This is a genomic window from Lysobacter alkalisoli (genome assembly GCF_006547045.1).
GTDB classification, from domain to species: Bacteria; Pseudomonadota; Gammaproteobacteria; order Xanthomonadales; family Xanthomonadaceae; genus Marilutibacter; species Marilutibacter alkalisoli.
Genome location: NZ_CP041242.1, coordinates 2741275 through 2856617, shown reverse-complemented (window position 1 = coordinate 2856617; position 115343 = coordinate 2741275). Strand labels below are relative to the sequence as shown.

Here is a 115343-nt window from a genome sequence, read left to right as displayed (position 1 = left end):
GACCGCAGGCACTGGCACTGCCGGCCGGGGTCAGCCTGGTTGAATTGCAGGTGGACGGTCAGTCGATCCGACCCTTGCAGCGTGACGGCGACAACCTCGTGCTGGGCCGTGGCGAATCCGCCGCACCGGAGGCCGATGCGCTTGACATCCGCGTCTACCGCAAGCTCGGTGACGGCCTGCCCGCGGAGCTGGAAACACGGATACTCCTGACCGGAGCCGGGCAGGCGCGCGAAGAATTGATCGGGCCGGTGCTGCCAGCCGGCTTCGCGCCGCTGACGCTGGACGGCGACTGGCCGGCGCGACTGGAATCCGATGGCCGCCTGCGCGTGCAGGTCCAGCCGGAGCAGGCCGAACTGGTGCTGCGCGCCCGCATGCTCGAACCGCTGCAGCAAGTGCAACTAGCCGCCCAGACCGAGGCCGGCAAACCGTGGCCGGCACAGGAAATATGGAGCTACGAGGCCGCCCCGGCACTGCGCTCCACCAGCGCCGGCGGTCCGGTGCAGGTCGATCCGGACAATGCCGGCGTCCCGGAGGATTGGCACGCACTGCCGGCCTTCGCGCTGGAGCCGTCGCAGACGATCACCATCGAGGAGCGTGCGCGCGGCGTGGCTGCCGACGAGGGCAACCGCCTGAGTCTGCAACGTGAAGCCTGGCTGGATTTTGCTGGTGGCGGTTGGACCTTGCGCGATCGCATGGAAGGCGAGATGCGCCGCGACTGGCGGCTGGAAGCCGCTGCGCCCTACATACTGGAGCGTGCGCAGTCGCTGGTCGAGAACGCCCCGTTGCTGGTGACCCGCCTGGACGAGGAGGGTGCCGCCGGGGTCGAATGGCGGACACCGCGAGTAGGCCTCGATGCCGGCCTGCGCCTGCAATCGGGCGGCGGAAAGTGGCCGATCGCGGGCTGGCGGCAGAGTTTCGACACGGTCACCACCACCGTGCACCTGCCCTACGGCTATCGCCTGTTCGCCGCACCAGGCGCCGACCGCGCCGATGGCAGCTGGATGTCGCGCTGGACCCTGCTGGACGTGTTCATCGCGGCGGTGATCGCGTTGTTGTCGTGGCGGCTGTTCGGCTGGACCGGTGCGGGGCTCGCGGCGGTGTACCTGCTGCTTGCCTATCACGAGCGCGGTGCGCCGATCCTGAGTCTTGGTGTGGTATTGGCGCTCGCTCTGATCGTGCAGGCGCTGCCTGCCGGTCGCCTGCGCAGGATCGGCGAATGGGCGCGGCGCGCGGCGCTGGTGCTGCTCGTACTGATCGCGCTGCCGTTCGTGGCGACGCAGTTGCGCATGGCCCTGCACCCGCAACTGGAAGGGGCGGCGCTGATGCCGGCGCTGCATGTCGGGATGAGCAAGAAGATGGCGATGGAAGCGGCCGATGCTGCGGCTACAGCTGCCGAGGAGGCGTACGCGTACAGGGAGTTGGCGCCACCGCCCGAGGTTCCGGCAGTGGTATTCGATGACCCTTCGCCGGTCGATATGCCCGCACTTCCTCCACCTCCGCCTACCCCGGTCAGTGTCGGGCAGGGAGTCGAGCTCGACAGCATCATGGTCACCGGCAGCCGCATCAAGCGCGCCGACGTGCTCGATCGCTATACCCAGGGTACGGTGGTCCAGACCGGCCGCGGCCTGCCGAGCTGGCAGGGCGGGCACAGCTACCGGCTGCGCTGGAGCGGCCCGATCACCCAGGACCAGAGTGTGCGCCTGCTGATCTCGCCACCGTGGCTGACCCGACTGCTGCGCGTGCTCGCGGTCGCGCTGCTGGCCCTGCTGGCCTTGCGTGTGCTCGGTGTCCGCTTGCGCTGGCCGCCCCTGCGTCCGGTGGCGGCCGCGCTTGCCGCATTCGCGCTGGCCGGACCAATGATGGTCTCGCCTGCCCACGCACAGGCGTCGATGCCCTCGCCGGAATTGCTCGAGGAACTGAAGAACCGCCTGACCCGCCTGCCGGACTGCGCGCCGGATTGCGCCACGATCGCCGCCGCACAGGTGCGCGCCGACGGCGACGACGTGCGCATTGCGCTGGATGTGCACGCCGCCGCCCGCGTGTTCGTTCCGCTGCCTGTCGACGATGTCGACCTGTCGCCGCTGCGCCTGCGCGTAGACGGCGCCGATGCCGGAGGCGTACTGCAGGCGCAGGGGCGCCGCTGGATCGTGCTGGATCGCGGCGTGCATCGCGTCGAGATCGAGACCCGCGCCATGGCCGACAAGGCCGTGCTCGCGTTTCCGCTGCCGCCGGCACGGATCGCGTTCGACGGTGCCGGCTGGCAGGCCAGCGGCATCACCGACAACCGCCTGCCTGCCGGCAGCCTGACCTTGGCTCGCAGCCGCGAGACCGGTTCCGCCCCGGATGGCGCCGCCACGCGCCTGGGCGCACAGGAGTTCCCGCCGTACGTACGCCTGACCCGGCACCTCGACCTGGGGCTGGACTGGCATCTGCGCTCGGTGGCGGAGCGGCTCGCACCTGAAGAGGGCGGCTTCACCGTGAAGCTGCCTCTGGTCGCGGGCGAGAAGGTCGGCACCGCGGGCCTGGAAGTGCGCGCGGGCCATGTCGAACTGCCGATTCCCGATGGCGACGACACCGCCGAGTGGCGGGGCAGCCTCGACAAGACCGACACCCTGACCCTGACCGCGCCTGCATTGAACGATCACGCCGAAGTATGGGAAATCAGCGCCAGCCCGCTGTGGCACCTCGGCTTCGAAGGCGTGCCCGAAAGCGCCCCGCTGCCCGAAGACGACGCCAACGACTGGCACGTGTTCCGCTTCTACCCGCTGCCGGGCGAGACGCTGAAGATCACCGTGTCCCGTCCCGCCGCCGCCTCCGGTGCCACCCGCGCCATCGACGCGGTGCGACTGCAGAGCCAGATCGGCCAGCGTGCCGGCGAACACACGCTGGGTCTGACCGTGCGCGCCAGCCAGGGCGGCGACCACACCCTCGTCCTGCCGGCCGGCGCGGAAGTGCTGTCGGTCCGGCGCGGCAGCGAAGTCCTCAATCTGCGTCCGCAGGACGGCCGCCTGAGCCTGCCCCTGCTGCCGGGCGTGCAACGGTTCGAGATCCGCTTCCGCGACAGCGAGGGTGTGGCCATGCGCAACACCACGCCGTCGATCGACCTGGGCTTGCCGGCCGCGAACATCGACCTCCGGCTGGACCTGCCACGGGATCGCTGGGTATTGCTGACCCGAGGACCGCGGCTGGGGCCGGCGGTGCTGTACTGGGGCGAGCTGCTGGTGCTCGTGCTGGTGGCCTTCGCCCTGAGCCGCCTGCGCTGGGCGCCATTGAAGCTGCACGAATGGCTGCTGCTCGGGATCGGTTTCTCCACCTTCTCGTGGCTGGCGCTGTTCGTGGTCGTGGCCTGGCTGTTCGCCGTGGCCTGGCGCGACCGCAATGCCGTGCCACCCGTCGATACGGACGCCGGCAACATCGGCTCCAATGGCATGCGCTTCAACCGCCTGGGCTTCAACCTGGCGCAGATCGGCCTGGTCGTGCTGACCCTCGCCGCCGCGTTCGCCCTGGTGGCGGCGATTCCCTACGGCCTGCTCGGCAGTCCGGACATGCACATCCGCGGCAACGGCTCGACTGCACACGCCCTGAGCTGGTTCGCGGACCAGAGTACCGACATCCTGCCGCGTGGCTCTGCCATCACGATGCCGATGTGGCTGTACCGCACCGCGATGCTGGCCTGGGCGTTGTGGCTGGCGGTCGCCGTGCTGCGCTGGGCCGGCTGGGGCTTCCGCGCTTGGGTCAAGGGCGGCTATTGGCGCTCACGCCCGAAGAGCATCAGCACCCCGCCGCCGCTTCCGGATGAAAAGAACTGAGGGGTGACTCGCAGATTCGTAGGATGGGATGAGCCGAAGGCGAATCCCATCATCGATGCGGAACCCGTCATTGATGGGTTCCGCCTGCGGCTCTACCCATCCTACGGGCTACGGCAGCTAAGAAGCCCTCCCCCCTCAGGGGGAGGGTTGGGTGGGGGTGGGGTCCCTTACTGCAACAGCGACCGCAGCATCCACGCATACTTCTCGTGGGTCTGCAGGCGCTGGGTCATCAGGTCGACGGACGGGTCATCGCCTGCGCTGTCGGCGGTCTTGAGCGTCTTGCGCGCGGTGCGGCAGACCGCCTCGTTGCCGACCACGAGCTGGCGCACCATCTCGCGCCAGTCGGCAGCGTCGGCCAGGCCAGGCTCCTCCGGGATCGAGGACAGGCGGGTGAACTCCGCGTAGGAACCCGGGGCATTGAAGCCCAGTGCGCGGATCCGCTCGGCGATCTCGTCCAGCGCCGTCCATTGCTCGGTGTACTGGGTCTCGAACATCACGTGCAGGCTGTTGAACATCGGCCCGGTGATGTTCCAGTGGAAGTTGTGGGTCTTCAGATACAGCGTGTAGGCGTCGGCCAGGAAGTGCGACAGCCCGTCGGCGGTCTTCCTGCGGTCGGCGCCGGAAATGCCGATGTCGATGGCCGGCGCGTCGGAACCGGATGCCGGCGATGCGACCGGTTTCGGGGCCTTCTTTGCGGCCTTGGATGGCTTGGGGGACTTGGACTTGGCCATGCGGTTTCTCCTTGGGGATGCGTTGCGGCGACAATGTCGCCTGATTCGCAAAACGTCATACGGCTCAAAAGAACAGATGGAGTCTATCCGTCCGAATGCAAATTCCACGTCACGGCCATCCCGTCGAAAAGACAGGGAGGGCAATGCGTTGCAGCAGGCCCGGCGGGCGATCGACGGTGCCCTGAGCCGCGACCGTGGCCGTCTGCATGGCCTGTGGTCGCGCTGGAAAGGGCGGCCGGCCGACGAGAAAGCCCGCGCCGACTTCACCAAGGCATTGACGGAATCGGTCGCCCGCCGCGAAGCGCGCGCCGCGTCCCTGCCGCAGGCGCCGGCGGACGAGTCGCTGCCGATCGGACGCGAAGCCGACCGCATCGTCGAACTGATCCGCAAGCACCAGGTCATCGTGGTGGCTGGCGAGACCGGCTCGGGCAAGACCACCCAGTTGCCGAAGCTGTGCCTGGCCGCCGGCCGCGGTGCGGCGGGCCTGATCGGTTGCACCCAGCCGCGGCGGATTGCCGCGCGTGCGGTGGCGCGTCGGGTCGCCGAGGAACTGCACGTGCCGCTGGGTGGCGCGGTCGGCTACCAGGTCCGGTTTGAAGGCAAAGTGTCCACCGAGAACGTCGGCGAGCAGACCGCGATCAAGTTCATGACCGACGGCATCCTGCTGGCCGAGATCCAGTCCGATCGCTGGCTGTCGCGCTACGACACCCTGCTGATCGACGAGGCCCATGAGCGCAGCCTCAACATCGACTTCCTGCTCGGCTACCTGAAGCAGCTGCTGAAGAAGCGCCGCGACCTCAAGGTCATCGTGACCTCGGCGACCATCGACACCGCCCGTTTCGCCGCGCATTTCGATGATGCGCCGGTGATCGAGGTCGAAGGGCGGACGCATCCGGTCGAGGTGCGCTACCTGGAGGAGGAGGGCACGGGGTCGAGAACGGGGCAGAGTCATCATCCCGAGCGAGAAACGACTCTGACCCCATTTTGGCCGCCTGCGACGAGATCACCCGCGAGGACCCACGCGGAGACGTCCTGGTGTTCCTGCCCGGCGAGCGCGAGATCCGCGATGTCCATCAGGCATTGGAGCGACGCAAATATCGCGATACCGAGGTGCTGCCGCTGTACGCGCGGCTGTCGGCGCGCGATCAGGACCGGGTGTTCAACCCCGGCGTCCGGCGCCGGATCGTGCTGGCGACCAACGTCGCCGAGACCTCGCTGACGGTGCCGCGGATCCGCTACGTGATCGATCCGGGGCTGGCGCGGGTCAAGCGCTACAGTCCGCGCGGCAAGCTCGACCGCCTGCACATCGAGCCGGTCAGCCAGGCCAGCGCCAACCAGCGCAAGGGCCGTTGTGGGCGAATCGCCGAGGGCGTGTGCTATCGGCTCTATTCCGAGGCCGATTTCGAATCGCGGCCCGAGTTCACCGACCCCGAGATCCGTCGTACCGCACTGGCCGGGGTGATCCTGCGGATGTTGGCGCTCGGGCTGGGCGACATCGAGAGTTTCCCGTTCCTGGAGGCGCCGGATTCGCGCGCGATTGCCGATGGCTGGCAGCAGCTGTCGGAGCTGGGCGCGGTCGACGACAAACGTGGCCTGACCGCGACCGGCAAGCTGATGGCGCGACTGCCGGTCGACGTGAAGCTGGCGCGGATGCTGGTCGCTGCCAACAGCCATGGTTGCCTGCGCGAGATGCTTGCGATCGCATCCTTCCTCGGCATCCAGGATCCGCGCGAGCGCCCTGCCGACCAGCGTGGCGCCGCCGATGCCGCGCATGCGGAGTTCGCCGATCCGAAGTCCGAGTTCGTCGGCATCCTCAAGCTCTGGGAGGCCTATCAGGTCGCGCACGAAGAGCTGACCCAGTCGCGGCTGCGCAAGTGGTGCGAGAAACATTTTCTCGGCTTCCTGCGCATGCGCGAATGGCGCGAGTTGCATAGGCAGTTGAAGTTGATGGTGGAAGACATCGGCTGGCAGACCGCGGTCCGGGCAAGCGAAGCGCACCCGGGGGCAGGTCGGGAGGGCTCCCGGGTGCGGCCTTTGGCCTTGCCCGGGCTACTGGATGCCGCCGCCTACACGACCCTCCACCGCGCCATCCTCGCCGGCCTGCCGACCCAGGTCGCGCACCGCGGGGACAAGGGCCTGTACGAAGGTCCGCGCGGGCGCCGCTACCAGCTGTTCCCCGGCTCGCCGTTGTCGAAGAAGCCACCGCCGTGGGTGCTGTCGGCGACCCTGCTCGACACCGAGCGGGTATGGGCGCTGACCAACGCCGCGATCGAACCGGAGTGGGTGATCGCCGAACTGCCGCACCTTCTCGCACGCCGCCAGCACGACCCGCGCTGGGCGCGTTCGCAGGGGCGGGTGGTCGGCAGCGAGCAGATCAGCCTGTTCGGCCTGGTGCTGGCGCCGAAGAAGCCGATCCACTACGGCGCGCTGTTCCCGGAGGAAAGCCGCGCGATCTTCGCCCGCGATGCCCTGGTCACCGGCGAGATCAACACCCGCAGCGCGTTCCTCTCCCGCAACCTCGCCACGCTGGCGAAGGCGCACGAGGAAGAGGCCAAGCAGCGTCGCACCGGCCTGGTCGTCGACGAGGACTGGATGGCCCGCTGGTACCTCGACCGGCTGCCGCCGGAGGTCCACAACGCGCAGGCGCTGGATGCCTGGTACCGCAAGCTGCCGGCGGCGGACAAGGCGAAGCTGGAATGGTCGCTGGATGACCTGATGGTCGTCGACGAGAGCGATGCCACGCTCTTTCCGCCATACATCGCGCTCGGCGATGCGCGGCTGGCGGTGAAGTACCGCTTCGAACCGGGGGCGCCGGATGATGGCATGACTGTCGTGGTGCCGTTGCACCTGCTCAACGCGCTCGACCCGGTGCGGCTGTCGTGGCTGGCGCCGGGCTTCGTCGAGGACAAGGCCGCGGCACTGATCAAGAGCCTGCCGAAAGCGCAGCGCCGCAACTTCGTGCCGGCGCCGGATTTCGCGCATGCATTCCGCGAGGCGCATCCGGCACATCCGGACCAGGAAGCCACCGACACCTTCGCCGGCACCCTGGCCCGCTTCCTGAAGAAGCTGACCGGTGCCGAGGTCGCGGCGGTCGATTTCGACGAGACTGCGCTGGAGCCGCACCTGCGCATCAATCTGCGCCTGCTCGATCGCGACGGAAAGACCGCGCGGGTCGGGCATGTCCTTGCAGAATCCCGCGACCTCGATGAGCTGAAGCGCAGGTTCGGCGAGCGTGCCGCGAACGCCTTCGCCGCCCGTGCCGCCGACGGCCTGGCGCAACAAGGTCTGACGGCGTTTCCCGAACAGGCGATTCCGATCTCGGTCCCCGGTGCGGGTGGCGTGCCGGCCTGGCCGGCGCTGCACGACGACGGCGACAGTGCTTCGCTGCGTGTGCACGCCGAGCGCGAGGTGGCCGAGGTCGCGCATCCGCGCGGTGTCCGTCGCCTGCTCGCGCTGGCCCTTGCCGATCGCATGAAACAGGCGCGCAAGCAGTTGCCGGTGTCGCCGAAGACCGGACTGCTGTACGCGGCGATCGAAGCGGCTGCGCCGCGACGCGACGGATTGAAGGACGGCGACCGTCTTCGCAACGATCTGGTCGACGGCGCGTTCGAAGCGCTTGCGACCGACGCGCTCGGCGACATCCGCGATGCCGATGCCTTCGCCGTCAGGGTCGAGTCGGTCGGCAAGGCGCTGTTCGCGGAGGCGGTCGAGCGGCTCAGGCAGGCCGAGGCCATCCTCACCGCGGTGGCGGAGGTGCGGGCGAAGCTGGAATCGCCGCTGATGGGCTGGGCCAGCGGCAACCTCGACGACATGCGCGCGCATCTGGCCGCGCTGACGCCGCCGGGATTCCTGCGCGACGTGCCGGCCGAAACCCTGCGTGAATACCCGCGCTACCTGAAGGCACTGTCGTTGCGCGGAGAACGCGCGCTGCGCGATCCGTCGCGCGACCAGTCGCGGATGCTGGAACTCAAGCCTTTCGTCGATGCGCTCGATGCCGCGCGCAACGAAGGGCGGGGCAACACCCCCGGGTGGCGGGACTTCGCCCGCGACCTGGAGGAGCTGCGGGTATCGTTGTTCGCGCAGGAACTCGGCACCCGTGGCGGCGTGTCGCCGAAGAAGCTCGCGCAACGAGTGGCGCAGCTGGGCTGAGAAGGAACAGGAGGGCACCGAGGCGCCCTCCTGCAGGCTGGACTCACTTCACCCGTCTGACCTTGGCCCGCTTGTTGTAGCCCTCGATCGACATGTACCAGACATTGCCGACCAGACTCGGCCTGATCGTCACGTTCGGATTCGGATTGCGGACGCCGGCAAGCGTGACGTCGTCGACCTGTTCCCAGACCTGGCCATTGTCGAGCGTGTAGACGCGGCCCTTGCCGAAGCCCCGGAACGAGCCGGCCATGACGCCGGTGATCGGCTCGTTGGAACCGAAGGTGAGGAAGCCGCGGTTTTTCTCCACCACCTCCTTGCGGCCTTCCTCCCGGGCCTGCTCGGTCACCTGTTCGGTGACCTGCGCGGTGACCTCGGCAGCCACGGTTTCGACCTTGCGGTCGAGCCAGCGGTTGAGATTGGCGAGCTCTTCCGGACTCAGCTTGTCGAGACCGGCGGCCCTGAACTCTCCGGCGCTCATTTCCTGTTCGATCGGCGGCGCGGACTGCTGGGCGAATGCCGCCGGGGCCAGTGCCAGCGCGGCCACGATGGCGAGAGGAAGAAGCAGGCGTGGCTTGGGAAGCATGGGAGTCCTCCAGGATCGGTGGGTCGACGAACCGCTGCCGACGGTCCTGCTAGTGTAGTCGTGTCCCTTTCCTGCTTGCAGTCGAACCGTTGTCCAGGATGACTTCGCCGCCCGCCCCCGATCCGATCACGTTGCTGGACGAGCCCGCCGCCGCGGCCATCGCCGAAGCCGACCGCGCCATCCTGCGGCAGGTGCTGTCCGGGCCGGCGAGCGTCGCCGGGGCCCGCGACCCGGTACCGGTGGTGGCCGACATGTTCGGCTCGCTGGCCCGCCTCGGTGCCGACGGCGACACCGTGATGGCGGCGCTGCTGCGTCAGTACCCGGCCCTGCGGGAACACTTGGGCAAGGACTTCGAGCAGGCGCATCCGGCAGCATTCGGCCTTCTGGAGGGGCAGCAGGCGGCTGCGCAGGTGCGGCTGCTGCATGCCGAGCAGACCACCCGCTCTGGCAGCGAGGGCCTGCGCCGGCTGCTGCTGGCGATCGTTCGCGATCTGCGCGTGGTGTCGATCCTGCTGGCGAGGCAGCTGGCGCGGATGCGCCACGCGGTGTCGCTGGACGAGGCCGAGCGCCGCCAGCTCGCCCGGCTCACCCGCGACATCCATGCGCCGCTGGCCAACCGGCTCGGCATCTGGCAGCTCAAGTGGGAGCTGGAGGACCTGGCCTTCCGCTACCTCGAGCCCGACACCTACAAGCGGATCGCGTGCCTGCTCGACGAGAAGCGCGGCGACCGCGAGCGCTACATCGAGGCGGTCAAGCGGACCCTTCGCGAGGCGATGGCCGCGCAGGGCATCCGTGCCGAGATCGCCGGCCGGCCCAAGCACATCTACAGCATCTGGAAGAAGATGCAGCGCAAGGACGTGCCGATCGGCGAGCTGTACGACCTGCGCGCCGTGCGGGTGATGGTCGACGACGTCGCTGCCTGCTATGCCGCGCTGGGCATCGTGCATGCGCAGTGGGCGCCTATCCCGAGCGAGTTCGACGACTACATCGCCCGGCCCAAGCGCAACGACTACCGCTCGCTGCACACCGCGGTGATCGGCCCGGAGGGCAAGACCCTGGAGGTGCAGATCCGCACCGACGAGATGCACCGCCAGGCCGAGCTTGGCGTGGCCGCGCACTGGAAGTACAAGGAATCCGGCAGCCAGGCCGCCGACGCCGCCTTCGACCGCAAGATTGCGTGGATGCGGCAGCTGCTGGAGAACCGCGAAGACGAGGCGCAGCTCGCCGGCGATCTCGATACCGAACTGGTCGAGGATCGCGTCTACGTGCTGACGCCGAAGGGCGAGGTGATCGACCTGCCGGCCGGAGCGACCCCGCTCGACTTCGCCTACCACGTGCATACCGAGGTCGGTCATCGCTGCCGCGGCGCCAAGGTCGATGGCCGCATCGTGCCGCTGAACCACAAGCTGCACAGCGGAGACAGGATCGAGATCATGACCGCCAAGACCGGCGAGCCGCGTCGCGACTGGCTGCTCGAGGCCAATGGTTTCCTCGCCAGCAGTCGTTCGCGGCAGAAGGTGCGAACCTGGTTCCACAAGCTCGACCGCGTCCGCAACGAGGCTGCCGGCAAGGAGATGCTCGACAGGGAGCTGCGCAAGCTCGGCCTGCTCGGTGCCGACCTGACACCGGCCCGCGAACGCTTCAGCGTCGCCCACGACAGCGATCTCCACATCCTGGTCGCGCTGGGCGATCTCGGCCCGCATCAGATCGGCCGCGTGCTGCTTGAGCACGAACGGGCCGGGGAACCCGCCCCGCCCGCGGTGCCGTCTGTACCGGAACAGGCACCGAAGCGCCCGCGCGAACGTACCAGCGAGTTCACAGTCGAGGGGGTCGGCAACGTGCTGACCCAGCTGGCGCGCTGTTGCCAGCCGCTGCCGGGCGAGCCGATCGTCGGCTACCTGACGAAGGGGCGGGGTGTCAGCGTGCATCGTCCCGACTGCGCCACCTTCGCCCGTCTGTCCGCGCAGCATCCGCAACGGGTGTTGCCGGTGGAATGGGGCCGGGCCGGCAGCAGCCACGAGGTCGATACCGAACTGCGTGCGATCGATCGCAAATGGCTGCTCAAGGACATCACCAACCTGGTCGCCCAGGACAACGTGCACGTCACCAGCATGCGCACCGACTTCGAGCGCGACGGCGCCCATGTACGCGTACGCCTGCGCCTGCGCGTCGCCGACTTCGGCCGGCTTTCGACCGTGCTCGGCAAGCTCGCGGCACTGCCGGGCGTCGAATACGCACGACGGGCCTGAACGGCTTCATGAAGCACTGTGTCGATGGCCGGCCGGCGCACTATGCTGGTATCGCCATGGAGAGGAATCGCGTCGACCCGCCCGAACAGCGCCCGGACTCCGGGATGCCGCGTCGCCCGCTTGTCTCGCGCGTCCGCACAGTGCGCCCGCACTGGCCACGGACGGGCTGGGGTTGGTGGGGCATGCTGGCCGGGCTGGGACTCGTGCTGATTGCCCTGCACCTGGTTCGACAACCCCTGGCGGACCGGCTTTGGCCGGAAACCCGGGCCCAGCAGCTGCGTGCCGATGCCGAGCGCGCCCTGGCCGAGGGTCGTCTGACTGCCGACGACGGTAGCGGCGCGCGCGAACTCTACGAGGCCGCGCTCGCGCTCGAACCCGACCGCCTCGAAGCCCACGCGGGCCTGGCCCGGGTCGGCCAGGCGGCACTGGAACAGGCGCGTGAGGCGATGGAAGACGGCCGCTATCACGAAGCCCACCAGCTGCTCGGCCTGGCCCGCCAGCTGAGCGTGCCGCGGGCCGAATCCGATGCGCTGGCGACGGAACTGCGCGAGCGCGAGGCTTCGCGGGCCGGCCTCGACCAGATGCTGGTGTCGGCGGCGTCGGCTTTGAAGGCCGGCCATCTGACCGGAGACAAAACCGCAGCGCTGCCGCTCTACCAGCGCGTACTGGCCTTGCAGCCGAGCCGCACCGAAGCGCTGGAGGGACGCGAAGACGCGATCAGCGCTCTGTTGCAACAGGCCTGGCAGGCGATCCGGGACGACGAACTGGCCCGCGCCGGCCGGATCATCCACGCGGCGCGCGGGTACGACAGCGGTCATGCCGAACTGCCCGATGCGATGGCGGAACTGGCGCGTCTGGTCGAGCGCCACCATGCGCGTGCCCGTACCGCCCTGCAGCGTGGCCAGCTGACGCGCGCGCGCACATTGTGGCGGGAGGTGCTGGCGGTCAACGCCGAGGACGCGGACGCGCGGCGTGGGTTGCGGGAGGTGGCGCGCGCGCAGGCCGGACAGGCCGTGCGAGAGGCGCAGGACTTCCGCTTCGAGGCGGCCGAGGCGACATTGGCCGAAGCCCGCGATACCGTCGCCGATGCGCCCGACGCCAGGTCGGCGATCGCCGAAGCGGAACGTCGCATCGCGCAGGCGCGCGAATCGCGGCAGCGGCTGCTGGCAACGGAGGCCGGGTCGATGCCGGCGGCCGAACTCGAGCGGCGGCTGACACGTCTGCTGCGCGATGCCCGTGCCGCCGAGGCGCGTGGCCACCTGCTCACTCCACCTGGCGAGAGCGCCTTCGATCGCATCGCAGCGGCGCGTGCGCTGGCCCCGGGCGATGCCCGCGTGGCCGAAGCCACTGCGCGCCTGCTGCCTGCCTCTCGTGAGTGCTATCGCGAGGCCCTGCGCGACAACCGTCTGGTCGCGGCCGGCCGCTGCCTGCAGGCCAGTGTGGAACTGGGGGGCGATCCCGATGCCCTGCGCGAATCGCGGCAGCGGTTGGCCCGGCGCTGGATCGAGGTCGGCGACGAGCGTCTCGGTGCCGGTGAGCTGGTGGCGGCACGGACGGCGCTGGAGTCGGCGCGCGCGCTCGACCCTTCAGCCGTCGGGTTGGATGACTTCGCCCGGCGGGTGGCGGCGGCCACGGGCGCCGACTGAAAGGGCGTCCCGGACAAGCTTTCTGGGCAGGCCTTCTGGGCAGGCTTCCCGAGCGGGCTTCCGTCCGCCCGCGTCGCGGGACACTACGGCTGGCGGTCGTCGTATCCGAGCAGCACGCGGCGCACCACGTCACGGCCGGCATCGAGCGAGAAATGGCGTTCGACGTTCGCACGTGCATGGGTGGCCAGTGTCTGCCAGAGCCGCCCGTCGCGATACGCCCGCACCACCGCGTCGGCGAAGGCTTCGGGGGTGTCGGCGACCAGTACGTCGATCCCGTCGCGCAGATGCATGCCCTCCACCGCGCACGAGGTCGCGATCACCGGCTGGCCGTGGGCCATGCTCTGGTTGACCTTGCCCTTGACTCCGGCACCGTAGCGCAGCGGTGCGACCGCCAGCCGCGTACCATCGAGGAACGGCGACAGGTCGGGCACATGGCCGTGGATCTCGACGCCGTCGTGGCCGTGCAGGGCACGGATCTCGTCAGGCACGTCGCCACCGATGCAGTGGAAGCGCATGTCGGGCAGGGCGGTGCGCATGCGCGGCCAGACCTCGCCCACGAACCAGCGCACCGCATCGACATTGGGCGGGTGGCGGAAACCGCCGACGAACATCAGGTCGCGCCGCGCCTCGAACCCCGGACCCGCCGCCGGCACCCGGTGCAGGTTGGAGAGGATCTCGACCCGGGCATCCGGTGCATCGATGGCCAGCAGCTCGCGTTCCACGCTGCTGACCACCAGGGTCGCATCGCTGTGTGCGATCACGTCCAGTTCAAGCGCGCGGGTGCGCTCGGCCGCCCTGAGCAGGGCCGTGTCGCCGGCGACCTCGGCGCCGCGCCGCTCGCGCAGGTAGTGCAGGTCGACGGTATCGAACACCACCCGGGCTTGGGGGGCGTGCAGGCGCAGCAGCGGCAGCATCTCGCGCATCACGTAATGGCGGCACACCATGACCGTATCCAGGCGCGGTCCGTGCTCGCGCAGCCAGGCCGGCCAGCCGCGCGCGTGCGGCCCGTGCCAGACTTCCACGCCCATCTGCTGGAGGGTCTGGGTCGGCGCACCGATGTGCTGCCGGTCGGCGGCCATGAACACCACGTGCGCGCCTTCCTCGCGCAACAGCCGCATCAGGTTGACCAGCCGCAGCGAACCGGAGTCGCGGTCGGGTTGCGGGGTGAGGGCATCGATGATGAGGACGGTCTGCCGGCCCTTCGGCAGGGCTGCGTCGTCCGGTCCGGTACCGAGCGGATACTGGCCCGCCAGCGCATCCCGCCACTTGTCGGCGAAGATGTTCTGGTTGCGAACCTGGTAGGCCTTGGGTCCCTGGTTGAGGTCGGTGCCGGAGGTCGCCCCCTCGTCATGCACCACGCGGGCGGCAGGTTGATAGAGGGTTTTCAGCCCCAGTTTCCGGATGGCGAAGGCGAGGTCCGTGTCCTCGTAGTAGGCCGGCGCATAGCGCGTATCGAAACCGCCCAGTTGCGAGAACACTTCACAGGGCAGTGCGATCGCAGCGCCCGAGAGGTAGTCGGCTTCGCGTACGAAGGCAAAACGAGGGTCCAGCGGTGACTCGAAGCGGCCATGGTTCCAGCCACTGCCGTCGGCAAAGACGATCCCGCCGGCCTCCTGCAGCCGGCCATCGGGATACAACAGTTGCGCGCCGGCCAGCCCGGTGCCGGGATGCTCGTCGAAGGTGCGCAGCAGCGCGTCCAGCCAGCCCGGCTGCGGCACCGTGTCGTTGTTGAGGAACACCAGGTATTCACCGCGCGCCAGCGCCGCACCGTCGTTGCAGGCGGCGATGAAGCCGCCGTTCTCCGCCCGGCGGTGGTAATGCAGGCCCTCTAGCTGGCGCAACGAAGCCCCGGTTTCGTCACTGGAGCCGTCATCGACCACGATGATCTCGATCCCGGCGGCAGGCGGGTGCGCGGCGATCGCGCGCAGGCAGGCGAGGGTGAAGGCGAACTGGTTGTAGACCGGAATCACGATGCTGGCCCGTGGATCGGTCGAAGCCGGTACCGCGAATGGTGCGAATGGCTCTGCCGCCGGCAGGTACAACGCCGGTCGCTGGTGTGCCGGCACCCGGTGGAACTGCTTCAGCACCCGCTGCCAGGAGGCGCGCCAGCCGCGCGTGCGCAGGCTGGTCAGACCGCGCCAGGCCAGCCCGGTGGCCCGGTCGAACAGGAACCGCAGATCGGCCAGGGTCATCGGCGCCCGTCCCCGGTTCCTTGATGGCCATGAAGCTGAGTGGGCCACGGAAAGGTCGCGGACAGGCTCTCACGCATTGCTGAAGGAACTCCCATCAATCGTTCAGGAACCGCGTTGGCGCAGTTTCGGCCTGCGCTAGACTCGGGCGGTTCGAGGGCGCAGCCCCGCCATTGTCCCACGCCGTGGCCAGAAAGCAGCACACGCACCAGCACAAGCTCCGGTACGACGAAGACGACACCGACGATGACGCGCGTCCGCAATGGCGCCGCCGGCTGGTCACCTGGGCGCTGGCCGTTGCCGCGCTGGGCCTGGGCTTCCTGATCCCGTACACGCTGTACCTGAACCATGAGGTCGGCGAGCGCTTCGGACAGCTGCAGTGGCAGATCCCGACCCGGGTCCATGCCCGCCCGCTGGTGCTGTCGCCGGGCCTGGCGATGGACGCGGCGACGCTCAAGACCGAACTCGATGCCGCCGCCTATCACGAAGGCGACGGCCTGACGCCCGGCACGTATCTCCGCGACGGCAGCCGCTGGCGCATTTCCAGTCGCGGTTTCAACGATGTCGACGGCATGGTGGCGCCGCGGCGGCTGGAGCTGACCCTCTCGGCCGGTCGCGTGTCCAGTCTGCGCGACGTCGCTGCCGACGGCACGCCCGGTGAGGCGGCCCGGCGCGCCCGGCTCGACCCGGCCCGCATCGCCACCCTCTACGGCCAGAAGCAGGAGGAGCGGCGGCTGGTCCGGGTCCGCGACGTGCCCGAGTTGCTGGTGACCGGCCTGCAGGCGGTCGAGGACCGCGATTTCGCCCACCACCACGGCATCGACGTCAGCGGCATGCTGCGCGCGACCTGGGTCAACCTGCGCTCCGGCAGCGCCCGCCAGGGCGGCAGCACCCTGACCCAGCAGCTCGCCCGTAGCGGCCTGCTCGGCATCGGCCGCGAGCAGACCTTCACCCGCAAGGGCAAGGAGATCCTGTACGCGCTGCTGATCGAGGCCCGCTACGACAAGGGCACCATCCTCGAGGCCTATCTCAACCAGGTCTACCTGGGCCAGCGCGGCGCCCAGGCCGTGCATGGCGTGGCCGCCGGTGCCGAGTTCTGGTTCGGCCGCGATCTCGACAGCCTGCGCACCGAGCAGATCGCGTTGCTGATCGGCATCGTCAAGGGACCATCGGCCTACGACCCGCGGCGCCACCCGCAGGCGGCGCTGCAACGGCGCAACTTCGTGCTTGGCGAGATGCATGGCAGCGGGCTGATAGACGAAGCCGAATACAAGCGCGCGCTCGAAGCCCCGCTTGGCATCAGCGACAGTCCCGGCAGGTTGTCGGCCAACCGTTTCCCGGCCTATGTCGACCTGATCCGTCGCCAGCTCGCGCGCGACTACCCGGCCGGTGCCCTGTCCGGCGCAGGGCTTAGCGTGATGAGCGGGATGTCGCCCTCGGCCCAGGCCCGGGCCGAGGCTGCCGTCACCGCCACCCTCAAGTCGCTCGACAGCGACAAGCGGCCGCCGCTGGAAGCCGGTCTGGTGGTCACCGATGTCCACAACGGCGAGGTCGTGGCCCTGGTCGGCAGCCGCCAGTTCACCGCGCACGGTTTCAATCGTGCGATCGAGGCCCAGCGTCCGGTCGGATCCCTGCTCAAGCCGTTCGTGAACCTGCTCGCGCTGGCCCAGCCAACACGCTGGTCGCTGGCCAGCTGGGTCGACGATTCGCCGGTTACCGTCACCCTCGGCCGTGGCCGGACCTGGAAGCCGGGCAATTCCGACGGCCGCAGTCACGGCATGGTGCGGCTGGTCGATGCATTGGCGCGTTCCTACAACCAGGCCACCGTCCGCATCGGCATGGAGGTCGCGCCCGAACGTCTCGCCGGCCTGCTCAAGACCCTGGCCGGGATCGAGGCCGAACCGAACCCGGCGCTGATCCTCGGTTCGCTCGACCAGAGCCCGTACGCGATGGCGCAGCTGTACCAGTTCCTCGCTTCCGGCGGCGAGATCCAGCCACTGCGGGCGGTACGTGGCGTGCTCGATGCCGAAGGCCGCGCCCTGAACCGCTACGACAATGAGCCGGCACCGGCCCAGCCCGGCGACGCGGTCGCTGCCCGGCTGATCACCATCGCCCTGCAACAGGCGGTCACCAATGGCACCGCCCGGCAACTGGTCGCTGATGGCCTTGGCCACCTCGCGCCCGCCGGCAAGACCGGCACCAGCAACGACGGCCGCGACAGCTGGTTCGCCGGCTGGACCGGCGACCATCTTGCGGTGGTCTGGGTCGGCAATGACCAGAACCAGGCCACTGGCCTGTACGGCGCCACCGGCGCGATGAAAGTGTGGTCGAACATTTTCAGCAACCTGCCCAGCGCAACACTGAGCGTCGGCAACGAAGGTCTGGACTGGCAGTGGGTGGTCGGCAGCAACAGCACCGATGCCGGCTGCCCCGAAGCCCGCCGTTTCCCCTTCGTCGCCGGCCATGCGCCGGCCCACGCCCCGTGCCGGCTGCCCGAGCCGGAGCCCGAACCGGACCGTGAGCGTCGTAGCTGGCGCGACTGGTTTGGCTTCGGCCGCGACCGCGATTCGAGTCCGGCGCAGCCGTCATCCCCCTCCCCCTCCGAGACGCCATCGCAATGAATCCGATGTTCCGTCGCCCCCGGGTTGCCTCCGGGCACCCGCACGGCAGAATTCTCCCGGCCCCGGGGCTCCGGGCCGGCCTGATTGCCACCATCGTTCTGGCCGGCTGCACGACCGCGCCGACGCCGTCCCTGCCACCGGATTTCGACCCGGTCGCAGCGGTGGCCACGATCCGCGCCGCCGGCACCGCCAGCGGCGATGAACTCGACGTGCAGCCGTTGATCGATCCGCAGGTCGCCGACCTGCGCGAGGAGGCCGCCGCACTCGAAGCGAGTCACCTGTACCTCGCCGCTGCCGAGCGCATCGACGAGGCGCTCGGGATCGTTCCCGATGACCCCAGTGTGTTGCAGCAGCGGGCCGAGCTGGCTCTGTTGCTGGGCGAGCCCGACATGGCTGAACTGCTTGCATTGCGTGTCCGCAGCATCGGCACCGCGGTCGGGCCGCTGTGCCGCAGGGCATGGGAGACGATGATCCAGGCCCGCAAGGCCGGCTCCCGACCGCCGGCCGCCGAGTCGGGCCTGCCGCGGGTGTCGGTGGAAGAGGCTGCCCGACGTCGCGACGCCTGCACGGTGGCGCCGCCGCCGCGGTATTGAGACGGCAGCGGATGCATTGATGACAGGACAGGATTCCCGGCTCGCCCGAGCCGCGCGCGAAGCACTGGACGATGGCGGGCGACTGGCCAGCCAGCTCGAGACGTTCGCCCCACGGCCGGCACAGCAGGATCTGTCGGCCGCGATCGCCGTCGCCTTCGAGAACCGCGGCACCCTGATCGCCGAGGCCGGCACCGGCACTGGCAAGACCTTTGCCTACCTGGTGCCGGCGCTGTTGTCGGGACTCAAGACCATCGTTTCCACCGGTACCCGCGCGCTGCAGGACCAGCTCTACCACCGCGATCTACCGCGGGTGCGCGATGCGCTCGGTGTCGGTCTGAAGGCCGCGCTGCTCAAGGGGCGTGCCAATTACCTGTGCCACTACCGGCTCAACCAGGCCAGGGGCGAGCCGCGTTTCCACAGCCGCGAGATGGCCGCGCAGTTCCAGCGCATCGTCGCCTGGGGCGGGCGGACGAAGATGGGCGACCTGGCCGAGGTCGAAGGCCTGGGCGAGGATTCTCCGCTCATTCCCATCGTCACCTCGACCGTCGACAACTGCCTCGGCAGCGAATGCCCGTTCTTCTCCGACTGTTTCGTCGTACAGGCGCGACAGCGGGCGCAGTCGGCCGACATCGTCGTCGTCAACCACCACCTGCTGCTGGCCGACCTTGCACTCAAGCAGGAGGGCTTCGGCGAGATCCTGCCCGGCGCGCAGGCCTTCGTCGTCGATGAGGCGCACCAGCTGCCGGAGCTGGCCTCGCAGTTCTTCGGCGAGGCAGTGAGCGCGCGGCCGCTGGTCGAGCTGGCCCGCGACGCGATTGCCGAATGCAAGGAGGTACCCGGCGCATTGGCCAGCGTGCAGGAGCCGGCCCGCGTGCTGGAACAGGCGACACGCGCATTGCGCGCAGCGATGGACGATCTGCCGGTGCGCGGCACCCGGTCGCGCGCGGCCGAACTGGATGCCGCCGAGGCCGCGCTGGAAGCGCTGGCCCGGGCGCTGAAGGACATGGCCGCGGTACTGGAACCCCTGCGCTCGACCTCGCCGGGCTTCGAGGCCTGCATGTTCCGGGTCGGCGACTATGCGGCCAAGCTGCGGCGATGGCGCGACATCGAAGGCGCGGCAGGTGAAGAGAACGGCGATGAAGATATGCCGCCACCGCCCGATCCCGACGAACGCATGCCGGTGAGTCTTCCGGACGATGCCGACAGCGTGCGCTGGTACGAACTCACCGCGCGCGGCTTCCGCCTCAGCCGCACCCCGCTCGATGTCGCCGGTCCGTTGGCCGAGCACCGTGAGCGTTCGAAGGCGGCCTGGGTGTTCACCTCGGCCACGCTGGCGGTCGGCGGCCAGTTCGGCCATTACGCCGGCAAGCTGGGCCTGGCCGAGCCGGACACGCTGCTCGCGCCCAGTCCGTTCGACTGGCAGACGCAGGCTCTGTGCTACCTGCCGAAGCGGATGCCGGAACCGTCCTCCCGCGACTACGGCCAGGCCCTGGTCGAGGCGGTACGCCCGGTGCTGGAGGCCTCCGGCGGCCGCGCCTTCCTGCTGTTTGCCTCGCACCGCGCGCTGCGTGAAGTCGCCGCCCTGTTGCGCGAAAGCGATTGCCCATGGCCATTGTTCGTGCAGGGTGAAGCGCCGCGCGGGCTGCTGCTGGAGCGTTTCCGCGCCTCCGGCAACGGTGTGCTGCTGGGTGCGGCCAGTTTCCGCGAGGGCGTGGACGTCGCCGGCAACGCATTGAGCGTGGTCGTCATCGACAAACTGCCATTCGCCGCGCCCGATGACCCGGTGTTCGAGGCGCGGCTGGAGGCGATCCGTCGCGGCGGCGGCAATCCATTCCGCGACGAACAGCTGCCACAGGCGGTGATCGCGCTCAAGCAGGGCGCCGGCCGCCTGATCCGCAGCGAAACTGATCGTGGCGTGCTGGTGCTGTGCGACCCGCGCCTGCTAGGCCGCAGCTACGGCAAGGTATTCATGGACTCGCTGCCGCCACTGCCGCGCAGCCGGGACGTGGCCGATGTGCAGGCGTTTTTTGCCGGAGACCGGGAGCAGGCGGGTATCCTTCCCGAATAGCCGGTCTCCACGCCCCTGAATGAAAATCCTCGCCCTCGAAACCGCCACCGAAGCCTGCTCCGTCGCCCTCTGGCTGGACGGCGAGGTTGTCGAGCGCTTCCAGATCGCCCCGCGCCGGCATGCCGAGCTGGCCCTGCCGTGGGCCGGTGAATTGCTGGCCGAAGCCGGCATCGCGCGCAGCCAGCTCGACGCGATCGCGGTCGGCCGCGGTCCCGGCGCGTTTACTGGCGTGCGCCTGGCGATTGCATTGGCGCAGGGCATGGCGCTGGCGCTCGACCGTCCGCTGTTGCCGGTGTCGACCTTGGCCGCCTTGTCGATGCGCGCTTGCGCACCTTGTCCCCCTCTCCCGCTAGCGGGAGAGGGCAGGGGTGAGGGCAGACACGACGGCCAACGCATCCTGGCGGCGATCGACGCGCGCATGGGCGAGATCTACGTCGCCGCGTTCGAGCGTCGCGATGGCGAGCCCGTCCTTCTCGACGGCGAACGCGTGCTGCCGCCGGCCGATGTCGTCTTGCCGGGCGGCGAGGGCTGGCACGGCGTCGGCACCGGTTTCGATGCACTCGACGGCGCACTTCAGCGGCACCTGGGCGGTCGACTGGCATCGGTTGCCGCGCAGGAACTGCCGCACGCCGCCGACGTCGCCCGGCTCGGCGCGGCCGCGTTCGCCCGCGGCGAGGCGGTGGCCCCGGAACAGGCCGAACCCGCCTACCTGCGCAACAACGTCGCCCTGACCATCGCCGAGCAGCAGGCCCTGCGTCAATCACGTTCGTAGGAGCGTCCTTGGGCGCGATCCTCAGCCCCCTGAGTCAGCGCGAATGGGGGTGTGGAGGTGCATTGATGGGGCCCAAGGTTTGCGCTGCAGACTTTGGGTTCTTCGCCCAATCAAGGGGAAAGCGCCGGGTCTGTTGGGTGATCGGGGCGCCGGGGGCGAAGGCCCTTGGGTACGAATGTCCCCCGGCGCCGGCCAGGGCCGGCGCCTCCGCCTTGATTTCGCACCCAAGGGCCTTCGCCCCCGGCGTTCCGACATGACCGGTGGTTCCAGAAGCGCACTCCCAGGGAGGGTCTGCTTCGGGTTCCAGCGTGGCCGCGCGATCCCGACGTGGCCTGCCGGCCTTGACGGCGAAATCAAGGAGGAGGCCGCCGCCACGGGCGGCGGCCGGGGGACATTCGCCGTCAAGGCCGGCAGGTCGCGTCGGGACAGCCAGGTAGCGGTGAGAGCCGGTGATCAAACGCAAAACGCAAGCGGCAGAAGGCGAACTCCCCCTCACTTGCCGGAAGAACCAAACTTCGGGGATGCCCGGGCCCAGCCCGGGTATCGCCCTATTCGTCGATGAGCTGCCCGCCCGGCAGGAAGTTCCAGGTCCGGGTCACGTGCAGGACGTCGGGATTCTCCTCCGTCCTGGGCAGCGGCGGGTAAGGCTCGGCAAGACGGGCGATGCGCAGCGCCGAGGAATCCAGCAGCGGAATACCGCTGCTGCGGACGATGTCGGAGCGCTCGATCGAGCCATCGCGGCGGATCGCCACGCTGATCACCACCTGGCCGCCGAGCCGGCGCCGCCGCGCCTCGTCGGGATAGTTGAGGTTGCCGATCCGCTCGACCCGGTCCACCCACTCGCGCAAATAGGTCGCCCAGGCGTATTCCTGGGTGCTGGCGGAGACGAACTTGCGGCTCGGGCGCCTGGCGTAGCGTTCCGAGCGCAGGTGGATCTCGGCCGCCAGCCGCGCCATCTGCATGTCGCGCTCGATCTTCTCGTCACCGGGCGGTAGCGGCAGCTCGTCCGGTTCAGGGGTGTCGCGGGCGGTTTCGATCCGGTCGTCGCCGCGGGTGCTGCTGATCACCCGCGCGACCGGCGCCGGTTGCGCTTCGGGCGATTGCGCGCGCAGAGGTTGTGGCGCCAGTCCCGGTGTCTCGTGCGGTGCCGGCCCGCTCTGGCTTTCGCGCGGACGGGTGCTCTTGTCGTGTTCGCCGCCCCCTGGTTGCTGGCCTGGGCGAGGAAGTCAGCCTGCGCCTGGGTCAGCGGGCTGCGGGTCTGGGTCAGGATCACGTCCAGTGTCGGCACCACCGGCGCAGCCCGCTCCAGGGCGAAGCCGACCCCGAGCAGCAGCACACCGTGCACCAGCAATGACAGCACCAGGGTGGCGCTGAGGCGGCCGTCTTCGTTGGCGGGCTGGGCGAGGGTGGACATGACGGGGCAAAAAGGAACTGGGGAGCAGGAAAGGGGAATGGTAAGGCTGCGTCGAGTCTGCTGCTTCCGTCCTTTTGGACGGCTGGGCCTAAGCTGGCCACCGGGAGCGGCAGTCCCGCCGTTCCCTATGCCTCATTCCCCATTCCCGCCTTTGCTTCAATGGCATCGAACAGTATCCCCGCGATGTTGGTGCCATATGCGGCATCGATCTCGCGGATGCAGGTCGGGCTGGTCACGTTGACTTCGGTCAGCCAGTCGCCGATCACGTCCAGACCGACGAACAGCATCCCGCGGCGCTTCATTTCCGGGCCGACCCGGGCGGCGATCCAGCGATCGCGCTCGCTCAGCGGGCGGGCCTCGCCGCGGCCGCCGGTGGCCAGGTTGCCGCGGAATTCGTCGCCCTGCGGGATCCGAGCCAGGCAGTAGTCGACCGGTTCGCCGTCGACCAGCAGGATGCGCTTGTCGCCATCGGCGATCTCCGGCAGGTAGCGCTGCGCCATCGCCAGCCGTCGGCCGCCTTCGGTCAGCGTTTCCAGGATCACGTTGGTGTTGGCCTCGCCGTGGCGGGCACGGAAGATCGAGCGCCCGCCCATGCCGTCGAGCGGCTTGAGCACGGCTTCGCCATGCTCGGCGACGAAGGCCTTGAGCGTGGCGTTGTCGCGGCTGACCACGGTCGGGGGGCAGCACTCGGGGAACAGCAGCGCAGCCAGTTTCTCGTTGTAGTCCCGCAGGCCCTGTGGGTCGTTGACGACCGTCGCGCCGGCCAGCTGGGCGATGCCGAGGATCTGGGTGTCGTGGATGTACTCGGAGTCGACCGGCGGATCCTTGCGCATCAAAACGACCTGGCCACGGCCCAGTTCGATTTGTGACGGTTGTTCCAGTTTGAACCAGTCGGCCGGGTCGTCCTGCACCGTCAACGCCGCAATGCGGGCCATCGCCCTTCCGCCGGACATCGACAGACCGCCCGGCATCACGTAGTGGAGGCGGTGGCCGCGGCGCTGGGCTTCCAGCAGCATGGCGAAGGTGGAGTCCTTGGCGGTCTTGATGGTCCCGATCGGGTCCATCACGACGACGATGTCGAGAGGCATGGAGGCGTGGCGCAGCGGAAGTGAGGCGATGGTAGCAGGCCGGGATCGCGGCCCGGCAGGTGCTCCGGGAACTGCGACAATGCCCCCGGAACCGGTCACGGGTTTGCCTGTTCAACTGTGACGCACCTGTTTTTGTGCTTGACACGGGCAGTCAGGGTTGGAATATAGGCGGGTATCGCGAGGCGCTGCCATGTCCTGATAACTATGGCGCCCGCATTTGGGGAATTTCCCGGGGAAGCAGGTAATGTTTGACGAGGGCCGTACAGGCAATCTCGATGGCTTGCGGGTCATGGTGATCGATGACTCCCGCACCATCAGGCGAACCGCAGAGACGTTGCTGAAACGCGAGGGATGCGCGGTTGTAACCGCCGTGGATGGATTCGAGGCACTGGCGAAGATCGCCGACCAGCAGCCGCACATCATCTTCGTGGACATCATGATGCCGCGGCTGGACGGCTACCAGACCTGCGCGCTGATCAAGAACAACCAGATGTTCAAGGGTACGCCGGTGATCATGCTGTCCTCCAAGGACGGCCTGTTCGACAAGGCGCGTGGCCGCATCGTCGGTTCCGAGCAGTACCTGACCAAACCATTCACGCGCGAGGAGCTCCTCGGCGCGATCCGCACCCACGTACACACCGAAGCACACAACGCCTGACCGGGGGGTAGGGCTACCATGGCACGTATTCTGCTGATCGAGGACTCGCCGACCGACACGGCGGTCCTGACCCAGTTGCTCGAACGCAATGGACACCAGGTGCTGGCGTCCGGGAATGCGGAGGACGGCATCGATGTTTGCCGCCGCGAGCGGCCCGACCTGGTGTTGATGGACGTGGTCCTGCCCGGCGGCATGAACGGCTTCCAGGCCACCCGCGCGCTGTCGCGCGACGCTGACACCAAGCACATCCCGGTGTTGATCGTCAGCACCAAGGGCATGGACACCGACAAGGCCTGGGGCCTGCGCCAAGGCGCCCGCGACTACATCGTCAAGCCGCCCCGCGAGGACGAGCTGGTCGCGCGCATCAACGACCTGCTGGGCGATTGAGGCGGGCGTGGCCACACAGATGACTCCATTCGAGGTGCTGGCCGATTACGAGCGTCGCAGCCTCGCGCATGTGGTCGGTCTGCCCGAGCAGATCGATGCGCCGGGCATGTGGCGTGGGGTCGGTTACCGGATCGGCAACCGGCGCCTGGCTTCGGGTTTCGATGAGGTCCTCGAGATCCTGACCTTGCCCGCGGTCACTCCGGTGCCAGGTGCGCAGCCTTGGCTGCTGGGCCTGGCCAACGTGCGCGGCAACCTGCTGCCGGTGGTCGACCTCAAGCAGTTCCTCGAAGGCGAGCGCACCGTGCTGCACGAGGGCCAGCGGATCCTGCTGGTGCGTCAGTCGGGCGGCAACGTCGCGGTGCTGATCGACGAACTGTACGGCCAGCGCAGCTTCGTCGAGGAGCACATGGTCGAAGCGGGCGGGCAAGTCGACGCTGGACAGGCCGGGAACGACGCCCTGGTCGCGGGCCGCTACCAGCATTTCATCGACCGTACCTATCAGCCAGGCGGCACCACCTGGGGCATCTTCAGCCTGGACAAGCTGACCCGCACTCCCGAATTCAGACAGACCGCGGCGGACTTGCCGCGGGCCGATCAACGCGCTGGACACCATGCCGAACCAGGCAATCGCAACGCACTTGAGGTCGTATCATGAGCAGTGACATGAATAACGCAATGGGCAAGGGCCGCCAGTACGGCGTCAACACCTGGCTCGCGGTCCTGGGCATCGCCTTGCTGGTGTTCGGCCTCAATACCGGCTACTCGATCTACAAGGCCTCCCGTCTTGGCGGCGCCAGCACCTCGGCCTCGGACCTGCGCGTGCTCTCGCAGCAGCTGGCGGTGCAGGGGCGCGAGGCGGTCGGCGGCGACGAACGCGCCTTCGCCGCGTTCCGCAACACACGGTCCGCGATCGAGAGCAACCTGTCGCAGCTCACTTCCAACTTCGGCGACACCGCCGGCGTGGCCGGTCCGATCAACGCCGTGGCCTCGACCTGGACTCCACTGGGGCAGAGCGCCAACCAGCTGATCGCCAATGAGGCCGCGGTGACCGGCTTTGCAGGCAACGCCAGCAACTTCAACGCCAAGGTCCCGCAGCTGCAGGCCAACCTCGACGAGCTGGTCCGGGCGATGTCCTCCAGCGGCTCGCCGGCTTCGCAGGTCTATTACGCACTGCGCCAGGTCGTGCTGTCGGGCACCATCGCCCGACGCATCACGGAGATCCAGGCCGGCGGCAGCGGCGCGACCATGGCCGGCGACGCACTGGCCCGCGACGTGCTGGTGTTCGACAACGTCCTGGCCGGCCTGCGAAACGGAGCCGACAACCCGACCATCACCGCGCTGACCAATTCTGGCGCGGTCGCAGCGCTGACCCAGGTCGAGGAACTGTGGAGCGGGATGAAGGAGGACGTGGACGCGATCCTGGCCGCTTCGCCGGATCTGTTCCAGGCCCAGGCTTCGGCCACCGCGATCACCGAGGGTGCCGACAAGCTGCTGGGCGACAGTGAAGGCCTGTTCAACGCGCTTACCGCATTCGGCTCGCTCAAGGACACCAGCCTGCTCGGCAACATCTGGATCAGCATCGTGTCCGGCGCGATCGCGCTGCTCGCCATCGTCCTGCTGGTGGTTTCGCTGAATACCGCGCAGAAACAACGTTACCTGACCACCAAAGAGCTCAACGACCGCAACCAGGAGGCGATCATGCGCCTGCTGGACGAAATGGGCTCGCTGGCGGAAGGCGACCTGACCGTCAAGGCGACCGTGACCGAAGACATGACCGGCGCGATCGCGGACTCGATCAACTTCGCCGTCGAGCAGCTGCGCAGCCTGGTGCAGACGATTACCGATACCTCGGTGCAGGTGGCGTCCAGCGCCCAGGAAACCCAGGCCACCGCCATGCACCTGGCCGAGGCCGCCGAGCATCAGGCGCAGGAGATCAACTCCGCCTCCAGCCGCATCAGCGAGATCGCCGAAAGCATCAACCAGGTTTCGCGCAACTCCGCTGAGTCCGCCGACGTGGCGCAGCGCTCGGTGCAGATCGCGACCAAGGGCGCGGGCGTGGTACGCCAGACGATCGCAGGCATGGACAACATCCGCGACCAGATCCAGGAGACCTCAAAGAGGATCAAGCGACTGGGCGAGAGTTCACAGGAGATCGGCTCGATCATCGAGCTCATCAACGACATCTCGGAACAGACCAACATCCTGGCGTTGAACGCGGCCATCCAGGCGGCGTCGGCTGGTGAAGCAGGCCGCGGCTTCGCGGTCGTGGCCGACGAAGTGCAGCGACTCGCCGAACGCGCCTCCAACGCGACCAAGCGAATCGAGACCCTGGTCCAGACAATTCAGTCCGATACCAACGAAGCTGTGAGCTCGATGGAGCAGACGACATCCGAAGTGGTCGCCGGTGCGCGCCTGGCCGAGGATGCCGGTACCGCACTGGGCGAGATCGAAAAGGTGTCGTCCGACCTGTCGGGCCTGATCCAGGGCATCTCCAGTGCAGCACAACAGCAGACGAGCGCGGCATCGAACATCACCGTGACCATGAACACGATCCAGTCGATCACCGCACAGACTTCGCAGGGCGCCAGCCAGACCGCACAGTCGATCGGCAACCTGGCCCAGCTCGCCGCCGATCTGCGCCGCTCGGTCGCCGACTTCAAACTCCCGGCCTGACGCAGGACCTGTCAGCACGATGATCGAGCCGAGCATGTCCGCGACGCATACGCCGCACTCCTGCCGTGAGAACGGGGGATGGCATGACCGTGATGAGCGATGCGATCGACACCACCACGCTTGGCTGGATCAAGCCCGAGCTGGACCAGACCCTGCGCCAGGCGCGCGAGGAGATCGAGGCGTTTGCCGAGAACCGGACCGACACCGCGCGCATGCGCGTGTGCGCGAGCCACCTGCACCAGGTGCACGGCACCCTGCGCATGGTCGAGCTGTACGCCCCGGCAATGGTCGCGGAGGAGATGGAACGGCTGTCGCTGGCACTGCTGCACGGTGAGATCGACAATTGCGACGACGCCTGCGCGGTGCTGATGCGCGGCGCGGTGCAACTGCCGGACTACCTGGAGCGTCTGCAGGGAGGTCATCGCGACATTCCGATCGTGCTGTTGCCGCTGCTCAACGAGCTGCGCGCGACCCGCGGCGAGGTCGGCCTGAACGAGAGCGTGCTGTTCGCGCCCAACCTCGACCGCCCGCTGCCCGACAGCCTGCCATTGCCGCCCGAAGCACCGGCGAAGGGCGACACCGCACCCACCTCGCACCTGGCCGCGTTGCGACAGGCCCTGGCCGATTGGCCCGAGCTCGGAGGACCAGCCGATCCGGCCGGCCTGGCGGCGGCAATCGACGGCCTGCTTGCCGATGTCGCGATCGAACCGCTGCGGCGGATGCTGTGGGTGGCGCAGTCGGTCGCCAGCGCGATCCGCGACAAGGCGTTGCCGCCGACCCGTGCACTGCGCCAGGCGTTCAGCGGGGTCGAGCGCGAGGCCCGGCAGATGCTGGAAGGCGACGACTTCAGCGGCCCGCGCAGCACCCCCGCGGCCGAGCCGACCCGCCAGCTGCTTTATCACGTGGCCCACAGCGATGCCGGCCACCCGGGGCTGGATGGCCTGCGCCGGACCTTCGACCTCGACGCGCAGATGCCGAGCCAGTCGGAGATCGACCATGCTCGCGGCAGTCTCAGCGGACGCAATCGCGAACTGCTCGACACCGTCTCGGCGGCGATCAAGGAAGACCTGTTGAGGGTCAAGGACGCGCTGGACCTGTTCCTGCGCACCCAGCAGAGCGATGTCGGCGAGCTTGCGCCGCAGGTCGACGTGCTGGCCAGTGTCGCCGACACCCTCGGCATGATGGGCCTAGGCATGGCGCGCAACGTCGTGGTCCAGCACCGCGACACCCTGCAGCAGGTCGTCAGAGGGCAACGCCCGGCCGACGAGAACGTGCTGCTCGATGTCGCCGGCGCCCTGCTGTACGTCGATGCGACCCTCGACGACCAGGTCACGCGACTCGGCCACTTCGACGAGAAGACCGAGGAAAGCCTGCTTGCCAACGAGTCGCGCCGCGTGCTCGAGGTGGTGGTACGCGAGGCGATCGCCAACTTCAGCGATGCCCGGCAGTCGTTTGTCGCCTTCGTCGAGACCAACTGGAGCCATGACGAGCTGGCCGACGTGCCGCGTCTGCTCGCCGAGGTCAGCGGCGCGCTGCGCATGCTCGACCTGCCGCTGCCGGCCGAGTACCTGGTCGGCCTGAGGCGCTACACCGAGGTCGAACTGCTGGAGAAACGCCGCGTGCCCGGCGGGCCACAGCTCGACACCATGGCCGACACCCTGGCCAGCCTGGAGTACTACCTCGAAGCGGTGCGCGACCAGCGCGCCAACCGCGACCGTATCCTCGATATCGCCCGCCAGAGCCTGGAGGCGCTGGGTTACTGGCCGGTCCCGGACGTCGCTGCGCATGTCGTTGCGGCCGATGTGCCCGGTGCGATCAACATCGACGACGCCACCCGCGAAGCGGTCTCGCAGGCGCTGGCCGGCGCGATGTCGCCGGAGATCCCGGTCTCGCCCGGCGCCACCGCTGGATTCGCGACGGCGAAACCGGTGTCTCCCGCGCCGCCCGCGGGTTCGATCGCCGGCGAGCAGGGCGGCTTCGAGCAGAACGAGGACATCGACGACGACATCCGCGAGGTGTTTCTCGAGGAACTCAGCGAAGAGATGGCCCATCTCGGTGCGCTGCTGCCGGTCTGGCACGAAGAGCCCGACAACGCCGAGCGGATGCGTCCGATCAGGCGCGTGTTCCACACCCTCAAGGGCAGTGGCAGGCTGGTCGGCGCGCGCGCGCTGGGCGAGTTCAGCTGGAAGATCGAGAACATGCTCAACCGTGTGCTGGAAGGCACGCGGCCGGCCAGCCCGGCAGTGATCGCGCTGGTCGGGCAGGCCTTCGAGGTGCTGCCGCAGTTCCATGCCGCACTCGAAGGCAAGGCACCGGTCAGTGCCGATCTGGCGGCGATGCAGGGCATCGCCGACCGCGTCGCCGGCGGCGAGGATGTCTTCTACGCTCCGGCCGAAGTCGCTGTCGAAAAAGCCAGCCCGGCAGCGGACATTCCGGTTGTGGCCGAAGCGCCCGCCGCTGAAGCGCCCGCCACTGAAGCACCTGTTGAAACGCTGCCGCCGGTCGAAAGCGCAGCGGTCGAGAGCGGGCCGCCGGAGGTGCAGGCGGGCGTACCGGCCTCGGTCGATGCGGTGCTGCTGGAGATCCTCGATGCCGAGGTGACCGGTCATCTAGCGACCATCGAGTCCTGGATCGGCGAAGCCCAGGTCGCCCAGCGATCTGCCAACGATGCCCTTCAGCGTGCGATCCACACCCTCAACGGTGCCTTCGCGATGACCGAGGTGCCGGTGATCACCGACATCACCGCGCCGGCCGAGGGATACATCAAGCGTCTGTTGGCGGCCGGTACTCCGGTCGGACCGGAAGGCGTGGCCGTGCTCGCACTGGTCGCCGACGCCATCCGTCGCACCCTGGAAGCACTGAAGACGCCGTCGCCACGGATACCGATGTTCGAGGGGTTGGCCGAACGCGTGGCTGCTTTGCGCGATGCATTGCCTGGCGTGCAGGCACCGGCGCTCATGGATGACCGTTCCGGCACCCGGGTTGCGGCCGGCGGGGCCGGAGCCCCGGCTGGCATCGATGCCAGCACCTCTGCTGATTTCTCGGCGATCGACCTCAGCCGGTTTGCCGACCAGGCTGACGAAGCCGTTCCCGGCCATCTCGCACGCCCGACAGATGCCATCGAAGCCGAGTTGGCCGAAGCCGCGCGGATTGAAGCCGAGCGGCTGGAAACCGAACGCCGCGCGGCCGAACGCCTGGAGTCGGAGCGCCTCGAAGCAGAACGTATCGAGACGGAACAGCGCTTGCGCGTCGCGCGCGAGGAGACCGAACGCCGTCTGCAGGCAGAGCGTCTCGTATCCGAACGTGCCGAAGCAGAGCGTCTCGAGGCCGAACGTCTCGAAGCCGAACGTCTCGAAGCAGAGCGTCTCGAGGCCGAACGTCTCGAGGCCGAACGTTTCGAAGCAGAGCGTCTCGAGGCCGAACGTCTCGAAGCCGAACGTCTCGAAGCAGAGCGTCTCGAAGCCGAACGTCTCGAAGCCGAACGTCTCGAAGCCGAACGTCTCGAAGCAGAGCGTCTCGAGGCCGAGCGTCTCGAGGCCGAACGTGCCGAAGCCGAGCGTCTCGAGGCCGAACGTCTTGAAGCCGAGCGTCTCGAAGCCGAACGTGCCGAAGCCGAGCGTCTCGAGGCCGAACGTCTTGAAGCAGAGCGTCTCGAAGCCGAACGGGAGGCAACTGCCGCGATCGAGCCAGCTGCTGCCCATATGCTGTTGGCTGCGCTTGCGATCGAGCCCGATCCGGACGAAGCGTTCGACACCAGCGAACTCGATGTCGAACTGGTCGATATCTTCGTCGAGGAGGCGGGCGACCTGCTCGATCATTCCGATGGCCTGCTCGCGCGTCTGCGCGGAATGCCGAACGATCGTGACGTCCTGATCGGCCTGCAGCGCGACCTGCACACCCTGAAGGGCGGTGCGCGCATGGCCGGCATCATGGCCGTGGGAGAACTCGGCCACGTCATGGAGTCGTTGCTGGAGTCGGTGGTCGAGGGACGTTGCGTGCTTGGCCGCGGAGGCGTGCCGTTGCTGGAGCAGGGCTTCGACCGCCTGCATGCGATGGTCACCCGGGTCGGCGAACGTAACGCGATTGCGTTGCCGAAGGCGTTGATCGCCGAGTTCGAGGCGCGCTCCCGTGGGGAAACCACTCTGGAAGCGATTGCGGACAGCACTGCTGTCGCGCCCGCTACCACAGCGGTCGATGACGACGCTCCCGAAGACGTCGTCATCGAAGACATTGCCGTCGAAGACGCAGCCATCGAATCTCCGTCGGACGAGGCAACGCCGGTTGAGGCTGCGGTCGACGTTCCCACGTCGCCGATTCCGGCTGTTCCGGAGACGCCCGATGTTCCGGAAATGCCCGCCATCGCCGATACGACGGCCTTGGATACGGCTGCAATCGATGTGCCCGCAGTCGAGCCGATCGCCGCCACCGTGCCGGGCCATGCATTGCCGTCGCTGTCGCCCCCGATCAGCGATGCGCCGGTGCCGGGCGACGACGACGAGATCAGTGCGCGCGCGCCGCAGGAGCAGGTGCGCATCCGCGCCGACCTGCTCGACCGTCTGGTCAACTATGCAGGCGAGGTCGCCATCTATCGCGCGCGGCTGGAGCAGCAGCTGGGTGCCTTCCGCGCTGCCATCGCGGAAATGGAGCAGACCAACATCCGCATGCGCGACCAGCTGCGTCGCCTGGAGATCGAGACCGAGGCGCAGATCATCGCCCGCTATCAGCGCGAGCAGGACGATGCCAATCCGGCGTTCGATCCGCTGGAACTGGACCGCTTCTCGACCCTGCAGCAGTTGTCGCGCGCGTTGTCGGAATCCGCCACCGACCAGAACAGCCTGCAGCAGACCCTCGATGATCTGACCCGTCAGTACGAAACCCTGCTGTTGCAGCAGTCGCGGGTCAGTTCGGAGCTGCAGGAAGGTCTCATGCGCACGCGCATGGTGCCGATCGACGGCCTGCTGCCTCGCCTGCGCCGCGTCGTCCGCCAGGCGTCCGGCGAGCTCGGCAAGCACGTCCAGCTCAAGCTGGAAGGCTCGCAGGGCGAACTGGATCGCAATGTGCTCGAACGCATGACCGCGCCGCTGGAACACATGCTGCGCAACGCGGTCGCGCACGGCCTGGAAACGCCGGCCGAGCGCAAGAAAGCCGGCAAGCCGGAAGAAGGCAGTATCCGCATCGCGGTCCGCCGCGAAGGCTCGGAAGTGGTGCTGGAAGTGGCCGACGACGGCCGCGGCCTGGATCGCGAAGCGATCCGCAGCCGCGGCATCGAGCGCGGCTTGGTCGCCGACAACGCGATCCTGGCCGACAGCGAACTCGACATGTTGATCCTGCAGCCGGGCTTCTCGACCGCCAACGAGGTCAGTCGCCTGGCCGGCCGTGGCGTCGGCATGGACGTGGTCGCCAGCGAGGTCCATCAGCTCGGCGGCACCCTCGACATCCATTCGGTGCCGGGCAAGGGCGTCGTCTTCACCTTGCGCCTGCCGCAGACCCTGGCGGTCACCCAGGCAGTGTTCGTCAAGATCGGCGAGACCGCTTTCGCGGTGCCGATCGCCTCGGTGCAGGGCGTGGGCCGCGTCTCCCGCGACGTGCTCGATGGCGATGCGCCCAGTTACGAGTATGGCGGTGAGGACTACGCCGTGCACGACCTCGGCCAGCTGATCGGGCACGCCCCGGCCAAGGCCGAAGGCCACCTGCAGATGCCGGTGCTGCTGATCCGCTCCGGCGACCTGCGCGCCGCGGTCTGTGTCGACCAGGTGGTCGGCAACCGCGAGATCGTGGTGAAGACGGTCGGCCCACAGGTCGCCTCGGTGCCCGGCATCTTCGGCGCCACCATCATGGGTGACGGCAGCGTGGTGGTGATCCTCGACGTCGCGCCGTTGGTCCGCCGCCGTCACGCACTGCCGCAGGAAGCCGTGATCGAGCCGGTACCGGTGGCCGAGACCCGGCGGGTGCCGCTGGTCATGGTGGTCGACGACTCGATCACCATGCGCAAGGTCAGCGGTCGCGTACTCGAGCGTCAGGGCTTCGAGGTCTCGACCGCGAAGGACGGCATCGACGCGCTCGAGCGCATGGTCGAAACCGTGCCGGACCTGATGCTGCTCGACATCGAGATGCCGCGCATGGACGGCTACGAGTTGGCGACACAGATGAAGGCCGACTCGCGCTTGCGTGATGTGAAGATCATCATGATCACCTCGCGAACCGGCGAGAAGCACCGCCAGCGCGCGATGGAGATCGGCGTCGACCGCTACCTCGGCAAGCCCTATCAGGAGCCCGAGCTGTTGCGAAACGTGTACGAACTGCTGGGAATCGAGCAGCAGCATGACTGACTACCGAAACGAACCAGCGCCTCGCGTAGCCTTGCTCGTGCGCCCGGGTATCGCCGGCGAGCGCTTGCGCGAGCTGCTGGCCGAAGCCGGCATCGAGAGCGTCCTGCACGGCGACCCCAACGAACTGCCCGCCGAAGCCCTGAGCGAGGCCCGTCCGGAGATCGTGCTGGTCGCGCTCGATCCGGACATGGAGAACGCACTGGAGCGTTTCGAGTCCGTGCTCGGCAATCCCGGTGTCAATGTGATCTACGAAGAGGCCGAACTGGCCGCCGCACGCGAGGGCTGGGAGGCCGCACGCTGGAAGCGTCACCTGCTGGCCAAGCTGCAGGGTCATGACCGCGTATTGCCACCGCGGCCGGACAACGCGGCCGAGGAGCCGGCCGGGCTCCGCGTGCATTCGGCTCCGGAGATCAGCGACGAGGCCTTGGCCGCGTTCGACCCGAATGCCGGGGAGGATGATGTAGCGATCGACACCCAGGTGCCGGCGCATGAGCCATCGGCCCGATTCGAATCCGAGGCACCTGCTGCCGATGTCATGGAGCTCGCCGAAGGTGGCATCAGCCTCGATTTCGATGTGGATATCGGGATCGACGCAGAAGCATCGCCTGATAACGGTAGCGATGGCGACGGCATAACCCTCGAACTCGAAGACGAGGATGCGGGCGGCCAGACGCTCATGGAGACCATCGAGTCGGATGAGGCCGGCGAGGGCTCAGGTGGTTTCGAGATCAACTTCGATCCGGTTGCCGCCGAGACGGTCGATGTCGATGTCGCCAGCGAACTCGAGTTCGGCGACGATGCGGCCGGCGACTTTGAAATCATCTTCGATGGCACGGCCACGACAGCAGATGCAACGCCGTCCCCCGGGCTGGACGAGCACCTCGACAGCCTGTCTTCCATCGCGCAGGACAAGGACCACGGTGCGGCCGAGCCGCCACCACTGCCCGTCGCCGAAGTGCCTGCGGAAGAGGGCGCTGGGCCGTCGACGCCTGCTACGGACACGGGCTTTGGCGAGTTGACCCTGGATGACGGCAGCGGCGCGTACTGGACCGCCGGAAGCCAGTCCGGTGATGCAGGTTTCGGCCACGATCTTTCCGACCTCGACGCACGCATCGCCTCCTTGGAACTGGTCGACGACGCCCCGGTCGAGCACATCCCCGGTGCTGTGCTGGTGATGGCGGGCATCGGTGGTCCGGATGCGGTGCGCCAACTGCTCGGCGCTCTGCCCAATGATTTCCCGCGCCCGGTGCTGGTGCAGCAACGCCTCGACGGCGGCCGCTACGACCGGCTGGTCGCGCAGATGCAGCGTGCCACCACGCTGCCGGTGCAACTGGCTGAGCCCGGGCGGATGGTCATGGCCGGCTTCGTCTATGTGGTGCCGGCCGGGGTCGGCATCGAAGCTGGCGCCAACGGCATGAATTTCAGCGCCGACGGCGACATCCTGGCCGGGCTGCCATCCGCGGACAGCGGCGTGTTGATGCTCAGTGGCAGCGATCCTGACAGTATCGACATCGTGCTCAAGCACCGCGTCGACGGTGCGCTGGTGGTCGGCCAATCGCCGGAAGGTTGCTACGACCCTGCCGCGCCCGGACAGCTGGCGGCACGTGGCGGCGAACTCGCGCCTCCGGTCGAACTAGCGCAACGCCTGGCCGAGCGCTGGCCGGCCTGAGGAATACGACGATGCATGCGTCCACCCGCCAAGAAACCGCGGCCCCAGTCAACGATATCCGTGGCGTGCTGATCCAGGTTGCCGACGCGCGCCTGCTGTTGCCGAATGCGACAATCGCCGAGGTGTTGACCTATGCGCCGCCCGAATCCTATGACGCCGACGTTCCGGACTGGCTGCTCGGGCGGATCCGTTGGCACGGCTGGCGGGTGCCCCTGGTGGCGTTCTCCCGGCTGGCCGGAATCGCCGGGGAGCAGCCCGGGCTCGGCAGCAAGGTGGTAGTGCTGAAGGCTCTGGGCGGCGACTCCCATGCACCGTACTTCGCGATCGTGGCACAGGGCTTCCCGCGCCTGGTGACGGTGAGCCGGGCCGGACTTGGCGTTGCAGGCGAGCAGGACGACCTGCCCGAAGGCGTGCTGGCCCGGGTGCTGCACAACGACGATCCCGCCCTGCTGCCGGACCTCGCTTTCATCGAAGCGCGGATCGCCGAAGTGGCGGCGGCGCAGGCCGCCTGAGCCTCGCACTGTTGCCGTCGCCGGTTTGACCCCGGTTTCCGGACAGGCTGTCGGCGTGTCGAGGCTGGCTTCGGTCGATGCGCTGCGCGGACTGACCGTGGCGGCAATGCTGCTGGTCAACAACCCGGGCGATTGGGCCGTGTTTACGCGCCGCTGCTGCATGCCGACTGGCATGGTTTCACAGCGACCGACCTGATCTTCCCGCTGTTCCTGTTCATCGTCGGGGTGTCGATCAGTCTCGCCCTCGGTCGCCAGCTGGAAAAGGGCGTCGTCCCCGCCACCCTGGTGCGGCCGGTGCTGGGCCGTGCCGCGCGCATCATCGGTCTCGGCCTGCTGCTGCACCTGTGCGCATGGTTGGCGTTCGACCTCGACTACTACCGGGTGATGGGCGTACTGCAGCGGATCGGCCTGTGCTATCTCGCCGCCGCGCTGATCATGCTGTGGCTGCCGCCGCGCATGCAGTGGGGGTCGATCGTGGTGCTGCTGGTGGGCTACTGGGCGCTGCTGGCGGTCGGCGGTTCACTGGAGCCGAACGCGAATATCGTCAGCCGCGTCGATACCGCCGTGTTGGGCCCGCACGCCTACCAGTATGACGCCGCAAGCGGGCAGGGCCACGATCCCGAGGGCCTGGTCAGCACGCTCGGTGCGCTGGCGACCACGCTGCTCGGTCTGCGCGCGGGCGACTGGTTGCGCCGTGGGCGGCTGCGCACGCTGTGGTTGGCAGCGGCGGTGTTGCTGGCTCTTGGAGCGGCCTGGTCGATGTGGCTGCCATTGAACAAGAACCTGTGGACGCCGTCCTACGTATTGTGGAGTGGTGGTTTGGCCTGCAGTCTGCTCGCGCTCTGTCACCGGCTCATCGACATCCATGGCTGGCCGCCGCTGGGCCGTACCTTCGGAGTCAATGCGATTGCCGCCTACGCAGGTTCGGCTTTCATGCTGTATGCACTGGCCGCGGCCGGCTGGCTGGAACCGCTGTATCGGCACGGCTTCGCCGACTGGATGACGCCGCGTTCCGGGCCATACCTGCCGTCACTGGCGTATGCGCTCGCATTCGTCGCGGTGTGGTGGGGTGTGGTGCACTGGCTGGATGCGCGGCGGATCCATTTCAAGGTCTGAAAGAGGCCGCGTGTGCTGTCCTGGACGATGCTGATGCTGGCGTCGTTGCTGTCGGGGCTGGTGGTGTACGTGCCCTACGTCAAGCGCATCGCCTTCGGCGTGCTACGGCGCGGACGCGGTACGCGTCTGTTGCATCTCGATCTGCCCCTGTTCATCACCGCCAATGGCACCTGGCTGTGGACAAGAACATCGACAGGAATGCCGGAACCAGCGGAGCATCGGCATGAAGGGGCGCAACGCACTGAAGATGGTGACCGTGCTCGCGGTGATCAGCGCGATCGGCATCATCGGCATGCTGCTGGTCGATGGGATGGCTGAAACTTTCCTGCTGCCGCTGGGCATCTGCCTGTGGCGCTGGCGGGTCGAGTCGGGCAAGGCTGTCCAGGTCAAAGCGCGATAAGCACGCTGCCCCACCGCCTGTCATCCAGCGCCCTCACTGGGCAATAATCGGGGCCATATTCGACTTGCCACCACAGGAGCAGGGAATGAGTCGGGAAGACATTGTCGCCATCGCCACGCGCTTGTTCGCCATCTTTCTGGTGGTGGTGCAGATCCGTTACCTCGCTTCGGTCGCGATAGCCCCGGAATCAGTCAGGGATATGCTCCTGCTGGCGGCGGCCGTATCCGTGCCGTTCCTGCTGGTTGCGGCCTTGTTGTGGTTCTTCCCGCTGACCGTGGCGCGGAAGCTGTTGCCGGTCATGAAGGAGCCGCGGCCGCTGGTCGATCCCGGATCCCGCACCGCGCTTGAGCTGGCATTGACCGCAATCGGCTTCTGGGTGCTGGCGATGGCGATCGTCGATATGACCTATTGGATCACTTACCTGTTCCACACCAGCCGGCAGCCGTATCCCATCGAATTCGGGTCCGAAAACTGGGCGAATGCGGCGGCGACCGTCGTCGAATTGCTGCTTGGTGGCTGGCTGGTGTTCGGCAGCCGGGGACTGGCGGCGTTCGTGACCCGCCTGAGGTATGCGGGCGACGGGAAGGGTTGAGCTGCGCAGCGGAGGACGGTCGGGTCTTCGTTACTGAGCTGGCGATCAGTTGCGAAGCGGTTCGAGCAGGCGTCAGGTTGTCCGTCCCGGTCAGCCGAAATCCCCGAACCGTGCCTGCAGCGCCGCGATCGCGGCCAAGCCGGCGGTTTCGGTGCGCAGGATGCGCGGGCCGAGTTTCAGCCCGGCAAAATCTTCGGCCTGCAGTTGTTCGAGGTCGCGCGGGGACCAGCCGCCTTCGGGGCCGATGGCGAGGTGGATGGGCTGGTGTCGGTCCACGTCGAGAGTGGTAAAGGTGTGTATGCCCTCGGGGTCGAGGGTCAGGCGCAGACCGCCTTGTGGCAATGCGGCCAGTGCCCTGTCCAGCGCCAGCGGTTCGGCGACGGTCGGGACGCGGGCGCGACCGGACTGTTCGCAGGCTGAAACGACGACGTTGCGCCAGTGGACGAGGCGCTTCTCGGCGCGGGCGCCGTCGAGCTTCACTTCGCTGCGCTGCGACCACAGCGGCACGATCGCGGCGACGCCGAGTTCGGTCGCCTTCTGCAGGATCAGGTCCATCTTCTCGCCGCGGGCGACGCCCTGCAGCAGGGTGATCGCGAGCGGGGATTCATTCTCGATTCTCGTCGCCTGTTCGACGGCGACGCGCAACTCGCGCTTGCCGGCGGCGGTGATGCGGGCGGCGTAGTCGTGACCGTCGCCGTTGAACAGCACGCAGGCGTCGCCGATGCCGAGCCGCAACACGCGGCCGAGATGTGCGGCGGGGCCTTCGGGCAGGTCGAGTTCACTGCCGGCGATCAGGGGGGCATCGACGTGGACGCGGGTCAGGCGCATGCGGCTTCCCCGATGGCCGTGTCGATGGCCGTACGCGTGGTGTCGGCCAGCAGTTGCAGCGCCTCGTCATCCACGCAGTACGGCGGCATCCAGTACAGAATGTTGCCGAGCGGCCGCAGCAGCACGCCACGGCGCAGCGCCTCGCGGTAGGCCCGCAGGCCGATGCGTGAGGCCGGATCGAACGGCGTGGCCTTGTTGCCGTTGTTCGTCAGTTCGAACGCGACCACCATCCCGGCCTGGCGCACGTCGGCAACATGCGGGTGGTCGGCAAACGGTGCGGCGAGCTCAGTCATGCGCGCGGCGGTAAACCGGTTGCGGGCGATCACGTTGTCCTGCTCGAAGATGGCCAGCGTGGCCAGCGCGGCGGCGCAGGCGATCGGGTTGCCGGTGTAGCTGTGCGAATGCAGAAAGGCCTTTTCGCGCGAATCATCGAGGAATCCCTCGTATATCGATTCGGTGGTCAGTACCGCCGCCAGCGGCAGTGAGCCGCCGGTGAGACCCTTGGACAGGCAGAGGAAGTCCGGCTGGATGCCAGCCGTGTTGCCCTCACTGCCTGTCCCGCTGGCGGAAGAGGGGAGTGAGGGCGGGGCCTGCTCGCAGGCGAACATCGTGCCGGTGCGGCCGAAGCCAACGGCGATCTCGTCGGCGATCAGGTACACACCGTGTTCGTCGCACAGCTCGCGTGCGAGCCTGAGGTACAGCGGGTCGTGCATGCGCATGCCGCCGGCGCATTGCAGTCGCGGTTCCAGGATCAGCGCGCAGACTTCGCCGGCATGGCGTTCGAGCAGTTCGCGCAGGGCATTGGCGGCGCGGCGGGCGCGGTCGGCTGGACTTTCGCCGGGCTCACACAGGTAGGCGTCCGGCGAGGGTGCGAACAGCGCCTCGGTCAGCAGTGGCGCGTAGACGCGGCGGTACAGCGGAATGTCGCCGACCGCGAGCGCACCGAGGGTTTCGCCGTGGTAGCCGCCTTCCAGTGCGATGAACTTGTGCCGTCCCTCGATGCCGCGGTTGCGGAACCAGTGGAACGCCATCTTCAAGGCGACCTCGACTCCGGCCGAGCCGTTGTCGGCGTAGAACACTTTCGAGAGCGGTGCCCGGGCCGGCTCCTTCGGGGCGATCGCGAGCAGTTTCTCGGCCAGCTCGACTGCGGGCGCGTGCGAACAGCCGGCCAGGATCACGTGCTCCAGCGTCGAGGCCTGCTGCGCGATCGCGGCGGCAATACGCGGTTCGGCATGGCCGAACAGATTGGTCCACCAACTGCTGATCGCATCCAGATAGCGGCGGCCGTCGCGGCCGATCAGCCACGGGCCTTCGCCACGCGCGATCGGCAGCAGGGGCAGGGTATCGGGATGCTCGCGCATCTGCGTGCACGGGTGCCACAGCACGGCCAGATCGCGCTCGCGCCAGCGCTGCGCTTCATCAGGCTCTGCTAGCATCTCGGGATCGTGAGACTTCTTCTGCATACCGCCATTATCCCGCCCCGATGCCGATCGTGCAGTGCCGCCATGAACGGGGGTGCCGCGTGAGTCATCGCTTGCCGACCATCCACGGCATCACCGAGCATGATGCCGGTCCGTACCGCCTGGAGCGGCTGGACCTTGAGTTCAGCAATGGCGAGCGCCGCCGCTACGAGCGCCTGCACGGCCGCGGCCACGGTGCGGTGGTAGTGGTGCCGCTGCTCGACGACGACACCGTATTGCTGGTGCGCGAATATGCGGCCGGCGTACACCGCTACGAACTGGGGCTGGTCAAGGGTCGGATCGATGCCGGCGAGACCCCGCTGCAGGCCGCCGACCGCGAGCTCAAGGAGGAGGCCGGCTACGGTGCCCGTTCGCTGACGGTGTTGCGTGCGTTGACCCTGGCGCCGACCTACATGAGCCACGAGGCGCATCTGGTCGTTGCGCGCGACCTCTATCCCGAGCGCCTGCCCGGCGACGAGCCGGAGGAACTGGAAGTGGTGCCGTGGAGGCTCGATGCCCTGCACGAACTGATCCTGCGCGAGGATTTTTCCGAAGGCCGCTCGATCGCGGCGCTGTTCATTGCCCGCGAGTGGCTGAGGACCCAACAGAAATGACAGACCCCGTTTCCCCCGTCCTGCGCGAGCAGGTTGTCGAACTCGCCTATCGTGCCGCCGATGCCATCCTCGAGGTCTACGAGAGCGAGTTCGCTGTCCAGCACAAGGACGACCGTTCGCCGTTGACCGCGGCCGATCTCGCCGCGCATCGCTGCATCCTCGCTGGCCTGGAAGCATTGACCCCGGACATCCCGGTGCTGTCGGAGGAGTCCGCCCACGAAGTGGCCACCGCCGAGCGCCGGAGCTGGACCCGGCTGTGGGTGGTCGACCCGCTCGACGGCACCCGCGAATTCATCAAGCGCAATGGTGAGTTCACCGTCAACATCGCCCTGGTCGAGGCCGGCGAGCCGGTGTTCGGCGTGGTCCAGGCGCCGGTGACCGGCGTGGCCTGGTACGGCGGGCGCGATCTGGGGGCGTTCCGGCGCGAGAAGGGTGGGGCCGGTGCCGAAATGAAGGTCCGTGCCCCGGCCATCGCGCCGCTGCGGGTGGCGGCCAGCCGTTCGCACCGCGATGAGCGGACCGAGGCCTTCATCGCTCGCATGGGTGAGGTCGAGCCGATCGGGCTGGGCTCTTCGCTCAAGTTCTGCCGCATCGCCGAGGGCGGGATGGACGTCTACCCGCGCTTCGGTCCGACCAGTGAATGGGACACCGCCGCCGGCCAGTGCGTACTGGAAGGTGCGGGCGGTGCCGTGTTCGACCCGCGGGGCCGGCCGTTCCGCTACAACCAGCGCGACACCCTGCTCAACGGGGAGTTCGTCGCGCTGGGCGATACTGCGCTGCCGTGGAAAGACTGGGCGGGGTGAGCGACGGATGAGCGAAGTCACCGGCAATCCGCGCGAGATCCAGACCCTGCTCGACATCATGGCCCGCCTGCGCGACCCCGTGGATGGCTGTCCCTGGGATGTCGAGCAGGACTTCTCGACCATCGCCCCGTACACGATCGAGGAGGCCTACGAGGTCGCCGATGCGATCGACCGCGGCGACATGGCCGACCTGAAGGACGAGCTCGGCGACCTGCTGTTGCAGGTGGTCTTCCATGCACGCATGGCCGAGGAACAGGGCGCGTTCGGTTTTGCCGACGTGGTCGCCGCGATCAGCGACAAGATGGTGCGCCGGCACCCGCACGTGTTCGGCGATGCATCATTCGAGGATGCCGAGGCCCAGACCGCTGCGTGGGAGGAGCTCAAGCGCCGCGAACGCGAGGGCAATGGCGACACCGACGCTTCCGCGCTGGCCGGTGTCGCCCGGGGCCTGCCCGAGTGGCAGCGGGCGGTGAAGCTGCAGAAACGCGCTGCCCGGGTCGGCTTCGACTGGCCCGGCATCGACCCGGTGCTGGACAAGCTGCGTGAGGAGATCGGCGAGGTCCGGGCCGAGTTCGCTGCCGACGGGCGTGCACCGACCGATGACGGCGCGCGGGACCGGCTGGAGGAGGAGATCGGCGACCTGCTGTTCGTCGCCGCCAACGTCGCCCGCCACGGCAAGGTCGACGTCGGCGCCGCCCTGCGTCGCGCCAACCTGAAGTTCGAGCGCCGGTTCCGGGCGATGGAGGCGATGGCCTCCGCCGACGGCTCCGCACTTGAGAACTTGCCGCTGGACGCGCAGGATGCCTATTGGGCGCGCGCGAAGGCAGACGAGTAACCCGGGGGCGCCACGAAAATCCGCCGTCGTTCCCGCGAAGTCTGTCCCCGAGTGATTGAGTCGGGAAGCGGGAACCCAACGACTCCAGGCCCTGGAGGTCAGAGAAGGGCCAAGTCCATGGATTCCCGTCTGCACGGGAATGGCGATCAACAGCAGGGGGGCTTATGGGCTGGTGGTCGAGATTGTTCGGCAGGCGTGCACCCGACGCGGGCGAGCACGCGGTGATCGTTTCCTTCGAATATGGCTCGTCCGACATCGGACCGCTGCTGGAACTCGGCGAGCGCCTGCGCGAGGCGATCGAACAGGCCGGAACGGGCGAATACGACGGCCATGAGATCGCCGCCGACGGCAGCGATGGCAGCTTCTTCCTCTATGGCCCGGATGCCGACCGCCTGCTGGAAAGCGTGAAGCCAGCCTTGCTGTCCAGTGGCTTCCTCAGCCGTCTCAGCGTGCGCCTGCGCTATGGCGAGGCCGGCCACAATGCGCCGGAAACCATTATCGAAATGGCTTGAGGAGGTCGGCCGACGATGGCTTTCAACAGCTTCCGCGAGTTCTACCCCTACTACCTCGGCGAACACCGCAACCGCACCTGCCGGCGACTGCACTTCATCGGCAGCTGCGGAGTGCTGGCCCTGGTCGTGGTCGCGATCGTGCGCGGCAACCCGTGGTGGCTGCTGGCGGCACTGGTATGCGGCTACGGCTTCGCTTGGGTGGGCCATTTCTTCTTCGAGAAGAACCGGCCGGCGACTTTCCGGCACCCGTTCTATTCGTTCATCGGCGACTGGGCGATGTTCGGGGATATCCTGCGCGGAAAGATCAGGTTCTGAGACGAGCATCACGCTGCGGTGGTTCGGCCTGCAGGCAACGGCATCTGGAGACGGTCTTGTGCACCCCGCAATGGCCGATTGCCCGATTTTGGCGCCCGTTTTCACAAGCCGTCGACCTGACCATCGGCAGTCTTCACGAAACTGAAGATGCGGGAGTGTTTATGCAGGGCACGCGTGAGGGAGGTCTGGTCCTCATCGTCGAGGACAACCGAAACATCTCCGAAATGGTCGGCGAGTACCTGGAGGGCCGCGGTTTCGAGGTCGATTACGCAGCCGATGGCGTCGATGCCTACCGGCTGGCGACCGACAACAACTATGACGTGATCGTGCTCGACCTGATGTTGCCGCGGATGGACGGCGTCGAGGTCTGCAAACGGCTGCGCGAGGAAGCACGCAAGTCCACGCCGGTGTTGATGCTGACCGCGCGCGACACCCTGGACGAAAAACTGACCGGCCTTGGCGCCGGCGCCGATGACTACCTGACCAAGCCGTTTGCGATCCAGGAGCTGGAGGCCCGCCTGCGTGCGCTGATCCGCCGTGAGCGGCGCCAGGTCGGCGGCGAGGTGCTCAAGGTCGCCGACCTTGTGCTCGACCCGGCCAGCCTGCGGGTGACCCGCGGTGGCAACGAACTGCAGTTGTCGCCGATCGGCCTGCGCCTGTTGACCATCCTGATGCGCGAGTCGCCGCGGGTGGTAAGCCGGCAGGAGATCGAGCGCGAGATATGGGGCAACGGCCTGCCCGATTCGGACACCCTGCGCAGCCACCTGTACAACCTGCGCAAGACCATCGACAAGCCGTTCGACAAACAGCTGCTGCATACCGTGCAGAGCGCCGGCTACCGCATCGCGGATATCTCGCAGTCACCCGACTGACGAGTACGCCGAGGCGATCCGTCCACCGCTGCCATGTCCTACGGTCTGTCACGCCAGATCAAGATGGTGTTCATCCTCCAGGCGCTGATCAGCACCTTGCTGATCGCGATGGGCATCGTCTTGCTGGGCATGGCGGTACGGCACGTGATCCTGGACCAGCGCATGCAGGCCGAAGCGGAGCAGTTCTGGAACCAGCGTGCCGAGGATCCGGAGCATCCGCTGCCGATGACGAGCGCGCTGCGCGGCGAGCTGGAGCGGGAAGGCGCGCTGGACGACGGGTTGCGCGCGCATGATCCCGGAACGATGCAGAAAGCCTACCGGCATCTGCCACACGGCTTGCACTGGCTGCCGTCGAAGCGGCTGACGGTGTATGTCGATCGCCGGCCTGAAGGCACGCTCTACCTGGAGATGGGTGCCGGCGATGTGGAGAAGGCGATCCTGCTGACCGGCCTGGCCAGCTTTCTGCTGGCGATGCTGACCATCGTGGTGATTTCCTGGCTGAGCTACCGCACTTCAAGGCGTCTGGTCACGCCGGTGAGCTGGCTGGCCGACATGGTCTCGCGCTGGGATCCGCGCGCGCCTGATACCGACGCGATTTCGACCAGTGCGTTGCCGACCGATGCCGGCGGCGAAGTACGCTCCCTGGCCCGCGCGCTGCGCGGGCTTGCCGGCCGCGTGGAGGAGTTCGTCGCCCGTGAACGCGATTTCACCCGCGATGCCAGCCATGAGTTGCGCACGCCGCTGACCGTGGTCCGGGTTGCCACCGATCTGATGCTGGCCGACCCCGCGACCAACCCGCAGTCGCGGCGCTCGCTGGCCCGAATCCAGCGCGCCGGCCGCGACATGGAGGCGGTGATCGAGGCGTTCCTGATCCTGGCCCGGGAAGCCGAGATCGAGCCGCAGAGCGAGGAATTTCCGGTCATCGACGTGGTCAACCATGAGGTCGAGCGGATTCTGCCGTTGCTCAACGGCCGACCGGTCGAAGTAGAGGTCATCGACGACGGTGCGCCCCGGTTGTACGCACCGCCCAACGTGCTCAACGTGATGCTGGGCAACCTGCTCAGCAATGCCGCCCGCTTCACCGAGAGCGGCAGGATCGAAGTGCGGATATCGCCTGACCGGCTCGATGTCCGCGATACCGGCATCGGCATGAGCGAGGAAGCTCTGGCACGCGTGTTCGACCCGTTCTACCGGGTCGACCCGGACCGCGACGAGGGTCGCGGCATGGGCCTGTCGATCGTGCGCCGGCTCGGCGACCGCTTTGGCTGGCCGGTGGCGCTGGTCAGCGAGCCGGGCGAGGGGACGGTGGCGACGATCCATTTTTCCGCCTGAAGTCTGCCGATCCTGGGACGGGAGGATGCTGGGCCGGGAAAAGGCAGAACGGCAGGGTGCCTGAACGTCCCGCTTTCGGCGGTTCCATGTTGTCAACGTGAAGCGGCGATGGGCGTTGACTCCATGTCCGTTCCCTGGTCGCACCGATGAGTCCCGCAAGCCGCATGCCGAATACTTCCCGTAAACGCTCACCGTGGGTTCGCCGCGGCGTCTCCGTGCTGGCCGTGGCCGCGCTGGTGGGCATGGGCGCCTGGCTGATCCAGCAGCGCAACGCCGAGGCCTCCGCCGGGGGCTGGCGCAGCGCCCAGGTCGAGCGCGGCGACATCCGCGTCGGCATTTCCGCCACCGGAAGTCTGTCGGCGATTTCCACCGTCGATGTCGGCAGCCAGATTTCCGGCCAGATCACCGAGGTGCTGGCCGACTTCAACGACCGGGTCAAGAAAGGGCAGGTGATCGCCCGCATCGACCCGAGTACCTATGAGGCGCAGATCGCGCAGGGCGACGCGTCAGTGGCTGCCGCTCGCGCCGCCCTGGCCACCGCCGAAGCCACGCTGACGAACGCCGAGGCCGACTACCAGCGCAAGATTGCGCTGGCCGAGACCCAACTGGTCGCGCGCAGCGACGCCGATCTCGCCCGTGCCGCGCGCGACCAGGCCCGGGCCCAGGTCGCCTCGGCCCGGGCGCAGATCGACCAGCAGATCGCCTCGACCCGCACCTCGCGCCTCAACCTCGAGCGCACCGTGATCCGCTCGCCGGTCGATGGCGTGGTGCTGACCCGTTCGATCGAGAGCGGCCAGACCGTGGCCGCCAGCCTGCAGGCGCCGGTGTTGTTCCAGATCGCCGAGGACCTGTCGAAGATGGAGATCGTGCTGGCCATCGACGAGGCCGACATCGGCCAGGTCAAGGCCGGGCAGGGCGTGGCTTTCACTGTCGATGCCTTTCCGGACCGCCGATTCCGTGGCGAGGTCCAGCAGGTGAGGCTGGCGGCGACCAACACCAACAATGTCATCACCTATCCGGTGGTGGTCGCGGTCGACAACAGCGAACAGCTGTTGCTGCCCGGCATGACCGCCAATGCCGAGATCGAGGTCAACCGTCGCGACGACGTGCTGCGCGTGCCCAACGCGGCGCTGCGCTACCGCCCGGACGGTAACGTGGAGATGAGCGGTGCCCAGGGCGGCCGTGGCGGCTTGCAGGACGAATTGCCGCGCATCGCCGCCGCGCTCGAACTGGACGCCGACCAGCAGGCCGGCTTCGATGCGGCGCTGTCGCAGATGCGCGAACGCATGTCTGCCCGCAGGACCGTGGCGGCGCCCCAAGGAGGTGGTGGCAACGCACTGTTCGGACGTGGTCCGGGTGGTGGCGGCACGACCGGTTCGGCCGGCATGAGCGGCGAGCAGCGGCAGCGGATGATGGAGCGCTTCAATCAGCAGTTCGCCGCGTTCACCGCGCTGCTCGACGACCGCCAGCGGGCGGCGTGGAACGCGGAGCTGGCCGACCGGCTCGGCGCGCGCCGGGCGCCGCTGTACCGGCTCGAGGGCGGCAGCCTGCAGGGCGTGATGGTGCGCGTGGGTGCCAGCGACGGCAGCTGGACCGAGGTGTCCGGCGACATCGCCGACGGCGATACCGTCGTCACCGGCCGCGAGCGCTCGACCCGATGAATGCCGTCGTCCGCAATACGGTTCCCGATACTGCGGTGCCGGTCATCGAGACCCGCGCGCTGGGCAAGGTCTATTCGCCCGGCACCCCGGCCGAGGTGGTCGCACTGCGCGATGTCGACATGCGGATCGGGGGCGGCGAACTGGTTTCGATCATGGGCCCGTCCGGCTCCGGCAAGTCGACCCTGATGAACCTGATCGGCTGCCTCGACACGCCCAGCAGCGGTCAGTACCTGTGCGGCGGCATCGATATCGCCCGCCTCGATGCCGAGGAACGGGCGCAGTTGCGGCTGGAGAAGATCGGCTTCGTATTCCAGGGTTTCAATCTGCTCAGCCGGATGAGCGCGCTGGAAAACGTCGCCATGCCGATGGGCTATGCCGGCGTGCCGCGCGAAGAACGCCTGCAACGTGCGCGCGAAGCGCTGGCCGTGGTCGGCCTGGCCGAACGCGCCGGTCACAGGCCCAGTGAACTGTCCGGCGGCCAGCAGCAGCGCGTGGCGATCGCGCGGGCGTTGGTCAACCGGCCCTCGATCCTGCTCGCCGACGAGCCGACCGGCGCCCTCGACAGCCGTACCGGCGAGGAGATCCTGGCCCTGTTCAAGCGCCTGCAGGACGAGGGCCAGACGGTGGTGCTGATCACCCACGATGCCGAGGTCGCCGCGCATTGCGGCCGGGTGCTGGAGATGCATGATGGGCGCCTGCACGAGCGCCTGCATGAGCGCGCCGGAGGCGGGGCATGAACTTCCTCGAAGTCCTGCGCACCGCCGCCCATGCCCTGCGCGGCAACTGGATGCGCAGCGCACTGACCTCGCTGGGCGTGATCATCGGCATTGCCGCAGTGATCGTGATGGTCTCGGTCGGCCAGGGCACCCAGGCCGAGATCGACAAGCTGGTGTCCGGGCTGGGCTCGAACCGGCTCGACATCAGCCCGGGCGCCGGCCGCGGCATGGGCGGTGCGCGCATGGCCGGCAGCAGCTTCTACACCATCAACGAGGGCGATGCCGAGGCGATCCGCAGCGAGATCCCGGAGGTGCAGTACGTCGCCGCGTCGCTGCGCGGCGGCACCCAGGTGGTGTTCGCGGAGAAGAACTGGTCGACCCAGTGGCAGGGTGTGCAGCCGGACTTCTTCGAGATCGAGAGCTGGCAGATCGCCAATGGCGACGTGTTCGACGCACGCGACTACTCCAGCGCCGCCAAGACCGTGATCATCGGCGAGACCGTGCGCCGCGAACTGTTCGGCGACGAGGATGCGGTCGGGCAGTCGATCCGGGTCGGCCGGGTACCGTTCACCGTGGTCGGTACGCTCAAGCCGAAGGGACAGGGCGGCTGGGGCCAGGACCAGGACGACGCCATCCTGGTGCCGCTGGAGACCTCGCGGCGGCGGCTGATGGGTGCGATGGCGATACCGCCCGGGGCGGTGCAGCAGATCACCCTCGGTGTTGGCCATGCCGACGATCTGTCGTACGTGCAGGGTGAGGTCGAGGCGCTGCTGCGACAGCGCCACCGCATCCAGCCCGGCGCCGAGGACGATTTCCGCGTGCGCAACATCGCCGAGATCATCGAGACCCGCACCGCGACCACCCGGCTGATGTCGCTGCTGCTGGGCGCGGTGGCGACGATTTCGCTGGTGGTCGGCGGCATCGGCATCATGAACATCATGCTGGTGTCGGTGACCGAGCGGATCCGCGAGATCGGCCTGCGCATGGCGGTCGGTGCGGGGCCTTCGGACGTACGCCGGCAATTCCTCGCCGAGGCGATGTTGATCTCGCTGATCGGTGGCGTGCTCGGCATCGGCATCGGCATCGCCGGTGCGCTGGTGGTGGGCCAGGTCAGTGATCTGCCGGTGGCGCTGAATGGGCAGGTGGTCGCGCTCGCGGCCGGGTTCTCGATCTGCACCGGCCTGTTCTTCGGCTATTACCCGGCGCGCAAGGCCTCGCAGCTGGATCCGATCGAGGCCCTGCGACAACAGTAGGAGCGCCCTCGGGCGCGGTTCCCAGGCTGCACCCGGGAATCCGGTGGCGTAGTGTCCGCAGGGAAGCCGGTGGCCATGGGGTTTGCGGGACCTTCGGAGGCAGGATGCCGACGATGAGCGCCCATGGATGGGTTCACAGCGTGTCCCGCAAACCCCATGGCCACCGGCTTCTGGACACTCTGCTGGTGCTGGTGGGAAATCCAAAGCCGGGTTCAGATCATTCCGCCTCACGGCGTTATCCTTGGTCTTCGTCAATGGAGACCACCGATGCGACTGCTGATCACGCTCGCCCTTGCCGCCATGACCATCACCGCCCAGGCCCAGACCGCGCCATCCGCCGAGGACCAGCCGTCCGGCAGGACCGCGCTGGTCATCCACGGTGGCGCCGGCTTCGTGCCGAAGGACGCGCTGAGCAAGGCCGACCTGCGTGATGTGCACGCCACTCTCAATCGCGCGCTGGACGCCGGCAACGCGGTGCTGGCGAAGGGCGGCGCGGCGCTGGACGCGGTGGAGGCGGCCATCCTGGTGCTGGAGGAGTCGCCGCGCTTCAACGCCGGCAAGGGCGCGGTGTTCAACGCCATCGGCGGGCACGAGCTCGATGCCTCGGTGATGGAGGGCCATACCCGCCGCGCCGGTGCGGTGGCCGGGGTCACCACCGTGCGCAATCCGATCCGGCTGGCACGCGCGGTGATGGAGCATAGCCAGCACGTGATGATGGCCGGCGCCGGCGCCGAGGTTTTCGCCGATTCGCGGCCGGAGATCGAGCGGGTCGAGAACAGCTGGTTCGATACCGAGCAGCGTCGCCGTGCACTGGAGCAGGCCAAGGAGAAAGAGGCGCGCGACCCGCAGGCGGTGCTGGGCGGGGACACGCCAGCCCACGAATCAAGTGCGCAAGCACTTGAGCGTAAGGAAGGCTATTTCGGTACCGTTGGCGCGGTCGCGCTCGACGTTCATGGCCACATCGCCGCGGGCACAAGCACCGGCGGCATGACCAACAAGCGCTGGGGCCGGGTCGGCGATTCGCCGGTCATCGGTGCCGGTACCTGGGCCGACGACCGTTGCGGCGTGTCCGGCACCGGCTGGGGCGAGTTCTACATCCGCAACGCGGTTGCCCACGACATCTGTGCCCGCGTCGCCTATCGCGGCGACAGCCTGACCGAAGCCGCCGAGGAGGTCGTCAACCGGATCGTGCCGGCCGCCGGTGGCGATGGTGGCGCGATCGCGCTCGATGTCGACGGCAACATCGCCATGCCGTTCAACAGCGGCAGCATGTTCCGCGGCTGGATCCGCCCCGACGGTAGCCGGGGCACCGCGATCCACGAAGCGGGGGATGGCGGCGGGGCCGATTGAGCGGCCGCCGGGGCGGGTGCTGCGGGCCTGTGGCAAAATCGTCGGCCGTCCGGCGTCCCGCCGCGCCATCCACCCAGCGAGACGCATGATCCATGGCCGACGAATTCGGACATCTGCCACGCCGCCCGAGCCGCATCCTCAAGGCCACGATCTGGTCGCTACAGGGGCTCAAGGCAGCCTGGCTGCACGAATCCTCGTTCCGGCTGGAGGTATACCTGTTCGCGATCCTGGCGCCGCTGGGCTGGTGGCTCGGCGATACGGCGGTGGAACGGGCGCTGCTGATCGGCTCGATGCTGCTGGTGCTCAGTGTGGAACTGCTCAATTCGGCCATCGAGGCCGTGATCGAGCGCTTCGGCGACGAGCACCACGAACTGGCCGGGCGAGCCAAGGACATGGGTTCGGCCGCGGTGTTCGTGGTGATGGTGAACGTGGCGCTGGTCTGGGGCGCGATCGTGCTGCCGAGGTTGTTCTGAACTCCGCGTACGCGGGTCGCCATTGATGCAGGCGGAAGTCGCTGACCGTGGTTGAGCTGTTGAGCGATCCGAACGCCTGGATCAGCCTGCTCACGCTCAGTGCATTTCGTTCCGCGCGGGTATATCTAGGGCGCGATGGGTTTCTCGGCGCTGGCGGAATGTCTGAACCTGTGGGCCCGGCGCAGCTGTACGATGGAAGCTGTCACCCGCCCGGGTCGGGCACAATAGGGGCCCTGTCGCCGACTCGAGCCTGCCGAACGCATGATCTTCCTGCACCAGATAGACCCGATCGCCTTCTCGCTGGGTCCGCTCTCCGTCCATTGGTACGGAATCATGTACCTGCTTGGTTTCCTGGCCGCCTGGTGGCTGGGGCGCCAGCGGATCCGTGCCGGGCGTCTGCCGGGAGTCGATGAGCAGGGCTTCGGCGATTTGCTGTTCTACGGCATGCTCGGCGTGGTGCTGGGCGGGCGTATCGGCTATGTCCTCTTCTATGCTTTTGGCGAGCTGATCCGCGATCCGTTGATGCTGTTCCGGATCTGGGAAGGCGGGATGAGTTTCCACGGCGGCCTGGTCGGGGTCATGGTTGCGGCCTTGCTGTGGGCCCGCCGGCACAAGTTGCATTTCTTCGACGTGGCCGACTTCATCGTTCCGCTGGTGCCCCCGGGACTGGGATTTGGCCGGCTTGGCAACTACATCGGCGGTGAGTTGTGGGGCAAGACGACCGGAGGCGACTGGGGTGTGGTGTTCCCCGGCGCGCTGCCGCAGCAGTATGCATACCTGCCGCTGGAGGAGCTGCGCAGCCTGCATGCCAGTGGCGCGCTCGACACCTTCGCCCGCCATCCTTCGCAGCTTTACCAGGCCTGCCTCGAGGGACTGGTGATGTTCGTGGTGCTGTGGTGGTTCTCCAGCCGGCCGCGGCCGCGCTACGCTGTCGCCGGCCTGTTTGCGCTGCTGTACGGCTGTTTCCGTTTCCTGGTCGAGTTCGTTCGCGTGCCTGACGAACAGCTCGGCTATCTTGCCTTCGACTGGTTGACCATGGGACAGGTGCTGAGTCTTCCGTTGATCGCCCTGGGCCTGTTCTGGCTGTGGTTGTCGCGACGCTCGCCGACCCTGCAGCCGCAACCTGCCACCACCAAGGAATGACCGATGCGTCAATACCTTGATCTGCTCCGCCACGTCCTCGAACGCGGTGCCGAAAAGAGCGATCGCACCGGCACCGGCACCCGCAGCGTGTTCGGCTGGCAGATGCGCTTCGATCTGGCCGAAGGTTTTCCGCTGGTCACCACCAAGAAGCTGCACCTGCGTTCGATCGTCCACGAACTGCTGTGGTTCCTGCAGGGCGACACCAACATCGCCTACCTTAAGGACAACAAGGTGTCGATCTGGGACGAGTGGGCCGACGCCAACGGCGACCTCGGCCCGGTCTACGGCCACCAGTGGCGGCACTGGTCCGACGGCAGCGAGGGCGGGATCGACCAGATCCGCTGGGTGATCGAGGAGATCAGGCGCAATCCGGATTCACGGCGGCTGATCGTCAGCGCCTGGAACGTGGCCGATCTGCCGAAGATGGCACTGATGCCGTGCCACACGATGTTCCAGTTCTACGTGGTCGACGGCAAGCTGAGCTGCCAGCTGTACCAGCGCAGCGGCGACATCTTCCTGGGAGTGCCGTTCAACATCGCCAGCTACGCGCTGCTCACGCACATGGTGGCCCAGGTGTGCGGTTTGGGCGTCGGCGATTTCGTGCACACGCTGGGCGATGCGCATCTGTATTCGAATCATTTCGAGCAGGCGCGCGAGCAGCTGTCGCGCGAGCCGCGCCCGTTGCCGACATTGGTGTTGAACCCGGAGGTGCGCGACATTTTCGGTTTCCGGTATGAGGACATCGCGATCAAGGGTTACGACCCGCATCCGGCGATCAAGGCGCCGGTGGCGGTTTGAGCGTGTCTCGCGGCATGAGACCGCGGTGATCGACGATTTCAAGCGACCCCCAATCGGACCTACGTGCCATGGCTCGCCAGAAAAAACATTCATCAAGATCGCGCGAGAAGTTTGCAGATTCGCTCTTTACGTTGTCGAACGGTTTGATCATTGGCCTGATGGCCACCCTTTTGCTGGCGCCTTTGGGTGCTGTGTTCCGCGCCTTGGTGACTCCCGGCGACGAGGCATCCTCCCTGTTCGAGGCGGTGAAGGACATTCCGTCCTTCGAGGCGCTGGTGTTCGTAGTGCTCTATTTGCTGATCGTATGGCTGGCGGTCTCGTCGCGCGAACATGCGATGTCGATCTATACGGAGTTGCACCCCGATGCAGATGGTTCTGATCGCCGCGCTTGACATGAACCGCGCCATCGGTCGCGACAACGACCTGCCATGGCGGTTGCCTGATGATCTGAAGCGCTTCAAGGCATTGACCCTCGGCAAGCCGCTGCTGATGGGCCGCAAGACCGCCGAGTCGCTCGGCCGCGCGCTGCCGGGGCGGCGCAACCTGGTGTTGACCCGCAGCGGACGGGTGCCGTTCGAAGGTATGGAACCGGTGGCCAGCGTCGACGAGGCGTTGCGCGTCGCCGCGGACGATGGCGCCGATACGCTGTGCGTGATCGGTGGCGGCGAGGTCTACGCGTTGTGTCTGCCATACGCGAAGCGGATGCACCTGACCCACGTCGATACCGTGGTCGAGGGCGCGGATGCGCATTTCCCCGCCTTCGATCACGCCGGCTGGCAGGTTGTCGCCCGCGAGCCGCACCCGGCCGATGACCGCCACGCCTTCGCGTTCGAGTTTGTCGATTACGTTCGGTCCTGACGGTTCAATCGAGGCGTGGCCGATAGTGCCCGGTCATCGTGTAGGCGAACAACGCGTCTTCCTCGCGGGTGCCGTGGCCGACGTTGTGGATGACCAGTGGCACCCCGGCGCCGCTGCGGCGCTCGGAGACGATGCCGATATGCGGCAGGCCGCCCGGCAGGGTCCAGGTCACCAGGTCGCCGGGCAGGTAGCCGTCCGGCTCGCGCCCGGCCTGCAGCGCCCAGCCCTGTCGCTCGAACCAGCGCCGCAGGTTGGGTACGCGGCGGTGGTCGATGTTGCGATCGGGGGCGCGCAGGCCCCACAGCGGCGGGTAGGCGCCGAAGTTTGTGCGCATGTCCTCGTGCACGGTCTGCTGCAGGTCCAGGCCCTCATGGCGCAAGGCGCGGATCACCACGTCGGTGCAGACGCCGCGCTCGATCGGCACGTCGCCACCGGGGTAGGCCAGAGCCACGTAGGCGGGATCGTAATGGCGGGTCACGCCAACCTGGTTGCGCGCTGCATGGACCCTCAATGGTGCCGACTCCTCCGCCGATGCGAGGGTGGCAGGTTCCGGGGCGGCGTCCGGCCGGGACGGGGCTCCGCTGCCGACGAACATCCGGGCCGGCATGGGGTGCTGCGGTTGCCGCCCGGGAAGCGCCAAGGCAAGTATCGCGGCCGCGGCCAGTATCGCCGCGATGGCGGCCAACCATCGCCGCTTGCCAGCACGATGCCGGTTGGTCGCCGTGTTCATCGCCGCGATTCCTGTCGAGGCCTGTGCCTGCCCGGTCTGGACTTGTGCCGGGGCTTCGGCGGTGCGGCAGGCTGGTCGCGGCCCGCAACCTGCACCACGCGCAGCTCGTCGGTGTCGAGCTGCAACGCGGTCAGCTTGCCGCCCCAGACCGCGCCGGTGTCGATCGCGTGGACGCCATGGCCAATGAACAGCCCCAGGGTCGACCAGTGGCCGCAGACGATCTTCAGGTCGCGTTCGGCACGGCCGGGTACTTCGTACCACGGGTACAGACCGGCCGGCTGGGTACCGGGCGAGCCTTTGTCCTCGTAGGAGATACGGCCGCGCGGGGTGCAGTAGCGCAGCCGGGTCATGATGTTGATGATCGCGCGCAGGCGATCGTTGCCGGTCAGCTGCGGGTTCCACGCCGGGCCGTCGCCGTACATGGCCTTGAGCAGGCGCCCGGCCTGGTCGCCGTGCAGCTTCTGCTCGACCTCGCGGGCATGGCGCTCGGCCATCGACGTGGTCCATTTCGGCGCCAGCCCGGCATGGACCATCATCCAGCCCAGCTTGCGGTCGACATGGCAGAGCTTCTGCGTGCGCAGCCAGTCGAGCAGGGTGTCGCGATCCTCGGCCAGCACCACCCGCTGCAGGTCGGGGTTGACCTTGCGCTGTTCCTCCTCGCTGCGCTGGCCGATCGCCAGCAGCGAGAGGTCGTGGTTGCCAAGCACCATGGTGCTGGAGTCGCGCAGCGAATGCACAAGCCGCAATGTTTCCAGCGATTGTCCGCCACGGTTGACCAGGTCGCCGCAGAACCATAGCCGGTCGCGCGCCGGATCGAAGGCGATTTTCTCCAGCAGGCGCTGGGTGGCGTCGTAGCAACCCTGCAGGTCGCCGATGGCCCAGATACTCATGGGGCAGTAGTAAGTGACGAGAAGTGAGGGGCGAGTAAAAGCGGGAGAACAGAACGATTGGCTTCTGCAGTGTTGTTCCCTTTCACTCGTTCCTGCCTCAATGCAATGTACGGGGAATGGTCAGGGTAAACGGCGGAATCGGCGCATCGAAGCGGGTACCGTCGTCGGCGAGGATCTGGTAGTGGCCCTGCATGGTGCCGAGGTCGGTCTCCAGCATCGCACCGGAGGTGTATTCGAATGCTTCGCCCGGACGCAGCCACGGTTGTTCGCCGACCACGCCATCGCCCTCGACCTCCTGCACCTTGCCGTTGGCGTCGGTGATGATCCAGTGGCGCGCCAGCAGCCGCGCGGGCACGGTGCCGCTGTTGCGGATGTGAATGGTGTAGGAGAAGACGTAGCGGTCCTGCTCCGGCTCTGACTGGTCGTCGAGGTATCGGGTGGCGACCTGGATTTCGAAAGCGTAGTCGGCGGGGGAATTCATGGATGACAGTGTACCCGCCAGAAGTGCGCTGGCGAGGCAGGGGCAGTTGCGATCAGTGGCTGCTGCTGGCGGCCAAGGCGTTGGCCATGCGAATGAAGTCGGCGACTTCCAGTTGTTCGGCGCGGGCGTCGGGCCGGACTCCGGCGGCCTCGATCGCGGACGTATCGCAGATCTTGGACAGCGCGTTGCGCAGGGTTTTGCGGCGCTGGCCGAAAGCGTCGCGCACGACCGCGGCGAACAGGTCCGGATCGTCGATGCCGATCTTCTCCGGTGCGCGCGGCACCATCCGCACCACGGCGGAGTCGACCTTCGGCGGTGGGCGGAACGCTCCGGGCGGGACGTTGAACAGCGGCGTGACCGCGCAATAGGCCTGCAGCATCACCGAGAGGCGTCCATATATCTTGCTGCCCGGGCCGGCGGCCATGCGGTCGACGACTTCCTTCTGCAGCATGAAGGTCATGTCGCGGATCACCGCGGCGTGTTCGAGGGCATGGAACAGGATCGGCGAGGACAGGTTGTAGGGCAGGTTGCCGACCAGCCTCAGCGGGCCTTCCTCGCCAGCCAGCGCGGTGAAGTCGACTTCCAGCACGTTGCGGTGGATCACCCGCAGGGTGCCGTGCGCACGCGCGGCCTCGGTGAGCGGAAAGATCAGATCGCGATCGAACTCGATCACGGTGAGCCGGCCGTGCACGTCGAGCAGCGGGAAGGTGATCGCGCCCTGGCCCGGGCCGATTTCGACCAATCGGTCCTCGGGCTTCGGGTTCACCGCCTGCACGATCCTGTCGATGATCCCGCGCTCGTGCAGGAAGTGCTGGCCGAGCGATTTCTTGGGCGGATCTTTGAAGTGGCTGCGGGTCATGGGCTGGAAGTGTAATCGCTCGAGGCCGTCATCCCGGGCGTGGCGAGCGAATCCGCCTCAATCTGTCCCCAATCGGGCTCTTCGCGAAACCACCATCCGCGCACAGGTTTCCACAGCGGCGAACAGGCTCGACGGGTCGGCGATGCCCTTGCCGGCCAGGTCCAGCGCGGTGCCGTGATCGACCGCGACGCGCGGATAGGGCAGGCCGAGGGTGATGTTCACCGCCTGCTCGAAGCCGCTGTACTTGAGCACCGGCAGGCCTTGGTCGTGGTACATCGCCAGCACCGCGTCGAAGCCGCGCAGCTTGCCGGGCAGGAAGGCGGTGTCGGCCGGCAGCGGGCCGATCAGCTGCATCCCTTCATCGCGCAACGCCGCGAGCGTGGGTTCGATCACCTCGATCTCCTCGTGGCCGAGGTGGCCGGCCTCGCCCGCGTGCGGGTTGAGGCCGAGCACGGCGATGACCGGGTCGGGAATGCCGAAATCGGCGTGCATCGACCGGTGCAGGATGCGCAGCACGCGCTGCAGCCCATCGATGCTGATCGCGTCCGGCACCGCGCGCAGCGGCAGGTGGGTCGTGGCGAGGGCGACGCGGACGATGTCATTGGCCAGCATCATCACCACCTCGCGGCCGGCCTGCGCGGCGAGCAGCTCGGTGGTGCCGGTGTAGGCGATGCCGCCTTCGTTGATCACCGCCTTGTGCACGGGACCGGTAACCAGACCGTCGAAATCGCCACGCAGGCAACCGTCGGCGGCGCGGGTCAGGGCTTCGATCACCGCCGCGGCATTGCGTGGATCAGGCGTGCCGGGGAGGGACTGTACGGCGTTGGGAATCTCGATCAGGGCCAGCTCGCCAGGGCGCGGCGCGGCGCCGGGCGATGCAGTGAGGGTGAGGGGCAGGTCGAGCTTGGCGGCGGCGTCGCGCAGTGTGGTGGCGGCGCCAAAGACGGTCAGGTGGTAGTCGCGCGGCCGCTGGGCCAGGCGGACGCAGAGTTCGGGCCCGATGCCGGCCGGCTCGCCGGGGACAAGCGCGAGGCGAAGGGCCTGGGCGTCGCTGATCACGGAGAGGGCCTGCTAACGATGACGGGCGGCCGGGTCCGGTTGGCCACCGGACCGGTCAGCCGTCGCTGGAGGCAGCCTGTGGACCGACCCGCAGGTCGACATAGGCCTCGCCCCGCATCTCGCGCAGGAAGCGGTTCCACTCGTCTTCCAGCTTGCGGCGGCCGATGATCTCGGCGATCTGGTTGCGGCGGTTCTGGTCGGTGAGGTTGGTCTGGCGGCTGCCGGTACGTTCGACGATGTGCCAGCCGGTGGCGGTCTTGAACGGGGCCGACACCTCGCCGTCGCCGAGACGCATGACCTGTCCACCGAAGTCCAGGCCGTAGGCGTCGGCCATGAACCAGCCCAGGTCGCCGCCACTGCTGCCGCTGCTCAGGTCCTGCGATTCCTGACGCGCCAGTTCGGCAAAGTCGGCGCCACCGGCGAGTCGCGCGGCGAGGGTGTCGATCTTGCCCTTGGCTTCGGCGTCGCTGGTGTTCTGGTCGATCCGGATCAGGATGTGACGGGCCCGGTACTGGGTGACGGTCTGCGCCGCCTCGGCATCGACATCGCGCGATTCGACCATCTGCAGCAGCTGGAAGCCGCTGGGGCCGCGCAGCGGCTGGCTGACCTCGCCGGCTTGCATGTTGCGGATCAGTTCGGCGAAGGCGGCCGGGATCTCATCCAGGCTGCGCCAGCCCAGGTCACCGCCTTCCAGCGCATTGGGGCTGTCGGAATAGCGCACGGCGGCGGCCGCGAAGTCCATCTCGCCACGATCGAGCAGGCTCTTGATGCCATCGATCTTGTCCTGGGCAATGGTGATCTGCTCGGGGGTGGCGCCCTCGGGCAGCCCGACCAGGATGTGGGCGAGGTGATACTGGACCCCGCCGGCCTGCTGGGCTTCCATCGCGGCGTCGATTTCGGCGTCGCTGACCGATACCCGCGACTGCGCGTAGCGCTGGCGCAGCTTCTGGATCATCAGCTCGTCACGGATCGAGCGGCGGAATTCCTCGAAGGAGGTGCCGTCGGCCGCCAGCTGGCGGCTGAGCTGGTCGATGCTCATGCCGTTCTGCTGGGCGATGTTGGCGATCGCGCCGTCGGTCTCCTGGTTGCTGACCCGCACGCCGGTGCCCTCGGCGCGGGCGACCTGCAGCTTGACCAGCACCAGCCGCTCCAGCACCTGGCGCTCGAGCACCTCACGCGGCGGCAGCTGGCCTTCGCGGCCCGCGTACTGGGTAAGGATGTTGGCGACAGCGCGGTCGAGTTCGCTGCGCAGGATCACGTCTTCGTCGACGATCGCGGCGATGCCCTCGATCTGCTGTCCCCCGACCGCGGGCGGGGCGGTCTGGGCCTGGATGGATGGCGTGGCCAGGGCCGCGGCGAGGACGCAGCAGGCAATGAGATTCTTCATAGGATCGGGTCAGGCGAGGATTCGACGTCGTCGTCGGTGATGAGGGACGGCGGGACCAGATACAGATCGTCGCGGTCGTAGCCGAGGATAGCACGGCGCAGTTCGCGCTCGGTTTTCTGGCCGGCAGAGCCCAGGCCCTTGAATTCGAATTCGAGGCGCAGCGAATTGTCGAGGTCGCCATCGCGGTTGCGGACGTAGCGGCGGGCGACCAGGCGCGCGGCGATGCAGCAACTTTCCCACTGCACGCCGGCGATCGATTCGAGCAGCTTGTGGTCGAACAGAGAGTAGTAGTAACGGCCGACCAGGCTCCAGTTGTCGTTGACCGGATACAGGAACGAGAAGTCGACCTGCTCTAGCAGGTCGTCGCGGCTGGTCGGGTGGCGGCGGTAGCGATAGCCGAGGTTGACCACGCCGGTGTCGCGGAACAGGTAGCGCACGCGCAGGCTGGCCAGGTCCTCGCCCCGCAGTTTGGGGTCCCACTGGTAGCCGACGTTGATGTTCCAGCGGTCGCTGGGGGTGACGCTGAGGTCGGCGATCCAGGCCGACTTGCCCTGTTCGATCGGCCGTTCCCTGTTGAGGGTGGTCTGGACGTCGTCGAAATACTGGATCCGGCCCATGCTTGCGGCCAGCCGTTCGCGTCCGTCCTCGTCGTTGATCAGGCGGGTGGTCAGCGAGGTGGTCAGCTGGTTGGCGTCGGTCTGCCGGTCGGCACCGGAGTAACGGTTGTCGCGGAACAACTGCCCCCAGGTGTAGGTCAGTGCTCGGGTGTCGAAGGTCGGCAGGCCGTCCTGGTCCCGGTAGGGCACGTTCAGGTAGTAGATCCGCGGTTCCAGCGTATGCAGGTAATGGTCGCCGCGGATGGTGGCAGTGCGGTCGAAGAACAGCCCTGCGTCGACCGAGAAGATCGGCATGCTGCGGCTCGGTGAGCGGTCGCCGTCACCGTTGGTGGGTGTGTAATCCAGGTTGTATGCGGTGTGGCGCCAGGCCAGGGTCGGGCGCAGGAACCAGCTGGCGCCCTCCAGCGGCATGCTGATGTACGGTTTGAGGTCGAGCCGGGAGCCTTCCTGGACCCGGACCTCGTGCTGGAAGCGCACGGCCTCGGCATTGATGCCGGCCTCGAACCAGCGCCCGAACGGCTGCGTCCAGTTGTAGTAGGCGCGCGGCAGGCGGTGGTAGCGCAGGCTGCTCTCGTCGACGGTGTAATCGGTGAGCTGCTGATAGTCGGCCATCAGCCCGGCATCCCAGTAACGGCCACGGCCGTACAGGCCTGCGGTGCTGGTCATCGAATATGACGAACGACCGAACAGGCTGTTGCTGAAGTCGTCCAGATAGTGGGTATCGCTGATCCAGCCCAGGTTGGCACGGGCGTGCCAGGTACGGTTGAGGTTGTGCAGCGTGTCGAGGCGGAACAGGCCGCGGTCGTCCTCGGGCAGGGTGGCGCCGGGAATCGGGTTGCCGTTGTTGTCGAGCAGGTACCTGTCGGGCCGGCGGCCGGGCAGGTCGTCATGTGGCATCCATTCACCGTAGACCTTGCCCCTGCCCCTGGGATACAACCAGCGGAATTCGCCGCCCAGCAATGCACCGCGCCTGCTCATGTAGCGCGGCTCGAGGGTGGCGTCATAGTTTGGCGCCAGGTTCAGGTAGATCGGCTGTTTCCAGTCGAACCCATTGCGGTTGGACATCGAGATCGACGGGTACAACAGACCGGTGCGGCGACGGTCGTCGATCGGGAACATGAACCAGGGGACATACAGCACCGGGACGTCGCCGACACGCAGCACGGCGTTGCGTGCGACCGCCATGCCTTCCTCGGTGTCGATGTCGATGCGCTGTGCCCTGAATTGCCAGTGCGGGTTGGCGGGGTCGCAGGTGGTGTAGGTGGAGCCGACCAGGGTGCCCTGACTGCCGCGCAGCTCGATGTGGTCGGCGCCGCCGTGGCCGCGGCGTTCGACAAGCTGGTACTGCAATTGCTCGATGCGGTGGTGGTCGGCGTACTGGTCGCCCTTGGCGCGTTCGGCAACGATGCGCAGGCCGCTGTCCTGGTAGCGCACGCTGCCTTCGGCCGAATACTGGCCGCTCTCTTCGTTGTAGCTCAGGACGTCGGTGAACAGCGATTGGTCGCCGCGGTCAAGGCGGACATTGTCCTGGACCACGATGTTCTCGCCGGTGCCTGCGCGCGTCAGGCTGCCGCCCTCGATGTCGGTCGGTGCGTCCTGGCGATCGGCCGGCGAGCCCTCCGGCAGCGGAGTATCGCCGAACGCCGGTACCACGTCGCCGATCGGGCACAGGCGCCAGTCTTCCTCGTCCTCGGCCGCGATCGCCGGCAGGGCCAGTGCAATGCAGAGCGATAGTGGGAGCAGACGAAGGGATTTGCGCACGCGGCGTTCCGGGTCGAGGGGCGTATCAGGCGGTCGCTAGATTGCCGCATTGTTCCGCATGACGGCAACGCGGGCTGGCGGCCGGGGGCGGGTGGTGTTCATCTTTGTGGCCTGGGCGGTATTCACGGGGTCTTCATCACGCAGCCGAAGGGGGCGGCCCAGTATCGCGCCAACGTGGGCAACGCTGCATTCGCGCAGGGCGTCAAGGTCGTAGCCGCCTTCCAGCATCGAGATCAGCCGGCCGCCCGCGTGGCGTTCGGCGATGGTCGCCAGTTCGCCAGTGATCCAGGCGTAGTCGTCGGCTTCCAGTTGCAGTTGCGCCAGCGGGTCGCGGCGGTGGGCATCGAAACCGGCCGAGACCAGGACCAGCTGCGGGCGGAAGCTGTCCAGGGTTGGCAGCAGTTTCTCGCGCCAGGCGGTGCGGAAGGTTTCGCCGCCGGTGCCGGGTTGCAGCGGTGCGTTGAGGATGTTGCCGACCCCGCGCTCGGTGGCCCGGCCGCTGTCCGGGTACAGCGGCATCTGGTGCGAGCTCAGGTACATCACCCGTGGGTCGGTGTCGAAGATGTCCTGGGTGCCGTTGCCGTGATGGACGTCGAAATCGACCACCGCGACCCGTTCCAACCCGTGCCGCTCGCAGGCGTGGGCGGCGGCGACGGCGATGTTGTTGAACAGGCAGAAGCCCATCGCGACCGAGGCGGTGGCATGGTGGCCGGGCGGGCGCACCGCGCAGAACGCTGACGATGTCTCGCCGGCCATGACCGCGTCGACCGCGGCGATGCCGGCGCCGGCCGCATGCAGGGCCGCCTCGGCCGAATGCGCACCGAGGAAGGTGTCGGGGTCGAGCGGCGTGGGGGTCTCGACCGTGGTGTCCAGGACCAGGGCAAGCAGGGTGTCGTCGTGCACGCACAGCAGTTGGCCACGGGTCGCGCGCGGCGCCTCGTGCCAGTCCAGTGTCGGGAACGCGGTTTTCAGAGCCTCGACCACGGCGGTCAGGCGGGCGGGGCGCTCTGCATGGCCCGGTCCGGGGTCGTGCAGGAGGCAGGAAGGGTGGGTGTAGATGCGCATGTCCGGAGCGAGCGGGACGACGGCTCAGGCCTTGCGCCGTTCGTGGTCCCAGAGAACTTCGCCATGTCCGCCGGCCCGCGCCAGCACCCGCGCCAGCACGAACAGCAGGTCGGACAGCCGATTCAGGTAGCGGATCGCCTCTGGACGCACGTCCTCGACACGGGCCAGCGCCACCGCCTCGCGCTCGGCGCGACGGACCACGGTGCGGGCGACATGGCAGCGTGCCGCCGCCTCGCCGCCACCGGGCAGGATGAAGTCCTTCAGCGGCGGCAGGTCTTCGTTGAAACGGTCGAGGTGAACCTCCAGCCGTTCCACGTCCTCGCCGGAGATCGCGGCGTGCCCGGGAATGCACAGCTCGCCACCGAGATCGAACATCTGGTGCTGGACCGCGACCAGCAGGTCGCGTACTTCGTCGGGGATCGCGCTGTCGGGAGCCGCGCAGGCCAGCACCAGGCCGATGCAGGAGTTTGCTTCGTCGACGGTGCCGTAGGCCGCGACCCGCGCCGAGTCCTTGCCGGTACGGCTGCCATCGCCGAGGCCGGTGCTGCCGTCGTCGCCGGTGCGGGTGTAGATCTTGGAGAGGCGGTTGCCCATGAGTCAGTTGTCAGTCGTCAGTTCCTGGTTGTCAGGCGTCGGCGCGCGGCTGCAGGGCAACATGGGACCGGACAACTGACAACCCGCTTTTTCTCAAACCGTTTGCGCGCGCAGTGCGGGCAGGCGGCTGCGGAGCAGGGCGAAACCGCCGAACAGCAGCGCCGAGTAGAACAGGGTGCCGAGCACGGTCCACTGGAAGAACGGAATGCCGGCGGTGTAGGCCATGCCGAGGCCACCGATGGTCTTCGGGTACATCGGATCGGCCAGCCAGGCGCCAAAATTGGTGACCATGAAGAACAGTACCGAAGCGGCCAGCCCGTAGCCGAGCACACGGGCGCCGCCGACCCGGCCGCGCAGGCCGAAACCGAAGACGGTGGTCAGGGCCACGCAGCCGTAGCCCAGCCAGACGCCGAAGCCGCTGAACCAGCTCGCATAGATACCGCCGTACATCGTCGCCAGTGCCAGGTCGGAAATCAGCATCGCCACCAGCGGGACGATCAAGGCCCGGTTGCGTGAGGCGAAGTAGGCGCCGCCGAACAAGGCAATCGCGGCCACCGGCGAGAAGTTCGGCGGGTGCGGCAGCAGGCGGCTCAGCGCGGCGACCAGGATCAGGCCGGCAAGCACCAGCGGACCGGCTGCGAAAGTACCGGTGGGCGGCTGTGCGGGGGCGGACGGGACGGCGGCGGCGGGCTTCATCGGAGTCTGGGAATCATGAAGACGGGAAGCGCCTAGCATAACCCAGCACCCCGCCCGTCCCGTGCATGGCGGGGCAGTACAAGGTGCCGGGGAGATACACTGTAGGGCATGCCTGTCGACCCAGACCCTGCCAATACTCCGCCCTGCCACGACGTTCTGATCGTCGGTGGCGGCCTGGTCGGTGCCAGCCTTGCCATCGCACTGGATCGCCTCGGCCTCGATGTCGGCCTGATCGAGGCGGCCCCGCCCGGTTCGCTGCCGGCCGTGTTCGACGAGCGCAACCTCAGCTTCGCCGAGGCCACCGTCAACGCACTGACCGCGCTCGGGGTTATGCAGAAACTGCATGCGCCGACCGGGGCCATCCGCCGCATCCACATCAGCCGCTGCGGCGACTTTGGTCGTGCCGTGCTTGAGGCCCACGATCATGGCCGCGAGGCCTTTGGCCAGGTGGTGATCGCGCGCGACTTTGGCGATGCGCTGGAAGCGCGACTGGCCGAACTGCCCAAGCTGATGCGCTACCGGCCGGTGCGTTTCGTCGGGCTCGAGTCCGGCCTGGCCGATGCCGCTTCGATCAACGGATATCGCGCCGTGCGTGTGTCCGACGATGCCGGCGAGCGCGTCCTGCACACCCGCCTGCTGGTGGCCGCCGACGGCACCCGCAGCCAGGTGCGCGATGCGCTGGGTATCGAAAGCGACTCGCACGACTACGGCCAGACCCTGTTCGTGTCGCGCCTGCGCACCGAGCGCGCACCCGATGGCACCGCCTACGAGCGTCTGGGCGAGCACGGTCCGACCGCGCTGCTGCCGCGCGGCGACCGTCATTTCGGCCTGGTGCACGGCGTTGCCAGCAGCGAGGCCGAAGCCGTGGCCGCACTCGACGAGCCTGATTTCCTGCAGCGCGTGCAGGAGGTGTTCGGTTGGCGTGTCGGCCGTTTCCTGTCCTGTGGCCGGCCCAGCACCTACCCGGCCATCCGTACCGTTGCCCGGCGCCTGACCGCCCCGCGTGCGGTGCTGGTCGGCAATGCCGCGCAGACCGTGCATCCGGTCGGTGCGCAGGGTTTCAACCTCGGCCTGCGCGATGCGCTGACCCTGGCCGAATTGATCGAGGCCGCTCGTACCACCGATCCGGCCGCCGATTGCGGTGCGGCGGAACTGCTGGCCGCGCATGTCGAACGGCGTCAGGTCGACCGCGAGCAGACCCTCGCCTTTTCCCATGGCCTGGCCCGGCTGACCGCCAACGACTTGCCGTGGCTGGGGCCGCTGCGCAGCCTCGGCCTGTTCGCGCTGGATCGCCTGCCGTCGGCGCAGGCGGCCATCGTCGGCGGCGCGCTTGGCTATCGCGGCCACGTGCCGACGCTGTGTCGTGCCGGTGCCGAAAGGAGCATGACATGAGGATCCGGGCATGAGTCGGCGCGATCTCTACGACATCGCCGTGGTCGGCGCCGGCGTGGTCGGCGCCGCGGCGGCGCTGGCCTTCGCCCGCGACGGCCTGCGCGTGGCGCTGGTCGAGGCGCGCACGCCGTCGCCCTGGCGCGTGGACGCGCCGGACCTGCGCGTCTACGCCTTCGCACCCGACAATGCCGCCCTGCTCGACGGTCTAGGTGTCTGGGCCGGGGTGCGCGCCGCGCGTCTGCAGCCCTACCGCGCGATGCGGGTCTGGGACGCGGCCGGAGGCGACCCGCTGGTGTTCGAGGCCGATGCCTTCGCCCGCCGGGAGCTGGGCTGGATCGTCGAACATGGTCTGCTGGTCGACCGGCTGTGGTCGGCGTTGCCGGCGGCCGGGGTCGACCTGCATTGTCCGGACCGGGTCGTCGCACTCGATCAGACCGATGACGCATCGGCCAGCTTGCAGCTCGAATCCGGCCTGCGCCTGCATGCCCGGCTGGTGCTGGCGGCCGACGGCGGCGACTCGCAACTGCGTGCCATGGCGGGCATCGATACCACCACCCGCGATCATGGCCAGAGCGGCCTGGTCGCTTTCATCGACCACGAACAACCACATCGCGAAACCTGCTGGCAGCGCTTCCTGCCGACCGGGCCGCTGGCATTCCTGCCCTTCCGTGAAGGCGATGCGGTTGGAGTGGATGCTGCCGACGAGGGTGCGCGCCGCAGCTCGATCGTCTGGACCCTGCCCGAGGCCGAGGCCCTGCGCCTGCGCGACTGCGACGAGGCGGCGTTCCTTTGCGAGCTCGATCGCGCCTTCGACGGCCCGCTCGGAGCGATGCGGGCGGTGTCGAGGCGGGTCGCGTTCCCGCTCAAGCGGCAGCTGGCCGAGACCGTGGTCGCCGGACGCGTGGCGCTGGTGGGCGATGCCGCCCATGTCGTCCATCCGTTGGCCGGGCAGGGCGTCAATCTCGGCCTGCGCGATGTGGCTGCGTTGCGTGCGATGGTGGCCGATGCAATGAAGCGCGGTGGCGACATCGCTTCGCCATCGCGCCTCGCGCGTTGGGCGCGCACGCGCAAGAGCGAGAACTCAGTTGCCGCCCATGCCTTCGACGGCCTCAACCAGCTATTCTCCAACGACGCCATGCTGCCGACCCTGTTGCGCGGCCCGCTGATGGGGCTGGTCGGCAAGATTCCGCCGCTGACGCACGCGTTCTGGAGGCGCGCGGCGGGGCTTTGATTCCCTCCCCTTCAAGGGGAGGAGACATCATTTCCGTCGCGCGAACACCGTGATTTCCTCGCGGTCGTGGTAGAGCTGCCTCGCGCGGATGTCCACGGGCCCGCCGACCTGCTTGGCGAACAGATCCAGGCACAGCCGGGTTTCGTCCCAGCGCTTCTTCATCGGCAGTTTCAGGTTGAAGATCGTCTGCCGGCACCATCCTTCGCGCAGCCAGCTTGCCATGCGTTCGGCGACGCGGCGCGGCTGCTCGACCATGTCGCAGACCATCCAGTCCAGCGTGCCCTCCGGTTGCCAGCGGAAGCCGTCGGCGCGCAGGTGTTCGAGCCGGCCGTCGTCGAACAGATGTGCGCGCAGCGGGCCGTTGTCGACCGCGGTCATGTGCAGGCCGTGGTGCAGCATCACCCAGGTCCAGCCGCCCGGCGCGGCGCCGAGGTCGGCGCCGGTCAGCCCTTCGCGCAGCAGTTCGCTGCGCTCGTCTTCGTCGAGCAGGGTGAGCAGCGCTTCTTCCAGCTTCAATGCCGAACGGCTCGGCGCCTGCGGGTGCATGCGCAGGCGCGCGATGCCCTGCGGCCACGGCGCGCTGTCGCCGGGGTGGCTGCGGCCGAGCACGAGGTGGTCGCCGGCCAGGAACACGACATGCAGCCTCGGCAGGCGGGCATCTTCGCGCGCGGTCAGCCAGCCGGCCTTGCGCAGGGCCGGCCGCAGCGCGTTGCCGAAGCTGCGGGCGAGGCCGGACAGCGGCCGCGCATCGTCCGAGTCCGGGTGTTCGACCCACAGGTCGCCGAATGGCTCACTGTCGCGCCGCCGTACTGCGGTATCGAGCACCGCCAGGATCGGACCGATGCGGTCCTTCGGATCGAATCCGCGCAACTCGGCCAGCCGCAACAGTTTCTGCCGGGCGAAGATCAGCGAGGCAAATGGCAGCTGTCGCGCCAGTTGTGTTGCTTCGTCGCAGATGAACTCGACGAAGCCGCTGCCGCGCTCGGTACGCGCATAGCCGGCATGGCCGAGCGATGCGGCGCGCTCGGTCAGTTCGGCGGCAAGCTCCGGCTCGAAGCCGGCACGGCAATGGCAGAACAGGGCGTCAGGCATCAGGGCTCCATCGTTCGTAGCCCGGGCAGGGCGAAGCCGCAACCGGGATGATCGGCCGCCAGCCCCGGGTGCGGCTTGGCCTTACCCGGGCTACAGGACAACGCGCGTCCGTGAGAATCAATAGCGTGCGCCGTCGGACTCGCCATACATGCGCAGCACTTCGCGTGCGGCGTCGCGATTGATGTCGCGCACGACTTCGATCCCGCGCTTGTTCAATTCGCCGACCCAGTCCGCCGGCAGCGGACCCTCGTCGAACTCGGTCAGGCTTTCCACGTCCTCGCTGCGGGCGCCGATCAGCAACCGGTCGATGCCGGCCCATACCGTCGCACCGTAGCACTGGCAGCACGGCTGTGACGACGTGGCGAGGGTGATCGGGCCGACCGGGTTGTCGTCGGCATCGCGGTTCAGGCGCGGGCGTTGGGTGCGCTGCTGGGCCAGCATGTAGGCCATGTTCTCGGCGTGCGCCACCGAGCAGCTCTGCGGCACGACGCGGTTCACACCGATCGCGATGATGCGGTCGTCCGGGCCGAACACGGCGGCGCCGAACGGGCCGCCGCTGTCGGCTTCGACATTGCGGCGCGACAGTTCGATCGCCAGCGCGACCTTGTCGCCGTCGTCCGGGTAGGCGCGCGCGGCATCGGCCACTTCGTGCACCCATGCGGGCAGGGTCAGGTGGACCTGGGCGTAGAGCATGCAGCGTGTGTCCTTACTCGTTTGTCTTTACTCGATGGCGGGCAGGGCGCCGCCGTTGGCCGCCTCGCACTTGCCTTCGACGCATTGGCAGCTGCTGATCTCGCGGAACCCACAGACCGACATCATCCCGGACTTCGCGCAGGCGGCGCGCACGCCCTCGGGATCGGTCGGGCTGTTCACGTTGACGCAGGCCGGGTAGTAGCCGCAGCAGTTGCCGACGTCCTTGACCGTGCAGTCGGCATTGGTCTTGCAGCTCCTGTCGACCTGGACCGGGCCGGATGCCGGTTCCTGCGCGCCGGGCAGGTTCATCGGATCGGCGGCCGGAGTGGCTGCTGCGGGGGCGACGTCGTCATAGGTCGCGGCCGGAGCGGTCGTGGGAGGTGCGGCGCAGGCGGCCAGCGCGAACAACGTGCTGGCGAACAGCATGGTGATGAACAGCGTGGCAAAACGATGGCGGATGCGTGCGATGGACATGCGAACCTCCCTGGACGATGGTCATGGAGCTGGTGGGGCCGGTTTAGCGGCCTGGGCAGGCGGCGCACCCGGGATGATCTACCTGCCCGTCCTATCCCGGGCGCGGCCGTAGCCTTGTCGAGTTGCCGGTTGCCTGACAGGTTAGGCCAGCGCGGGCGAACGTGGCCACAATGCCACGACCCTCAGTATGTAGCCCGGGCAAACGAAGCGCACCCGGGGCATGAGCGGCGAGGAAAAAGGCTCAGCCTTTTGTCGCCCAGGTATCGCGTAACGTCACAGCGCGGTTGAACACCGGCTTGTCCGCCGCGTGATCGTAGCGGTCGGCGACGAAATAACCGAGGCGCTCGAACTGGAAGGCCTGTTCCGGAGCGGCTCCGGCCGCGGACGGCTCCACATGACCGGTGACGACGCGGCGCGAGCCCGGGTTCAGGTGATCGCGGTAGGTCTTGCCGTCAGTATCGTCGTCCGGATCGGCGACATCGAACAGACGGTCGTACAGGCGCACTTCCGCCTCGACCGAGTGCGCGGCGCTGACCCAGTGGATGGTGCCCTTGATCTTGCGATTGGCGCCTTCCATGCCGGGACGCGATTCGGGGTCGAGGGTGCCGCGCAGTTCGATGATCTCGCCGGCGTCGTTCTTCACCACTTCGTCGCAGCGCACGATACCGGCGCCGCGCAGACGCACCTCGCCACCGGGAATGAGGCGCTTGAAGCCCTTCGGCGGTACTTCGGCGAAGTCATCGCGTTCGATCCACAACACGTTCGAGAACGGCACCTGGCGCTCGCCGAACGACTCGTCCTTCGGATGGTTCGGGAAAGTGAGCGATTCGGCGTGGCCGTCGGGCAGGTTGGTGAGGGTGAGCTTCAGCGGTTCGACCACCGCCATGCGGCGCGGCGCGGTCGCGTCCAGGTCTTCGCGCAGGCAGCCTTCGAGCACCGAGTAGTCGATCACCGAGTTCTGCTTGCTGATGCCCAGGCGCTCGACGAACAGGCGCAGCGAGGCCGGCGTGTAGCCGCGACGGCGGATGCCCTGCAGGGTCGGCATGCGCGGGTCGTCCCAGCCATCGACCAGGCCATCCTGCACCAGCGTCATCAGCTTGCGTTTGCTCATCACGGTGAAGTTGATGTTCGCGCGCGAGAACTCGATCTGGCGCGGCTTTGCGGCCTCGAATGGCAGGCCCTTGCCGGTCAGAGGCGCGAGCAGTTCCGGGTGATTGACGAGATCGACTTTGTCCACGCACCAGTCGTACAGCGGGCGATGGTCCTCGAACTCCAGCGTGCACAGCGAATGGGTGATGCCCTCGATCGCGTCGCCGAGCGAATGCGCGAAGTCGTACATCGGATAGATGCACCAGCCTGCACCGGCGATCGGGTGCGGCACGTGCTTGATCCGGTACAGCGCCGGATCGCGCAGGTTCATGTTGCCGCTGGCCATGTCGATCTTGGCCCGCAGCGTGCGCGCGCCATCGGGAAACTCGCCCGCGCGCATGCGCCGGAACAGGTCGAGGTTCTCTTCGACACTGCGGTCGCGGTACGGCGAGTTGCGGCCCGGCTCGGTCAGGGTGCCCCGGTACTCGCGCACCTGATCGGCCGCGAGGTCGCAGACGAACGCGTCGCCCTGCGCGATCAGCTTCTCGGCGGCGAGGCAGTAGACCTCGAAGTAGTCGGACGAGTGGCGCAACTCATGCCAGTCGAAGCCCAGCCAGCGCACGTCCTCCTGGATCGCGCGCACGTACTCGGGATCCTCCTTCACCGGGTTGGTGTCGTCGAAGCGCAGGTTGCAGACGCCGCCAAATTCCTGCGCGATGCCGAAATCCAGGCAGATCGCCTTGGCATGGCCGAGGTGCAGGTAGCCGTTCGGCTCGGGCGGGAAGCGGGTCCTGATCGCCGTGTGCTTGCCGCTGGTCAGGTCGTCGCGGACGATCTGGCGGATGAAATCCTTCTTTTCGGTCGTCGCGCCCTGGGTTTCAGCGGACGGGACGGGCTTTTCGGGCGTTGCGGACATGCGATGCGGCATCGGCGGGGTGGATCGCGCATTCTATCCGGTTGCCCGGCCGGAAGCCCGGAGGCAGCAAAAGCAAAAATGGATCCCGGCTTCCCTCGGGATGACGAGGGCGAGGACCTTTGACGAGGTGAGGACCTTTTCGGCCCGCGGGGGTATCCTCGAAGCCAAGCCCGCCCGGAGGAGACGGCAATGAAGGTCGTCTACGAGGCCGCCAGCCTGATCGACGCCTACCTTGTAAAGCACGCACTGGAAGACGCCGGCCTGCCGGTGTTCCTGCGTGGCGAGAACCTGGTCGGTGGCATGGGCGAATTGCCATTGTTCGGCGTGGTCGCGGTCTGCGTGCCCGACAGCGTCTGGCCCGAGGCCAGCGAGGTGGTGGCGGGGCTGCCGCTGTCCGAGCCGCCGGTCGCCGCGACCGACGATGACGACACCGCCGACGGCAACGATTGGGTGCCGGCATGAGTCCATCCGCCGATGCTGGCCGCACCGGGGATCCGATGCGCGGGCTCCAGGTCGAACGGTTGCGCGAGCGGGTCCATGCCGTCCCCGACTTCCCGTCGCCCGGGATCCTGTTTCGCGACATCACCCCGCTGCTGGCCGATGCCGGCGCGTTCGGCCTGTGCATCGACGCGCTGGCCGCGCCCTGGCAGGGCGCCGGGGTAGAGGCGGTGTGCGGGATCGAGTCGCGCGGTTTCATCTTCGGTGCTGCGCTGGCGCAGCGGCTGGGCGTGGGTTTCGTGCCGCTGCGCAAGCCCGGCAAGCTGCCGCCGCCGCTGGTCGAGGTCGAGTACCAGCTCGAATACGGCCACGATCGCCTGCAGGCCCGCGAGGGCGCACTGGTGGACGGCGCCCGCACCCTGATCGTCGACGACGTGCTTGCCACCGGCGGTACCCTGACCGCCGCGCACGAACTGGTGACCCGGCTCGGTGCGCGGACGGTCGGTGCCGGCGTGGTGATCGAACTCGATGCCCTCGGCGGCCGCGCGCGCTGGCCGGAGGACATCCCGCTGCACGCCCTGCTGCACTATTGACCCCATCGCAGCCCACGCTGCTCCAGCAATCAACCGTCATGCTCAACATCGGTGCTTTCAAGCAACGCCTTCCCGCTCCCGGCGATGCACTGCCGGGGCGCGATACCCCCATGCCCCTGCACAACGCCCATCACGTGCACGGCCGCCCGCTGCGCGACGCATTCGAAGGTCTTGCGCGGATCCAGTTCGGCATGGGTTGCTTCTGGGGCGCGGAACGCATGTTCTGGTCGATCCCGGGCGTGTTCACCACTGCGGTCGGCTACGCCGGCGGCTACACCCCCAACCCGACCTACCGCGAGGTCTGCAGTGGCCTGACCGGCCATGCCGAGATGGTGCTGGTGGTGTACGACCCGGCTGCGATCGGCGTCGACGCCCTGCTCAAGGCGTTCTGGGAAGGCCACGACCCGACCCAGGGCATGCGCCAGGGCAACGACGTCGGCACCCAGTACCGCTCGGCCATCTACTGCGAAGACGAGGCCCAGTACAGCGCCGCGACTTCCAGCCGCGATGCCTACCAGGCCCGTCTCGATGCCGTCGGCCTCGGCATCATCAGCACTGAAATCGCGTACCCCGCGCCGCCGTTCTTTTACGCCGAGGACGACCACCAGCAGTACCTGTCGAAGAACCCCGGTGGTTACTGCGGTCTGGGCGGCACCGGCATCAGCTGCCCGGTCGGGACCGGCGCCTGAGCGTTATTTCAACCGCTCCAGCCGGCCTTTGCGGCGGCTCAGGTTCTTGTAATCCCACTGGATGTCGCGGGATTCGGCCAGCCAGCGCTGCAGCTTTCCGGTGTCGACCTGGTCGACGGCGGTGTATCGCGCTTCAGCCGCCTTGAAGCTGCCTTCCTTTTCCAGCCCCTCCTCCTCGAAGGACTGGCCGCTCCAGAAGAGCAGGCGCACGCAGTGCTTCAGTTTGCTGTACCCGACCACGGGGTTGCCATCGAGAAACCATACGGGATGGGCGTGCCATATCTTGTTCTCCGCTTCCGTCAGGTTGCGGTCGATCTGCTCTGCCAGAAGCTGGCATATGGCCCGATCGTCTGGCGCCTGGGCCTCATTGTATTTCCGGGTGTCCGGGTGCATCGGGAACTCCTCGCTTGTTCTGTACGGGGCGTGCCATCGCGTGCCAGCGTAGCCTACCCCGGCGTCCTGCCAGGGTGTCCTGCTAGCATCCCCCGCTATCCCGCAACCTTGCCCCAGGACCGGCATGCCCCGTACTTCCCGTCGCAATACCTGGCTCTGGCTGGTGGCCGCCCTGACCGTGGCGGCGCTGGCCGCGACCTTCCTCATCGGGCGCGTGCCGCCGCTGCCGTCGTTCGAGGAGTTCGGCCCGCCGAAGACCGAATGGGGCTGGAGCGAACGGGTGTCGCTGCTGGCCGGCGACGGCGTGCGCGGTTCGGACGACGGCCTGGCCACGCAGGCGCGCTTCGCCGATCCCTGGGGCGTGGCCCGCGCCGACGACGGCACCGTGTACGTGGCCGATGCCGGCGACAACAACCGCATCCGCCGGATCCGCCCCGATGGCAACGTCGACACCCTGGCCGGCGGCGGTGAGGGTTTCGCCGACGGCTCCGGCGCGCAGGCCGCCTTCCACACCCCGTCCGGACTCGCACTCGACCTGGCTGGCAATCTCTACGTGGCCGACACCGGCAACCATGCGATCCGCAAGGTCACTCCCGCCGGCGTGGTCACCACCCTGGCCGGCAACGGCCAGCCCGGGTTCCACGACGGAGCGGGCGCGCAGGCGCAGTTCGACGGCCCGATGGGCGTGGCGGTGGACGCGAGCGGGCGCGTCCATGTGGCCGACACCTACAACGACCGCATCCGAGTGATAGAGCCCGATGGCCGCGTCTGGACGCTGGCCGGTGACGGGCGCCCGGGCCACCTCGACGGCCCTGGCATGCTGGCCCGCTTCGACACCCCGACCGATCTGGCGGTCAGTGCGCTCGGCCGTGTCTGGGTCGCCGATACCGGCAACCGTGCCATCCGCCACGTCGCTCCCGGCGGTGCGGTCGACACCCTGCTCGAAGACGCCCCCGCCACCCCGGTCGGCCTGGCCCGCGCCCATGACGGCGTCCTCCATGTCACCACGCTCTGGCCATCGGCCGTGGTCCAGATCGATGGCCGTGGACGCTGGCACGAGATCACCCAACGTGGCGAGCAGCGGCTGTCGCGCCCGGCCGGCATCGACGTCGATCTCGAAGGCGGCCTGCATTTCAGCGATGCCGGCGCCTACCGCGTCCATCGCCTCGCGCGGGGCGGCAATGCTGCGATCGAAGCATTGCCGCTGCCGGTCGCGACCGCGGTGGCCGGGGAGGGCAGTGCCGCACCCACGGTCGGCCCGTCCCCGTTCAACCCGCTGCCCGATACCGGCGGCCGCTGGCCGTTGCGCCCGCAGACCGGCTGGCACGAAGTGGTCGGCACCCTCGGCGAGGTCCGCGGCAACTACAGCGGCGAAAGCCGCAACCACCTGCACGGCGGTTTCGACATCCGTGGCGATGTCGGCCAGCCGGTGGTCGCCATCGCCGACGCCAAGGTCGGCAGCCCGTTCGCCGCCTGGGGCATGGAGCGACTGAACGAAGGCCTTGCGGTCGACACCCTGCAATACATCCACATGCGCGTTGGCCGCACCCCGCGCGGCGCGCTGATCGACCCGGCCCGCTTCCAGCTCGTCGACGATGACGAAGGCAAACCGCGACGCGTCCGCATCCGCCGCGGCACCCGTTTTGCCGTCGGCGACGAACTCGGCACCATCAACCGGATGGCGCACGTGCACCTGGCGGTCGGCACCACCGGCTACGAAACCAATGCCGTCACGCTCGGCTTCGTCAACTATGCCGACACGTATCCGCCGCGGATCGACAGCGTCGAACTGCTCGACGCATACGACCGGTCGTTGCCGAAGCAGGCCGGCCGCGTACAGGTGCCGGCCGATGCACGCGACCTGCGCATCGTGGTCGAGGCCTGGGACCAGGTCGACCGCAACCTGCCGCGCCGCCGCCTCGGCCTGTACGCGCTGGGCTACCAGTGGCTCGATGCCGGTGAACGCCCGCTGCCCGGCCATGAAACCCCGCGCATGAACATCGAGTTCAACCGCATGCCACCCAACGAGGCGGTGAAGATCGCCTACGCCCCCGGCAGCGGCATCACCGTCCACGGCAGCACCGTGACCCGTTTCCGCTACGAACTGACCAACACCGTGCGCGACGGCATCGCCACCACCGGCTACTGGCAACCGTCCGAACTCGCCCCCGGCGACTACGTGCTGCGCATCACCGCCCGCGACTGGAGCGGCAACGAGGCGATCGCCAACCGCGACTTGCGGGTGACCATCACCGCTCCGGAGCTGGAGCCGGGGCCGGCGTCTTCGACCTCGGGCTGAGCCGCGCGATCCCGGGCTACCCTCCCGCACGACAAAGGGCCCTGCCGGAGCAGGGCCCAGGGTATCGCGAGCATTGCCGTTCCTTGGACGGTCATCGTTCGACAGTCGTCACGGCGTCGCGACCCACATGCTCATGTCGGTAGGGACTACTCGCCGGGATGCTCCGTATCGGCGATCGAGACGGTCAGGCCGCTGGCGTCCACGTCGACGACGCCCTCGGTACTGCGGGCGATTTCGACCGCCTTGTCGATCTCGGCCTGGCTGCCGAGCGCGCCGGACAGATGCACCACGCCATTGAGTGTGTCGACATCGATCTCGGTGCCTTCGGTCTCGCTGTGGGCAAGCAGCTTGCTCTTCACCTTGGTGGTGATCCAGGTGTCGCCGACCGGTTGCGACGACTCGGCCTCGTTCACCGTTTCGGTCTGTGCCTGCGCGTTGACGACCGCATAGGCGGTGCCCGCCACGAGCATGGCCGCGAGCGCCGCGGTCGCGCCAACATGGCTCGCGTGCCGGGCCTTCTGAAGCGTGCTTCTGGAGATCAGGTTCATGTGTCCTCCTCGAAGGTGTCCATCCGCGGTGGGGGGAGTGCGATCGGATGCGGATGGCTTGCATTCGACGCTACGCAGTTGCGGGTGAACATCATTGAAGTCTGCGATTAACGGCGGATGGACACACCGTCAACAAAGCATTCCCAATGCGCGAAATTTTCGTTTTATTGTGAGCTGAATCACGTGTGCAGGCGGCCCGCAGCTGAACCGGCGGATCGCCATCGACAGGCATTCAGCGGCCTCTACCCCGCTGCATCGGGTCCGGCCGCCGTAGTCGCCAGGTAGTTGCTAGAACGTCACCTTCACCGAATCCGCGCTGCGCTGTGCGGGCCCGTGGTACACCGCCTCGATGTTGTTGCCGTCCGGGTCGAGCACGAACGCGCCGTAATAGGTCGGATGATATGGACGCAGGCCCGGTGCGCCGTTGTCGCTTCCGCCAGCGGCCAGTGCGGCGGCATGGAAGGCACGCACCATCGCCTCGTCCTTCGCCTGGAAGGCAAGATGCACCCGCCCGGTCAGCGCGCCCTGCGCGGCCTCGCTGTCGGCGCTGGACACGACCAGCTCGTCGGCCCAGAAGAAACCCTCGCCCTCGCCGCTGACCGGCACGCCAAGGACATCCAGCACCGCCTCGTAGAAACGCCGGCTGGCGTCGAGATCGCGGACGACAAGCTGGACATGGTCGATCAGGCGGCCGCGGTGTAATTCCATCGTTTCCATCATGCACTCCGTGGTTGGACGCCGGAATGGCGCCGTTGCTGGGGTCACGCTGTTCGGGAAGAAGTCTGGCAGTCGGGCGTTGATCGATGTTGCGATCTTGTCGGCAGCTTGTCGTCGTGGCTCACCGCCGTGTTGCCGGACGCTTCCCGGCGGGTCGCTCTGTCGCCCGCTCCCACGATGCCACCGGGCCCGGGCCGGGGCGGAACAGCGGATGGCAGACCGGACTGGCCACGGAACGGAACTGATCGAAGAGCGCCGGGCTGCGCACCGCCAGCTTGTCGAGCAGATGCTTCCATTCGCAGGCCAACTGGCCCGTGGTCACCGGAATGGGCTCGACCGTGCGCAGCGGGCCGAGCTTGCTCCGGTCGAAGGCATACCCGCGCGACACCGCCTCGGCATGAAGGCCGGCGAGATACGCATTGATCGCAAGCCGGGGAGTGGGGTGGCCGCGGAACCGCTCGAGCTGCGGATGTCGCGTATACCCGCGTGTCTCGCCTTTCAGGACAGCCTTGGCCAACAGGCTTTCACGCCACGCGGCGACAAGCCCCTTGGCGTCCAGGTAGCGGGGGTGGAGGGACCAGAGGCGCATGTTCGCGGTAGTGGGGAGCAGGGCAGGCCATGATGCGACGTGACGTCGACTCGCATGAACGGCTCAAGCGTCACGAGCCGATGCTTCTTCCGGTGCAGTGTCCCAGAGAACCAGGTCAGCAGCAAAGAAGGTCGGTCCTTCGAAAGAGATGATCATGAGGTCCAACACCGAGTTGAGCCGAATTGCTGACTTGCCAAAATAGCTACCGGGCGCTGACGAACCATACTTTTGATATGCCATCCGGCGTGACCTCGTAGATGGCCGCGACTTCAAGTGGGGAAGTGGCCAGACCTGTGACGCGTTCGTGATCGATGACCTTGTTGCCCAGCACCATGCGGTTCACGACCTCGGCATGAAGCTCGGGGAGATTGAAGCGGTTGGCGCGATAGTGCTCGGCCAGCGCCGCCTTGCCCACGATCACCGGTTCGCTCGCAGGCAGTCTATACACGAGAACATCATCGCTGTACTCGTCGACAAAGCGCTGCAGGTCGTGGGCGTTGTAGGCCTCGAGCTGTCGCTGGACAAATGCTTCCGGGTCGAATTCGTGGGACATGGTTTTCTGAAGTGGTTGTGGTGCGAATCACAGCTTCGGCCAGACCTGTCGAAGCCCGATCAGATGGACGACGCCGAACAGCAGGCAGATGGCCGAGCTTGTAAGCCAGAACGGCATGCTGTTGCCCGGGAAATACGCCATGAGCGGTACGAAGGCCACCGCGCGGAGCAGGTAGACGCTGGTGATGGCACAAAGCACGAACCGTGTGAAAGGCAGCCTGCGGATCAGGCCCGCCCCGGACAGGGCATACAGGGACCAGACCAGAAGAATCGCGGCAATGGCCGAGGTGAGGGCGGCGGGATACCAATGCCCGGCAGCCACCATCTGCGCGAACTCCTCGCCAGCGCCGACGAAGCGATACCAGGACGGGCCGAAGACGATGCAGCCAAGGTGGAGCAGCGCAGCAGTGGCGCTGAGTGCCGCGCCGGCTATGAGAAATGGGTTGTGCTTGATGGTCATGGTTGTCCGGTTGGGTCCGTGTAGAGACGCGGCTTCGGCTGGAATCAGCTGTCGGCCATCATTCCATGGGCTGGCGGATGATGGTTCTCCACCTGGACGGATCGGCGCGACGTATGTCGCTCAGGTACACCTCATGGTGCTTGCCGGCAAGCGCGGAGCGCGCACCGATGAAGTCGTGGACTCGCTGGATGGTGGGGCCTTCTTCAGTGAAAGGGCCGATGTGGAGCGTCTGCGCACATGTTCCTTCGGTGAAGTTCTCCAGCCTGAGCGCATTCACTGCGGGAAGCGCCTTCTTTCTCTTCACTTCCGCGATGGCCGCATGAATCACCGCTTCCTCCACAAAATGGGGCTGCATGATCATCATCGTCCATCTCCACTTCGACCTGTCGTTGCTGGTGAAGGCGGACATGTCGTCTGACCACCAGAGGCCTTCGAGGGGCATGACTGCATAGTCAGTTCCTTGCGCTCCCTTCTTCAGCATGAACTTCGCCGTGTAGGACACGGAGAACAACGCTTCCACCGCCTCGGCATACGCAGGTGATGTGTTGGGATCGCCCTCGCCGTCAATCATGAGGAACTGGAAAGTCGGCACATCGACCTGAACCACTTCCTTCGCGGATGGCTGGTAGAGATGCTTCAGTTCTCTCTTGAGATCGATCTTCGGCACGAATGCTCCTGATGATGGCTGGCGATGCGCCAAGCGGCTACGGGCAGAAAATGCAAAGGAAGGAGTGTCCCCGAAGTCCGCCTGAGCGCAAAGTCGACCTTTGCTCAGCACAGTCAGGCGATCGGAAAGCGCTTCAATCCTTGGCCGTTCCACGCTTGACGAGCGTGATCTCTCCGCTCTCTATGGACCAGATGGTGCCGTTGGGTGGCGTGGCGACGTACAGGGGGCTGCGGGCCCAGAGGCTCCAGAAGACATGGGCCTCCGTAGGGATGGAGTCCAGCAGATGGGTAATCATCATGCCGGCCGCGCCGGGGTCGCTCTGAAGCGCGATGCAAGTGCGCGTGAAGCCGCGGCTCTCAACGACGGCGCCATCGACCGTTCTCATGCGATAGGTGCCACCGATCGGGACCACGTTGCCCTTGGTTGTCCCGGGCAGGAGGTAGACGGTCCACTTGTCGGGTGCGTCGTCGCCGGACGGGAGAACGACGGAATTGTATTTGTCGGAACAAGGCTGGAACTCCGAGGCAATCGCTGCGCTACGGGCCGCTACGGCAGCAGCCTCGAACTCGGTAAGCGGTTGCGGGGATTCCAGAACATCGACATCTCCAACGATGTCGCCGGCACCCGAAACAACTACGCGATACAGCGCCGCCGGGCTTTGTTCGATGAACGTGACGGCGATCAATCCGTCCTGTTCTTCCGTGATCCACCCACGCACGCGCTTGTCTTTCTTGAACGCCCGGATTTTCAGGGCAGCGTCTGTCGCGACCGCGGCAGCGTGATCATGGCGATAGATCGCAAGGCCGGTGGCTTCCGCTTCCTTAAGCGCGGCTGCCTCCTGGTCTGGCGGCAGCTCGACCGGAAGCGGCTCGTCAGCCTGCGCGTTGATGCTGACCAGTGCCATCAGAAGTGCGATGAGATAGCGAGCCATGGAAACCTCGATCAAGGGCGGCTAATAGCCGCATGTACGGCTAGGTGCGGGCCGGTGCCATGGGCGGCGCCCGGGTCAGAAGCGCCAGGACGACGCCGACAACGCTGTAAAGCGGCAGCATGACAATCAGGATGACGCAGTAGAATCGCAGTGTCCGATGGAACCAGGGCGGGTTGTAGCCATGCTTGTGGATCACATGCCGGCACAGCAACACGCCCGGGATGAGGATCAGCGATGCCGCGATCTGAGGCAGGAGCAGGGCGGATACCAGATTGCCCAGCATCTCCGAACCTTCTGGTCCGCCTAGCCAGAACATCCGCAAGATGAAGGCTGCCTCGGACACGTAGTTGATGAAGTAGGCGATGGCCGGGGAAAGCAGCACGATCCCGATGATCGCCAGCCGGTTGGGCTGCATGCGGGTGAGCAATTAGTTACCTCCGTTTCCCTGGGCCGATGGCCCAACTTTAACGATAGATCCTTCAAACTTGATCCTCGGATCGTTTACGTTCACGAGCTCATCCAACTCATACACATTCCGATATCCATACCCGTACAGGTTGATGTATGTTGGAATGTTCAGGGCCATCATGATGGGCTTCTCTTGAGCGGCGAATTGTGCTGACAACGAATCTCCTCGCTGGGGAAGCGCAATCTTGGTGGCGAAATCGATCTGGTTGCCTTCGAAATTGTTGTTGCAGTAGATCAGTATGGTCGTATCAAGGGAAGGTATGACTTCCTGCAGGTTGTTCTGCGTGAAGTCGGTAAAACTCAAGTGTTTCGCCCCTTCGAGGTGAATTCGCTCATAGCGAAATGTCGACCGCGTATCGAGAATGATGACTCCCGGCTGCTTGCTCATCTTCATGAAAGTATCGAGATCGACCAGACGGCTTGCCCGGTGCGTTTCAACCTCGGCAACCAGGCCCTTGAAATCGTCGAAACTGACGTTGGCGGGTGGGTGGCTCTTCACCTGTGCCGATGCCTGTGCAGTGACAAGCAGCGTGGCTGTCAAAACTGATATTTTCGACTTCATTGTCTGTCCTCTCAATGGCAGGTGGTCAGGCTTGGCGCCAGAGTTGAGCCGCGCCGCGAAGCGGCGTCGGCTTGAATGAATTGTCAGCCCCCGCCTGCGGCTGCTCAGACATCACGCTTTCAATCCATTCGATGTAATGGCTCAAGCGGACATTGCAACTGGTTTGACCATAGCGCCCGGGCCGGGCCGTCATGATGTTGCCTTGGACGACCTTCCAGGAGCCCATCCCGGCCAACAACCATTGGCCATCGATCTGGATGAGCACGGGGCCGCCGCTGTCCCCATTGCCCAGTATGCCCTCAAGGGCAGGGCCGACGATGGCTCGTCGAACACGTAGCAAAACCAGCGGTCGTAAGCACTGGTGATTTTGTTGAACGCCCGGCGAAGCTCCGTCCGATTGGGGCCTCTGGGGTCGTGCCCAGTGGCTCCTGTACCCGTAGCGCCTTTCCCCACGATCTTGACGATTTGGCCTGGCTCGTCACTGTCCTTGTAGATTGCGACAGGAGCGACATCCGTCACGGGTTGGGTCAACTTGATCAGTGCGATGTCGTCGGATGAGGCAAGAAACACCACTATCAACATGGCCTCCCCACTGGCCATTGCCTGATCGATCAGCCCTTGAGGCAGCGTCTTGTACCCGGAATGCATGACGACGCGGTCAACGTCCCTCGACATCCCGTTGATGACTACCTGCTTGAGTTCAGAATGCATCGGGATCGTATGGGCCGCAGTAATGACCCACTGGGAAGCAATCAGTACGCCGTGCCCGTCACCGGGCATATCGACGAGAGCAGGGAACTCAGAGGCCGCAATCCGATACTTTGAATCATCAACATCATCTCGAATAATGATGGCGCTAGCGATTGATGGTGCCGCAAGGAGTATGAGCAGCAAAAATCGAGTCATGTGCGATTCCTGAGAATGACCTTGCTCGTGGATAGAGCCGAGCTACGAAGCGGTTTCGGCTTGGACGAACTGTTAGGTGCGCGCAGTGGTAGGAATGGATCTCTCATAAATCCGTATCAACGCTCTCATCGTCGCTACAGGCAGGATGGGCTTGAGCCCCTTCGTAGGTATGCTTGTAGGAACCTAATCGCGTGGCGCCATGTCGTACCAGCAGATCAACGGTTTCCGGTCCAAAACGACACGCGAGATCCAGTGGCGTTTCTGGGTTCACTTCTGAGGTGGTGGGTAGGTTGACGTCAGCCCCAGCTGAAATCAGCTGCTCCATTGCCGTGACAGATCCCCAATGAGCCGCAGCGTGTATCGCCGCGTGATCTCGGAGGACAATCTCGTTTGGGTCTGCCCCGTGCCTGAGCAGAAACGCAACTTTCTCTGTGCGATCCTCGCTGAAACTCTTCCAGCCGGCTTCATTGAACAAGTGCTTCGTAGGGCGCAGCCAGTAGGCCAGAGGTTCCGCTAGATAGAGCTGGAACAGAATGGCAAACGCTAAGGAAAGAGCGGTGAATAGAACATGTCGAGTGGGCACCTTCTTGCTCAACCTACTCCTCCATAACGCCTAACGTCTTACGCCTGAATTAAGCCGCGCCGCGAAGCGGCGTCGGCTTGAATGAACTGTTAGACCACATGCTGACGGAGCAACAGCAGGAACATGCCATAACAAAACGCTGCGAAGCCTAGTAGCGCGGCGCCTTGCACAAGCAGTGCTGGACGAGACGGAAGGCGGGGGATGATGACCGTCAGAGCCAGCAATGCCAGGGGTACCAAGCCGTAGAGCGCAATGGCTGACCCTGCAGACAAGAAGTCTTGGCGATACCAAGCAAGCAGGCTTGCCACCAATCCCGCTACAGCGCCCCACGCACCCGTTGCCGGGTAGTGGCGCTGGTTCCGAGCTGCGTGAGTATCACTCATGTGGTCTAACGCCTGAATTAAGCCGAGTCGCGAAGCAACTTCGGCTTGAACGAATTGTTATGCCGCTGCCTCATTTGCCATGGTGCTGGTCAATGGTTGCTTGGTCTAGACGAAGGAAATTCGCTGCGTTGTTATAGAGAATGTCCCGTTTCTGCTCCTCCGTCAGGAACGGCGCTTGTTTGATCGTCTCAATGGCGATGGGGATGGTGTCTGGCCAGATCATCTGGTCGGATCCGAACATGATCCGCTTGCCGAATCCTGCGTCCACTAGCTGCTGAAGCTGACGATAGAAATGCGCGCGCGGAAATCCCCAGTTGTTCTGCGCCACATCAACGTAGAGGTTGGGATGGGAGTAGAGCAGCGCAATCATTTCCTCGATCAGCGGCGACCCGTAATGCATGACGTAGAGGCGCAGCTTCGGATGCCGTCTCAGCACCGGGTCGAGATCGAGCGGGCGCCCTGCTGCGGGACTATAGTTGCTTCCAGGCATGACGTGTGCGCCTCCCGGCGGTCCCTCGCCAAGGTGAAGACCTATAGGGACGTCAAGCCGTTCTGCCAGCGCGAAATATGGTTCTAGCCGCTCCACGGTGGGCTTGTCGCCGTCATACTGTGGGCTGACTTCGGCAAATAGCTGGATGCGACCTTGGCGAATCAGATCCTCAAGTTGGTCGAGCGGCGGCAGATCTGTGCCAGCGAAGTCGATTGCGATCCAGTAGCGCCCGGGCGCATGGCGGCGCCATTCATGGTCGTGCGCCAGACTCGCCTCGAGTCCGTCTTTGCTAACGTCGAGCACACCGTACATGTTGTATTGCTTCATCATCTCGCCGGTGCGGCGCGCATTCTCTTCGCCGTCGCGGACGGACATCAGCGGGCGGGCGCAGATCGAGGTTTTCTGAACTGTTACCTCTTCGCGTGGATCGACGGGTGGGAACTCGACCTCATCCCGATTTGTGCAGACCGTCTGCGGTCCGCCGAATTCATCCGGTGAGCTGGCGTGGAGGTGCATGTCAATGATTGGGGAGCGATCTTGCGCGATGCTGAGGCCTGCAAGCAGTACACAGGGTAATAACATGAAGACTTTCATTTCGACCCTCCGTAGTGCCAGGTGCTGCGGCATAACGCTTCAATCAGCTGCCGCATTAGCGGTCGGCTGCATTGATTTGTTAGGCAGATTTTGATGCTTAAACCACCCTAGTAGCCCTACCATCAGACCAAAACCTAAAATTGGCCCTGCACCATAGCCAACCAAAGGAGCTGGAGTAATTCCCGCGGTTGAACACAAAAATAAAACCATGTAGTACGCCGCTACGGCAGATAGCCAGAGAGTTCCGCTAACCGATTGAATCCACAACCCGACAATCAACGCAATCGCACTGGCAATTATGGCAACACCAGCAAATAACGAGTGACCAAGAGCCAAGGCAAAGATCTCCTCTACATGCGGCACAGGCGCTAAAGGATCTGGCAAAGAGAATGCCCACATAGTGACCAATGCTAACGGAATCACGATAGCACTGAAGCATAATATGCCAAGTCGGTACCGCACAATAACAACAGCAGAAGCAACCAACAACCCAAGAACCTGAGACGCATCTGGCTGCAAAGCCAGTAAAAAAGCAGCCGCAAGAACGGCAGCGAGAGACATAATTTGGTGCTTACCGTCTTTGGTAATAAAGACCGAACAAGCTGCGATAAATGAGGGCAACAGGAGCGGCGCGACATAAAGCCTCAACGGCCCGGCCGGAATCCAGCGCTCAGGTCCTGTCGAGTCTCCAAATAACGGTATCGCAAGCCCAATTAAAGTCAGAATAACTACAATAAAGGCCATATTCTGGTGATTCCCTAGCTTGCTCATGTGGCTGCCGGCCAAGCCAAGACAACAGGCCAAGAAAATTGCCAACAAATGAGTGATCCAGACACTCCACCCCATAGCAGCCAGAGCAAGGACAATAAAACTACCAACAATAGGCGGAACCGCCACGATGAATAATGAGAGAGTCGAAGTATTCATATTCTGCCTAACGCCTGAATTAAGCCGAGCCGCGAAGCGGCTTCGGCTTGAATGAATTGTTAGGCCGCGTCCATGGGGAGCGACCGTAGCCGGACATCTGATGCCTCAATTAGCCATGTTGCATGAGCGCCCGGAGGCCCAGCCCACTCAATCTCATGGAGCACATTTCCGGCCTTGCTGAGTCTCAACTCACTGTAGCGCCAATCATAGTGGCCACCGGACGCCACAGGGTTTGTCATGGTGTATGAGTACACCTTGGGATAGAACAGCTCTAAGTAGCGATCGTGATAGGCGCCAAGTAGGCGTACGCGCAGGCTGAGGTGTCGAATGTGGCGCCGCTTGCCTTTAGCGGGCTCCTCAAAGCGGGCCCACTCCAGCCACGCATCATGCGGGCAGCGACGATCTGCTGCATTGAGAAGTGGGCCAGAGGCGAGCTTGAACGCAGAGGCAGGGAAACGGTTCTTGTTGCGCTCCAAGTACTTGCCATATCGCTTGAATGGCAGGTTTGGATCGCCGTCTGCGTGAAGTTGTTCAGTGAGCACGTACATTCGATAGCGGCCTAACGCTTGAATTAAGCCGAGCCGCGAAGCGGCTTCGGAATTGTTAGCGCCCTAGCCGAGATGCCTGGAAAAGGCAGCCACAGCCCGAGCGCACTCTGTCGGAGCAGCTTGCAGCAGGAGGTGAGGTCCAGCAACGTCTGCGGTGGTGCATTGCGGAAGTGCCGAGAGAATATGCCGACCGGCAGTCACAGAAAGCAATCTGTCGTGAGTGGCGCGCAGGTAGAGGAGTGGTGCAGAAATTGAGCTGAGACGAGCCGATACATTGGCCCGTATGGCCGCTGCTGCGCGGAACCGGAGCACTGCGGGATTTACAGCCAATAAAGCGGTTTGCAGTGACGCCTCCAACTGCGGTGTGGCCCAGCGACCAAGCAGAAGCCACGACAGAACCGAAGGCGGCAGGGAGCGCACTGGTGCAATGCGCGTAAGCGTGGCCAACGGCGAAAGCAAAGGAACGGGAGTCTTGGCAAAGGTTGTGGAGAGAACTAGGCCCACAAGATTGGGCGGCGGGTCTGCGGCAACGGAGAGTGCGATGGGGCCAGAGAAGGACTCGCCCAAGAGCACAAACGGCGTGGTTGGAGGAAGCTGCGCCCTGACCAGTCTCTCGAGCGCGGCATAGCCGAGAGCTTTATCCGGTGGATACGGGATAACGACGACCGAATCGAATGCCGTACCAACTGCCGTCAGGAACTCAGTGTGGAGGGTCGCGGTGCCATCTAGGCCTGGGAGAACCACAAGTGCGGTCATGTTGGTTCTAGGGCGCTAACGCCTGAGTTCAGCGGCGTTTGAGGCGACGCCCGTTTTTGCGGAAGCAAAAATGGGTGGCGGGTCAAACGTCCGCTGCAACGATTTGTTAGCTGCCGCCTTGATCACGCCTCAATCCCCAACATTGGAACTTTGCAGGCGTCCCTGAAAAATCCCACAAATCTCGACGGCTCAGCGATTAAAACAAAACAGTTGTCACGGCCTCTAGTGATTCCGGTATAAACCATCTCATCGGCATCCTCCTCCAGAATAATAAAGAACGAGGTCGAAGTCTCCAGCCCCTTGAAACTGTGCACCGTCGATAGTTTTATAAGCCCACTGTTCAAGTTAAAGCTGAATTTCTTGCTGCCCCGAATAGCATCCAGCGCTTTACCAAGCTTATTCTGATCCTTCTTGTATTTATCAGCCAGCGTTTGATATACGTATTCGGTTTCAAAAGTAGTTTGCGTCTTCTCGTTGGTTTCTCTGCAGATTATGGTGTCTAGCTTTCTGAGAACTTCAATACTAGAGGAAATTATAGATGCATCATTCGGGTGGATCTGATATTTCCTTAATATGCTGTAAATTTTCTTGTATATGGCAGTGCAATCAATTGGGGAAGGCAGCAAACATCCCTCAAAAAACTCGAAAGCCATGCTGGATTGCACGGGATCGACATCAACAAGATCGATGTCGTACTTTTCCAAAAGATAACTATTCTGAAACGCATTCGCCACCCTGAGGATCTCGGAATCACTTTTTGATCTGTAGGATTTTGTCAGCCGCTCCCAGCGTCCAAAACCTTGAACGATGGCTGAATTCGTCTTGCCAATATTTCTCTCATAGATATTCTGGCCTTCGTCACCGAAAAGTATCATCTCGCCGTCATCCGAAAGAAAGTACTTCCTAATGATCTTGATCCATTCCGGCCTGTAGTCTTGAACCTCATCTAGAAGAATAGTTTTGTACTTGTAAAGCTGCTCCTCGAACCCATCGAACAAATTTTCATCAGAATATAGTTTGTCAAAATATTGAGACGCGGCTCTTCGATCATCCGGCGGGGAAACCTCCATGCCGCACTGGTTCATCTCTTGGGCGATAAATGCGTGATAGTTCGTGATTCCGAAAGCGCCCCAGGAAAAATCCTCCCTAACCTCGCTAATCTTGTCACGAATATAGTTTCGCAATGTCTTGTTGTACGTAAAAATCAGAACCTTGTCGTCGTGTCTCTTGTGAGCATTGACCGCTCGCTTGGCCAGCACCGTTGTTTTTCCACAGCCGGCAACCCCTTTAATTTTGGCGAACCCAGGCACGCTTTGTGCAAGCTTAAGTTGCTTGGCATCATAATCGATGTTCTTTCCTTGGCTCTCAACGTGATACGGAGGCTTAAGGTATCTTAGAAATTCGTCATGAATTAGATCGGTAAACAGAACGTGGTTTTGTTTTAGGCAATTGGTTAGTTTTGAAAAGTCGTTCGGAAGTACCGACATGCCCTTGTCACGACCAATCTGTCTAAGTTTTTTGTCTAAATAGCCAAGCCTTTTTTCATATGCGGCATGCGGAATCTCGCGATTTCTGAAACTTTGATTGAGCTCATCGCGAGCCTGCCTAAGTGAGCTTTCCGCTGAATGGTAAAGCTCGTTAATATCTTCCTTTGTTGATTCGTGAAAGTAAACGAATGGTTTAATAATCCCATAAAAATTATTATTGAGTGCATTTTTCTCAGCCAACCCGTTAATGTGCAAATTGAACATATTGGATTTATAGCCGAAGACCTGCCTAAAGGGGGATCGAATCACATGATTTCCAGCGCGTTCTCTCCATTGATTTTTATCGTCAACACTATATGAACTTAGATTCCAGTCCTTTACCTCAACTATCGCGACCCCGCCCTCTCTCCGCATCAAGATAATGTCTGGCATGTCACCATTCAGAAACGGTTGAAAGAAGATCTCGTACTCGTCTGAGAGCCTCTGGGCCATGTACGTGGCAAGTGCCATCTCGCCGGGCGTAGGAGGCACCTTTAACCGCTCAATGTTTTCAAGACATGGAAAAATGTCAGCCATCAGGGGTTCCCTTCGCTCGCGTGGCACAAAGTATCATAGGCAGCTAACGCCTGAATTAAGCCGAGCCGCGAAGCGGCGTCGGCTTGAACGAATTGTTAGCGCTCAGCACCTGATACTTCACGAAAAATTTTTGCCATCTCTGTACAAGAATCATCCTCGGCAAGTCCGGCATGGCTAGCGTAAGGGGATATACGAATTTCCGATTTTGGCAGCTTGCTTGCGAGATCGCGAACACTCTCGATCGGGGCATTATCATCCCCTTCGCCATGGTGAATAAAGACCATTGGCGCGGCATCGAAGCGGATCGAATCCCAAGGCCCAAGAAGAACTTTGAAATCAGACCAGGCGCCATGGGCGAGGTCTCGCGGAAGTCCCCACGCCCCAAGTTGCTCGATTGCTGCGTCATAGCTGTTGTCTCTAAAGAGCTCCAACAACTCCAATGTGGGTGGCGAGGTCACCTTTTCCACAAAGGTCTTGGGCGTGCCCATTGAGGCCACGAGATAGCACGCGCACACCACGCCAGGATTTTTTGTGGACAAGTGCAAGGCGAATGGCCCGCCCCGCTACCGCCCATTGCGTGGCATGACGCGATGCTATTGTTTCGCAGGTACTCCATCGTCTTGTCCGAGCACAGATCAAATGATGGTTCGGAATCCGGATCGTCGTACCACGGTCGAGTGGGGCAGATTAGTCGAATGCCATGCTCTTGTGCGAGTTCCGAAAGCTCTTGTCCATAGTCGCCTTTTTGCGGCGTGCCCATGAAGAAAACAAGTGGTGTCCCGTCTGGGTCGCCAAATTCGTGGAACTGCATGGGCGCCTCCCCTGAGCGCTAACGCCTGAATTAAGCCGAGCCGCGAAGCGGCTTCAAAAACGGTGTCACAACAAAAACGGTGTCAGAGTCACTTACTAAGCACGACGAACAAATGGGTGCGCTATCTGCGGCTGCCGAGTGATGAGGCAGCGGAAAGTCACTCTGACACCGTTTTGGATGATATGAAATTGACTCGCCGAGGTGGGGTCTAACGGGTATTTCGTGTCGCCCAAAAAGAGTGCATGCTGTAGTCGTTGTGCCTCTTTCTGAGAACTGAATGTCAAGCCAGATCTCTATCTCGTACACGAGCACTTCTCCTGTGAGGCCTGACGCTTGAATTAGGCCGGGCCGCGAAGCGGCTTCGGATTGAATAACTGTTAGGGGGTGAACTCGTGCTTCTCGAAGTCTTTTGAAAATGAAGTATTGAGATCTTCTACTGCGTCAAGTGTCACCTTGCGCCTATGAAAGGTACGAACCTGTTTGAAACTTAGGTTCTCCTGCTCAAGTTCAGAAGCAATAGCCTGCAAGCTGCCTAGCAAGGGCGCAAATCTTTCGCTTTCTCGATGTAGCTTGGCAAGTTCGTCGTATGCGCGGCTGACTATCTCAGAGTGTGGTGCGCCAACATTGCCAGAGAACTTTGCTCGGATAGCGTGAGGGATTTCCTTGACTATTACGGCATTTGCTGAGTGATAGAACGAAAGTGCAACTTGATAAGCATCCCAGAAGGTATTGGATTGAACCAGAGTTCGCAGTCTGTGGTGAGCTTGGCGATGAAAGTTGGAGCCCGAAAGTGGAGTAAAACCATCGTTGAGCTGGTCTCTGTCAAATTGTTCTTCAGAGTCGCGGTATTCCTTTAGCACATGTAAGCACCGAGCCCAGTTGTGATTAAACGCTCCGCTAACCGACTCCAGCTCTGCTGCGATCAAATCAACAGACTGCTCAAGGTATCTCTGCTTTACAAGTTCATACTCTTTCTGTCGAAAGTAGATCCATAGACCTACTCTCGCGACGATCAGTCCAACGGTAAGAGTGATTAGTCCGCGAATGACTTCCTGGCAAATCATCGGTATTTTTCCAAGCCCCCTAACGCCTGAATTAATCAGAACCGCGAAGCGGTTTCAGACTAAATGAATTGTTAGGCGTTTTCATCGTAAATTCTTGTGTAATCACCAAATCTAGTTTCTGCGAGGTCCTTGATAAGGACGTCCTTTGCGATCCCGAAGTCGACAACATAGCAACAAGCTTCCATGGTGCCTGATCCGATACTGCCTCCATCGCAGTGGCCGAGCCCAGTCCAACCCAGGCTCTCATTGAGCACGCCCTCCAAGTCCTGCCGTTTTTTAACGTCAGCTTTTGTGCCCATACCCTCTACGGCGTACTCCACAAGCAGGATTCTCATGTCGTCATCATCGAACGGCGCGAACCCATTCTCCGCAGCACTGGAAAGGACTAATGAGATCTGCTCATCCTCGTCCAAGTCGGGAGCGAGCGGATGATTCTTTGTCTCTCCCTTTTCCCCAATCACACCCCAATGCTCAACTATCGCTTCATTCTCTGGCTCTGCCCAAGCCTCGTTGTAGTGAAGTTTTCCATCGATCTGCTTGTACAGCTTTAGCATTGAACTCTCCTAAGACGCCTAGCTACCTAATGATCCTAATTTCGGGGCAGTGCTTCGATTTTGTTGATGTTGAAACTTGCGGACAATCATATGCTTTCTCTGCAAGAACAGCAGTTTGTGCTGAATTTCCCTGGGGTAGGCAGTTGTCGGCCAAATCACCTTTGTGACTGTTTCGGGGTGCTGTCGGGTATCGCTGCAAATTTGAGTTGATGTCTGCGCCTGGCTGCATGACAGCACTTGGCGCTCCGACTTGACCCAGGCGGGGGCCCCTGCTGCTCATTCGTATTCTCCGCTGGCGTTGGCCAACATTCGAAGCTCCCTCACACCCTTTCGATCGAGCACGCATAAACCACCTCGCACGCCCCCGCACCGGTATCGGTGCGCGAGGTCGAGCTGCGCCAGCGCCAGCCATCGGGTGCCTGCGCTTCGATCAGCCAGCCGTCGATGCGGACGCGGTCGCCGGGTTTGATGGTCTTGAGCTGTTTCGCCACGTCGCTGTTGGCGGGGATCAGGTGCATGTTGGCGCTGGAACTGGCGATCTCGCGCGGGGGCAGGGGCGGGTTGCCCTGCCAGCGGTAGTGGTACCAGCGGCCGGACTGGCTGATGGCCAGGCGGTCGAGCACGGCGTCGTCGCTCATGCGGGCCCAGCCGAGGGCAAGGTCGGTGGGGGAGAGGTCGGCTTCGCGGTCGCGGCTGTAGTCGCGGCGCGACAGTACACGGGCGTCGAGGCTGAAACCGGCGAGCGGGGTCAGCCGGGCGGTGGGCAGGTCGATGCCGGACATCCGGCTCGGGACCGCGCTCTGCAGCGGCGGGGCGCCGGGCGTCACCCGTGGTGGCAGTGCGCAGTCGACGTCCGCGGCGTAGGCGGTGTTGTCGTGGTCGCGTGGCGAGTAGGGCGAATGCCACCAGCCGATGCCGGCAACGATCAGCAGCCCGATCCAGATCCCTCGCCCCATCCGATGCGCCCCCTGCAGCATCCGTGACCCGGATCACAGGGTACGCCGTAACCCGGGGCGGCGGTAGTTGCCCCGGGCACGTGCATCCTGCCCGCGACATTGCATCGTCGGGTGTATCGTTCGCCCCATGGCCAGAGCTTGCCCGGATGCCGCGCTGCAACCGTATGTCGAGACCCTGTGGGTGTCGGCGGGCGAGGCGGCGCGGGCGCCGCGCGAGCATTCGCTGCCGAGCGGGGCGATGCATCTGGCGATCCGGCTCGATGCGCCGTTGCGGCTGTATGCCGGCAGTGCGGACACGGTCGGGCATGAGGTCTCGCAGGCGGTGATCGGCGGTGTGCGGATGGGGCACTGCATCAAGGACACTTCGACACCTGGCCGCTCGGTCGGTGCGGTGTTGCGGCCGGGTGCGGCGCGGGCGCTGTTCGGCTGCAGCGCGGCCGAGCTGGCCGGCCGCCACCTGCCGCTCGATCAGGTGTGGGGAAGCGAGGCCGGGCTGCTGCTCGAACGCCTGCAGGCCGAGGCCGATCCGTCGCGCCAGCTCGACCTGTTCGCCGCCGCGTTGCGGGCACGGCTGCGTCCGGTCGGGGCCCTGCATCCGCAGATCGCGCAGGCGCTGCACGATCTCGCCCGCGCGGGCAGCGTTGCCGATGCGGTGGCGGCGTCGGGGCACAGCCATCGGCATTTCATCGCGCGGTTCCGCGAGGCGACCGGCTTGCCGCCCAAGGCCTACGCGCGGTTGCGGCGGTTCCGGCGTGCGCTGCGGATGCTCGCGCGCGGCGGCGCGCTGGCCGAGGTGGCATTCGCGGCGGGCTACAGCGACCAGGCCCATTTCAGTCGCGAGTTCCGCGAGCTGTCCGGGGTCACGCCGCGCGCGTATCGTGCCGCCCGTCCGGACGCCGCCCATCACCTGCCGGTCGGGGCGGTGCGCTGACCGGGCTCGGGGTCAATTCCGTTCAAGACCCGGGCGACGGTGACGGGCAGTCTGGTCGCACCCGATTCGACGAGGAGAAGCGTCATGGCCGTGCATGAACTGTTTGCCTACATCTGCGTGGACGATGCCGAAAAGGCGATTGCCTTCTACCGCGATGCGTTCGGCGCGACCGAACTGTTCCGCCTGGTCGAACCCGGCGGCCGCATCGGCCATGCCGAGGTCTCGCTTGGCGGAAGCACGCTGATGCTGAGCGAGGAGTACCCCGAGATCGGTGTGCGTCGCCCTGATCCCGACGGCCCGAACAACGTGACGATCCACATCCATGTCGACGATGCCGACGAGTTGGTCGAGCGCGCCGTCGCCCACGGCGCGACCCTGCTGATGGCGCCGAAAGACATGTTCTACGGCGAACGTTCCGGCGTGGTCCGCGACCCGTTCGGCCACCGCTGGAACATCGGCCACAGCATCGAGGAGGTCACGCCCGAGGAGATGCAGCGGCGCTACGAGAAGATCGTCGATCCGTGTTGAGTGCTACAAGCGGCATGCCATGTGAAAGCCGGTCCGCCTCAGTGTGTCGGCTGAGCTTGTGGCGGCTGCAACAGGGCGTCGGGCAGACCCCGGAACTCGTCGGCGAGCTTGCGCAGGAAGCCGTCCATCGCCGAGCTCTTGCGCCAGACCATCGCGATCTGGCGGTGCGGCGGCTGGCCGTCGAACTGCAGCAGATGGATGCCGGGTGACGGTGGCACCGGCGGTTGCACGGCCAGCATCGGCAGCAGGGTGATGCCGACGCCGGAGGCGACCATCTGGCGCAGGGTTTCCAGGCTGGTGGCGCGGAAGCCGTCGCGTTCGTCGGCGCCGGCCATGCGGCAGACGTCGAGCGCCTGGTCGCGCAGGCAGTGGCCTTCTTCCAGCAGCAGCAGGTGCTGGTCGTCGAGGTCGTTGACCTGCAGGTGGTCGCGCGCCGCCATCGGGTGCTGACGCGGCACCGCGAGCATGAACGGTTCGTCGAACAGCGGCTCGATGTGCAACTGGTCGTCGTGAATCGGCAGCGCGAGCAGACCGGCGTCGAGGCGGCCGTCGCGCAGGCGGGAGAGGATCTGGTCGGTCTTTTCCTCGACCAGCAGCAGTTCGAGCCGCGGGAAGCGTTCGCGCAGGCCGGACACCACGTGTGGCAGCAGGTAGGGGCCGAGGGTAGGGAACATCCCCAGCCGCACCGTGCCCGCTTCCGGGTCCTGGCTGCGGCGGGCGATCTCGGCCATCTGTTCGACCTCGGCGATGACCTTGCGCGCACGCTCGGCGATCTCATGGCCGACCGGGGTCAGCATGATCCGACGCGGTGCGCGCTCGACCAGGGCGACGCCGAGTTCGTCCTCCAGCTTCTTGATCTGGGTGGACAGGGTCGGCTGGCTGACGAAGCTGGCCGCGGCGGCGCGACCGAAGTGCTTGTGCTCGGCCAGTGCCACGAGGTACTTGAGGTCACGCAGGTTCATGGCAGACTCCTCGGTGACGGGGCGTGGGGGGCGATGGGCTGCCTGCGGTCCGCCAGGATGTTTGTTTCCCCGTCATCCCGGCGGAAGCCGGGATCCATTCCGCATCTGCTTCCCGGTGGCTGATTCGGGGCGGGCAAAATCAAAATGGATCCCGGCTTCCGCCGGGACGACGGCACACTATGCTGCCTCCGCTTCTTTCACCTCGGCCGGGGCCGAGGTACGGATCAGGTGGTCGAAGGCGGCGAGTGCGGCGGTCGAGCCGGCGCCCATCGCGATCACGATCTGCTTGTACGGCACGGTGGTCGCATCGCCTGCTGCGAACACGCCCGGCACGCTGGTCTGGCCGCGTGCGTCGATGACGATCTCGCCGCGCGGGCTCAGTTCCACGGTGCCCTTCAGCCATTCGGTGTTGGGCAGCAGGCCGATCTGCACGAACACGCCCTCCAGGTCGATGCGGTGCAGGTCGCCGCCGACGCGGTCCTTGTAGGCCAGTCCGGTGACTTTCTGGCCGTCGCCGAACACTTCGGTGGTCTGCGCACTGACGATGATGTCGACGTTGGGCAGGCTGCGCAGCTTGCGCTGCAGCACCTCGTCGGCGCGCAGCTTGCCGTCGAACTCGATCAGGGTGACGTGGGCAACGATCCCGGCCAGATCGATCGCCGCCTCGACGCCGGAGTTGCCGCCGCCGATCACCGCCACCCGCTTGCCCTTGAACAGCGGGCCGTCGCAGTGCGGGCAGTAGGCCACGCCCTTGTTGCGGTACTCGTCCTCGCCGGGCACGCCCATCTGCCGCCAGCGTGCGCCGGTGGACAGGATCACCGTGCGTGATTTCAGCGAGGCGCCGTTGGCGAGCTTCACCTCGACCAAACCATCGTCGTCAGCCGGAACCAATGCCTCGGCGCGCTGCAGGTTCATCACGTCGACCTCGTAGTCCTTGACGTGCTGTTCCAGCGCGGCGGCCAGCTTCGGGCCTTCGGTGTGCGGGACCGAGATGAAGTTCTCGATCGCCATGGTGTCGAGCACCTGGCCGCCGAAACGCTCGGCGGCGATGCCGGTGCGGATGCCCTTGCGGGCGGCGTAGATCGCGGCCGCGGCGCCGGCCGGGCCGCCGCCGACGACCAGCACGTCGAATGCGTCCTTCGCCTTGATCTGCTCGGCGGCGCGGTCGGCGGCACCGGTGTCGATCTTCGCGAGGATCTGCTCGACGCTCATGCGGCCGGTGTCGAACACCTCGCCGTTGAGCAGCACGGTCGGCACCGACATGACCTGGCGTGCCTCGACCTCGGCCTGGAACAGCGCGCCGTCGATCGAGGTGTGCTTGATGTTGGGGTTGATCACGCTCATCAGGTTGAGCGCCTGCACGGTGTCCGGGCAGTTCTGGCAGGACAGCGAGAAATAGGTCTCGAACGTGAACTTGCCTTCGATGTTGCGGATCTGTTCGATCACTTCGTCATCGAGCTTGGGCGGGTGGCCGCCGACCTGCAGCAGCGCCAGCACCAGCGAGGTGAACTCGTGGCCCATCGGCAGCCCGGCGAAGGCGACCTGGACATCGGTGCCGATGCGGCGGATCGCGAATGACGGCTTGCGCGCATCGTCGCCGTTGCGTGAGTAGGCAACCTTGTCGGACAGCCCGACGATGTCGCGCAGCAGGGCGTCGAGCTCCTGCGACTTGGCGCTGTCGTCGAGCGAGGCCACCAGCTCGATCGGCTGCGTGACCTTTTCAAGGTAGGCCTTCAACTGGGTCTTGAGTGCGGCGTCGAGCATGGGGCGGCTCCAGGCGGGAAATCTGGTCGAGTCAGGGGGAGGGAATGCCGCGGCATCCGGACCGGGAGAGAGGGGGAGGGATCCGGGCGCCGCGGACATTCGGAACGGGTACGCGGACCCGCGACGGACGGCCCGGCCGGAGCCGGGCGTCCTGGCGGCACTTCGGGATGCCGCCTGGGTGCCCTCTCCTTGACGGAAAGGGCGAGGTGGGCGGCGTGACCGCCCGGGGGGAGAGCTGGGGTCGCTGAGCGATCAGATCTTGCCGACCAGGTCCAGCGACGGCGCGATGGTCTTCTCGCCTTCCTTCCACTTGGCCGGGCAGACCTCGTTGGGGTGTTCGGCGACGAACCTGGCGGCCTTCAGCTTGCGCAGGGTCTCCGAGACGTCGCGGGCGATCGCGTTGTCGTGGATCTCGGCGGTCTTGATCTGGCCTTCCGGGTTGATCACGAAGGTGCCGCGCAGGGCCAGGCCTGCTTCTTCGATATGCACGCCGAAGGCGCGGGTCAGCCGGTGGGTCGGGTCGCCGACCAGCGGGAACCTGGCCTTGCCCACCGCCGGCGAGGTTTCGTGCCACACCTTGTGCGAGAAGTGGGTGTCGGTGGTGACGATGTAGACCTCGGCGCCGGCCTTCTGGAACTCGGCGTAGTTGTCGGCGGCGTCCTCGACCTCGGTCGGGCAGTTGAAGGTGAACGCGGCCGGCATGAAGATCAGCACCGACCACTTGCCCTTCAGGTCGGCGTCGGTCACTTCAATGAACTTGCCGTCGTGGAAGGCGTCGGCCTTGAACTGCGGGACGTGGGTGTTGATCAGCGACACGGGGCCGGCGTGGATCTGGGTGTTGATGAGCGACATTCAGAACAGTCCTTCTGGTCGGGGTGGGAAAACTGGCTTGGAAGCCGGGCGCCGACCTGAATGGGCAGCGCCGCGATAGCGAAAGAGTAGGGATGCGGTCGATTTCAATCAAGTTGATTGATTGAATTAATTTGATAGATAAAAGCTATCGCAGTGATGCTGAATGAACCGTCCTCCCGGCGAGCGCCGGGATCCAGCTCTTCAGAAAGCGCCTGGAAAGCCGGTTCCCGGCTTTCCCCGGGATGAGGATCCGAGACTTGTTCGGCGTTGCCTTGGATTGCGAAAGGCTTGCCCGCATGGGCGCCACGTTTCCCCTGTGTAGGATGTCCGCCCGACCGACGACACGAGCCGCCATGCCCCGCATCGACGAACTGCTGCGCGCCGCCCGCGAGGGCACCGGGCCCGGCGATGCCGAGGCGCTGCTGGCGCATGCGCTCGGTCGTCCGCACAGCTGGCTTTATGCCCATGGCGACGAGGAACCGGATGCCGAGGCACTGGCCGCCTTCGATACCCTGCTGGCACGCCGCCGCGCCGGCGAACCGGTGGCCTACCTGACCGGTCGGCGCGGGTTCTGGCGCTTCGACGTGGCGGTGACCGCCGACACCCTGATCCCGCGCCCGGAGACCGAGTTGCTGGTCGAGCGCGCGCTGGAACGGCTGTCGAAAGGGATCGAACTGGAGGTGGCCGACCTCGGCACCGGCAGCGGCGTGATCGCGCTGGCGCTGGCGATGGAGCGCCCGCAGGCGCGGGTGGCCGCCGTCGATGCCAGCAAGGCCGCGCTGGCAGTCGCCCGTGCCAACGCCGAAGCGCTGGCCCTGCCCGGCATCGGTTTCCATCACGGCAGCTGGTACGCGCCGCTGGCCGGGCGTCGCTTCGACCTGATCGCCAGCAACCCGCCCTACATCGCCGACCACGATCCGCACCTGGGCCAGGGCGACCTGCGCGCCGAGCCGCGCACCGCATTGGCCTCGGGCGCCGACGGGCTGGATGCGATCCGCGAGATCGCTGCCGGCGCGCGTGACCACCTCAAGCCCGGCGGCTGGCTGCTGGTCGAGCACGGCTGGGAGCAGGGCGTGGCGGTGCGCGCGCTGTTCGAGGCGTCCGGATTGATCGATGTCGCGACCGAACGCGATCTCGAACAGCGTGATCGTGTCACGCTGGGCCGTGCGCCCGGCCGGTAAACTGTCGCGAACTGCAGAACCGAGGCAAGGCATGCGCAAGCTCTACCCCGAAATCGAGCCCTTCAACAGCGGAATGCTCAAGGTCGACGACCGGCACAGCCTCTATTTCGAGGAGTGCGGCAATCCGGACGGCAAGCCGGTGGTGATCCTGCACGGTGGACCCGGCGGGGGCTGCAGCCCGAAGATGCGGCGTTTCCACGACCCGTCGAAGTACCGCATCGTGCTGTTCGACCAGCGCGGTTCTGGACGCTCGATCCCGCATGCGGACCTGGTCGACAACACCACCTGGGACCTGGTCGCGGACATCGAGAAGCTGCGCGACAAGCTTGGTATCGAGCGCTGGCAGGTGTTCGGCGGCTCGTGGGGCTCCACCCTCGCGCTGGCCTACGCCGAAACGCATCCCGGGCGGGTGACCGAACTGGTGCTGCGCGGCATCTTCATGCTGCGTCGCTGGGAGCTGGAATGGTTCTACCAGGAAGGCGCTTCGCGGCTGTTCCCGGAGGCCTGGGAGCGCTACATCGCGGCGATCCCGGTGGTCGAGCGCCACGACCTGATCTCTGCCTTCCACCGCCGCCTGACCTCGGACGACGAAGCGACCCGCCTCGCCGCCGCGCGCGCGTGGAGCGTGTGGGAAGGGGCGACCAGCTTCCTGCACGTGGACGACGACTTCGCTTCAAGCCACGAGGATCCGCACTTCGCCCTGGCCTTCGCCCGCATCGAGAACCACTACTTCGTCAACAGCGGTTTCTTCGAGGTCGACGACCAGTTGTTGCGCGACGTTGGAAAGATCGCCGACATCCCCGGCGTGATCGTGCATGGCCGCTACGACGTGGTCTGCCCGGTGCAGAACGCCTGGGAGTTGCACAAGGCCTGGCCGAAGGCCGACCTCGTCATCACCCCGGCCTCCGGCCATTCGGCGTTCGAGGACGAGAACATCGACGCGCTGGTCGCGGCGACCGATCGTTTCGCCTGATCTGGCCGTCGCCCGGGACAGTTCGGCGACACGGTGCGGACCAAGCGCCTTGTCGCCGGGCCGGTCTCGATTCCACCTGCCGCCCCGTTCGCCATCGACAAGGTGCTGCCCGGCAGGGAGCGCGGTCATTGGTGGAGTTTTGCCGCGCGGCCTTCAGATGCCCGGCGTTCGGGTGCCTGCCTCAGGACATGGGTTCATTGTCGGGGCGGGTGCGGGCCACGATGAAGCCGGCAGCCAGCGTGAACACGGCTGTGGCGATGGCGATCGAGAGGTAAGAGAGGGAAATCGTTACGGCCAGCGCGTCGGCGAGTGTGAACGTGCTCCATGAAGCAACCCTTGAAACGAAGATGGCGTGGTTCACCAGGAGGCAGGTGGGCACGAAGGCCAATGCCAGCAGGAGCGTGTCCCGCCCGCTGGCCAGCCGCCTGCACGCAAGGAAAACGATCAGCGCGGTGGTCCATGCAAACAGGCTGTACTCCGAAACTTCGGCTTCAATGGAGCACGACAGGCATGCGGACGACGGGCTTTCCCCGAGCGTGTAGAAGGCTGCCAGGGCCTGGGCGATGCACAGGATGATTCCAAGGAGAGCCAGGGCCGGGTATTTCATCTACCTCGCTTCCGAACCATCTGGATTGCGATCGATCATCCACAGCCCGGCCCAGAGCTTGAGGTCGAGCTCGTAGCCTTCGGCCTGCTTGCGCATCAGCCAGGCGGGGGCCTCGTCGCGGGGAATCTCGTGGACGACGATGTCCTCGTCGTCGACGCCGCCGCCGGGGCCGATGCGGGTCAGGTTGCGGGCGCGGACGAAGGCGATACGTTCGCTGCTCATGCCCGAGGAGGTCGGGCCGACCAGCAGCACGTCGACCTGGGCCGCTTCCCAGCCGGTTTCCTCGATCAGCTCGCGCTTTGCGGCCGAGGCCAGGGTGTCGTCGGCATGGTCGTCGCCGACCAGTCCGGCCGGCATCTCGATCGTGCGCGCGCCCAGCGGGGTGCGGTACTGGTCCACGAACACGACCTTGTCGTCGGGGGTGACGGCGATGATGATCACCGCCATGCCGTTGCCGTGGGTGCGTTCGGCGAATTCCCACTTGCCGCGACGGCTCAGCCGCAGCCATTGGCCTTCGTAGAGGGTTTCGGTCTGTTCGGAGATGCTGTCGTCAGTGGCGGTATCCATGCGCCGATGGTACCGCGACGGCTGTTTCAGGGCGCCTCCGCCGTTTCAGGACATCGCCGTTTCAGGAGGCGATGAATTCCAGCCCCGCTGCCTCGTGCAGCCGGCGCCGGGTCATCGGACCGAAACGCAGGGCCTCGCAGAGCGCCAGCAGGGCCTCGCGATCGCCATTGCCGCGGGCGAAGTGGGGGCGCGCGCCGTCGATCGGCGCATCGAGCGCGATCGTGGTCAGGCGCCGGCACAACAGGGCCTGTTGGTGGTGTTCGCGCAGCTTCTTCGCGGTGCTGGCGGCACCGCGGATGCGCAGGAACGGCACTTCTTCGATGCGTTCCAGCAAGGCATCGAGGGTGCCGAAATGGTTGAGCAGGGCGGCCGCGGTCTTGGCGCCGATGCCGGGTACGCCGGGAATGTTGTCGATGCTGTCGCCGGTCAGGGCGAGGTAGTCGGCGATCTGGCGTGCCTCCACGCCATGCCGCGCCGGCACCCCGTCCGCGCCCCAGCGCAGGTTGCGGGCGTAGTCCCACTGCTCGTCGCCGTCGTGCAGCAGCTGCGAGAGGTCCTTGTCGGCCGACACGATCACCGAGCGGAAGCCGTGAGGTCGGGCCGCATGTACGGCGGAGCCGATCAGGTCGTCGGCTTCGTATTCGGTATGCGAGAGCACGTCCAGTCCGAGTGCCACGCACAGCGACCTGCAGTGCGCGAACTGGCGTTTGAGTGCTTCCGGTGCGGGCTCGCGATTGGCCTTGTAGGCCGGGTAGATCGCGTTGCGGAAGCAGGAGTCGAGCGCTTCGTCGAAGGCGACCGCGATGTGCCGGGGCGGGTGCGTTCGAGCAGTTCGGCGAGGAAGCGGGCGAAGCCGTGCACGGCGTTGGTCGGCCATCCGTCGGCATCGCTGAACTCGTCCGGCATCGAATGCCAGGCGCGGAACACGTACAGGCTGGCATCGACCAGGTAGAGCGCGGGTCGAGCGGGTGCAGTGCTCACGATGGCTGCCACTCCTCGTGCAACGCGGTCGGGTCCGGGCGCTCACGTTCGGGTGCCTGCATCCGCGGTGTGCCGATATGGATGAAGCCGACGATGCGCTCTTCGGCCGACAGCCCGAGCCAGTCCTTCACGGTGGCGTCGTAGGCCGGCCAGCCGGTCAGCCAGGTCGCCCCGAAGCCCACCGCCTGGGCGGCCTGCAGCAGGGCGAAGCAGACGCAGCCGGCCGACAGCAGGCGCTCCTGTTCCGGAATCTTCTCGTCGGCGCCGAGCCGGGCGACCACCGCGACCACCAGCGGCGCGTGCGAGAAGCGCATGCGGTCCTTCTCGATGGCCGCGTCCCCGGCGCTGGCGTCGCGCTCGCGGGTCAGGGCCGCCAGCCGCTCGCCGAGCGCATGGCGGGCGTCGCCGCGAATCGTGAGGAATCGCCACGGCACCCGCTTGCCGTGGTCGGGGACACGGCAGGCCGAGCGCAGCATGCGCAGCAGGGTGGCCTCGTTCGGGCCGGGTTCGCCCAGTTGCCGGGCCGGGACCGAGCGGCGGCTGTCGAGCGGGTGGAGGGGGTCTTGGGCGCCGGGCGCGGCGCCGGCTATCGGATCAATGGGCGACATCAGTCACAGTTCGTGAAGATCGAAAGCGAAGTGACTCATCTTGCCACTATGCTGCTTCCAGTGCCGGGAATGGGCGCTATGCGTCACCGGTCGTATCGCCGGGGCATTGGCCTAAAGGTCCGGCCGGTCAATGTTGGGGGACAGGGGATGAGTGTACTCACTCCAGCGCATTCGTCGCGAGGCGAACCGATGCGCGTACTCGAGGAAATCAAGCGGCAGGCGGTCGAGCAGCTCGGCGGCGTGCCCGATGCCCTGTACCCCGGCATCGAACAATCCCTTTCGGCCGCCCTCCAGGCCGGGGATGTCGGTCCCGACCATTTCGAGGATCTGACGTCGCTGCGCATGTTGCGCCAGCAGGCGGCGAGCCTGGTGATGCGCTATCGCCAGCAGCTGGCCAAGGGGTTCGATGATCTGCGTGGTCTGCGCATGCGCACGCGCGGCGACCTGCCGCTGGGCCTGGTCGAGGAGAACCACCTGGAGTTCCACCTCGAGGGCCAGCGCCTGGTCGAGTCGCTGGAAGGACGCTTCGCCGAACCATTGCAGGTGATGCGCCAACGCCTGCTGATGATGACCGAGATGCTCGGGTTGCCGGATGCGCCCAATCCGATCGCCCCCGAGCGGCTGGTTGCGGCGCTGGTGGAATCCTTCCGCGAAACCGAACCGACCCGACACGTGCGCGAACTGTTGTTCCGCTACTACGAAGGCGAGCTGGTGCGCCGGCTGGGCGACCTGTACGGCAGGGTCAATGCGCTGCTGTCGGCGACGGGCTACGGCCACCACGGCATGGCCGCTCCAGGTCACGCTCCAGCACAACACGCTCCGGTACAGCACGGCTACCGGCATGACACCGTCGAGGCCGTTCCCTACCGGGGAGCGGCCATGGGCATGGAGGCAATGCAGGGATTCATGGAACAGATGGGAGTAGGGATGAGCACCGGCGGTTCGCCCGGGATGTCGCTTCCCGGCCAGGACATGGCCGATCTGCGCGCGATCCTGCGGATGTGGCGTGAAGGCGGGCTGGGCACGCCGCAGCCAAGAGCTGCTGCCGCGGATGCGGCACCGGGGATGACCACCGCCCCCGGCGCGAACTGCGCGTGGACGAGATGCTCAGTGTGGTCAGTCTGCTGCAGTCCGAGCCGCCGGACGCCTTTGCCCGTGCGCTGGCCGGTCCGGGGCGGCTGGGTTCGGCGATCCGCGACCACCTGAGCGAGGGCGCGCGCCGGATCGGTGTCGATCCCGAGCAGACCCGTTTCAGCGACGAGGAGGAAGATGCGATCGACCTGGTCGCGCTTTTGTTCGATTCGTTGTTCCGCACCAGTTCGTTGCAGGACCGTGCGCGCCGCCTGTACGGACGACTGGTGTTGCCCTACGTCAAGGTCGCGCTGACCGACGACGGCCTGTTCGTGCAGCGCGAGCACCCGGCCCGCAAGCTGCTGGACGCGATCACCGAGGCCTGCGAGGGCAACCAGGCCAGTACCCCGCAGGAACGCGAACTGCTCGACCGTGCTGCCGCCGCGTCGCAGCGGGTGGTGGCCGAATACAACGAGGACATCGCGGTGTTCGAGCTGGCCCATGCCGAGCTCGACGCCCTGCTGGGCCAGCAGCGTCGCCGCAGTGCGCTGCAGGAAGAGCGGCTGGTCAAGGCCACGCTCGGGCGCGAACGCCTGGACCAGGCCCGCGAAACCGCCGACGAAGCGCTGATGGAGCGCCTGCGCAAGGTCCGCTTGACCCAGGCCGTGGCCGACTTCCTGGCCATGCCGTGGCGGCATCATATGGTCCAGACCCTGCTGCGCGATGAGGATCCGGCACGGCGCGAGGAGGCGCTGGCCCTGGGCGATGCGCTGCTCAAGGCCGACCGGCTGGCAGCCGAGAACCGCGGCCGCGAACTGGCCGACCATTTGCTCGAGATCGAGCCGCTGGTGCTGCGCTGCCTGGCCAGCTCCGGCCTCGACGACAGTGCCGCCCGGCACGGCCTGGCCGGGTTGGTGCGGGCACTGGCCACCCCTGATGGGCCGCGCCGCGCGCAGACTGCCCGGCCGCTGGCGGCCGGTGAGACCGTCGAATCCAGCGAAGAACACAAGCTGTGGCTGGCCGGCGGTACCGCCACCATCGGTCACGACCCGGAGATCACCGAACGCATGCGTGCCCTGGAGATCGGCGACTGGATGCGCGTGACCGACGTGCACGGCGAGATCGTCGCTGCCAAGGTTGCCTGGATCAGCCCGATGACCTCGCGCTTCCTGCTGGTCAACCGTCGTGGCCTGCGCGTGCTGGTCGCTTCGGCCGAAGAGCTGGCGCTGATGCACAAGGACGGCCGTCTGGTGGTCGGCTCCGAGCGCTCGGCTTTCGACGAGGCGATGCGGCGCGTGCGCGAGCGCCTGGACAGCGCCGCGGCCGCCGACTGAGCGGCTGCCGGCCATTTCCGGCGACTCCCTTGCTAGGATCGCGCTGAACGGGGCGACAGGCGCCCCCCTGCGGGGAGGTCCGACATGGCGGCAGAGACGGCGGCGGAAACGACGGCATCCGGCAAGGCGATCGTGGGCGTGGTCCGCGAACACGCCGAGGGCGAGCGCCGGGTGGCGATGACCCCGGAGACCTGCCGCAAGCTGGTGGCCGCGGGTGTGCGGGTGCAGATCGAGCGCGGCGCCGGGTTGCGTTCGGCCTTTACCGATGAAGCCTACGCCCAGGCCGGTGCCGAACTGGCCGATACCGCAGACGCGGTGCTGGCCGGTGTCGACGTGCTGCTGTGCGTGCAGCCACCCGCCGATGACGCCATCGCCCGCATGCGTGAGGGGGCGACCCTGGTCGGCCTGCTTGCGCCGCAGGCCGACCCGGCCCGTGCCGAGGCGCTGCAGTCGCGTGGCATCGTCGCCTTCCCGCTCGAACGCCTGCCGCGCACCACCCGCGCGCAGGCGATGGACGTGCTCAGCTCGCAGGCCGGCATGGCCGGTTACAAGGCAGCGCTGATCGCCGCCCAGCTGGCGCCACGCTTCTTTCCGATGCTGACCACTGCCGCCGGTACGATCCGGCCATCGAAGGTGCTGGTGATCGGCGCCGGCGTCGCCGGCCTGCAGGCCATCGCGACTGCGAGGCGGCTCGGCGCCCAGGTCGAAGGTTTCGACGTGCGACCGGAAACACGCGAGCAGATCGAATCGCTCGGCGGCAAGTTCCTGGACCTTGGCGTCAGCGCTGCGGGCGAGGGCGGCTATGCGCGCCAGCTCACCGACGAAGAGCGTGCCGAACAGCAGCGCCGGCTTGGCGAGCACCTGAAGAACGTCGACGTGATCGTCTGCACCGCGGCGGTGCCGGGGCGACCGGCGCCGAAGATTGTCAGCACGGCGATGGTGTCGGGGATGAAACCCGGCAGCGTGGTCGTCGACCTTGCAGCCGAGACCGGCGGCAACTGCGAAGCGACCCGGCCCGGTGAGACCGTCGATGTCGATGGCGTGGCCGTTGCCGGTCCGCTCGACCTCGCCAGCAGCGGCGCGGTGCATGCCAGCGAGATGTACGCACGCAACCTCTACAACTTCGCCAGCCTGTTCCTGCAGGACGGCGTGCTCGCGTTCGACTGGGACGACGAACTGCTGGCGAAGACCGTTTGGCCGGAGCGGCAGCCGTGATCCCCGGACACAGCCCGGGAATCGCCCTCAATCTCCCTTGCTGTGTTTCTCGATCCACTCCCGGCGCTGTTCAGGCGTCATTGAGTGCCATTGCTCGCGCAGGGCCTTGCGCTGCTCGGGGGGCAGTTCCTTCATCGACTTGAACAGGGCTCGCGCCTGTTCGCGCTGCTCGGGGTTCATGTGTTCCCAACGGTGGCGGCCGTGGCTGGCCCTGCGGCGCTGCTCGGGGGTCAGCTCCTGCCAGCGGCGGGCATGATCGAGCATCGCCTCGCGTGCCTCCGGCTGCGCGTTCCAGCGGTCGCGGATCGGCGCGATCAGCCGTTCCTGCTGTTCCGGGCTCAGTTGTTCCCAGGCGGGCGGCGGGCTGGCCGGCTCGCTGGCGGCCACGGGCACGGCGAACAGGCCCAGGGCCAGCAGGGCGCTGCCGGCGGCAAAGCGTTGGAGGAGCCGCGAGCGAGCGGTTACGGCGGTGCGGTCGGCAAACATGTCAGCGCTCCAGGATCGGCGGCAGTGCGTCATCGTTGACGGCCAGCCACAGGTAGAGGTCGGGGTCTTCGTCATAGGTGGCTACCAGCGCCTCGATCTCGGCGGCCAGCAGGACATCGGCGATGGCGTTGTCGCCACCGGGAGCGGTGATGGCGACATCCGGGCTGGGCGCCGGGGCGTCGGGACGCAGCCAGAACACGCCGATGGCCAACGCGAACACCGCCGCGGTGGCGCTGGCCATGCTCCAGCCCAGGCCGTGCCGCGGGCGCGGTGACGCCAAAGCGTCGCGACGCGCGCTGCGCAGGCGGGCCGCGGTCGCAGGCGGCAACTGCTCCAGGGATGCCCGGTGCAATTGCCGCATCGCGGCGTCGAAGCGGGTCTCGTTGTCGTGGTTGGCAGTCATCGCCAGTCCTCCAGTTTTCGTTGCAGTGCTTCGCGGGCACGCGACAGGTGCGTCTTCACCGCGCCCTCGCTGCAGCCCATCGCCCTCGCAGTGGTAGCGACGTCCAGTTCCTCCAGAACCCGCAGCGTGAACGCCTCGCGTTGTCGCGTCGGCAGCCCGCCCAGCGCCGCGGCCAGGTGGGCGTAGCCCTCGCGGCCGTCATGGGTGCGCGACGGGTCGGGGCCGTCGTCGGCCCATTCGATCGTCCCGCCGTCCTCATGCTGCGGCTCGGCCGACAGCCAGGTCAGCCGGAACCTGCGTCGTCGCTGCATGTCGATGATGCGGCGGCGAAGGATGCTCCAGAACAGCGGTGTCCATTCCGATGCCGGCCGGTCCTGGTAGGCCAGCATCTTCATCATCGCGTCCTGCACCGCGTCGAGGGCGTCGTCGCGCTGGCGCAGGCCGACCTCAGCGAAGCGGAACGCCCGCGTGCCGATACCGGCAAGGAAGGCCTCCAGCGAAGCCGGCGAATCCTCTTTGGCGGAGCTGTCCAGCGTGTTTTCAGGGGCGCCATGGCTCACGGCCTGCAGCATACGACCTCCTTCCCGGACAGGCAGTAGTCGCGGCATCGCAGTGGTGCGGTGGTAGTGGGCATGGTGGTCGCAGGTGGGTTCGGGCATGGGAACGCGTCACCCCGCCCGGGGTTGACACTGGACGCGAGCAGTCGATCGGCGGTTATGATGCGAACGGACTGCATCGGGGAAGGGCGGGAGGCGCAATCGTGTCGCAGGCGTTCATGATGCTGTACATCTTCATGCTGGCGGCGATCGCTGGCCACGTGATCATTTCGCGGGTGCCGGTGATCCTGCACACGCCGCTGATGTCGGGCTCCAACTTCATCCACGGCATCGTGCTGGTGGGTGCGATGATCGTGCTCGGCCATGCCGACACGACGCTGGAGAAGGTGGTCGGCTTCATCGCCGTGCTGCTCGGCGCCGGTAACGCCGCCGGCGGCTACGTCGTCACTGAGCGGATGCTGGAGATGTTCAAGTCCAGCAGGAAGCCTGCCGGGAAGCCCGCTGACGGAGGCGATGCATGAGCGCGCAGGTGGCGCTGGCTTCCACCAGCTACCTGGTCGCCGCGACCCTGTTCCTGCTCGGCTTGCAGCGCATGGCTTCGCCGTTGACCGCGCGCAGCGGCATCCACTGGGCCGGGTGGGGCATGCTGATCGCGACGGCGGCGACCTTCCTGCTGCCGGATCTGCACAACCTCGGACTGATCGTCACCGCGCTGGTGCTGGGCACGGTGCTGGCGTGGGTGTCGGGCAAGAGGGTCGCGATCACCGACATGCCGCAGATGGTCGCGCTCTACAACGGCATGGGCGGCGGTTCGGCGGCGGCGATCGGTGCGGTGGAGTTGCTGAAATTCGCCAGCGTGGCGGCCGCGCTCCCGGCCGGGGCCGGGCTGGCGATGCTGGCCGTGGATGCCTCGCCGGTGACCCTGGTGCTGGCGGCACTGGGCTCGGCGATCGGTTCGGTGGCACTGTCGGGCTCGATCATCGCGTGGGCCAAGCTTGATGGCCGCCTCGACAAGCGGGTGGTGTTCCCCGGCCAGCAATTGTTCAACCTCGCCGTCGCGCTGGCGATGGTGGTGTTCGGCGTACTCGCGGTGGCGACGCTGTCGACGACCTGGATCATCGCCTTCTTCGCTACCGCGCTCGCGCTCGGCATCCTGATGACGTTGCCCATCGGCGGCGCCGACATGCCGGTGGTGATCTCGCTGTACAACGCGTTGACCGGACTGGCGGTCGCGTTCGAGGGCTACGTGCTCGAAAACGAGGCGCTGGTGATCGCCGGCATGATGGTCGGCGCGGCCGGCATCCTGCTCACCCGGTTGATGGCCAAGGCGATGAACCGGCCGATCTCCGGGGTGCTGTTCGGCAGCTTCGGCGGTGGTGGACAGGCGCAGGAGATCAGCGGGTCGCAGAAACCGATCGAGGCCGGCGACGTCGCCGCGATGATGGCCTTCGCCGAGCGCGTGGTGATCGTGCCCGGCTACGGCATGGCGGTGGCGCAGGCGCAGCACAAGATCTGGGAACTGACCCAGAAGCTGATCGAGCGCGGGGTCAAGGTGAAGTTCGCGATCCATCCGGTTGCCGGACGCATGCCGGGGCACATGAACGTGCTGCTGGCCGAGGCCGGCGTGCCCTACGACCTGATCGCCGACATGGACGACATCAACCCTGAGTTCCCCAACACCGACGTGTCGCTGGTGATCGGCGCCAACGACGTGGTCAACCCGGTCGCGAAGACCGACCCGGCCAGTCCGATCTACGGCATGCCGATCCTCGACGTGAACCGGTCGAAGAACACCATCGTCATCAAGCGCGGCAAGGGCACGGGATTCGCCGGCATCGAGAACGCGCTGTTCTACGCCGACAACACCCGCATGCTGTACGGCGATGGCGCCGAGATGGCCAGCGCGCTGGTCAGCGAGCTCAAGGCGTTGGACGGCGGGCATTGAGCCCGCAGACAGCGTCAGCGCGAGGCCAGTACCGCGACCACCAGCGCCACCGCCATGCAGCCCAGCTCCCATGGGCCGTTGGCAAGCTGGGCCAGGGTCCAGGCGTGGTGGAAGCCGAGCCGGGTGGCGGAGGCCAGCGGCATCAGCCCGAGCTGGCCCCCGACCTGGCCCGCGATGATCAGCCATTGCGCCGCCAGCACCACCAGTGCGGTGGCCGACAGCCCGAGCAGGGCGCGCCGGAAGCCCTGCCGCCAGTTGCCGAAACGCAGCACCCAGGCCAGGTCGAGGGCTACGACCAGTGCCATCCAGACATGCAGGCCGCCGGTGTAGAGGCTCAGCAGCACCCATAACGTCACCAGTCCGGCCATGCTCAGGACGAGCAGCAGCCAGGAGGAGGCACGGACGTGGCCGGTCGGACGGGGCTGGTCGGGCATGTGGGAGGCAGGAAGCAGGCAAAACAAGCCGCACAGCATAGCCGACTCCGGACGGTGGCCCTGGCGTCCCGGTAGAATGGTCGGCCTTGTCCGAGGCCCGGACACCCCAATATTTCCGGCATGTACTCTCGAAGCAGCGAACCCGTCCGCCTGGAGCGCGATTGCGCCGCCGTCCTCGTCCCCCAGGGCGAGCACGTCAACCTGCCCGCGGGCAGCATCGGTTACATCACCCAGGCGCTGGGCGGCAGCTACACCGTGTTCATCGAGGGCAACCTGTTCCGCATTGCCGGCCAGGACGCAGACGCGCTGGGCAAAGAGCCGCCGTCACCGCTGGAACTGCCCGAAGGGGCCGACGACGAGGCCGTCGAGCAACTGGTCTGGCAACAGCTGCGCACCTGTTTCGACCCCGAGATCCCGATCAACGTGGTCGACCTGGGCCTGATCTACGAGGCCACGATCCAGTCGCATCCGGAGCATGAGGATCAGCGCATGGTCGTGATCCGCATGACCCTGACCGCCCCGGGCTGCGGCATGGGCGACATCCTGGTCGACGATGTGCGCAGCAAGCTGGAAATGATTCCGACCGTGGCCGAAGCCGACGTCGAGCTGGTGTTCGACCCGCCGTGGGGTCGCCACATGATGTCCGAGGTCGCCCGCCTCGAAACCGGAATGATGTAAGCCCGGGCGTTCAGCGCAGCGGGCTGTGCTGTGTCAGCGCGGCGCGCTTCGTGGCCTGCAGGGTGGCAGTCAGCCAGTCCAGGTCCGCGCCACGGAGTCCTGTCTCGGCCAGTATCGCGACGCGTGTCGCCCGGTTACAGTCGCCGGACTGCATGTCGGGCGGCATCAGGCTGTGCAGCTCCAACAGGGTCACGGTGTCCCCCAGCCGGTGCGCCTCGGCATGGATTGAGGCCAGCCGTTCCAGCGCCTGTTGGTGGTCGCCGGCGGCAAGTGCGAGGACGATCGCGACCTGCTCAAGGCGCCGGGTGAGCAGCCACACGTCCGCGGTCGCGCTGAGCCGTGCCGCATCGAGATGGCGCCTGCTTTCCTTCCAGTCGCCGCGAGCAGCCGCGACTTCAGCCAACCCGGCCAGGGTCAGCGTGGCCAGCCAGCCGTAATCCGCCTTCCGCACTGGCGGTAACACTTCTTCGTAGAGTCGGCGCGCCTGCTCCAGCTCGCCGCTTCGGGTCAGCAGGTCGGCCTGCCACAGCGACAGCATCCAGCGATCCGGGCCGTCCAGGTCGGCGTCGATCATGGCGTCGAGCACCTGCAACCGGTCGAGTGTGGCGGCACGATTGCCGGCAAGCAGGTCGGCCGAGGCGGCGATCAGTTCGGCGTACTGCCTGATCGAGGGGTGGTCGTGTCCGTTGCAGCGGCCCAGTTCGGTGCGCGCCGGCGCGAGCTGCCCCTGTGCCAGCAGAAGTCCGGCGCGCACGCAGGCCAGTCGCGCGGCGGAAAGCGGCGGCAGCTCGACGGCGGTGTCCTGCTTCGGGTGCTGCATGTCGCGGTCAAGGGTGGCCAGGGCAGCACCGGTATCGCCGTGAAGCTGCTGCAGGTAAGCGTCGAACTGGGCGACCCAGGCGGCGGCGTCGCCCTGCAACGGGCCGCTGCGCAGGCGCTGCATGCGATGCCCGGCGCCGGGAAAGTCGCCCAGCAGCAGGTCTTCGTTGAGCAGGTCCAGGTCCAGCTGATTCTGCCGGTACCGGTCGCCGGATGTCATCGCGGTCGCGAGCGCCTGTTCGAGTCGTTGCCGGTATTGCTCGTGCCGGCCGGCGTTGTAGTGGCTGAACGCGACCTGGCGAAGCAGGGTGATCTCGAGGTTGTGATGCCCGCCGGCATGGGTCTCGGCGAGCAGGCTGTCCAGCAGCGGATTTTCGACATCGTGCGGGTCGCGTGCCCATCGGGCCTGATAGCGCGCCAGCGTTGCGCGAATATTGTCGCCCGCGAGCTCGAACTGTTCGGCGGCCTGTTCGTATAGCGACAGGTCGGCGCTTTCGCGGTCGAGAATATTGCCCGCGGTGGCCATCATCAGCAGTGCGCGCGCGCGTTCCAGGGTCCATCCCGGCCCGGCTGCCTGTGTCATCCGTTCGGTGATGATGGCCTCGGCCCGGCCGCGTTCGTAATCGCCCAGCATCATGTTGGCCTGAGTCAGGGTCAGCTGCCGGGTGATGCGCAGGCCGGTCGGCTGCCGGTCCCAGACAGGTTGCGACAGGATCTCCAGCGCCTGCTCGACCTGGCCGGCCTGGACCAGCAGGCGTGCCTGCTCGAGTGCGAATCCGGTCCGTTGCGGATAAATCTGCGCCAGCGAGCCATAGGCTTCGGCGGCTTCGATGAACTGTCGCGGGTCGATCGACAGCGCCAGTGCATCGAGCAGCGGTTCGGCGTCGTCGGGGACCGGCACCAGCAATTCGCGCGCGGTCGCCATTTGTTCCCTGGCGCCGGCGTTCTGGCCGAGATGGCCCTGGGCCACGGCCAGATCGAGCCGCGCCAGACCGAACCGGGGGGCCTGCCGCACCACGTCCTGCAGCAAACCTGTGGCGGAGGACCAGTCGCGCGCCTTCAGGGCGTCGTGTGCATCGCCGAAGCTGCGCGCGGCATCCGCATCGATATCGAGCTCCGGCCATGCTGTCTTGGCACGGGACGGCAACAACCGTGCGAGCACCTGCTGCGAAAGCGCATCGACCAGAGCCGGCACCTGCGACGCCGTGCCGCGCATCTCGATCTGCTCACCGTCCGTGCCCTGGCCAAAGCTGGCGCGCACGAAGATTTCATCCGGCGCGGCGGGCGAATGGCCGGAAGAGATCAGGACGATCGTGGGCGGCAGCGTGGCCGCGTCGGCGGCCAGCTGCGCTTCGGTCAGCAGGACCGCCTCGGGCAGATGGGTGAGCTTCCAGCCCAACCACGCGTGCAACAGCTTCGCCGGCCAGCGGGTGTCGGAGGCGGCCGCGCGATCGCCTACTTCGATCAGGGCTATCGCAACCGGCGCGGTGGATGCGGGCCGGGGCGCCGCGAGGCGATGCAGCACGGCCAGGCCAAGGCCGAGGGCAGCCACCAGCACCGCTGCCAATAAGAGATGACCGGACCTGTGTGCCCTGTCGCCGGAAGGCATGGCCCGCACAGTGGCCTTGCGTGCTTCCGCCTGCTGACCTGACCCGGGCGCGACGGATGCCGGCGGGATGGGACCGGGATCGTTCGCCTGCATGGAGGTCCTGGCGTCTTCCTCGACGGGGGTGGGGGGCTCGAACACGTAACCATTCCTGGCGACGGTGCGGATCCAGTGCTTGCGCTCGGGTCCCAGTGCCTTGCGCAACATCCACACGCTTTGCGAGAGGTTCGAGTCCTCGACCACCACGCCGGGCCAGATGCGTTCGAACAGGCGGGCACGGGTATGCAGTGCATTCGGTTCGGCCAGGAACAACAGCAGCAGCTCGAACATCCGGTTCGGCAGTTCGATCTGTCCGTCAGGGCGCTCGATCCTGCGATGGAGCAGGTCGATCCACAGATCGCCGACCCGCAACCGCTGTGCATGCTCGGTCCAGGGCCGCGGGTTTGCCTGGTGCGTCGACGCTGTCATGGGCGTGCCCTTCCATTGCCGGTCCCGAATGCTATCCCGTATGCGAGCGTGGGATCACAGGCAATTTCCATACGTCGCCGTGCGGGCCGTGCAGCCTGAACGGGGTCTGCGCGGGACGGCGTGCCCGATGCCGGAATGATGATTCCGGTCACATGCCGGGGTGGATTTGAAGTGGATTTGATTTTTCCGGCGCTTATTTGAGCTGGATTTGAGCCTCAGGCGCATGTCTCGCGGTCGACGCATGGCTAAACAGTTGAACGGCGGCAGTCGGTTGCACGGGTGGATCAGGGGGCGGGCAGGTTGCCGGCGAAACCCGGCAATCGGACGGGATGCCATCGACGCCGTGGTGGAAACGTTCGGGTTCGCGTCGATGCGGACTTGGATCCATATCAACATCACACAAGTGGGGTTATTGAATGAAAGTTGTTACTGGTACGCCAATGCGGGTGAAAGCGCTGGCGGCAGCGACCTTGATGGCGTTGTCGCTCCCGGCGTTCGCATCCTCCCCGAACGGTGCTGCGGAGTTGCGCACGAGCAAGGCGCCGATCGAGGGCCGCTACATCGTCGTGCTCAAGGAAGACGCTGCCAGCCTGGCTTCGGAAGCGTCGGCCATCGCCGCCAACGGCCAGAGCAAGCCCAGCGTGGCCGCGGTTGCACGCGAGTTCGCCTCCAGCCGCGGCAAGGGTCGCGCCAACGTCGTCCACGCCTACCAGCACGTGCTGCGCGGCTTCGTGGTCGAGGCCGACGATGAGGCGCTGGCGCGTGTACTCGCCGATCCGCGCGTGGACTATGTCGAGGAAGACGGCATCGTCAGCATTTCCGCAACGCAGAACAACGCGACCTGGGGCCTGGATCGCATCGACCAGCGCAACCTCCCGCTCAACAGCACCTACGTCTACGACGCCACGGCAGCCAATGTGCATGCCTACGTGATCGACACTGGCATCCGCGCCAGCCACAACGACTTCGGCGGCCGGGTCGGCAGCGGCTACACCGCGATCAACGACGGCAATGGCACCAACGACTGCAACGGCCACGGCACCCACGTCGCCGGTACTGTCGGCGGCACCACCTGGGGTGTGGCCAAGCAGGCGCGGCTGTATCCGGTCCGCGTGCTCGGTTGCAACGGCAACGGAGCCTGGTCCGGCGTGATCGACGGCATGGACTGGGTGGCCGGCAACCACACCAAGCCGGCGGTGGCCAACATGAGCCTGGGCGGAGGTGCTACCAGCAGCATCGACGAGGCCGTTACCCGCATGCGCAATGCCGGCGTGACCGTGGTCGTCGCTGCCGGCAACGACAGCAGCAACGCCTGCAACTACTCGCCGGCGCGTTCGTCCTCGGCGATCACGGTCGGTTCGACGATGAACAACGACAGCCGCTCGATTCACTCGACGTGGTCCAGCAACTACGGCTCCTGCGTCAACATCTTCGCTCCGGGCTCGTCGATCACCTCGGCCTGGCACACAAGTAACACGGCCACCAATTCGATTGGCGGCACCTCGATGGCCTCGCCGCATGTGGCGGGCGTGGCGGCGCTGTATCTGGCGGGCAACCCGGGCGCGACGCCGTCGCAGGTGGAAAGTGCGATCTACAACAACGCCACCCTGAACGTGCTCAGCAACATCGGCTCGGGTTCGCCCAACCGGATGCTGTATTCGCTGTTCGGTGGCGGCACCGATCCGGACCCCGATCCCGATCCCGATCCGCAGCCCGGCGAATTGCAGAACGGCGTGCCGGTGGCCGGCCTGTCCGGTGCCAGCGGTTCGGAACAGTTCTTCACCCTGGACGTGCCCTCGGGAGCGACCAACCTGGTGTTCCGCATCACCGGCGGCAGTGGCGATGCGGACATGTATGTCCGTCGCGGTGCGCAGCCGACCACGTCGAGCTACGACTGCCGTCCATACCTGAACGGCAATGAAGAGAGCTGCAGTTTCGCCAGCCCGCAGGCCGGCACCTGGCATGTGATGCTGCGTGGCTACAGTGCGTATTCGGGCGTGAGCCTGACTGGCAGCTTCGATACCGGCAGCGGTGGTGCGCCGTGCACCTCGTGCACCAAGTACAGCGGGTCGCTGTCCGGGGCTGGCAGCTCGCAGGTCCAGCCGAATGGAACCTACTACCAGTCGGCAAGCGGCACGCATCAGGGTTGGCTGAAGGGACCGGCCGGTACCGACTTCGATCTGGAGTTGTACCGCTGGAACGGGTCCGGCTGGACGCGGGTGGCCCAGTCGGCAGGCCCGACCAGCGAGGAGTCGATCTCGTACAACGGCACCGCCGGCTACTACTACTGGCGGATCCTGTCCTACTCGGGCAGCGGCAGCTACGACTTCTGGCTCCAGCGTCCGTAGTCCGCTGGCATCCGGCCAGGGAGGGCCGTCCCGGCCCCGGTCGGGACGCCGCAGGGAAGCGGAATGCAGCGCTTTCGCCGTATATCTGATTGTCTGTTGAGAACCTGGCACCCCGTTGCGATGCGGGGTGCCTTTTTTTGGCTCTTCTCCCAAGTGAGGGGGAGCGCGCCTTCAGCGAAGGCGTGGACGTTGCCGCTTGCGTTCGATCACCGGTTCTCGCCGCTGTCTGGCTGTCCCGACGCGACCTGCCGGCCTTGACGGCGAATGTCCCCCGGCCGCCGCCCGTGGCGGCGGCCTCCTCCTTGATTTCGTCGTCAAGGCCGGCAGGCCACGTCGGATCGCGCGGTTACGCTGGAACGCGAAGCCGGCCCTCCCCGGGAGTCCGCT

At 66.4% G+C, this 115343-nt stretch carries 97 protein-coding genes and 8 pseudogenes (1 of these 105 running past the window's edge); 52 read left to right on the top strand and 53 right to left on the bottom strand.

Going from position 1 to position 115343, the window contains the following annotated elements; all coding sequences use genetic code 11:
• Positions 1-3809, top strand: partial view of a hypothetical protein gene (locus FKV23_RS12580; protein WP_141624154.1) — the 3' portion only. 424 nt of this gene lie to the left of the window's left edge; only the last 3809 of its 4233 coding nucleotides appear in the window; its start codon lies beyond the left edge, outside the window; its stop codon occupies positions 3807-3809.
• A gap of 167 nt (positions 3810-3976) precedes the next feature.
• Here FKV23_RS12580 and FKV23_RS12575 read toward each other — a convergent pair whose 3' ends face one another.
• Complete coding sequence (locus FKV23_RS12575; protein WP_141624153.1) at positions 3977-4540, bottom strand: Dps family protein; 564 nt, start codon at positions 4538-4540, stop codon at positions 3977-3979.
• A gap of 76 nt (positions 4541-4616) precedes the next feature.
• Between FKV23_RS12575 and hrpA the strand changes: the two are divergent.
• Positions 4617-8689: pseudogene (gene hrpA / locus FKV23_RS12570) on the top strand (ATP-dependent RNA helicase HrpA).
• Between the two features lie 43 nt (positions 8690-8732).
• Here hrpA and FKV23_RS12565 read toward each other — a convergent pair.
• Complete coding sequence (locus FKV23_RS12565) at positions 8733-9272, bottom strand: hypothetical protein (protein WP_141624152.1); 540 nt, start codon at positions 9270-9272, stop codon at positions 8733-8735.
• A gap of 98 nt (positions 9273-9370) precedes the next feature.
• Here FKV23_RS12565 and FKV23_RS12560 point away from each other — a divergent pair, with 98 nt between their 5' ends.
• Both FKV23_RS12560 and FKV23_RS12555 read left to right on the top strand, forming a co-directional pair.
• Positions 9371-11521, top strand: coding sequence for a RelA/SpoT family protein (locus FKV23_RS12560; protein WP_141624151.1), 2151 nt, complete (start codon positions 9371-9373; stop codon positions 11519-11521).
• An 8-nt stretch (positions 11522-11529) separates the two neighbouring features.
• Complete coding sequence (locus FKV23_RS12555) at positions 11530-13167, top strand: coiled-coil domain-containing protein (protein WP_141624150.1); 1638 nt, start codon at positions 11530-11532, stop codon at positions 13165-13167.
• A gap of 83 nt (positions 13168-13250) precedes the next feature.
• Here the strand turns inward: FKV23_RS12555 and FKV23_RS12550 are convergent, their stop codons facing one another.
• Entirely contained in the window at positions 13251-15359 is a 2109-nt protein-coding gene (locus tag FKV23_RS12550; protein WP_141624149.1) for a glycosyltransferase, read from the bottom strand.
• Between the two features lie 170 nt (positions 15360-15529).
• Between FKV23_RS12550 and mrcB the strand changes: the two genes are divergently transcribed.
• Genes mrcB through tsaB form a run of 4 tightly spaced genes read left to right on the top strand, consistent with a single transcriptional unit; the run spans position 15530 to position 21410 of the window.
• Positions 15530-17977 (top strand): penicillin-binding protein 1B, encoded by a 2448-nt coding sequence (gene mrcB / locus FKV23_RS12545; protein ID WP_244243997.1) that lies wholly within the window; start codon positions 15530-15532, stop codon positions 17975-17977.
• A 5-nt stretch (positions 17978-17982) separates the two neighbouring features.
• Positions 17983-18570 carry a tetratricopeptide repeat protein gene (locus FKV23_RS12540; RefSeq protein WP_141624147.1) on the top strand — a complete coding sequence of 196 codons (588 nt, stop codon included), beginning with the start codon at positions 17983-17985 and terminating at the stop codon, positions 18568-18570.
• A 19-nt stretch (positions 18571-18589) separates the two neighbouring features.
• Entirely contained in the window at positions 18590-20638 is a 2049-nt protein-coding gene (locus FKV23_RS12535; protein WP_141624146.1) for an ATP-dependent DNA helicase, read from the top strand.
• 19 nt (positions 20639-20657) lie between these two features.
• On the top strand, positions 20658-21410 hold the full coding sequence (gene tsaB / locus FKV23_RS12530; RefSeq protein WP_141624145.1) for a tRNA (adenosine(37)-N6)-threonylcarbamoyltransferase complex dimerization subunit type 1 TsaB: 753 nt from the start codon (positions 20658-20660) through the stop codon (positions 21408-21410).
• A 548-nt stretch (positions 21411-21958) separates the two neighbouring features.
• Here tsaB and FKV23_RS12525 read toward each other — a convergent pair.
• Together FKV23_RS12525 and gshB are read right to left on the bottom strand one after the other, a co-directional pair.
• A pseudogene (locus FKV23_RS12525) lies at positions 21959-22824 on the bottom strand (energy transducer TonB).
• Positions 22825-22949: 125 nt separating this feature from the next.
• Positions 22950-23912, bottom strand: a complete 963-nt coding sequence (gene gshB / locus FKV23_RS12520) for a glutathione synthase (protein ID WP_141624144.1) — start codon at positions 23910-23912, stop codon at positions 22950-22952.
• A 244-nt stretch (positions 23913-24156) separates the two neighbouring features.
• Here gshB and FKV23_RS12515 point away from each other — a divergent pair, with 244 nt between their 5' ends.
• The 11 genes and pseudogenes from FKV23_RS12515 to FKV23_RS12470 all read left to right on the top strand — a co-directional run bounded on the left by FKV23_RS12515 (position 24157) and on the right by FKV23_RS12470 (position 38248).
• Complete coding sequence (locus tag FKV23_RS12515) at positions 24157-24570, top strand: response regulator (RefSeq protein ID WP_141624143.1); 414 nt, start codon at positions 24157-24159, stop codon at positions 24568-24570.
• A gap of 18 nt (positions 24571-24588) precedes the next feature.
• Positions 24589-24957, top strand: a complete 369-nt coding sequence (locus tag FKV23_RS12510; RefSeq protein ID WP_141624142.1) for a response regulator — start codon at positions 24589-24591, stop codon at positions 24955-24957.
• Positions 24958-24976: 19 nt separating this feature from the next.
• Positions 24977-25534 (top strand): annotated as a pseudogene (locus FKV23_RS12505) (chemotaxis protein CheW); the annotation flags it as partial.
• 86 nt (positions 25535-25620) lie between these two features.
• Positions 25621-27630 carry a methyl-accepting chemotaxis protein gene (locus tag FKV23_RS12500; RefSeq protein ID WP_141624141.1) on the top strand — a complete coding sequence of 670 codons (2010 nt, stop codon included), beginning with the start codon at positions 25621-25623 and terminating at the stop codon, positions 27628-27630.
• An 83-nt stretch (positions 27631-27713) separates the two neighbouring features.
• Positions 27714-31787, top strand: a pseudogene (locus FKV23_RS12495) (Hpt domain-containing protein); the annotation flags it as partial.
• A 285-nt stretch (positions 31788-32072) separates the two neighbouring features.
• Positions 32073-33959 (top strand): annotated as a pseudogene (locus FKV23_RS17905) (response regulator); the annotation flags it as partial.
• Positions 33952-35628 carry a chemotaxis protein CheB gene (locus FKV23_RS12490; protein WP_141624139.1) on the top strand — a complete coding sequence of 559 codons (1677 nt, stop codon included), beginning with the start codon at positions 33952-33954 and terminating at the stop codon, positions 35626-35628. The pseudogene FKV23_RS17905 and the gene FKV23_RS12490, both read left to right, overlap by 8 nt.
• 11 nt (positions 35629-35639) lie before the next feature.
• Positions 35640-36140 carry a chemotaxis protein CheW gene (locus FKV23_RS12485; RefSeq protein WP_141624138.1) on the top strand — a complete coding sequence of 167 codons (501 nt, stop codon included), beginning with the start codon at positions 35640-35642 and terminating at the stop codon, positions 36138-36140.
• Positions 36141-36246: 106 nt separating this feature from the next.
• A pseudogene (locus FKV23_RS12480) lies at positions 36247-37256 on the top strand (acyltransferase family protein).
• 223 nt (positions 37257-37479) lie between these two features.
• Positions 37480-37656, top strand: coding sequence for a hypothetical protein (locus FKV23_RS17260; RefSeq protein ID WP_167285204.1), 177 nt, complete (start codon positions 37480-37482; stop codon positions 37654-37656).
• A gap of 85 nt (positions 37657-37741) precedes the next feature.
• On the top strand, positions 37742-38248 hold the full coding sequence (locus FKV23_RS12470; protein WP_141624137.1) for a hypothetical protein: 507 nt from the start codon (positions 37742-37744) through the stop codon (positions 38246-38248).
• 90 nt (positions 38249-38338) lie between these two features.
• Here the strand turns inward: FKV23_RS12470 and FKV23_RS12465 are convergent, their stop codons facing one another.
• Complete coding sequence (locus FKV23_RS12465; protein WP_141624136.1) at positions 38339-39076, bottom strand: 16S rRNA (uracil(1498)-N(3))-methyltransferase; 738 nt, start codon at positions 39074-39076, stop codon at positions 38339-38341.
• The gene (bioA, locus tag FKV23_RS12460; protein ID WP_141624135.1) at positions 39067-40539 is read right to left on the bottom strand and encodes an adenosylmethionine--8-amino-7-oxononanoate transaminase; all 1473 of its coding nucleotides are present in this window, start codon (positions 40537-40539) and stop codon (positions 39067-39069) included. Before bioA ends, FKV23_RS12465 begins: the two co-directional genes overlap by 10 nt.
• Positions 40540-40559: 20 nt before the next feature.
• Here bioA and nudE point away from each other — a divergent pair, with 20 nt between their 5' ends.
• The 16 genes from nudE (at position 40560) to FKV23_RS12380 (ending at position 54071) form a co-directional block, all read left to right on the top strand.
• The gene (gene nudE, locus FKV23_RS12455) at positions 40560-41150 is read left to right on the top strand and encodes an ADP compounds hydrolase NudE (protein WP_141624134.1); all 591 of its coding nucleotides are present in this window, start codon (positions 40560-40562) and stop codon (positions 41148-41150) included.
• Positions 41147-41953 carry a 3'(2'),5'-bisphosphate nucleotidase CysQ gene (cysQ, locus tag FKV23_RS12450; RefSeq protein WP_141624133.1) on the top strand — a complete coding sequence of 269 codons (807 nt, stop codon included), beginning with the start codon at positions 41147-41149 and terminating at the stop codon, positions 41951-41953. The genes nudE and cysQ overlap by 4 nt, the downstream gene beginning before the upstream one ends.
• Positions 41954-41960: 7 nt before the next feature.
• Positions 41961-42788 carry a nucleoside triphosphate pyrophosphohydrolase gene (mazG, locus tag FKV23_RS12445; protein ID WP_141624132.1) on the top strand — a complete coding sequence of 276 codons (828 nt, stop codon included), beginning with the start codon at positions 41961-41963 and terminating at the stop codon, positions 42786-42788.
• A 182-nt stretch (positions 42789-42970) separates the two neighbouring features.
• The gene (locus tag FKV23_RS12440) at positions 42971-43300 is read left to right on the top strand and encodes a hypothetical protein (protein WP_141624131.1); all 330 of its coding nucleotides are present in this window, start codon (positions 42971-42973) and stop codon (positions 43298-43300) included.
• Positions 43301-43315: 15 nt separating this feature from the next.
• The gene (locus FKV23_RS12435; protein ID WP_141624130.1) at positions 43316-43615 is read left to right on the top strand and encodes a DUF962 domain-containing protein; all 300 of its coding nucleotides are present in this window, start codon (positions 43316-43318) and stop codon (positions 43613-43615) included.
• Positions 43616-43776: 161 nt separating this feature from the next.
• A complete protein-coding gene (locus tag FKV23_RS12430; protein ID WP_141624129.1) occupies positions 43777-44487 on the top strand; it encodes a response regulator transcription factor in 711 nt (236 codons plus the stop codon).
• A gap of 33 nt (positions 44488-44520) precedes the next feature.
• Positions 44521-45819: a sensor histidine kinase gene (locus FKV23_RS12425; protein ID WP_141624128.1), complete on the top strand. Its 1299-nt coding sequence runs from the start codon at positions 44521-44523 to the stop codon at positions 45817-45819.
• A 164-nt stretch (positions 45820-45983) separates the two neighbouring features.
• Positions 45984-47480 (top strand): efflux RND transporter periplasmic adaptor subunit, encoded by a 1497-nt coding sequence (locus tag FKV23_RS12420; protein WP_244243996.1) that lies wholly within the window; start codon positions 45984-45986, stop codon positions 47478-47480.
• Positions 47477-48217: an ABC transporter ATP-binding protein gene (locus tag FKV23_RS12415; RefSeq protein WP_141624126.1), complete on the top strand. Its 741-nt coding sequence runs from the start codon at positions 47477-47479 to the stop codon at positions 48215-48217. Before FKV23_RS12420 ends, FKV23_RS12415 begins: the two co-directional genes overlap by 4 nt.
• A complete protein-coding gene (locus FKV23_RS12410) occupies positions 48214-49449 on the top strand; it encodes an ABC transporter permease (protein WP_141624125.1) in 1236 nt (411 codons plus the stop codon). Before FKV23_RS12415 ends, FKV23_RS12410 begins: the two co-directional genes overlap by 4 nt.
• 267 nt (positions 49450-49716) lie before the next feature.
• Positions 49717-50799 (top strand): isoaspartyl peptidase/L-asparaginase family protein, encoded by a 1083-nt coding sequence (locus FKV23_RS12405; protein WP_141624124.1) that lies wholly within the window; start codon positions 49717-49719, stop codon positions 50797-50799.
• Between the two features lie 92 nt (positions 50800-50891).
• Positions 50892-51272, top strand: a complete 381-nt coding sequence (locus FKV23_RS12400; protein WP_141624123.1) for a diacylglycerol kinase — start codon at positions 50892-50894, stop codon at positions 51270-51272.
• Between the two features lie 261 nt (positions 51273-51533).
• Positions 51534-52415, top strand: a complete 882-nt coding sequence (gene lgt, locus FKV23_RS12395; RefSeq protein WP_141624122.1) for a prolipoprotein diacylglyceryl transferase — start codon at positions 51534-51536, stop codon at positions 52413-52415.
• A gap of 3 nt (positions 52416-52418) precedes the next feature.
• Positions 52419-53213, top strand: a complete 795-nt coding sequence (locus FKV23_RS12390; RefSeq protein WP_141624121.1) for a thymidylate synthase — start codon at positions 52419-52421, stop codon at positions 53211-53213.
• 68 nt (positions 53214-53281) lie between these two features.
• On the top strand, positions 53282-53605 hold the full coding sequence (locus FKV23_RS12385; protein WP_141624120.1) for a hypothetical protein: 324 nt from the start codon (positions 53282-53284) through the stop codon (positions 53603-53605).
• Positions 53577-54071 carry a dihydrofolate reductase gene (locus FKV23_RS12380; protein ID WP_141624119.1) on the top strand — a complete coding sequence of 165 codons (495 nt, stop codon included), beginning with the start codon at positions 53577-53579 and terminating at the stop codon, positions 54069-54071. The genes FKV23_RS12385 and FKV23_RS12380 overlap by 29 nt, the downstream gene beginning before the upstream one ends.
• Before the next feature lie 4 nt (positions 54072-54075).
• Here the strand turns inward: FKV23_RS12380 and FKV23_RS12375 are convergent, their stop codons facing one another.
• The 10 genes and pseudogenes from FKV23_RS12375 to FKV23_RS12330 form a co-directional block, all read right to left on the bottom strand.
• Entirely contained in the window at positions 54076-54678 is a 603-nt protein-coding gene (locus FKV23_RS12375) for a DUF1287 domain-containing protein (RefSeq protein WP_141625188.1), read from the bottom strand.
• Positions 54679-54797: 119 nt separating this feature from the next.
• A complete protein-coding gene (locus FKV23_RS12370) occupies positions 54798-55691 on the bottom strand; it encodes a symmetrical bis(5'-nucleosyl)-tetraphosphatase (protein WP_141624118.1) in 894 nt (297 codons plus the stop codon).
• A 97-nt stretch (positions 55692-55788) separates the two neighbouring features.
• On the bottom strand, positions 55789-56172 hold the full coding sequence (apaG, locus tag FKV23_RS12365; protein WP_141624117.1) for a Co2+/Mg2+ efflux protein ApaG: 384 nt from the start codon (positions 56170-56172) through the stop codon (positions 55789-55791).
• A gap of 52 nt (positions 56173-56224) precedes the next feature.
• Positions 56225-57031, bottom strand: a complete 807-nt coding sequence (rsmA, locus tag FKV23_RS12360; RefSeq protein WP_141624116.1) for a 16S rRNA (adenine(1518)-N(6)/adenine(1519)-N(6))-dimethyltransferase RsmA — start codon at positions 57029-57031, stop codon at positions 56225-56227.
• Positions 57032-57088: 57 nt separating this feature from the next.
• Complete coding sequence (gene pdxA, locus FKV23_RS12355) at positions 57089-58087, bottom strand: 4-hydroxythreonine-4-phosphate dehydrogenase PdxA (RefSeq protein WP_141625187.1); 999 nt, start codon at positions 58085-58087, stop codon at positions 57089-57091.
• 58 nt (positions 58088-58145) lie between these two features.
• Positions 58146-59477: a peptidylprolyl isomerase gene (locus FKV23_RS12350; RefSeq protein ID WP_141624115.1), complete on the bottom strand. Its 1332-nt coding sequence runs from the start codon at positions 59475-59477 to the stop codon at positions 58146-58148.
• Entirely contained in the window at positions 59474-61855 is a 2382-nt protein-coding gene (lptD, locus tag FKV23_RS12345; protein WP_141624114.1) for an LPS assembly protein LptD, read from the bottom strand. The genes FKV23_RS12350 and lptD overlap by 4 nt, the downstream gene beginning before the upstream one ends.
• Positions 61856-62017: 162 nt before the next feature.
• Positions 62018-62920 (bottom strand): annotated as a pseudogene (locus FKV23_RS12340) (histone deacetylase family protein); the annotation flags it as partial.
• 24 nt (positions 62921-62944) lie between these two features.
• Complete coding sequence (locus tag FKV23_RS12335) at positions 62945-63514, bottom strand: cob(I)yrinic acid a,c-diamide adenosyltransferase (protein WP_141624112.1); 570 nt, start codon at positions 63512-63514, stop codon at positions 62945-62947.
• A 93-nt stretch (positions 63515-63607) separates the two neighbouring features.
• Positions 63608-64210, bottom strand: coding sequence for a DUF6580 family putative transport protein (locus FKV23_RS12330; RefSeq protein WP_208543165.1), 603 nt, complete (start codon positions 64208-64210; stop codon positions 63608-63610).
• Positions 64211-64318: 108 nt separating this feature from the next.
• Here FKV23_RS12330 and ubiH point away from each other — a divergent pair, with 108 nt between their 5' ends.
• Together ubiH and FKV23_RS12320 are read left to right on the top strand one after the other, a co-directional pair.
• Complete coding sequence (gene ubiH, locus FKV23_RS12325) at positions 64319-65602, top strand: 2-octaprenyl-6-methoxyphenyl hydroxylase (protein ID WP_141624111.1); 1284 nt, start codon at positions 64319-64321, stop codon at positions 65600-65602.
• 10 nt (positions 65603-65612) lie between these two features.
• Positions 65613-66833, top strand: a complete 1221-nt coding sequence (locus FKV23_RS12320) for an FAD-dependent oxidoreductase (RefSeq protein ID WP_141624110.1) — start codon at positions 65613-65615, stop codon at positions 66831-66833.
• A 27-nt stretch (positions 66834-66860) separates the two neighbouring features.
• Here FKV23_RS12320 and rlmM read toward each other — a convergent pair whose 3' ends face one another.
• The 4 genes from rlmM to FKV23_RS12300 form a co-directional block, all read right to left on the bottom strand.
• Complete coding sequence (rlmM, locus tag FKV23_RS12315) at positions 66861-67925, bottom strand: 23S rRNA (cytidine(2498)-2'-O)-methyltransferase RlmM (RefSeq protein ID WP_141624109.1); 1065 nt, start codon at positions 67923-67925, stop codon at positions 66861-66863.
• 117 nt (positions 67926-68042) lie between these two features.
• Complete coding sequence (locus tag FKV23_RS12310) at positions 68043-68618, bottom strand: nucleoside deaminase (protein WP_141624108.1); 576 nt, start codon at positions 68616-68618, stop codon at positions 68043-68045.
• 27 nt (positions 68619-68645) lie between these two features.
• The gene (locus FKV23_RS17550; RefSeq protein WP_244244183.1) at positions 68646-68927 is read right to left on the bottom strand and encodes a hypothetical protein; all 282 of its coding nucleotides are present in this window, start codon (positions 68925-68927) and stop codon (positions 68646-68648) included.
• Between the two features lie 406 nt (positions 68928-69333).
• Complete coding sequence (locus FKV23_RS12300; protein WP_141624106.1) at positions 69334-71097, bottom strand: glutamine--tRNA ligase/YqeY domain fusion protein; 1764 nt, start codon at positions 71095-71097, stop codon at positions 69334-69336.
• 189 nt (positions 71098-71286) lie between these two features.
• Here FKV23_RS12300 and FKV23_RS12295 point away from each other — a divergent pair, with 189 nt between their 5' ends.
• The 3 genes from FKV23_RS12295 to msrA are packed head-to-tail and all read left to right on the top strand — an operon-like array spanning position 71287 to position 72817.
• Complete coding sequence (locus tag FKV23_RS12295; protein ID WP_141624105.1) at positions 71287-71559, top strand: putative signal transducing protein; 273 nt, start codon at positions 71287-71289, stop codon at positions 71557-71559.
• Between the two features lie 35 nt (positions 71560-71594).
• Positions 71595-72128 (top strand): adenine phosphoribosyltransferase, encoded by a 534-nt coding sequence (locus FKV23_RS12290; protein ID WP_141625185.1) that lies wholly within the window; start codon positions 71595-71597, stop codon positions 72126-72128.
• Between the two features lie 38 nt (positions 72129-72166).
• Positions 72167-72817 carry a peptide-methionine (S)-S-oxide reductase MsrA gene (msrA, locus tag FKV23_RS12285; RefSeq protein WP_141624104.1) on the top strand — a complete coding sequence of 217 codons (651 nt, stop codon included), beginning with the start codon at positions 72167-72169 and terminating at the stop codon, positions 72815-72817.
• A 3-nt stretch (positions 72818-72820) separates the two neighbouring features.
• Here the strand turns inward: msrA and FKV23_RS12280 are convergent, their stop codons facing one another.
• Positions 72821-73210, bottom strand: coding sequence for a DUF1801 domain-containing protein (locus FKV23_RS12280; protein WP_141624103.1), 390 nt, complete (start codon positions 73208-73210; stop codon positions 72821-72823).
• 124 nt (positions 73211-73334) lie between these two features.
• Here FKV23_RS12280 and FKV23_RS12275 point away from each other — a divergent pair, with 124 nt between their 5' ends.
• Entirely contained in the window at positions 73335-75509 is a 2175-nt protein-coding gene (locus tag FKV23_RS12275; RefSeq protein ID WP_141624102.1) for an NHL repeat-containing protein, read from the top strand.
• A gap of 146 nt (positions 75510-75655) precedes the next feature.
• Here FKV23_RS12275 and FKV23_RS12270 read toward each other — a convergent pair whose 3' ends face one another.
• The 19 genes from FKV23_RS12270 to FKV23_RS12180 all read right to left on the bottom strand — a co-directional run bounded on the left by FKV23_RS12270 (position 75656) and on the right by FKV23_RS12180 (position 91638).
• Entirely contained in the window at positions 75656-76057 is a 402-nt protein-coding gene (locus FKV23_RS12270) for a BON domain-containing protein (protein ID WP_244243994.1), read from the bottom strand.
• A gap of 288 nt (positions 76058-76345) precedes the next feature.
• Positions 76346-76774, bottom strand: coding sequence for a VOC family protein (locus FKV23_RS12265; protein WP_141625183.1), 429 nt, complete (start codon positions 76772-76774; stop codon positions 76346-76348).
• Positions 76775-76895: 121 nt separating this feature from the next.
• Positions 76896-77363: a pyrimidine dimer DNA glycosylase/endonuclease V gene (locus FKV23_RS12260; protein WP_141624101.1), complete on the bottom strand. Its 468-nt coding sequence runs from the start codon at positions 77361-77363 to the stop codon at positions 76896-76898.
• A 202-nt stretch (positions 77364-77565) separates the two neighbouring features.
• Positions 77566-77916: a nuclear transport factor 2 family protein gene (locus FKV23_RS12255; protein ID WP_141624100.1), complete on the bottom strand. Its 351-nt coding sequence runs from the start codon at positions 77914-77916 to the stop codon at positions 77566-77568.
• Positions 77917-77943: 27 nt separating this feature from the next.
• Positions 77944-78375, bottom strand: a complete 432-nt coding sequence (locus FKV23_RS12250; RefSeq protein WP_141624099.1) for a hypothetical protein — start codon at positions 78373-78375, stop codon at positions 77944-77946.
• A 58-nt stretch (positions 78376-78433) separates the two neighbouring features.
• Entirely contained in the window at positions 78434-79042 is a 609-nt protein-coding gene (locus FKV23_RS12245; protein WP_141624098.1) for a GyrI-like domain-containing protein, read from the bottom strand.
• 133 nt (positions 79043-79175) lie between these two features.
• Positions 79176-79973 (bottom strand): hypothetical protein, encoded by a 798-nt coding sequence (locus FKV23_RS12240; RefSeq protein WP_141624097.1) that lies wholly within the window; start codon positions 79971-79973, stop codon positions 79176-79178.
• Positions 79974-80013: 40 nt separating this feature from the next.
• The gene (locus FKV23_RS12235) at positions 80014-80400 is read right to left on the bottom strand and encodes a hypothetical protein (protein WP_141624096.1); all 387 of its coding nucleotides are present in this window, start codon (positions 80398-80400) and stop codon (positions 80014-80016) included.
• Positions 80401-81003 carry a rhodanese-like domain-containing protein gene (locus tag FKV23_RS12230; RefSeq protein WP_141624095.1) on the bottom strand — a complete coding sequence of 201 codons (603 nt, stop codon included), beginning with the start codon at positions 81001-81003 and terminating at the stop codon, positions 80401-80403. It lies immediately after the preceding gene.
• Positions 81004-81192: 189 nt separating this feature from the next.
• Complete coding sequence (locus FKV23_RS12225; RefSeq protein ID WP_341867560.1) at positions 81193-81909, bottom strand: trypsin-like serine protease; 717 nt, start codon at positions 81907-81909, stop codon at positions 81193-81195.
• A gap of 103 nt (positions 81910-82012) precedes the next feature.
• A complete protein-coding gene (locus tag FKV23_RS12220; protein ID WP_141624094.1) occupies positions 82013-82504 on the bottom strand; it encodes an ankyrin repeat domain-containing protein in 492 nt (163 codons plus the stop codon).
• Between the two features lie 441 nt (positions 82505-82945).
• Positions 82946-83959, bottom strand: coding sequence for an amidohydrolase family protein (locus tag FKV23_RS12215; protein WP_167285199.1), 1014 nt, complete (start codon positions 83957-83959; stop codon positions 82946-82948).
• 39 nt (positions 83960-83998) lie between these two features.
• A complete protein-coding gene (locus FKV23_RS12210; RefSeq protein ID WP_141624092.1) occupies positions 83999-84886 on the bottom strand; it encodes a hypothetical protein in 888 nt (295 codons plus the stop codon).
• Positions 84887-85497: 611 nt separating this feature from the next.
• Entirely contained in the window at positions 85498-86190 is a 693-nt protein-coding gene (locus FKV23_RS17835; protein WP_141624091.1) for an alpha/beta fold hydrolase, read from the bottom strand.
• 122 nt (positions 86191-86312) lie between these two features.
• Complete coding sequence (locus tag FKV23_RS12200) at positions 86313-88253, bottom strand: nuclease-related domain-containing DEAD/DEAH box helicase (protein ID WP_141624090.1); 1941 nt, start codon at positions 88251-88253, stop codon at positions 86313-86315.
• Between the two features lie 95 nt (positions 88254-88348).
• Complete coding sequence (locus FKV23_RS12195) at positions 88349-88741, bottom strand: alpha/beta fold hydrolase (RefSeq protein WP_141624089.1); 393 nt, start codon at positions 88739-88741, stop codon at positions 88349-88351.
• 700 nt (positions 88742-89441) lie between these two features.
• Entirely contained in the window at positions 89442-90128 is a 687-nt protein-coding gene (locus tag FKV23_RS12190) for a hypothetical protein (RefSeq protein WP_141624088.1), read from the bottom strand.
• 71 nt (positions 90129-90199) lie between these two features.
• Positions 90200-90682, bottom strand: coding sequence for a hypothetical protein (locus FKV23_RS12185; protein ID WP_141624087.1), 483 nt, complete (start codon positions 90680-90682; stop codon positions 90200-90202).
• A gap of 320 nt (positions 90683-91002) precedes the next feature.
• Positions 91003-91638: a hypothetical protein gene (locus FKV23_RS12180; protein WP_141624086.1), complete on the bottom strand. Its 636-nt coding sequence runs from the start codon at positions 91636-91638 to the stop codon at positions 91003-91005.
• A gap of 127 nt (positions 91639-91765) precedes the next feature.
• On the opposite strand from FKV23_RS12180, the gene FKV23_RS12175 reads away from it, so the two are divergent.
• Positions 91766-92569 carry a helix-turn-helix domain-containing protein gene (locus tag FKV23_RS12175; RefSeq protein ID WP_141624085.1) on the top strand — a complete coding sequence of 268 codons (804 nt, stop codon included), beginning with the start codon at positions 91766-91768 and terminating at the stop codon, positions 92567-92569.
• An 84-nt stretch (positions 92570-92653) separates the two neighbouring features.
• Positions 92654-93097, top strand: coding sequence for a VOC family protein (locus tag FKV23_RS12170; RefSeq protein WP_141624084.1), 444 nt, complete (start codon positions 92654-92656; stop codon positions 93095-93097).
• 38 nt (positions 93098-93135) lie between these two features.
• Here FKV23_RS12170 and FKV23_RS12165 read toward each other — a convergent pair whose 3' ends face one another.
• The 3 genes from FKV23_RS12165 to ahpC form a co-directional block, all read right to left on the bottom strand.
• Positions 93136-94059 carry a LysR substrate-binding domain-containing protein gene (locus FKV23_RS12165; protein WP_141624083.1) on the bottom strand — a complete coding sequence of 308 codons (924 nt, stop codon included), beginning with the start codon at positions 94057-94059 and terminating at the stop codon, positions 93136-93138.
• A gap of 177 nt (positions 94060-94236) precedes the next feature.
• Positions 94237-95823, bottom strand: a complete 1587-nt coding sequence (ahpF, locus tag FKV23_RS12160; RefSeq protein WP_141624082.1) for an alkyl hydroperoxide reductase subunit F — start codon at positions 95821-95823, stop codon at positions 94237-94239.
• A 252-nt stretch (positions 95824-96075) separates the two neighbouring features.
• On the bottom strand, positions 96076-96639 hold the full coding sequence (ahpC, locus tag FKV23_RS12155) for an alkyl hydroperoxide reductase subunit C (RefSeq protein ID WP_141625182.1): 564 nt from the start codon (positions 96637-96639) through the stop codon (positions 96076-96078).
• Positions 96640-97028: 389 nt separating this feature from the next.
• Here ahpC and prmC point away from each other — a divergent pair, with 389 nt between their 5' ends.
• Both prmC and pip read left to right on the top strand, forming a co-directional pair.
• Positions 97029-97856, top strand: a complete 828-nt coding sequence (gene prmC / locus FKV23_RS12150) for a peptide chain release factor N(5)-glutamine methyltransferase (protein ID WP_141624081.1) — start codon at positions 97029-97031, stop codon at positions 97854-97856.
• 31 nt (positions 97857-97887) lie between these two features.
• Positions 97888-98829: a prolyl aminopeptidase gene (gene pip, locus FKV23_RS12145; protein ID WP_141624080.1), complete on the top strand. Its 942-nt coding sequence runs from the start codon at positions 97888-97890 to the stop codon at positions 98827-98829.
• A 181-nt stretch (positions 98830-99010) separates the two neighbouring features.
• Here pip and FKV23_RS12140 read toward each other — a convergent pair whose 3' ends face one another.
• From FKV23_RS12140 to FKV23_RS12125, 4 genes and pseudogenes are all read right to left on the bottom strand, one after another.
• On the bottom strand, positions 99011-99436 hold the full coding sequence (locus tag FKV23_RS12140) for a hypothetical protein (RefSeq protein ID WP_141624079.1): 426 nt from the start codon (positions 99434-99436) through the stop codon (positions 99011-99013).
• On the bottom strand, positions 99437-100003 hold the full coding sequence (locus FKV23_RS12135; protein WP_141624078.1) for an NUDIX hydrolase: 567 nt from the start codon (positions 100001-100003) through the stop codon (positions 99437-99439).
• A gap of 61 nt (positions 100004-100064) precedes the next feature.
• Positions 100065-100996 (bottom strand): annotated as a pseudogene (locus tag FKV23_RS12130) (5'-3' exonuclease).
• On the bottom strand, positions 100981-101592 hold the full coding sequence (locus FKV23_RS12125) for a nitroreductase family protein (protein WP_141624077.1): 612 nt from the start codon (positions 101590-101592) through the stop codon (positions 100981-100983). Before FKV23_RS12125 ends, FKV23_RS12130 begins: the two are co-directional and overlap by 16 nt.
• A 147-nt stretch (positions 101593-101739) precedes the next feature.
• Between FKV23_RS12125 and FKV23_RS17670 the strand changes: the two genes are divergently transcribed.
• The 3 genes from FKV23_RS17670 to FKV23_RS12110 all read left to right on the top strand — a co-directional run bounded on the left by FKV23_RS17670 (position 101740) and on the right by FKV23_RS12110 (position 105212).
• Positions 101740-102798, top strand: a complete 1059-nt coding sequence (locus tag FKV23_RS17670) for a DUF1631 family protein (protein WP_167285196.1) — start codon at positions 101740-101742, stop codon at positions 102796-102798.
• Positions 102696-103997 (top strand): DUF1631 family protein, encoded by a 1302-nt coding sequence (locus FKV23_RS17665; protein ID WP_279633051.1) that lies wholly within the window; start codon positions 102696-102698, stop codon positions 103995-103997. The genes FKV23_RS17670 and FKV23_RS17665 overlap by 103 nt, the downstream gene beginning before the upstream one ends.
• A gap of 84 nt (positions 103998-104081) precedes the next feature.
• Positions 104082-105212, top strand: a complete 1131-nt coding sequence (locus FKV23_RS12110) for an NAD(P) transhydrogenase subunit alpha (RefSeq protein WP_141624074.1) — start codon at positions 104082-104084, stop codon at positions 105210-105212.
• 27 nt (positions 105213-105239) lie between these two features.
• Here the strand turns inward: FKV23_RS12110 and FKV23_RS12105 are convergent, their stop codons facing one another.
• From FKV23_RS12105 to FKV23_RS12095, 3 genes are read right to left on the bottom strand one after another with little or no spacing between them, the layout of a single operon-like run.
• Positions 105240-105698: a DUF3106 domain-containing protein gene (locus tag FKV23_RS12105; RefSeq protein WP_141624073.1), complete on the bottom strand. Its 459-nt coding sequence runs from the start codon at positions 105696-105698 to the stop codon at positions 105240-105242.
• A 1-nt stretch (position 105699) separates the two neighbouring features.
• Positions 105700-106101 carry a DUF3619 family protein gene (locus FKV23_RS12100; RefSeq protein ID WP_141624072.1) on the bottom strand — a complete coding sequence of 134 codons (402 nt, stop codon included), beginning with the start codon at positions 106099-106101 and terminating at the stop codon, positions 105700-105702.
• Positions 106098-106673: an RNA polymerase sigma factor gene (locus FKV23_RS12095; protein WP_141624071.1), complete on the bottom strand. Its 576-nt coding sequence runs from the start codon at positions 106671-106673 to the stop codon at positions 106098-106100. Before FKV23_RS12095 ends, FKV23_RS12100 begins: the two co-directional genes overlap by 4 nt.
• Before the next feature lie 203 nt (positions 106674-106876).
• On the opposite strand from FKV23_RS12095, the gene FKV23_RS12090 reads away from it, so the two are divergent.
• Complete coding sequence (locus tag FKV23_RS12090; RefSeq protein WP_407067679.1) at positions 106877-107179, top strand: NAD(P) transhydrogenase subunit alpha; 303 nt, start codon at positions 106877-106879, stop codon at positions 107177-107179.
• Positions 107176-108603 (top strand): NAD(P)(+) transhydrogenase (Re/Si-specific) subunit beta, encoded by a 1428-nt coding sequence (locus FKV23_RS12085; protein ID WP_141624069.1) that lies wholly within the window; start codon positions 107176-107178, stop codon positions 108601-108603. The genes FKV23_RS12090 and FKV23_RS12085 overlap by 4 nt, the downstream gene beginning before the upstream one ends.
• A 14-nt stretch (positions 108604-108617) precedes the next feature.
• Here FKV23_RS12085 and FKV23_RS12080 read toward each other — a convergent pair whose 3' ends face one another.
• A complete protein-coding gene (locus FKV23_RS12080; protein WP_141624068.1) occupies positions 108618-109037 on the bottom strand; it encodes a hypothetical protein in 420 nt (139 codons plus the stop codon).
• A 120-nt stretch (positions 109038-109157) separates the two neighbouring features.
• Here FKV23_RS12080 and sufT point away from each other — a divergent pair, with 120 nt between their 5' ends.
• Positions 109158-109715, top strand: a complete 558-nt coding sequence (gene sufT, locus FKV23_RS12075; RefSeq protein WP_141624067.1) for a putative Fe-S cluster assembly protein SufT — start codon at positions 109158-109160, stop codon at positions 109713-109715.
• Between the two features lie 10 nt (positions 109716-109725).
• Here the strand turns inward: sufT and FKV23_RS12070 are convergent, their stop codons facing one another.
• Positions 109726-112608 carry a winged helix-turn-helix domain-containing protein gene (locus tag FKV23_RS12070; RefSeq protein WP_141624066.1) on the bottom strand — a complete coding sequence of 961 codons (2883 nt, stop codon included), beginning with the start codon at positions 112606-112608 and terminating at the stop codon, positions 109726-109728.
• A gap of 416 nt (positions 112609-113024) precedes the next feature.
• On the opposite strand from FKV23_RS12070, the gene FKV23_RS12065 reads away from it, so the two are divergent.
• Positions 113025-114956 (top strand): S8 family peptidase, encoded by a 1932-nt coding sequence (locus tag FKV23_RS12065; RefSeq protein WP_208543163.1) that lies wholly within the window; start codon positions 113025-113027, stop codon positions 114954-114956.
• Positions 114957-115343 lie beyond the last annotated feature (387 nt).

Excerpts from the sequence above, each read along its gene's own strand:
- FKV23_RS12575 (WP_141624153.1), bottom strand. The coding sequence starts at position 4,540 with ATGGCCAAGTCCAAGTCCCCCAAGCCATCCAAGGCCGCAAAGAAGGCC.
- FKV23_RS12565 (WP_141624152.1), bottom strand. The coding sequence starts at position 9,272 with ATGCTTCCCAAGCCACGCCTGCTTCTTCCTCTCGCCATCGTGGCCGCG.
- FKV23_RS12560 (WP_141624151.1), top strand. The coding sequence starts at position 9,371 with ATGACTTCGCCGCCCGCCCCCGATCCGATCACGTTGCTGGACGAGCCC.
- FKV23_RS12555 (WP_141624150.1), top strand. The coding sequence starts at position 11,530 with ATGAAGCACTGTGTCGATGGCCGGCCGGCGCACTATGCTGGTATCGCC.
- FKV23_RS12550 (WP_141624149.1), bottom strand. The coding sequence starts at position 15,359 with ATGACCCTGGCCGATCTGCGGTTCCTGTTCGACCGGGCCACCGGGCTG.
- FKV23_RS12540 (WP_141624147.1), top strand. The coding sequence starts at position 17,983 with ATGTTCCGTCGCCCCCGGGTTGCCTCCGGGCACCCGCACGGCAGAATT.
- FKV23_RS12535 (WP_141624146.1), top strand. The coding sequence starts at position 18,590 with ATGACAGGACAGGATTCCCGGCTCGCCCGAGCCGCGCGCGAAGCACTG.
- tsaB (WP_141624145.1), top strand. The coding sequence starts at position 20,658 with ATGAAAATCCTCGCCCTCGAAACCGCCACCGAAGCCTGCTCCGTCGCC.
- gshB (WP_141624144.1), bottom strand. The coding sequence starts at position 23,912 with ATGCCTCTCGACATCGTCGTCGTGATGGACCCGATCGGGACCATCAAG.
- FKV23_RS12515 (WP_141624143.1), top strand. The coding sequence starts at position 24,157 with ATGTTTGACGAGGGCCGTACAGGCAATCTCGATGGCTTGCGGGTCATG.
- FKV23_RS12510 (WP_141624142.1), top strand. The coding sequence starts at position 24,589 with ATGGCACGTATTCTGCTGATCGAGGACTCGCCGACCGACACGGCGGTC.
- FKV23_RS12500 (WP_141624141.1), top strand. The coding sequence starts at position 25,621 with ATGAATAACGCAATGGGCAAGGGCCGCCAGTACGGCGTCAACACCTGG.
- FKV23_RS12490 (WP_141624139.1), top strand. The coding sequence starts at position 33,952 with ATGACTGACTACCGAAACGAACCAGCGCCTCGCGTAGCCTTGCTCGTG.
- FKV23_RS12485 (WP_141624138.1), top strand. The coding sequence starts at position 35,640 with ATGCATGCGTCCACCCGCCAAGAAACCGCGGCCCCAGTCAACGATATC.
- FKV23_RS17260 (WP_167285204.1), top strand. The coding sequence starts at position 37,480 with ATGAAGGGGCGCAACGCACTGAAGATGGTGACCGTGCTCGCGGTGATC.
- FKV23_RS12470 (WP_141624137.1), top strand. The coding sequence starts at position 37,742 with ATGAGTCGGGAAGACATTGTCGCCATCGCCACGCGCTTGTTCGCCATC.
- FKV23_RS12465 (WP_141624136.1), bottom strand. The coding sequence starts at position 39,076 with ATGCGCCTGACCCGCGTCCACGTCGATGCCCCCCTGATCGCCGGCAGT.
- bioA (WP_141624135.1), bottom strand. The coding sequence starts at position 40,539 with ATGCAGAAGAAGTCTCACGATCCCGAGATGCTAGCAGAGCCTGATGAA.
- nudE (WP_141624134.1), top strand. The coding sequence starts at position 40,560 with ATGCCGATCGTGCAGTGCCGCCATGAACGGGGGTGCCGCGTGAGTCAT.
- cysQ (WP_141624133.1), top strand. The coding sequence starts at position 41,147 with ATGACAGACCCCGTTTCCCCCGTCCTGCGCGAGCAGGTTGTCGAACTC.
- mazG (WP_141624132.1), top strand. The coding sequence starts at position 41,961 with ATGAGCGAAGTCACCGGCAATCCGCGCGAGATCCAGACCCTGCTCGAC.
- FKV23_RS12435 (WP_141624130.1), top strand. The coding sequence starts at position 43,316 with ATGGCTTTCAACAGCTTCCGCGAGTTCTACCCCTACTACCTCGGCGAA.
- FKV23_RS12430 (WP_141624129.1), top strand. The coding sequence starts at position 43,777 with ATGCAGGGCACGCGTGAGGGAGGTCTGGTCCTCATCGTCGAGGACAAC.
- FKV23_RS12425 (WP_141624128.1), top strand. The coding sequence starts at position 44,521 with ATGTCCTACGGTCTGTCACGCCAGATCAAGATGGTGTTCATCCTCCAG.
- FKV23_RS12420 (WP_244243996.1), top strand. The coding sequence starts at position 45,984 with ATGCCGAATACTTCCCGTAAACGCTCACCGTGGGTTCGCCGCGGCGTC.
- FKV23_RS12415 (WP_141624126.1), top strand. The coding sequence starts at position 47,477 with ATGAATGCCGTCGTCCGCAATACGGTTCCCGATACTGCGGTGCCGGTC.
- FKV23_RS12410 (WP_141624125.1), top strand. The coding sequence starts at position 48,214 with ATGAACTTCCTCGAAGTCCTGCGCACCGCCGCCCATGCCCTGCGCGGC.
- FKV23_RS12405 (WP_141624124.1), top strand. The coding sequence starts at position 49,717 with ATGCGACTGCTGATCACGCTCGCCCTTGCCGCCATGACCATCACCGCC.
- FKV23_RS12400 (WP_141624123.1), top strand. The coding sequence starts at position 50,892 with ATGGCCGACGAATTCGGACATCTGCCACGCCGCCCGAGCCGCATCCTC.
- lgt (WP_141624122.1), top strand. The coding sequence starts at position 51,534 with ATGATCTTCCTGCACCAGATAGACCCGATCGCCTTCTCGCTGGGTCCG.
- FKV23_RS12390 (WP_141624121.1), top strand. The coding sequence starts at position 52,419 with ATGCGTCAATACCTTGATCTGCTCCGCCACGTCCTCGAACGCGGTGCC.
- FKV23_RS12385 (WP_141624120.1), top strand. The coding sequence starts at position 53,282 with ATGGCTCGCCAGAAAAAACATTCATCAAGATCGCGCGAGAAGTTTGCA.
- FKV23_RS12380 (WP_141624119.1), top strand. The coding sequence starts at position 53,577 with ATGCAGATGGTTCTGATCGCCGCGCTTGACATGAACCGCGCCATCGGT.
- FKV23_RS12375 (WP_141625188.1), bottom strand. The coding sequence starts at position 54,678 with ATGCCGGCCCGGATGTTCGTCGGCAGCGGAGCCCCGTCCCGGCCGGAC.
- FKV23_RS12370 (WP_141624118.1), bottom strand. The coding sequence starts at position 55,691 with ATGAGTATCTGGGCCATCGGCGACCTGCAGGGTTGCTACGACGCCACC.
- apaG (WP_141624117.1), bottom strand. The coding sequence starts at position 56,172 with ATGAATTCCCCCGCCGACTACGCTTTCGAAATCCAGGTCGCCACCCGA.
- rsmA (WP_141624116.1), bottom strand. The coding sequence starts at position 57,031 with ATGACCCGCAGCCACTTCAAAGATCCGCCCAAGAAATCGCTCGGCCAG.
- FKV23_RS12350 (WP_141624115.1), bottom strand. The coding sequence starts at position 59,477 with ATGAAGAATCTCATTGCCTGCTGCGTCCTCGCCGCGGCCCTGGCCACG.
- FKV23_RS12335 (WP_141624112.1), bottom strand. The coding sequence starts at position 63,514 with ATGGGCAACCGCCTCTCCAAGATCTACACCCGCACCGGCGACGACGGC.
- FKV23_RS12330 (WP_208543165.1), bottom strand. The coding sequence starts at position 64,210 with ATGAAGCCCGCCGCCGCCGTCCCGTCCGCCCCCGCACAGCCGCCCACC.
- ubiH (WP_141624111.1), top strand. The coding sequence starts at position 64,319 with ATGCCTGTCGACCCAGACCCTGCCAATACTCCGCCCTGCCACGACGTT.
- FKV23_RS12320 (WP_141624110.1), top strand. The coding sequence starts at position 65,613 with ATGAGTCGGCGCGATCTCTACGACATCGCCGTGGTCGGCGCCGGCGTG.
- rlmM (WP_141624109.1), bottom strand. The coding sequence starts at position 67,925 with ATGCCTGACGCCCTGTTCTGCCATTGCCGTGCCGGCTTCGAGCCGGAG.
- FKV23_RS12310 (WP_141624108.1), bottom strand. The coding sequence starts at position 68,618 with ATGCTCTACGCCCAGGTCCACCTGACCCTGCCCGCATGGGTGCACGAA.
- FKV23_RS17550 (WP_244244183.1), bottom strand. The coding sequence starts at position 68,927 with ATGAACCTGCCCGGCGCGCAGGAACCGGCATCCGGCCCGGTCCAGGTC.
- FKV23_RS12300 (WP_141624106.1), bottom strand. The coding sequence starts at position 71,097 with ATGTCCGCAACGCCCGAAAAGCCCGTCCCGTCCGCTGAAACCCAGGGC.
- FKV23_RS12295 (WP_141624105.1), top strand. The coding sequence starts at position 71,287 with ATGAAGGTCGTCTACGAGGCCGCCAGCCTGATCGACGCCTACCTTGTA.
- FKV23_RS12290 (WP_141625185.1), top strand. The coding sequence starts at position 71,595 with ATGCGCGGGCTCCAGGTCGAACGGTTGCGCGAGCGGGTCCATGCCGTC.
- msrA (WP_141624104.1), top strand. The coding sequence starts at position 72,167 with ATGCTCAACATCGGTGCTTTCAAGCAACGCCTTCCCGCTCCCGGCGAT.
- FKV23_RS12280 (WP_141624103.1), bottom strand. The coding sequence starts at position 73,210 with ATGCACCCGGACACCCGGAAATACAATGAGGCCCAGGCGCCAGACGAT.
- FKV23_RS12275 (WP_141624102.1), top strand. The coding sequence starts at position 73,335 with ATGCCCCGTACTTCCCGTCGCAATACCTGGCTCTGGCTGGTGGCCGCC.
- FKV23_RS12270 (WP_244243994.1), bottom strand. The coding sequence starts at position 76,057 with ATGAACCTGATCTCCAGAAGCACGCTTCAGAAGGCCCGGCACGCGAGC.
- FKV23_RS12265 (WP_141625183.1), bottom strand. The coding sequence starts at position 76,774 with ATGGAAACGATGGAATTACACCGCGGCCGCCTGATCGACCATGTCCAG.
- FKV23_RS12260 (WP_141624101.1), bottom strand. The coding sequence starts at position 77,363 with ATGCGCCTCTGGTCCCTCCACCCCCGCTACCTGGACGCCAAGGGGCTT.
- FKV23_RS12255 (WP_141624100.1), bottom strand. The coding sequence starts at position 77,916 with ATGTCCCACGAATTCGACCCGGAAGCATTTGTCCAGCGACAGCTCGAG.
- FKV23_RS12250 (WP_141624099.1), bottom strand. The coding sequence starts at position 78,375 with ATGACCATCAAGCACAACCCATTTCTCATAGCCGGCGCGGCACTCAGC.
- FKV23_RS12240 (WP_141624097.1), bottom strand. The coding sequence starts at position 79,973 with ATGGCTCGCTATCTCATCGCACTTCTGATGGCACTGGTCAGCATCAAC.
- FKV23_RS12230 (WP_141624095.1), bottom strand. The coding sequence starts at position 81,003 with ATGAAGTCGAAAATATCAGTTTTGACAGCCACGCTGCTTGTCACTGCA.
- FKV23_RS12225 (WP_341867560.1), bottom strand. The coding sequence starts at position 81,909 with ATGACTCGATTTTTGCTGCTCATACTCCTTGCGGCACCATCAATCGCT.
- FKV23_RS12215 (WP_167285199.1), bottom strand. The coding sequence starts at position 83,959 with ATGAAAGTCTTCATGTTATTACCCTGTGTACTGCTTGCAGGCCTCAGC.
- FKV23_RS12210 (WP_141624092.1), bottom strand. The coding sequence starts at position 84,886 with ATGAATACTTCGACTCTCTCATTATTCATCGTGGCGGTTCCGCCTATT.
- FKV23_RS17835 (WP_141624091.1), bottom strand. The coding sequence starts at position 86,190 with ATGACCGCACTTGTGGTTCTCCCAGGCCTAGATGGCACCGCGACCCTC.
- FKV23_RS12200 (WP_141624090.1), bottom strand. The coding sequence starts at position 88,253 with ATGGCTGACATTTTTCCATGTCTTGAAAACATTGAGCGGTTAAAGGTG.
- FKV23_RS12195 (WP_141624089.1), bottom strand. The coding sequence starts at position 88,741 with ATGGGCACGCCCAAGACCTTTGTGGAAAAGGTGACCTCGCCACCCACA.
- FKV23_RS12190 (WP_141624088.1), bottom strand. The coding sequence starts at position 90,128 with ATGATTTGCCAGGAAGTCATTCGCGGACTAATCACTCTTACCGTTGGA.
- FKV23_RS12185 (WP_141624087.1), bottom strand. The coding sequence starts at position 90,682 with ATGCTAAAGCTGTACAAGCAGATCGATGGAAAACTTCACTACAACGAG.
- FKV23_RS12180 (WP_141624086.1), bottom strand. The coding sequence starts at position 91,638 with ATGGGGCGAGGGATCTGGATCGGGCTGCTGATCGTTGCCGGCATCGGC.
- FKV23_RS12175 (WP_141624085.1), top strand. The coding sequence starts at position 91,766 with ATGGCCAGAGCTTGCCCGGATGCCGCGCTGCAACCGTATGTCGAGACC.
- FKV23_RS12170 (WP_141624084.1), top strand. The coding sequence starts at position 92,654 with ATGGCCGTGCATGAACTGTTTGCCTACATCTGCGTGGACGATGCCGAA.
- FKV23_RS12165 (WP_141624083.1), bottom strand. The coding sequence starts at position 94,059 with ATGAACCTGCGTGACCTCAAGTACCTCGTGGCACTGGCCGAGCACAAG.
- ahpF (WP_141624082.1), bottom strand. The coding sequence starts at position 95,823 with ATGCTCGACGCCGCACTCAAGACCCAGTTGAAGGCCTACCTTGAAAAG.
- prmC (WP_141624081.1), top strand. The coding sequence starts at position 97,029 with ATGCCCCGCATCGACGAACTGCTGCGCGCCGCCCGCGAGGGCACCGGG.
- pip (WP_141624080.1), top strand. The coding sequence starts at position 97,888 with ATGCGCAAGCTCTACCCCGAAATCGAGCCCTTCAACAGCGGAATGCTC.
- FKV23_RS12140 (WP_141624079.1), bottom strand. The coding sequence starts at position 99,436 with ATGAAATACCCGGCCCTGGCTCTCCTTGGAATCATCCTGTGCATCGCC.
- FKV23_RS12135 (WP_141624078.1), bottom strand. The coding sequence starts at position 100,003 with ATGGATACCGCCACTGACGACAGCATCTCCGAACAGACCGAAACCCTC.
- FKV23_RS12125 (WP_141624077.1), bottom strand. The coding sequence starts at position 101,592 with ATGTCGCCCATTGATCCGATAGCCGGCGCCGCGCCCGGCGCCCAAGAC.
- FKV23_RS17670 (WP_167285196.1), top strand. The coding sequence starts at position 101,740 with ATGAGTGTACTCACTCCAGCGCATTCGTCGCGAGGCGAACCGATGCGC.
- FKV23_RS17665 (WP_279633051.1), top strand. The coding sequence starts at position 102,696 with ATGCTCAGTGTGGTCAGTCTGCTGCAGTCCGAGCCGCCGGACGCCTTT.
- FKV23_RS12110 (WP_141624074.1), top strand. The coding sequence starts at position 104,082 with ATGGCGGCAGAGACGGCGGCGGAAACGACGGCATCCGGCAAGGCGATC.
- FKV23_RS12105 (WP_141624073.1), bottom strand. The coding sequence starts at position 105,698 with ATGTTTGCCGACCGCACCGCCGTAACCGCTCGCTCGCGGCTCCTCCAA.
- FKV23_RS12100 (WP_141624072.1), bottom strand. The coding sequence starts at position 106,101 with ATGACTGCCAACCACGACAACGAGACCCGCTTCGACGCCGCGATGCGG.
- FKV23_RS12095 (WP_141624071.1), bottom strand. The coding sequence starts at position 106,673 with ATGCTGCAGGCCGTGAGCCATGGCGCCCCTGAAAACACGCTGGACAGC.
- FKV23_RS12090 (WP_407067679.1), top strand. The coding sequence starts at position 106,877 with ATGATGCTGTACATCTTCATGCTGGCGGCGATCGCTGGCCACGTGATC.
- FKV23_RS12085 (WP_141624069.1), top strand. The coding sequence starts at position 107,176 with ATGAGCGCGCAGGTGGCGCTGGCTTCCACCAGCTACCTGGTCGCCGCG.
- FKV23_RS12080 (WP_141624068.1), bottom strand. The coding sequence starts at position 109,037 with ATGCCCGACCAGCCCCGTCCGACCGGCCACGTCCGTGCCTCCTCCTGG.
- sufT (WP_141624067.1), top strand. The coding sequence starts at position 109,158 with ATGTACTCTCGAAGCAGCGAACCCGTCCGCCTGGAGCGCGATTGCGCC.
- FKV23_RS12070 (WP_141624066.1), bottom strand. The coding sequence starts at position 112,608 with ATGACAGCGTCGACGCACCAGGCAAACCCGCGGCCCTGGACCGAGCAT.
- FKV23_RS12065 (WP_208543163.1), top strand. The coding sequence starts at position 113,025 with ATGAAAGTTGTTACTGGTACGCCAATGCGGGTGAAAGCGCTGGCGGCA.